The 81,419-nt window shown below is 41.3% G+C and carries 56 protein-coding genes, 1 tRNA gene and 6 pseudogenes (1 of these 63 only partly in view); 40 read left to right on the top strand and 23 right to left on the bottom strand.

Annotated features, from left to right (window positions below; all coding sequences use genetic code 11):
* Positions 1-74: 74 nt before the first annotated feature.
* From AAC852_RS17430 to trxB, 3 genes and pseudogenes are all read right to left on the bottom strand, one after another.
* Positions 75-545, bottom strand: a pseudogene (locus AAC852_RS17430) (IS982 family transposase); the annotation flags it as partial.
* A 19-nt stretch (positions 546-564) separates the two neighbouring features.
* A pseudogene (cydD, locus tag AAC852_RS17425) lies at positions 565-2,259 on the bottom strand (heme ABC transporter permease/ATP-binding protein CydD); the annotation flags it as partial.
* A 182-nt stretch (positions 2,260-2,441) separates the two neighbouring features.
* Positions 2,442-3,401, bottom strand: coding sequence for a thioredoxin-disulfide reductase (trxB, locus tag AAC852_RS17420; protein WP_340622080.1), 960 nt, complete (start codon positions 3,399-3,401; stop codon positions 2,442-2,444).
* 635 nt (positions 3,402-4,036) lie between these two features.
* Here trxB and lrp point away from each other — a divergent pair.
* From lrp to serS, 5 genes are all read left to right on the top strand, one after another.
* Positions 4,037-4,531, top strand: coding sequence for a leucine-responsive transcriptional regulator Lrp (gene lrp, locus AAC852_RS17415; RefSeq protein ID WP_004256338.1), 495 nt, complete (start codon positions 4,037-4,039; stop codon positions 4,529-4,531).
* A 139-nt stretch (positions 4,532-4,670) separates the two neighbouring features.
* On the top strand, positions 4,671-8,156 hold the full coding sequence (locus AAC852_RS17410; RefSeq protein WP_340622079.1) for a DNA translocase FtsK 4TM domain-containing protein: 3,486 nt from the start codon (positions 4,671-4,673) through the stop codon (positions 8,154-8,156).
* Between the two features lie 66 nt (positions 8,157-8,222).
* On the top strand, positions 8,223-8,834 hold the full coding sequence (lolA, locus tag AAC852_RS17405; RefSeq protein WP_340622078.1) for an outer membrane lipoprotein periplasmic chaperone LolA: 612 nt from the start codon (positions 8,223-8,225) through the stop codon (positions 8,832-8,834).
* 7 nt (positions 8,835-8,841) lie between these two features.
* On the top strand, positions 8,842-10,185 hold the full coding sequence (locus AAC852_RS17400; RefSeq protein ID WP_340622077.1) for a replication-associated recombination protein A: 1,344 nt from the start codon (positions 8,842-8,844) through the stop codon (positions 10,183-10,185).
* Between the two features lie 162 nt (positions 10,186-10,347).
* Positions 10,348-11,637, top strand: coding sequence for a serine--tRNA ligase (gene serS / locus AAC852_RS17395; protein WP_340622076.1), 1,290 nt, complete (start codon positions 10,348-10,350; stop codon positions 11,635-11,637).
* Positions 11,638-12,236: 599 nt separating this feature from the next.
* On the opposite strand, the gene pflA is transcribed toward serS, so the two are convergent.
* From pflA to ycaO, 4 genes are all read right to left on the bottom strand, one after another.
* On the bottom strand, positions 12,237-12,977 hold the full coding sequence (gene pflA, locus AAC852_RS17390) for a pyruvate formate lyase 1-activating protein (RefSeq protein WP_340622075.1): 741 nt from the start codon (positions 12,975-12,977) through the stop codon (positions 12,237-12,239).
* A 138-nt stretch (positions 12,978-13,115) separates the two neighbouring features.
* Entirely contained in the window at positions 13,116-15,398 is a 2,283-nt protein-coding gene (pflB, locus tag AAC852_RS17385) for a formate C-acetyltransferase (protein ID WP_340622074.1), read from the bottom strand.
* A gap of 57 nt (positions 15,399-15,455) precedes the next feature.
* Positions 15,456-16,307 carry a formate transporter FocA gene (gene focA / locus AAC852_RS17380; protein WP_340622073.1) on the bottom strand — a complete coding sequence of 284 codons (852 nt, stop codon included), beginning with the start codon at positions 16,305-16,307 and terminating at the stop codon, positions 15,456-15,458.
* Positions 16,308-16,634: 327 nt separating this feature from the next.
* Positions 16,635-18,404, bottom strand: a complete 1,770-nt coding sequence (ycaO, locus tag AAC852_RS17375; RefSeq protein WP_340622072.1) for a 30S ribosomal protein S12 methylthiotransferase accessory factor YcaO — start codon at positions 18,402-18,404, stop codon at positions 16,635-16,637.
* Positions 18,405-18,554: 150 nt separating this feature from the next.
* On the opposite strand from ycaO, the gene ansB reads away from it, so the two are divergent.
* Complete coding sequence (gene ansB / locus AAC852_RS17370; protein WP_340622071.1) at positions 18,555-19,598, top strand: L-asparaginase 2; 1,044 nt, start codon at positions 18,555-18,557, stop codon at positions 19,596-19,598.
* Between the two features lie 66 nt (positions 19,599-19,664).
* Here the strand turns inward: ansB and AAC852_RS17365 are convergent, their stop codons facing one another.
* A complete protein-coding gene (locus AAC852_RS17365) occupies positions 19,665-22,721 on the bottom strand; it encodes a non-ribosomal peptide synthetase (RefSeq protein WP_340622070.1) in 3,057 nt (1,018 codons plus the stop codon).
* 349 nt (positions 22,722-23,070) lie between these two features.
* On the opposite strand from AAC852_RS17365, the gene serC reads away from it, so the two are divergent.
* The 10 genes from serC (at position 23,071) to kdsB (ending at position 35,127) form a co-directional block, all read left to right on the top strand.
* Positions 23,071-24,159 (top strand): 3-phosphoserine/phosphohydroxythreonine transaminase, encoded by a 1,089-nt coding sequence (gene serC / locus AAC852_RS17360; RefSeq protein WP_340622069.1) that lies wholly within the window; start codon positions 23,071-23,073, stop codon positions 24,157-24,159.
* 99 nt (positions 24,160-24,258) lie between these two features.
* Positions 24,259-25,542, top strand: a complete 1,284-nt coding sequence (gene aroA, locus AAC852_RS17355; RefSeq protein WP_340622068.1) for a 3-phosphoshikimate 1-carboxyvinyltransferase — start codon at positions 24,259-24,261, stop codon at positions 25,540-25,542.
* Between the two features lie 224 nt (positions 25,543-25,766).
* A complete protein-coding gene (gene cmk / locus AAC852_RS17350; RefSeq protein ID WP_340622067.1) occupies positions 25,767-26,453 on the top strand; it encodes a (d)CMP kinase in 687 nt (228 codons plus the stop codon).
* Positions 26,454-26,645: 192 nt separating this feature from the next.
* The gene (gene rpsA, locus AAC852_RS17345) at positions 26,646-28,319 is read left to right on the top strand and encodes a 30S ribosomal protein S1 (RefSeq protein WP_340622066.1); all 1,674 of its coding nucleotides are present in this window, start codon (positions 26,646-26,648) and stop codon (positions 28,317-28,319) included.
* Between the two features lie 74 nt (positions 28,320-28,393).
* The gene (gene ihfB / locus AAC852_RS17340; protein ID WP_038269281.1) at positions 28,394-28,684 is read left to right on the top strand and encodes an integration host factor subunit beta; all 291 of its coding nucleotides are present in this window, start codon (positions 28,394-28,396) and stop codon (positions 28,682-28,684) included.
* Positions 28,685-28,951: 267 nt separating this feature from the next.
* Entirely contained in the window at positions 28,952-31,354 is a 2,403-nt protein-coding gene (locus AAC852_RS17335; protein WP_340622065.1) for a ComEC family protein, read from the top strand.
* 35 nt (positions 31,355-31,389) lie between these two features.
* The gene (gene msbA / locus AAC852_RS17330) at positions 31,390-33,138 is read left to right on the top strand and encodes a lipid A ABC transporter ATP-binding protein/permease MsbA (protein ID WP_340622085.1); all 1,749 of its coding nucleotides are present in this window, start codon (positions 31,390-31,392) and stop codon (positions 33,136-33,138) included.
* On the top strand, positions 33,135-34,115 hold the full coding sequence (gene lpxK / locus AAC852_RS17325) for a tetraacyldisaccharide 4'-kinase (protein ID WP_340622064.1): 981 nt from the start codon (positions 33,135-33,137) through the stop codon (positions 34,113-34,115). The genes msbA and lpxK overlap by 4 nt, the downstream gene beginning before the upstream one ends.
* 79 nt (positions 34,116-34,194) lie before the next feature.
* Positions 34,195-34,374: a Trm112 family protein gene (locus AAC852_RS17320; RefSeq protein WP_038269284.1), complete on the top strand. Its 180-nt coding sequence runs from the start codon at positions 34,195-34,197 to the stop codon at positions 34,372-34,374.
* A 3-nt stretch (positions 34,375-34,377) separates the two neighbouring features.
* Positions 34,378-35,127 (top strand): 3-deoxy-manno-octulosonate cytidylyltransferase, encoded by a 750-nt coding sequence (kdsB, locus tag AAC852_RS17315; RefSeq protein WP_187649844.1) that lies wholly within the window; start codon positions 34,378-34,380, stop codon positions 35,125-35,127.
* Positions 35,128-35,317: 190 nt separating this feature from the next.
* Here kdsB and elyC read toward each other — a convergent pair whose 3' ends face one another.
* Complete coding sequence (gene elyC, locus AAC852_RS17310; RefSeq protein WP_340622063.1) at positions 35,318-36,109, bottom strand: envelope biogenesis factor ElyC; 792 nt, start codon at positions 36,107-36,109, stop codon at positions 35,318-35,320.
* 170 nt (positions 36,110-36,279) lie between these two features.
* Here elyC and cmoM point away from each other — a divergent pair, with 170 nt between their 5' ends.
* The 8 genes and pseudogenes from cmoM to AAC852_RS17270 all read left to right on the top strand — a co-directional run bounded on the left by cmoM (position 36,280) and on the right by AAC852_RS17270 (position 47,610).
* Positions 36,280-37,065 carry a tRNA uridine 5-oxyacetic acid(34) methyltransferase CmoM gene (gene cmoM / locus AAC852_RS17305; protein WP_340622062.1) on the top strand — a complete coding sequence of 262 codons (786 nt, stop codon included), beginning with the start codon at positions 36,280-36,282 and terminating at the stop codon, positions 37,063-37,065.
* The gene (gene mukF / locus AAC852_RS17300) at positions 37,062-38,384 is read left to right on the top strand and encodes a chromosome partition protein MukF (RefSeq protein ID WP_340622061.1); all 1,323 of its coding nucleotides are present in this window, start codon (positions 37,062-37,064) and stop codon (positions 38,382-38,384) included. Before cmoM ends, mukF begins: the two co-directional genes overlap by 4 nt.
* On the top strand, positions 38,365-39,087 hold the full coding sequence (mukE, locus tag AAC852_RS17295) for a chromosome partition protein MukE (RefSeq protein WP_340622060.1): 723 nt from the start codon (positions 38,365-38,367) through the stop codon (positions 39,085-39,087). The genes mukF and mukE overlap by 20 nt, the downstream gene beginning before the upstream one ends.
* On the top strand, positions 39,084-43,541 hold the full coding sequence (gene mukB, locus AAC852_RS17290) for a chromosome partition protein MukB (RefSeq protein ID WP_340622059.1): 4,458 nt from the start codon (positions 39,084-39,086) through the stop codon (positions 43,539-43,541). Before mukE ends, mukB begins: the two co-directional genes overlap by 4 nt.
* 111 nt (positions 43,542-43,652) lie before the next feature.
* Positions 43,653-43,811 (top strand): annotated as a pseudogene (aphA, locus tag AAC852_RS17285) (acid phosphatase AphA); the annotation flags it as partial.
* 343 nt (positions 43,812-44,154) lie between these two features.
* The gene (gene ldtD, locus AAC852_RS17280; protein WP_340622058.1) at positions 44,155-45,882 is read left to right on the top strand and encodes a L,D-transpeptidase; all 1,728 of its coding nucleotides are present in this window, start codon (positions 44,155-44,157) and stop codon (positions 45,880-45,882) included.
* A gap of 441 nt (positions 45,883-46,323) precedes the next feature.
* Positions 46,324-46,872 carry a peptidoglycan L,D-endopeptidase MepK gene (gene mepK, locus AAC852_RS17275; RefSeq protein ID WP_340622057.1) on the top strand — a complete coding sequence of 183 codons (549 nt, stop codon included), beginning with the start codon at positions 46,324-46,326 and terminating at the stop codon, positions 46,870-46,872.
* 111 nt (positions 46,873-46,983) lie between these two features.
* Positions 46,984-47,610, top strand: coding sequence for an MBL fold metallo-hydrolase (locus AAC852_RS17270; protein ID WP_340622056.1), 627 nt, complete (start codon positions 46,984-46,986; stop codon positions 47,608-47,610).
* Between the two features lie 101 nt (positions 47,611-47,711).
* Here the strand turns inward: AAC852_RS17270 and AAC852_RS17265 are convergent, their stop codons facing one another.
* From AAC852_RS17265 to pncB, 4 genes are all read right to left on the bottom strand, one after another.
* A complete protein-coding gene (locus tag AAC852_RS17265; protein WP_340622055.1) occupies positions 47,712-48,902 on the bottom strand; it encodes an amino acid aminotransferase in 1,191 nt (396 codons plus the stop codon).
* Positions 48,903-49,144: 242 nt separating this feature from the next.
* Entirely contained in the window at positions 49,145-50,248 is a 1,104-nt protein-coding gene (locus AAC852_RS17260; protein WP_340622054.1) for a porin, read from the bottom strand.
* A 306-nt stretch (positions 50,249-50,554) separates the two neighbouring features.
* Positions 50,555-51,955 (bottom strand): asparagine--tRNA ligase, encoded by a 1,401-nt coding sequence (asnS, locus tag AAC852_RS17255; RefSeq protein ID WP_340622053.1) that lies wholly within the window; start codon positions 51,953-51,955, stop codon positions 50,555-50,557.
* Between the two features lie 224 nt (positions 51,956-52,179).
* A complete protein-coding gene (pncB, locus tag AAC852_RS17250; protein ID WP_340622052.1) occupies positions 52,180-53,394 on the bottom strand; it encodes a nicotinate phosphoribosyltransferase in 1,215 nt (404 codons plus the stop codon).
* Positions 53,395-53,720: 326 nt separating this feature from the next.
* On the opposite strand from pncB, the gene pepN reads away from it, so the two are divergent.
* The 3 genes from pepN to AAC852_RS17235 all read left to right on the top strand — a co-directional run bounded on the left by pepN (position 53,721) and on the right by AAC852_RS17235 (position 58,300).
* On the top strand, positions 53,721-56,339 hold the full coding sequence (gene pepN / locus AAC852_RS17245; protein WP_340622051.1) for an aminopeptidase N: 2,619 nt from the start codon (positions 53,721-53,723) through the stop codon (positions 56,337-56,339).
* A 228-nt stretch (positions 56,340-56,567) separates the two neighbouring features.
* Positions 56,568-57,578: a quinone-dependent dihydroorotate dehydrogenase gene (gene pyrD / locus AAC852_RS17240; RefSeq protein ID WP_340622050.1), complete on the top strand. Its 1,011-nt coding sequence runs from the start codon at positions 56,568-56,570 to the stop codon at positions 57,576-57,578.
* 170 nt (positions 57,579-57,748) lie between these two features.
* Positions 57,749-58,300 (top strand): cell division protein ZapC, encoded by a 552-nt coding sequence (locus AAC852_RS17235; protein ID WP_340622049.1) that lies wholly within the window; start codon positions 57,749-57,751, stop codon positions 58,298-58,300.
* A 41-nt stretch (positions 58,301-58,341) separates the two neighbouring features.
* On the opposite strand, the pseudogene AAC852_RS17230 reads toward AAC852_RS17235, so the two are convergent.
* A pseudogene (locus AAC852_RS17230) lies at positions 58,342-58,467 on the bottom strand (type II toxin-antitoxin system Phd/YefM family antitoxin); the annotation flags it as partial.
* A gap of 153 nt (positions 58,468-58,620) precedes the next feature.
* On the opposite strand from AAC852_RS17230, the gene rlmKL reads away from it, so the two are divergent.
* The 5 genes from rlmKL (at position 58,621) to pqiC (ending at position 66,320) form a co-directional block, all read left to right on the top strand.
* A complete protein-coding gene (rlmKL, locus tag AAC852_RS17225; protein ID WP_340622048.1) occupies positions 58,621-60,774 on the top strand; it encodes a bifunctional 23S rRNA (guanine(2069)-N(7))-methyltransferase RlmK/23S rRNA (guanine(2445)-N(2))-methyltransferase RlmL in 2,154 nt (717 codons plus the stop codon).
* Positions 60,775-60,778: 4 nt separating this feature from the next.
* A complete protein-coding gene (locus AAC852_RS17220; RefSeq protein ID WP_340622047.1) occupies positions 60,779-62,689 on the top strand; it encodes an ABC transporter ATP-binding protein in 1,911 nt (636 codons plus the stop codon).
* A 109-nt stretch (positions 62,690-62,798) separates the two neighbouring features.
* The gene (gene pqiA, locus AAC852_RS17215; RefSeq protein WP_340622046.1) at positions 62,799-64,067 is read left to right on the top strand and encodes a membrane integrity-associated transporter subunit PqiA; all 1,269 of its coding nucleotides are present in this window, start codon (positions 62,799-62,801) and stop codon (positions 64,065-64,067) included.
* A 1-nt stretch (position 64,068) separates the two neighbouring features.
* Positions 64,069-65,718 (top strand): intermembrane transport protein PqiB, encoded by a 1,650-nt coding sequence (gene pqiB, locus AAC852_RS17210; protein ID WP_340622045.1) that lies wholly within the window; start codon positions 64,069-64,071, stop codon positions 65,716-65,718.
* Positions 65,719-65,771: 53 nt separating this feature from the next.
* Positions 65,772-66,320, top strand: a complete 549-nt coding sequence (pqiC, locus tag AAC852_RS17205) for a membrane integrity-associated transporter subunit PqiC (protein ID WP_340622084.1) — start codon at positions 65,772-65,774, stop codon at positions 66,318-66,320.
* A 165-nt stretch (positions 66,321-66,485) separates the two neighbouring features.
* Here the strand turns inward: pqiC and fabA are convergent, their stop codons facing one another.
* Positions 66,486-67,004 carry a bifunctional 3-hydroxydecanoyl-ACP dehydratase/trans-2-decenoyl-ACP isomerase gene (fabA, locus tag AAC852_RS17200; RefSeq protein WP_340622044.1) on the bottom strand — a complete coding sequence of 173 codons (519 nt, stop codon included), beginning with the start codon at positions 67,002-67,004 and terminating at the stop codon, positions 66,486-66,488.
* A gap of 84 nt (positions 67,005-67,088) precedes the next feature.
* Positions 67,089-68,819 carry an AAA family ATPase gene (locus tag AAC852_RS17195; RefSeq protein ID WP_340622043.1) on the bottom strand — a complete coding sequence of 577 codons (1,731 nt, stop codon included), beginning with the start codon at positions 68,817-68,819 and terminating at the stop codon, positions 67,089-67,091.
* Positions 68,820-69,024: 205 nt separating this feature from the next.
* On the opposite strand from AAC852_RS17195, the gene matP reads away from it, so the two are divergent.
* Positions 69,025-69,474, top strand: coding sequence for a macrodomain Ter protein MatP (matP, locus tag AAC852_RS17190; protein ID WP_340622042.1), 450 nt, complete (start codon positions 69,025-69,027; stop codon positions 69,472-69,474).
* 61 nt (positions 69,475-69,535) lie between these two features.
* Here the strand turns inward: matP and ompA are convergent, their stop codons facing one another.
* Positions 69,536-70,843, bottom strand: coding sequence for a porin OmpA (ompA, locus tag AAC852_RS17185; RefSeq protein WP_340622041.1), 1,308 nt, complete (start codon positions 70,841-70,843; stop codon positions 69,536-69,538).
* A 352-nt stretch (positions 70,844-71,195) separates the two neighbouring features.
* Positions 71,196-71,504 (bottom strand): SulA-like leucine-rich domain-containing protein, encoded by a 309-nt coding sequence (locus AAC852_RS17180; protein WP_340622083.1) that lies wholly within the window; start codon positions 71,502-71,504, stop codon positions 71,196-71,198.
* Between the two features lie 503 nt (positions 71,505-72,007).
* Between AAC852_RS17180 and AAC852_RS17175 the strand changes: the two genes are divergently transcribed.
* Positions 72,008-72,607: a TfoX/Sxy family DNA transformation protein gene (locus tag AAC852_RS17175; RefSeq protein ID WP_340622040.1), complete on the top strand. Its 600-nt coding sequence runs from the start codon at positions 72,008-72,010 to the stop codon at positions 72,605-72,607.
* 382 nt (positions 72,608-72,989) lie between these two features.
* Here AAC852_RS17175 and AAC852_RS17170 read toward each other — a convergent pair whose 3' ends face one another.
* Complete coding sequence (locus tag AAC852_RS17170) at positions 72,990-73,523, bottom strand: hypothetical protein (protein ID WP_340622039.1); 534 nt, start codon at positions 73,521-73,523, stop codon at positions 72,990-72,992.
* Positions 73,524-73,641: 118 nt separating this feature from the next.
* Positions 73,642-75,834: pseudogene (gene yccS, locus AAC852_RS17165) on the bottom strand (YccS family putative transporter).
* A 66-nt stretch (positions 75,835-75,900) separates the two neighbouring features.
* On the opposite strand from yccS, the gene helD reads away from it, so the two are divergent.
* A complete protein-coding gene (helD, locus tag AAC852_RS17160) occupies positions 75,901-77,997 on the top strand; it encodes a DNA helicase IV (protein ID WP_340622038.1) in 2,097 nt (698 codons plus the stop codon).
* Between the two features lie 200 nt (positions 77,998-78,197).
* Here the strand turns inward: helD and hspQ are convergent, their stop codons facing one another.
* Entirely contained in the window at positions 78,198-78,518 is a 321-nt protein-coding gene (gene hspQ, locus AAC852_RS17155) for a heat shock protein HspQ (protein WP_176551317.1), read from the bottom strand.
* Between the two features lie 299 nt (positions 78,519-78,817).
* Here hspQ and yccX point away from each other — a divergent pair, with 299 nt between their 5' ends.
* Positions 78,818-79,096, top strand: coding sequence for an acylphosphatase (gene yccX, locus AAC852_RS17150; RefSeq protein WP_340622037.1), 279 nt, complete (start codon positions 78,818-78,820; stop codon positions 79,094-79,096).
* A 15-nt stretch (positions 79,097-79,111) separates the two neighbouring features.
* Here yccX and tusE read toward each other — a convergent pair whose 3' ends face one another.
* A complete protein-coding gene (tusE, locus tag AAC852_RS17145; RefSeq protein WP_340622036.1) occupies positions 79,112-79,441 on the bottom strand; it encodes a sulfurtransferase TusE in 330 nt (109 codons plus the stop codon).
* Between the two features lie 182 nt (positions 79,442-79,623).
* Here tusE and AAC852_RS17140 point away from each other — a divergent pair.
* Positions 79,624-79,711, top strand: a tRNA-Ser gene (locus tag AAC852_RS17140).
* Positions 79,712-79,942: 231 nt separating this feature from the next.
* Here AAC852_RS17140 and AAC852_RS17135 read toward each other — a convergent pair.
* Positions 79,943-80,098: a helix-turn-helix transcriptional regulator gene (locus AAC852_RS17135; protein WP_340622035.1), complete on the bottom strand. Its 156-nt coding sequence runs from the start codon at positions 80,096-80,098 to the stop codon at positions 79,943-79,945.
* On the opposite strand from AAC852_RS17135, the gene AAC852_RS17130 reads away from it, so the two are divergent.
* From AAC852_RS17130 to AAC852_RS17120, 3 genes and pseudogenes are all read left to right on the top strand, one after another.
* Positions 80,082-80,633, top strand: coding sequence for a hypothetical protein (locus tag AAC852_RS17130; RefSeq protein WP_340622034.1), 552 nt, complete (start codon positions 80,082-80,084; stop codon positions 80,631-80,633). The two genes, AAC852_RS17135 and AAC852_RS17130, sit on opposite strands and share 17 nt — an antisense overlap.
* A 6-nt stretch (positions 80,634-80,639) precedes the next feature.
* Positions 80,640-80,963, top strand: a complete 324-nt coding sequence (locus tag AAC852_RS17125) for an IS630 transposase-related protein (protein ID WP_340622033.1) — start codon at positions 80,640-80,642, stop codon at positions 80,961-80,963.
* A 28-nt stretch (positions 80,964-80,991) separates the two neighbouring features.
* Positions 80,992-81,419: pseudogene (locus tag AAC852_RS17120) on the top strand (IS630 family transposase); its annotated part runs 61 nt beyond the window's last position; the annotation flags it as partial.

Here is an 81,419-nt window from a genome sequence, read left to right as displayed (position 1 = left end):
ACTACGATGAGACAACAAACGGGAAAAGGCACCTTGAGATTGGCTCAAATTTTGATAGTTAACCCCAATTCCGCTTAAGCTATTACTGAAATATCTTCTTCTGAGTAGAAAATTTTCAGTGATGGCTTTTTCTCTTTAAGGCAGTAAGCAATCAATCCCGTTAAAATGGTTAACAAAAAACCGGTTATACTTCGGTGACGAGAATGTTCTAATTGAGAGCCGTTTTTTAATTGTCCATTAATCGTTTCAATGATAAAACGCTTTTTAAGCATAACCTTATCCCACTCAGCCAGTGCAAGCGCTTTCATGTTGCGGCGCTTTTTCGTGATAAAGGTGATATCCGTTTTAGCTAAATCATCCGCCAATTCCTGACTCAGATATCCTTTGTCGCCGTAAAGAGAACCCGTGAGATCTTTTGATAATTCGCGTACAGGCTCCCTATCATCCACATTACCCGGGGTCACTTTAAGCGCTAAAATTTCGCCCAGATGGTTAATAATCAGGTGTAATTTGAACCCATAGAACCATCCCATTGAGGTTTTTCCAGAATTCAGGTTAGTTATCTTTTTCGATAATTAACCCGCTCTCCATAACCCAGATTTGGTCGTATTTCAGCGTTTCTTCCAGTAAGTGTGTAACCAATAATGTCGTTTGCTGACCAGATGCCTGATTCAATGCCATCATCACGCGTTGTTCACTATTAGCATCAAGGCTGGCTGCGGGTTCATCCAGTAACAAAAGCTGGCACGGATTTAATAATGCCCGTGCTACAGCGATGCGCTGAGCTTGTCCAACAGATAGGCGAGCCGCATTATCACCAATAACTGTGTTTATGCCATCAGGGAGATCGCAGACAAACTCATCGACATAAGCGCGTTTCATTACATCGTGGATCTGTTCTGGTGTTGCATCAAATTGACCAAGGCGAATATTATCGAGTACCGTTTGTTCCGGCAGATGAGGGTTTTGTCCAACCCAACTTACTTGTTCACGCCATTTATCGAGATCAAGCTCACGCAATTCGTTTCCATTGATTTTCAATGAACCCCGGTAAGGCAGAAAACCGAGTAACACATTTATCAGTGAACTCTTTCCTGCGCCACTTTTTCCCACTAATGCAATGCGTTGATGCTTATCAATTGTAAAATTTAAAGGGCCAGCAAGACGGTGCCCATCATGTGACAGAACTTCCAATTCATTTGCTTCAATGGTCACTGATTCTTTATCTGATAAGGTTTTTCTGCCGCCATATGTGGTGTGTTTCCCATTGCTGCTTAACAAGGTGAAAAGTGATTCCGCAGCGCCCACCGCCTGGGCTTTAGCATGATAAAAAGTGCCCAAGTCACGCAGCGGTTGGAAGAATTCAGGAGCGAGGATAAGTGCGAGGAAACCGGCAAATAATGTCACGCCAAGGCCATAACTGCCAAAATGTAACTCTCCCAGATAAGAAAAACCAAAATAAACAGCGACAACCGCAATGGAAACAGCGGCAAAAAATTCCAATACCGCAGAAGATAAAAATGCCATACGTAGTACTTCCATTGTCCTGCGTCGGAAATCTTCTGTTGATTCGGTAATTTGTTTAATTTCTGCTTTTCCCCCATGGAACAAACGCAATGTTTCGAGACCACGTAAACGATCCAGAAAATGACCACTTAAGCGACCAAGTGCAACAAAATTGCGTCGGTTAGCATCAGCTGCCCCTAATCCGACCAAGGCCATGAAAATAGGGATTAATGGCGCAGTTACGAACAGAATAACACCCGCGGCCCAATTGATGGGAAAGATAGTGATCAGGATTAAGACAGGAATAGTAGCCGCAAGGGTCATTTGCGGTAAATAGCGGGAATAAAAATCCTGCATATCTTCAATTTGTTCCAGAATAATGGTCGCCCAGCTACCAGCCGGTTTGCCTTTTACCCAAACAGGTCCCAATTGGGTCAGCTTATCCAATACCATACCGCGGATTTGTTGACGCACGACTTTACCGCAGATAAACCCGATACGCTCCCGGACAGCACTGATAATGGCTCTCAGCGTGAAAGAAGCCGTCAACATGAGGAATTGGTTGATGAGATTTTCACGGGGGACATTATCCATAATAAGCGCCTGAAGAATAGAAGCGAGAAGCCAGGCCTGAGTGATAATCAATAAACCACCAATTAGCCCTAGCAGCATGGATAGACGAAGCCATCGACGGGCTGGAGCGCTTTGCTGTTTCAGCCATCGAACAAGTTCAGATTGTCTTGTTTTGTCCATAAGAATAATTTTAGATTAGCAGATGATGATACGGCATATCCAAAAAGCTGGTCATTGTATTGCCAGCTTCCGCGCACTATGGTTACCTGTAAAATAATGGTTACCTGTAAGATTATGTTACCTGTAAAAATATTACCTGTTAAAAAGCGCTATCGAAACAGCGCTTTTGGGGAAAGATCATCTTATTTAGTTGCCAGTCCGTCCAGAAAACGTTCGGCGTCCAGTGCAGCCATACAGCCCGTGCCGGCTGAAGTAATAGCTTGTCGGTAAACATGATCCATGACATCACCTGCGGCAAATATACCGGGAATGGAAGTCTGGGTAGCATTTCCATGCAGACCGGACTGAACTTTGATGTACCCGTTTTCCAGCTCAAGCTGCCCTGCAAAAATGTCGGTATTAGGACTATGACCGATGGCGATGAAAACACCTGCGACATCCAGCTCTTCAGTGTTGTCACTTTTCGTATCGCGAATACGGATACCTGTTACACCCATTTCATCACCCAAAACCTCATCTAGGGTGCGATCAGTATGCAAAATAATATTGCCGTTTTTAACCTTATCCATCAAACGGTCAATCAAGATCTTTTCTGAACGGAAAGTATCACGGCGATGGATTAGGTGAACTTCAGACGCAATATTCGCCAAATATAAAGCTTCTTCAACAGCAGTATTACCGCCACCTATGACAGCAACTTTTTGTTTACGATAGAAGAAACCATCACAAGTTGCACAGGCAGAAACACCACGTCCTTTAAATGCTTCTTCGGAAGGCAGTCCCAAATAACGAGCAGAGGCACCTGTTGCGATGATTAAGGCATCACAGGTATATTCCTGATCATCACCATATAGATGGAATGTTTTTTTTGAGAAATCAACTTTCTTAATGTGATCAGCTATAATTTCTGTCTGAAATTTTTCAGCGTGCTGGAACATACGCTCCATCAAAACAGGGCCTGTTAGCCCTTCAGGATCACCGGGCCAGTTTTCAACTTCGGTCGTGGTGGTCAATTGACCGCCTTTCTCAACCCCGGTAATGAGTACGGGATTTAGATTAGCACGGGCCGCATAAACAGCAGCAGTATAACCAGCAGGACCTGAGCCAAGAATGATGAGCTTACTGTGTTTGGCTGTACTCATGAATACCTCATTTCCATTATCGCATATTGCAGATTTAGGGATTGTAGGAGAAATAATAAGTTAAAAAAAGCGATTATCAGATAAAATATTCATGTTATTAACGATTTTACCGATAGATAGTAACTGTGATGTAATAGGAATGTAAGAAGTGAGTGCTTAACTTTTTGAATTGAACATCATTTATTCGTTTTAGGCATGAAACGAGCTATTGAAACGATTTACCGAAAATTTGTTTGGTAGGTTGTTCTGATTTTTGTTCATTTACTTTGACAATCGGCTATGCATTTGCGAAAACATCTATGTAAGAGATAATTATCTGCCTCGCTAATCAATTGTTTCTATAGAACAGACAATTTGGCGTAGATAATTTTCTCATAGAATATTAAAAATTGCCGATAAGCTGCTTTCTGAGAGACATGTGTTTTGGGAGATAACATTCTGGAAGACAGTGCTCTAGTAAGTCGTGTTTTGGTTAATCGAGTTCTGGGAAATTGTATTCTGGAAGATTACGTGCAGGCCCCAAACCTTGGTTACAGATTGAGCTTTAGCCTTTGAAGACATCTTTTCCAGCTCAACTGCTTAAAAGAGATAGGGAAAATGTTATGGGTGTAGGAATATAAAGAGAGAGCAATAAGATGATAGATAATAAGAAGCGTCCAGGAAAAGATCTTGATCGCATAGACCGTAATATCCTTAACGAATTGCAGAAAGACGGCCGTATTTCTAATGTGGAATTATCCAAACGGGTAGGATTATCACCTACGCCTTGTTTAGAACGCGTACGTCGTTTAGAGCGTCAAGGCTTTATTTCTGGTTATACTGCCTTGCTGAATCCCCATTATTTGGATGCATCATTGCTGGTGTTCGTTGAAATTACCCTAAACCGTGGAGCAGCAGATGTTTTTGAGCAGTTCAATACTGCCGTACAAAAACTGGAGGAAATTCAAGAGTGCCATTTGGTTTCAGGGGATTTTGACTACTTACTGAAAACACGTGTGCCAGACATGTCTGCGTACCGTAAATTACTAGGTGAGACCTTATTGCGTCTTCCGGGCGTTAACGATACTCGTACTTATGTAGTCATGGAAGAAGTGAAACAGAGTAACCGTTTGGTAATTAAGACTCGTTAAGCTTTTGTCTACAATGTACAGTGTATAGATGCAAAACAGGAAAAATTTAGGTACACTCCTGTTTATGCATACAGTTTCAACGCTGAGCTAACCTCAGCGTTGTTCCGTTTAATCAACAGGAAAACCTGGAGAGCCTTTCTTGAACCAGGAATATACAGAAGACAAACGTGTTAGATTAAAAAGAGTCAGCAATGGCCGTCGGCTTCTGGAAGCCGTTCTGTTGGTTATTGCTATATGTGCCGTATATTTAATGGTAGCACTTATCAGTTTTCACCCTTCCGATCCTAGCTGGTCACAAACTGCCTGGCATGAACCTGTTCATAATTTAGGTGGCAGCATTGGTGCCTGGTTGTCAGACATACTATTCTCAGCATTTGGTATTCTTGCCTATGCAGTCCCACCCTTAATGCTTTCGGGTTGTTGGAATGCTTTCCGTCAGAAAGATAGGCAAGAGTATGTGGATTTCTTCACACTGGCATTACGCGTTATTGGTGCCTTAACTCTTATTTTGACTTCATGTGGTTTGGCTGCACTCAATATTGATGATTTCGATGATTTTGCTTCAGGTGGTGTTATCGGTAGTCTGTTCAGTAACGCGATCTTGCCGTGGTTTAACATCCTTGGTGCAACTTTGGCCTTGCTTGGAACATGGGCTATCGGGTTCACATTATTTACGGGCTGGTCCTGGCTTACCATTGCAGAAAAAATCGGGGAATACACTCTGGATTCGCTCAGTTTTGTGGTTAATCGTGGTCGCACACAAACTGATTATAATGATGAGTTGGAAAAAGAAGTTTTTCCAGAGACTTCTAATGATACAAGCCATTCTAAACAAGGGGAGTCTAAAGTAGCTCCTGTTAGGGCAACTCATGTTATTCAAAACGCCATTGCTGATGATGAAGATGATGTGTTGCTGACAGTTCCGACAGTAACAGAGTTGGTGAATACCATTTCAGAACAGCCAGTTATGGAAAAGTCAGAGGAAACAATTTCACCTGGAATAGTTTCTCCTAAGTCTGAAAGTATTTCACCTGAACAGATGCAATCTACTCTGGAACAAAACAATACATCTCACCTGATTAAGCCACAAATATCCATAGTTCCAGAAGCAGTATCAGTACAAACGGAATTAGGGCAGGTTGGATCTGAACAGATTACTGGATTAGAACAAACTGAAAATAGTCAGGGGCAAGAGCCTACCCGGTATACATTTGAGCTGCCTGATGAGCACCAGCCGGGGAATGACATAGCAACACAGAGTGCTATGTCAATGTCACCGCCTTCAAAAGATAGTACTGATTTGCGGGATTCGGTAACTAGCTCTATTGCTGTTGTGAAAAATCCTCAGATGAAACAGGGAATAGGCCCTGAAATGCCAAGGCCGAATCCGGTACGAATACCGACTCGCCGTGAATTGTATGGTATTAAAGTCCCTTCTCAACGTTTGTCTGAGCATTTGCAGCGGAAAGAAAGACAGGTTGAACTCAATGCTGAAGCTGAAGAACAGAGAATGGATGAGCAGCAGCAAAATATGTTGCGTGAGCAATTTATTGCGCAACAACGTGAGCGTTATGGTTATGATTTGGAAAAAGAGGCAGAACAAGTAAAAACTGGAAATTTCACCTCTATTTATAACCAACCAACACATGATAACCAACCAATACATGGAAAAACAACAGCAGAACAATCTGTTGAGAACCGTGATGATAAAGCACCAATCAGTATTGATGAACAAGCAGAGCAGGAAGAAACGTTGCGGAAAGAATTTGAACAGCAGCAACGTCAACGTTATCAAAGCCAGCTTGCCCAGCAGTCTGAACAGCCTATTTTTGATTACTTTTCACCAAATAATAGCGTAGAAATTCCTGAGCCAGCAGAACCATTATTTACGCCTTCTGGATCTATACTACCGCAGGAGGCTATTCAGCCAGAACAAGAAAAAAATATTGTTCCGGTTTCAACAGATTCTTCTATTTTAAAAAATTCTCATCAGTTGGAAACTACGCATAATTTTGCGCAGCAACCGCAGCAACCGCAGCAACCGCAGCAACCGCAGCAACCGCAGCAACCGCAGCAACCGCAGCAACCGAGTCTGTTTCATCCATTTTTGGTACGTAATGATCAGCCATTGCCTAAGCCGACTACACCGATGCCTTCTTTAGATCTTCTGGCAGAACCTCCAGCAGAAGAAGAACCGATTGATATGTTTGCGCTGGAACAAACTTCGCGTTTAATTGAAGCTCGTCTGAATGATTATCGTGTCAAAGCGGATGTTGTTGGGTTCTCTCCAGGTCCTGTAATCACGCGTTTTGAATTGGATTTAGCGCCTGGGGTTAAAGCTTCCCGTATCTCTAATTTATCTCGTGATCTTGCTCGTTCACTTTCGGCTGTCGCAGTTCGTATTGTTGAAGTGATCCCAGGAAAACCTTATGTGGGTTTGGAATTACCGAATAGAAAACGCCAGACCGTTTATTTGCGGGAAGTGCTGGATTGTGAAAAATTCCGTAATAACCCGTCACCATTAACTATCGTTTTGGGAAAAGATATCGCTGGTCAGCCTGTTGTTGCTGATTTAGGGAAAATGCCTCATTTGTTAGTGGCAGGGACGACAGGTTCGGGAAAATCAGTCGGCGTTAATGCCATGATCCTCAGCATCTTGTATAAAGCGAAACCAGAAGATGTTCGTTTTATCATGATCGACCCGAAGATGCTTGAGTTATCTGTTTATGAAGGCATTCCGCATTTGTTGACAGAAGTGGTCACTGATATGAAAGACGCAGCCAATGCACTGCGTTGGTGTGTCAATGAAATGGAACGCCGTTATAAATTGATGTCAGCTTTAGGCGTTCGCAATATCGCGGGTTATAACGATAAGATCAAACAGGCTGAAAATATGGGCCGACCGATCCCGGATCCCTTCTGGAAGCCAGGTGACAGTATGGATGTGGAACATCCTGTACTGAAAAAAGAGCCTTATATTGTTGTTATGGTCGATGAGTTTGCCGATTTAATGATGACAGTCGGGAAAAAAGTGGAAGAGTTAATCGCGCGTTTGGCACAGAAAGCACGGGCTGCGGGGATCCACTTGGTACTGGCTACACAGCGTCCTTCTGTTGATATTATTACGGGATTGATTAAGGCCAATATTCCTACGCGAATTGCATTCACTGTTTCCAGTAAAATTGATTCCCGTACCATTCTTGATCAGGGAGGAGCGGAATCATTGCTTGGTATGGGGGATATGCTTTATTTGGCACCAAACTCTTCGATTCCTGTACGTGTCCACGGTGCTTTTGTGCGTGATCAGGAAGTCCATGAAGTTGTTAATGACTGGAAAGCGCGTGGTCGCCCTCAATACATTGATAATATTATTAAAGGGGGGGAAGATGGCGAAGGAGGATTGGGATTAGATAGTGATGAAGAGCTGGATCCTTTGTTTGATCAGGCAGTTGAATTTGTGATTGAAAAACGCCGAGTATCTATCTCAGGGGTACAACGTCAATTCCGCATTGGTTATAACCGGGCAGCTCGAATTGTAGAACAGATGGAAGCTCAGCAAATTGTCAGTGCGCCTGGTCATAATGGCAATCGTGAGGTTTTAGCACCTCCGCCACATGAACACTGAGCATCATTTTAGATTCGGCATCGGTTATTGTGATGCCGATAATATATGAATTGAAGGTATTCACACATGAAAAAACTGATGTTGATTGGTTGTCTGATGATGGGAATGAGCGTGAGTTCTGCATGGGCTGATGCTGCACAAAGTTTACAGGGACGATTGAGTCAGGTAAATAGTTTTCACGCTAACTTTACCCAGACTGTTACCAGCAGTGACGGTTCAACGATCCAAAAGGGTGAAGGGCAACTCTGGGTTAAACGTCCCAATTTGTTTAATTGGCATATGACATCACCTGATGAAAGTACTTTGATTTCTGATGGCAAAACATTGTGGTTCTACAATCCTTTTGTTGAGCAAGTAACAGCTAATTGGCTGAAAGATGCTACGGGCAATACACCATTTATGTTGATTGCTCGTAATGATCCTGCGGATTGGAAACAATACAGAGTGACACAAAATGGTAATAATTTTGAGTTGACGCCTAATAATGCCAATGGAAATCTGAAACATTTTTCAATCACAGTGACACCTGATGGTACTATTCAAAAATTCACGGCAGTTGAACAAGACGGTCAGAAAAGCGCATATCAGTTGAAAGGGCAGCAGAATACCAGCGTAGATGCGTCAAAATTCAAATTCACTTTACCAGAAGGTGTTACGCTGGATGATCAGCGCCAGTGAGGTTTAAGTGAACAATCTTTCACTCGATTTTTCACAGAATGAGTTTCAGCCACTGGCTGCAAGAATGCGGCCAGTTACGCTGGATCGTTATATTGGACAGCAACATCTATTGGCGAAGGGAAAACCTTTGCCAAGGGCGATCCGTGCAGGTCATCTTCACTCCATGATTTTGTGGGGGCCGCCGGGCACGGGGAAAACGACGCTGGCTGAAATTATCGGCTATTATGCGCAAGCGGATATTGAACGTATTTCTGCCGTGACATCCGGTATCAAAGAGATACGTGAATCTATAGAGAAAGCACGACAGAACCGCAATGCAGGGCGCAGAACAATTTTGTTTGTCGATGAAGTTCACCGATTTAACAAAAGCCAGCAAGATGCCTTTCTGCCGCACATTGAAGATGGCACCATCACATTCATTGGTGCCACGACTGAAAACCCCTCTTTTGAGCTAAATTCAGCACTGTTATCACGAGCGCGAGTCTATTTATTGAAATCTCTTTCGCCAGCAGAAATAGAACAAGTGCTTATTCAGGCCATAAATGATAAAGAACATGGCCTTGGTGGGCAAAATATCGTGTTGCCGGACAATACTCGTCAGATGGTCGCTGAGTTGGTCGCAGGGGATGCGCGTCGTTCACTGAACTTGCTGGAAATGATGTCGGATATGGCGGAAGTCAATGTACAAGGGCAACGTATCCTGACCCCAGAGTTACTGAAAGAGGTTAGCGGAGAGCGGAGTGCGCGATTCGATAATCAAGGGGATAGGTACTACGACTTAATCTCTGCTTTGCATAAATCAATCCGTGGTTCTTCACCGGATGCTGCACTTTACTGGTATGCCAGAATTATTACCGCGGGTGGAGATCCACTTTATGTTGCCCGCCGCTTACTGGCAATAGCGTCTGAAGATGTAGGCAATGCTGATCCGCGTGGAATGCAGATAGCAATTGCTGCATGGGATTGTTTTACCCGTGTTGGTGCAGCAGAGGGAGAACGTGCAATTGCACAGGCAATTGTTTATCTTGCCTGTGCTCCCAAAAGTAATGCTGTTTACACAGCATTTAAAGCAGCGATGGCAGATGCACAAGAAAAGTCGGATTATGACGTTCCTGCTCATCTGCGTAATGCTCCAACCAAGTTGATGAAAGAAATGGGTTTTGGTGAAGAATATCGTTATGCCCACGATGAGCCCAATGCGTATGCGGCGGGAGAAGTTTATTTTCCACCTGAGATGCAACATACTCGTTATTACCACCCGACCAACAGAGGGCTGGAAAGTAAAATTGGTGAGAAATTAAACTGGTTGATGGAGCAGGACCAAAGTAGCTCAACAAAACGCTATCGTTAATGTCATTGATACGGTAAGGTTCATATGGCAAAGAATTTATATCAGATTGGTTAATCAAAACTGATTTTGCTACTGTTTTAGTAACTTTTTTCTCAATACTATTTTCTTAACAACTGGTTTCTTAACAACAAGTTTCTTAACAACAACAAGCACAGGAATAGCATGCTCGATCCAAATATGCTGCGTAACGAGCTAGACGCAGTCGCCGAAAAACTGGCTCGCAGGGGTTATACCCTTGATGTGGAGACGGTGCGTAAACAAGAAGAGCGCCGTAAAGTTTTACAAGTTGAAACTGAAACCCTGCAAGCAGAACGTAATTCCCGATCGAAGGCTATTGGTGCAGCTAAAGCCCGTGGTGAAGATATTGAACCATTGCGCCAGGAAGTAAATCAATTGGGAGAAAAGCTAGATTCAGCAAAAGCTGAATTAGAAGTATTGCAGGCTGAGATCCGTGATCTCGCATTAGGCATGCCGAATATTCCTGATGATTCTTCTCCTGACGGAAAAGATGATGGTGATAATGTGGAAATCAGCCGTTGGGGTGAACCACGTCAGTATGATTTTGAAGTGAAAGATCATGTATCGTTGGGTGAGTTAACTGATGGCCTTGATTTTGCTGCCGCAGTGAAATTAACAGGTGCGCGTTTTGTCGTGATGAAAGGGCAAATTGCCCGCCTGCATCGTGCATTGGCGCAGTTTATGCTGGATCTGCATACTGAACAACATGGCTATCTGGAAACTTATGTGCCTTATCTGGTTAACCATGACACGCTATACGGTACAGGCCAGTTGCCTAAATTTGGTGAAGATTTGTTTCACACTAAGGCCCTGGCAGAAGATTCAGGCAGTAACTATGCACTTATTCCAACTGCGGAAGTCCCTGTGACTAACTTAGTGCGTGGTGAAATTCTGGATGAGAGTGATCTTCCTCTGAGAATGACAGCACACACCCCTTGCTTCCGCTCAGAAGCGGGTTCTTACGGTCGCGATACTCGTGGCCTGATCCGTATGCACCAGTTTGATAAAATTGAGCTGGTTCAAATTGCTCATCCTGAAAAATCCATGGAAGCGTTGGAAGAGCTGACAGCGCATGCAGAAAAAGTATTGCAGTTACTGGAATTACCTTACCGTAAAATGTTGCTGTGTACCGGAGATATGGGCGCGAGTGCAAGAAAAACCTACGATTTGGAAGTCTGGTTACCTGCACAGAATACTTATCGTGAAATTTCATCTTGTTCTAATATGTGGGATTTTCAGGCTCGTCGTATGCAGGCCCGTTTCCGCAGTAAAGATGATAAAAAACCCCAGTTAGTGCATACACTGAATGGCTCTGGCTTGGCTGTAGGGCGTACACTGGTTGCTGTAATGGAAAACTATCAGCAGGCAGATGGCCGTATTGAAGTTCCAGAAGTATTGCGTCCTTATATGAAAGGACTGGAATATATTGGCTAATACCTTGTATCTTTAATAAAAAGCGCCATATCAGGCGCTTTTTTATCAACAATAATTTATGTTTTATCCTGGCCTATAAGATGCGTTCCCTTGCCGCTGCGACGCAACTTGAAATCCATTGGGTATAGAACTGATTGTAAAAATGAAAATACTGAAAATAAGAATGATAAGATGTATAAAAGAAAAATTACCAATCAGAAGTACAGGCTCTGCTGCACTAACTAAAATTAATTTTCCTTTTATAGGCAATCAATAAAATCATCTTGTACTTTAAATGGTATATCATCAAGAAATGATTTTTTATCATATTGTTAAATGAGTTTGTTTTAATACTTTTTTAGTTAATGTATTTATGACGTGGATGTAATTTATTAATAATTCAATAGTTATTGAGTGAAATCAAATTGTGTAAAAAGTGCACCTGAATTTATAATATGGTAGTTTGTTATAGAACGTTGTCTGATAAAAACATCGGGTTTAAATTTGCACAATATTTAAATGATAAAATGATTTTTTAGCACAAAACTGGTTGCAATTTATCATTGAACCAGTTGCTATTTGTAATGATTTATTTTGTGACGGTTGGAAGAATATTGGACTCAATAAATTATATGATGTCCGTAACTAGTTAGGATTCGTTGCACTCGCTCCATCGTTTCATTAGAAGGTGGTGTTACCCCTTCTAGTTTGTATTCTTCACCCATGGCAATCCATTTATGCTTTCCAAGCTCATGATAAGGCAATAATTCAATTTTCTCGATGTTCTTCATATCCCTAGTGAATTCTCCCAGCATGTGGACAGATTTATCATCATCTGACCATCCGGGTACAACCACATAGCGGATCCATGTTTTTTGATTGCGTTTTGCCAGATAATGGGCAAATTCGAGCGTTCGATGATTGGAAACACCGACCAGTTCCCGGTGAATATCATCGTTAAGTTGTTTTAGATCCAGCATCACTAAATCGGTATCATCCAGCAGCTCATCAATTACTGGTTCATAGCGGCGAACAAAGCCATTGGTATCTAAACAAGTGTGAATACCTTCTGCATGGCAAGCTCTGAACCAATCACGGACAAATTCAGCTTGAAGGATGGCTTCTCCACCTGATGCTGTGACTCCACCACCTGAGACATTCATAAAATGGCGATAAGTTGTTACTTCCTTGATAAGTTCTTCGACAGTTACCGTTTTGCCGCAATGCGTATCCCATGTATCCCGATTATGGCAATAAAGACAACGCATTAGGCAGCCTTGGAAAAACGCGATAAAACGGATACCAGGACCATCAACGGTTCCGCAGGATTCAAAAGAGTGGATACGGCCAAGTACCGACATGAAAGGGTTTCTCCAAAAACTGATTGGATGCTGAGAGAGTAAAGGCCCCGATTTTACAGGGGCCTTGGAGTGTATGCCATTTTGCTCGATTAGAAAATTATGGCCTTTTTAAGGTAACACGATGCGACTAATAAATATTTACATTGTTTGCGTAAATGTACGCGTAATGACATCCTGTTGCTGTTCTTTAGTCAGAGAATTGAAGCGTACTGCATAGCCAGATACACGGATCGTCAACTGAGGATATTTTTCAGGATTTTCCATTGCATCTATTAGCATTTCACGATTCATTACGTTAACGTTTAGATGTTGACCACCTTCAATATCGGTTTCATGATGGAAATAGCCATCCAACAGAGCTGCCAGATTCGTTTTGCGTGCTTCGTCATTTTTACCCAGAGCGTTAGGTACGATAGAGAAGGTATAAGAGATACCATCCTTCGCGTAAGCAAATGGTAGCTTAGCAACTGAGGTCAGTGAAGCCAGCGCACCTTTTTGGTCACGACCGTGCATTGGGTTAGCGCCCGGCCCAAATGGGGCACCTGCACGACGGCCATCAGGTGTGTTACCCGTTTTTTTACCATAAACAACGTTAGAGGTAATGGTTAATACAGACTGAGTTGGTACTGCATTACGATAGGTCTGCAATTTCTGAATTTTCTTCATGAAACGTTCAACCAAATCGCAGGCAATATCATCAACACGAGTATCATTATTACCAAACTGGGGATATTCACCTTCGATTTTGAAATCAATCGCCAGGCCATTCTCATCACGGATTGGTGATACTTTTGCATATTTGATCGCGGACAGAGAGTCTGCCGCCACAGACAAACCTGCGATACCACATGCCATAGTACGGTGAACATCCCGATCATGCAGTGCCATTAAGGAGGCTTCATAGCTGTATTTATCATGCATGTAGTGGATGATATTCAGCGCTGTGACGTACTGTTTTGCCAGCCAGTCCATAAAGTGATCCATGCGTTCGATGACTTTATCATAATCCAAAACATCATCTTTCATGGGGGCTTCCTTCGGGCCAACCTGCATTTTCAGTTTTTCATCTACACCACCATTAATCGCATACAACATGGTTTTCGCCAGATTTGCACGGGCACCGAAGAACTGCATTTGTTTGCCAACAACCATTGGGCTGACGCAACATGCAATGGCGTAATCATCACTGTTGAAATCGGGACGCATCAGATCATCATTTTCATACTGCAAGGATGAAGTATCGATAGACACTTTTGCTGCGTATTTTTTAAAGTTGGCTGGTAGTTTTTCAGACCACAGAATGGTCATGTTGGGTTCCGGAGATGGCCCCATTGTGTACAGCGTATTCAAGAAACGGTAACTGTTTTTGGTAACAAGGGTACGACCATCCAGACCCATACCGGCTATTGATTCAGTAGCCCAAATCGGATCACCGGAGAACAACTCATCGTATTCCGGAGTACGCAGGAAACGAACCATGCGCAGCTTCATCACCAGATGGTCGATTAGCTCTTGTGCTTCTTGTTCAGTCAATTTGCCCGCTTGCAGGTCTCGCTCAATATAGATATCCAGAAAGCTGGATACACGGCCGAAAGACATTGCAGCACCATTTTGAGATTTTACAGCAGCCAGATAGGCAAAATAAGTCCACTGTACAGCTTCCCTGGCGGTGGTCGCAGGGCCGGAAATATCGTAGCCATATTTAGCAGCCATTTCTTTAATTTGACCAAGAGCATGATGTTGTTCTGAAATCTCTTCACGCAGGCGAATAGTTGCTTCCAGATCTTCGCCATTTTCCAATTTTTCTTGCAATGAGGTGAATTGTGCATACTTTTCATCACGCAGGAAATCAATACCGTACAGTGCAACACGACGATAATCACCGATAATACGACCGCGGCCATAAGCATCAGGTAAACCAGTTAGTACACCGGATTTGCGGCATTTCAGAATATCAGACGTATAAACATCGAATACCCCCTGATTGTGGGTCTTACGATATTCAGTAAAAATTTGTTTCAGTTTTGGATCCAGCTCTCGGTTGTATGCTTTGCAGGAGCCTTCAACCATTTTAATCCCACCAAATGGAATAATGGCACGTTTCAGTGGCGCTTCAGTTTGCAGACCAACGATTTGTTCTAGATCTTTTTCAATATAACCAGCATCATGAGAGGTAATTGTAGACGCAATGTCAGTATCAAAATCAACCGGAGCATGAGTGCGGTTTTCGATTTTGATACCTTCCATGACCATTTCCCACAAAATATCCGTCGCTTTTGTAGCGCCTGCAAGAAATGATTCATCACCTTCATATGGAGTGTAGTTTTTCTGAATGAAGTCACGAACATTGACTTCATTCTGCCAGCTACCTTCGTTAAAGTCTTGCCATGCTACAAAGAATTTTTCATTTAACTCAGACATGATACTTTTACCTTTTAACCGTAGAACTTGGAAATTTGGTGTGGAAGCAAATTAATGTCAGCGGCTACCACGTAAATAAATGAACCAATAAGTCAACCCAACCAATATCGAACCACCAATGATGTTACCAATCGTAACTGGTAGCAGGTTATCAGTAATAAAATTTGAGACTGTCAGTTGGGGAAATTGCTCCGGTGTTGTTCCTACTTTTTCCCAGAATTCAGCGGTAGCGAATTCTTTAATAACAATTCCAAAAGGGATCAGAAACATGTTAGCAATGCTGTGTTCAAAGCCGCTTGCGACAAACATGCTAATTGGCAGAATTAATGCAAATAATTTATCAACAAGGCTGCGGCCTGCATAACTCATCCAGACAGCAAGGCATACCATCAGATTAGCTAAAATGCCTAAGCATAATGCCTCAATAAAGGTATGGTGCATTTTATGATCGGCTACCTGTAATACGTTCAGGCCCCAAAAACCATTGGCGGCGGTATGTTGACCTGAATGCCACATTAAAGTGACAAAAAATAAAGCTCCAATCAGATTACCGATATAAACGTTAATCCAGTTTTTGAACATTTGTGACCAGGTAATACGGCCCGTTGCTTTTGAAACAATGGTCAGTACTGTGGAAGTGAAGAGATCGACACCAAATATTATTATTAACATTAAGCCCAGGGAGAAACAGATACCACCGGTCAATTTAGCTAAACCATAAGGAATGGAAAAAGTTCCTGTTGTAACCGTAATATAAAAGACGAAAGCAATGGAAATAAATACACCAGCCATGATTGCTGATAAATAAGTTACTGCGAAATGTTTATTGACTTTATATACACCGCTATCATCAGCAATTTGTGCCATTACAGCAGGTGGATATAAATTAAAAGGGTTGTCAGTTTTCATACTAACACTCTCTTTTTTCTCAGTTAATTATAGCACGTGATGATAGTAACAAATGGGCATTGACCTGAATTTGATATAGATCATATTAAATAGAAAGCCTAGTGAATTATTGCTGTTAAAATAGTCTTTTTTTGGATTAACTTTTTGATATCTATTTAAAAAATATTTTTTAAAAATTATAAAAGTATTTTATATGAAGAATTTTGAGAAAAATACAGGAAAAGTAAAATAACAGGTTAAATTGTCATTTATTTGTTATTTGAAAATAAATGTAATTTAACCTGAGTTTTAATTTTGCCAGAAAATAACTTTAATTTAACAGGTTATTTATCCCTGTTTATTTATCCAAAAATCCCGTTTGGCTTTTTGTAGTTTTTCATAAGCATTCAATAATGCTTGATGGGCTGGTAATGCTTTTAATTCTGAATCGATAGACCATAATCCGTAGAAACAGTTTTTACCATCAATGGCTGAAGATGCAGCCTCTACCGCTTTCTGACCGTACATTTTGACAAAAGCTTGATGATATTGGCCTGGATCACGATCTTCTTCTTGGGTAAGCAATAGTAGGGTATGCAGGCAGCGATAATAATTTGCCCTTTCTGCTGTGAAGACAGAAGAGTTGAAATCTTGTGTCCATTCAACCCATATCAGAGCCTGTTCCAGATCATGACCTGCCAGTGCCAACATGGATTTTAGTTCACCAATACGCAAGTTGCTCCAGCCGTTATCTTTACCTGCTGCAATTCCTAATAATTCACGCACGCGGGTAAAATCATCCAGCCCTTCTTCGTCTATTTGCTCAAGGAAGGCAAGGTATTCTTCTGGTTGCCATTGGCTATCCGGCAAGGACAGAATCGTATCACGCAAATGAGTTCCCATCGTATTATTGGCAATGTACAGATCTTCAACCGGATAAATATCTGACATACCCGGCACCAGAATGCGGCAGGCGTAAACACTAAGATGTTCATAATCAGCAATATAAACTTCTGCATCCAGCGATGTGAAAATGCTCATCAAAGTTGCGAATTCTTCTTCTGTTGTTCCGCTGAAATCCCAGTCGGCAAATTCATAATCAGCATCTTGTTTGAACAAATCCCAGCTAATTGCGCCGCTTGAATCAATAAAGTGAGTTTCCAGATTTGTGTGTTCAGAAACTTCTTCATCATCGAAACTTGGTGGTGTAAAGACATCAAGATCTTTCAGACTGCGGCCTTGTAAAAGTTCTGTTACGGTACGCTCTAACGCAACACCAAAATCAGGGTGAGCACCAAAAGAGGCAAAACATGTGCCGTTATTGGGGTTGAACAGTACAACGCAGATCACCGGGAATTGACCGCCCAGAGAAGCATCATAGCAATAGAGTGGGAAACCTTCTTCCTGCAATTTATTGACTGATGCAACAACACCGGGGTAGCGATCCATCACAACTTGTGGAATTTCAGGTAAACTAATGCATTCTGCGATAATGCGGTTTTTCACATAGCGTTCGAATACTTCGGATAGTCCCTGAACACGAGCTTCGTTTATGGTATTACCTGCTGACATACCGTTTGAAACATACAGATTCCCAACGATATTCATTGGAATATAAACGGTTTTATTATCGGACTGACGTGTGAATGGCAATGCGCAGATCCCACGTTCTTCATTACCGGATTGCAAATCAATCAACTGACTGCCACAAAGTTCATTGGCAGGATTGTAAAAATGGTGCAAATGTTCGTCCAGAATACCTTCTGGCAAGGAATCATCTTCCGGTAGAGGAAACCACTTTTCGTTTGGATAATGAACAAATTCGCTTTTAGCAATTGTATTTCCAAGATAAAAATCAGCGAAAAAATAATTTGTTGATAGACGCTCAAAGTATTCACCTAATGCAGAGGCTAATGCTGCTTTTTTACTGGCTCCCTTACCGTTAGTAAAACACAATGGACAATCGCGATCGCGGATATGTACTGACCAGACATTCGGAACAGGATTTAGCCATGAGGCTTCTTCAATATTAAAGCCAAGAGAGTTCAATTTATGCTGGAATTTATTAATTGAATCTTCCAGTGCGGCATCTTTGCCTGGGATATAGGTTTGCGTCATCGTTTATTCACTTCGATTTCTGTTAAGAATTGCATATCATACGAAGTTTTTTTTGTCTCCTCTATTTAATTCCAAAAAATTATTGTTAATTAGAGTTTATTTATTTCTCTTATACATACTAAAATAGCTTTTTTTACAAGAGGTTGAATAATGAAAAAGATCAAAAAAACAGCAATAGCTAGTTTTCTGGCTTTAGTCAGTGGTTCTGCGTTTGCTTTGCCAAACATTACTGTGTTGGCAACGGGTGGCACAATCGCTGGGGGTGGTGAATCTGCAACTCAGTCCAGTTATACTGCGGGTAAAGTAGGTATTGATTCATTGCTGAATGCTGTTCCTGCTATCAAAAATATTGCTGATCTGAAAGGGGAGCAGGTTGTTAGCATTGGTTCACAGGACATGAACGATCAAGTTTGGCTGACTCTGGCGAAAAAGATCAATGCTGATTGTGATAAAACTGATGGTTTTGTAATCACTCACGGTACTGATACTATGGAAGAAACCGCTTACTTCCTTGACCTGACTACTCAGTGCCGTAAACCAATTGTAATGGTTGGTGCAATGCGTCCATCCACTGCTCTGGGTGCTGACGGTCCATTGAATCTCTATAATGCAGTAGCTGTAGCAGCAGATAAAAATTCCGCAAACCGTGGTGTCTTGTTAGCTATGAATGACTCTGTTATTCATGGTCGTGACATCAGTAAGTTGAGCACCACCGAAGTTCAGGCATTCCAGGCAGTAAATGCGGGTTCACAGGGTTTTATTCATAACGGTAAAGTTAACTACTACTCTGTTGCACCAGTAAGAGCTGATAAAGCTGTTTTTGATGTCAGCAAACTGAACGAATTGCCAAAAGTAGGTATCGTTTATAACTACTCGAATGCTTCTGATCTGCCAGCAAAAGCATTTGTGGAAAATGGTTATAAAGGAATTATCAGCGCGGGTGTAGGTAACGGTAATATCTATAAATCCATTTTGGACACACTGGCTCAAGCAGCTAAAGATGGCGTTGTAGTTGTTCGCTCTAGCCGTATTCCTTTCGGTTACACTACTCAGAATGCTGAAGTTAATGACAGCAAATATGGTTTTGTAGCATCAGAACGTTTGAACCCGCAGAAAGCACGTGTTCTTCTGCAACTGGCTCTGACTGAAACTTCAGATCCAGCAAAAATTCAGGAAATGTTTTCTAAATATTAATTCCTGATCCAGGCAGAAAGACGTTTAAAAACGTCTTTCTGTATTGTATAAAATATAAACTCTACGCTATGACAAAAAACCTATTTTTTTCCAGTAAGTAAGATAACGTTTTAGAAGATCACTATCCATTGGTGTATATATAATGGATGTCTCTAGTGCTGATTCTGTATTTTTTGCATCATATGCGGGCATATTTTCATACGCCTCCCACCGTGTAAGCTCACCATAAACTTTTTCAGATAACATGGGCAGTAATGGTAAAAGAGGGTTATCTATCAGCTTTTGATCTGTTTCTAATTTTTTTAGCCACTCAGAATAATGCATGTCTTTGAGGTGATAACCACACTGATTAAGTAATTCAAAGAATGGATTTAAATCGACAGATTGCTTATTGTCAGGTGAAACCAAGTGATAAGCTTTTCCCAGGTTGCGATTATTGCGAGAAATATCAAGTAAGAGTTTGCTGACATAATTAACTGGAACGAACTCTTTTCGTTGATTAGCTAGTAATGGATAAGCTTTGATCATTATACAGCCTTTGACCAACCTGGAGACAAAATCGTTGGGATTACTCGCTCCAGTCAAACTATCTCCCATGATAAAACCAGGGCGATATACTGCAAGAGGTATTCCTCTGTCTCTGGCCTGCCATATTATTTGCTCAACAACCCACTGACTTTGTGTATATCCTGAATCATATTTTAAGCTGGGCAAGTAAGATGTTATGTCGTCATCTTCATATATTCTGGGTACAGTAGAGAAAAGCCCGACGGGACCAAAAACAGCAATAGTGGACACATAGTGTAGAGGTTTTATTTTCTGACTCACAGCAAAGCGTAATACATTTAGTGTTCCTAAGATATTGCTAGAGTAATGTATGGAATAAGGTTGAGAATAATTTACATGCGCGGCCAAATGAAAAATAACATCACATCCTGTAGATAGATTTTCATAAATTTGTTGGCTCAGAGCAAATTGCGGTTTTGCAATATCACTGGCAATAACTTGCAATCGTGAGAGAAATTCTTCTTTCCATAGACCATATTGATTCAGGTTTTCCTTAACTTTCAGTAGAGCAGCCTCATTATTATGAGCACGTACCAGACAAATGACCTTATTAATTTCATTTTGCAACAAAAGGTCGCGTAGGAAAAATGCGCCTAGAAATCCCGTTGCACCGGTTAATAATACTCGCCCTGAGTTTGAATCTAGCCATGGTTTAATTGGTTGAGATAACGGTTGGATATCGGAAGGAAGTTGGCTATCTTTAAGCATAACAGCACATAGATCAGTGGGATCGTTCTTATTTTGTTGTAGGCTTGTTGCCAGTTTTCTTGGCGTGGATGAGTCATATAAGAGCTGAATAGGTAAACGCCTCTGTATCTTATTCCCGATATCAATAATAAGTCTGGCAGCTTGTAATGAATTACCTCCTGACTGAAAAAAATCGCTATCTAATGTAATATCGTAATTATCTAAGATTTGACTCCAAATATTTAAAATTATCAATTCCTCTTCGCTCATTTCAGTATTTAATTGAGACAGAAATTGTTGTTTTTGATTCTTCGAATATTCCGCTAGCAAACGAGCTCTATCCATTTTACCATTTTGGGTAAGAGGAATATGTTCAACAACGACAATCCGGGGGTGCATATAATTAGGTAAATGATGACTCACCCATTGAGTGAGTGTTTGTTTGGAGAAAGCTTCTGATTCTTTAGGAATGATAAAAGCAATTAAGTAGGGTTCTGTATTCTCTTTTTTTACTACGCATACAGCTGTTGATTGTAGTAGTTGGCTTTTCAATAGCTGAGTTTCTACTTCTTCAATTTCGATACGATGTCCGCGTATTTTTATCTGATTATCTATCCGTCCTGCATACATATAAACACCATCAGAACGTTGCCAGCCTAAATCACCGGTTTTGTATATTCTTTTTAATTGGTTATTTTTCCCAACGTCAATCATCATGAAATGTTGAGCATTAATTTCTGGACGATTCCAATAACCACGGGCTAAACCCTCGCCTGCAAGATATATCTCACCTATTTGATTTGGCGCAACAGGTTGTTGTTGTTCATCCAAAATATAAATATCGGCATTAGCAATTGGCCTTCCTATTGGTACATTGTTTTCTATTAATTCGTCTAACTTGGTTTCATAGGTTAGGGCCATGATGGTACTTTCAGTGGGGCCATAGCAGTTTATGAAATGTTGGGGAGGGTTGAATTGTAAAACTTGGCGTAAAATATGTGAATTTAGTGTTTCACCACCTATGAGAAGGTAATGTAAGTGACGAAATGCTTGAGGACATGTTTGAACAGTTAAGTGGAATAAAGTAGCCGTCATAATCAGACAACTCACAGAGAACTTTTCCAATGTGGCTTTAAATAAATAAGGATCAATAATTATTTTTTTTGGAATAATAACTATTGAAGCTCCAGTTAATAAAGTTATCCAGACTTCGAACAGATAAACATCAAATGTAGGATTACAAATAGAGGCCATTATATCAGTAGCAGTTAAATTGATATGAGTTGGATTAACTACGAAGCGGAGAATACCGCGAGCTTCAATTTCAACTGCTTTAGGGGTTCCAGTGGTTCCGGAAGTGAATAAGATGTGGGAGCGATGGTTTTTTCCTCTATGAATATTAGGAAAATCTTCAGTCTTTGAGATTTCCAGTATATTTTGTTTAATAATAACGAAATTTGTTGGTAAGGGGCGCTCTTGATATTGTTGAGTTGTTAATGTCAGATTTATTTTTAAGTCTTGTAACATAAAGCATAATCTGTTATCAGGCATGGCAGGATCGAAAGGGACACAACTTCCACCTACCATTAGAATGGCAACTTGACTAATAACTTGTTCGATCCCGGGTTCCAGTAAAATAGCGACGGGAGTTTCATATTTCACGCTCAGATTGTATAAGTGAAATGCCAATGATCGTGCTTGATAGATTAATTCTCGGTAACTGATTGTACGTTCTTCCGTAATTATTGCATGGTGGTCAGGATTTTCTGAAGTTTTTTGTATAAGAATATTAATCAAATCACAGTTAGTCGGAGTTATTGATTTACTTTCTAAATTATGAGATGTGGTATTTATCATTGTGTGAATCATTATTATTCCTTTCGCAATTAATTAATAATTGTATTTATTTATATAGCAGGGGGGTATTTCTTACGGTATCAATAGTAGATAAGTAATTTAAGATGAATGGTTTTGAAGCGTATTACATATAATTTGATATTCATGTTTTTATTAAATGATATGAATTCAAATAATGAAAACAGAATTATTAATCGGAGATAATTAGTTTTTTATTGGTCAGATTAATATCTTGACTACAAGCAGCATGACCTAACTGCAAGTTAACAAGAATCTGGTAATAACCATTGCAGAGGCAGAGCGGGAGTGATAAAACCAATACGTCCGATTTTTATTGTATCCATAATGATAGGGTGAGTTAATGAGTCAGGTATATAATTTCAGTGCTGGCCCAGCCATGTTGCCAGCAGAAGTATTACGTCGTGCGGAACAAGAGCTTTGCAACTGGCATGGACTAGGAACGTCGGTTATGGAGATCAGTCATCGCAGCAAAGAATTTGTCTCTGTTGCGGCTGAAGCAGAAAAAGATCTCCGGGATTTATTATCGATACCTGATAATTATAAAGTGCTATTTTGTCACGGTGGTGCTCGAGGCCAGTTTTCAGCATTGCCATTGAATTTACTTGGCAATAAAACATCAGCAGATTATATCGTTGGCGGTTATTGGGCTGAAAGTGCGGCTAAAGACGCAGAAAAATATTGTACACCTAATGTCATTAATATTCTAACCGAAACAGATGGCATTAAAAGTGTGAAGCCAATGAGTGAATGGGCTTTAAGTCGGGATGCTGCTTATGTTCATTATTGCCCTAATGAAACTATTGATGGCATTGCTATTTTTGAAGAGCCGGATTTTGGCGATGATAAGATTGTAGTTGCCGATTATTCTTCAACCATTCTTTCTGCACCGATTGATGTAAGCCGTTATGGTGTCATTTATGCAGGTGCTCAGAAAAATATCGGGCCGGCAGGGATTACGGCCGTGATTATCCGTGAAGATTTGTTGGGTAAAGCGCATCAGCACACCCCTTCCATTCTGGATTATACCGTACAGGCTAATTATGACTCTATGTATAACACGCCACCAACATTTGCATGGTATCTCTCTGGTATGGTGTTCAAGTGGTTGAAAGAACAAGGTGGTTTACAGGAAATTAAAAAACGTAATTATGCAAAAGCTGAAAACCTGTATCAGGCTATTGATAACAGTAACCTGTATATCAACCGTGTTGCACCGCAAAACCGTTCTATCATGAATGTGCCATTCCAGTTGGCAAATCCGGCTCTGGATGGCAAATTCTTGGAAGAAGCCTATTCGCAAGGATTACATGCTTTGAAAGGACATAAAGTCGCCGGAGGAGCCAGAGCTTCAATCTATAACGCGATGCCGTATGAAGGTGTTCAGGCATTGGTCGAATTTATGGCAGATTTTGAGCGCCGTAACGCATAATAATTTTATTATTGGATCGGGAGGCATAAAACCTCCCGATATGAATCTATCTCATCAATTAAAAATACATTATGTTACCAATCGGAGAACCCGCTGTTTATGCAATCCCTGACGCTACAACCTATATCCTGCATTAATGGAACTATTAATTTACCCGGTTCCAAAAGTGTTTCCAACCGTGCATTATTACTTGCTGCCTTTGCTAAAGGGACAACTTATCTGACCAATTTATTAGATAGTGATGATATTTACCATATGCTTAATGCGTTGACAGAATTGGGTATTTCCTATCGTTTGTCAGATGATAGAACTGCCTGTGAAGTGGATGGCATTGGCGGAATTATAACTGGTAAAAATGGACTGGAACTATTCTTGGGGAACGCAGGAACAGCAATGCGGCCACTGGCTGCTGCATTATGTCTGGGACATAACGATGTTATTCTGACTGGTGAACCACGAATGAAAGAACGTCCTATCGGTCATTTAGTGGATGCCTTACGTCAAGGCGGGGCTCAAATAGATTATCTTGAACAAGAAAATTACCCTCCGTTGCGTATCAAAGGCGGTTTTCTTGGTGGAAAAGTTGTTGTAGATGGTAGTGTTTCTAGTCAATTTCTGACCGCTTTATTGATGGCAGCACCTTTGGCGTTGCATGACAGCGAAATTCATATTCAAGGAGAGCTGGTTTCTAAACCTTATATCGATATTACACTAGCATTGATGAACAGTTTTGGTGTAGCAGTGGAAAACGAACAATATCAAGTTTTTCGTGTTAAGGGACAACAGCAATACCAATCACCGGGGCATTATCTGGTCGAAGGTGATGCTTCATCTGCATCCTATTTTCTTGCTGCTGCTGCGATTAAAGGTGGCACAGTTCGCGTTACAGGTATTGGCAAAAACAGCTTGCAGGGTGATACGAAATTCGCAAATGTGTTGGAGAAAATGGGCGCGACCATACGTTGGGGGAATGATTTTGTAGAATGCGAACGCGGCGCATTGATTGGCATCGATATGGATATGAATGCGATTCCTGATGCTGCTATGACTATCGCGACAACTGCACTATTTGCCAAAGGTGAAACCACTATTCGTAATATTTATAACTGGCGGGTAAAAGAAACTGATCGTCTTAATGCTATGGCGATTGAGCTGCGTAAAGTTGGTGCTGAAGTAGAAGAAGGGTATGATTATATACGCATTGTTCCACCAGAAAAACTGAAGTTTGCTGAAATTGAAACCTATAACGATCATCGCGTTGCGATGTGTTTTTCATTGGTTGCTTTTTCGGATACCCCAGTAACTATCCTTGATCCTGGCTGTACAGCGAAAACATTCCCCGATTATTTCAAACAACTTGAATCCATCAGCTATACCCAATAGATTTCGAGCCGTATCGTGGCAGCTGAAATAAAGAGTATATATTCATGGCGAAATTTGTTGATTAATTATGATGTATTTATTCCACTCATCTTCTGAGTAGGTATAATAAGGCATATTTTATTGATTGCTAATTGAGCAATTTTTTGCATTCGTAGTTAATCCGTCAGTGATGTCGGAAAGCAATGCTGAAAGCGCTATGCAAAGCCAAAAAAGGAGGGAAATGAATGACAGCAATAGCCCCAGTAATCACCGTTGACGGGCCAAGTGGTGCAGGCAAGGGAACATTATGTCAGGCACTGGCTGAAGCATTGGATTGGCAATTGCTTGATTCAGGGGCCATTTATCGTGTGCTGGCACTAGCTGCCATCCACCATCAAGTGAATATCCAGTCTGAAGACTCACTGGTTCCTCTGGCTGCAAATCTGGATGTTCGTTTTGTTCCTGCAAATGGCAAGCTCAGAGTGATTCTTGAAGGTGAAGATGTCAGTAATGAAATCCGTATAGAAACTGTGGGTAATACTGCCTCTCAGGCGGCAACTTTCCCGCGTGTCCGTGAAGCATTGCTACGTCGGCAACGGGCTTTTCGTGTTGCTCCGGGCTTGATTGCTGATGGCCGTGATATGGGAACTGTCGTTTTCCCTGATGCACCAGTAAAGATTTTTCTTGATGCCAGTGCGGAAGAACGTGCTCGCAGGCGTATGTTGCAGTTGCAGGAAAAAGGTTTTAGTGTTAACTTTGAAAGCCTTTTGTCCGAGATACAAGAGCGGGATTTCCGCGACCGCAATCGGGCAGTTGCACCACTAGTGCCGGCACAGGATGCATTGATCTTAAATTCGACTAATATGTCTATTCAAGAAGTGATCGCTAAGGCACTGAGTTATGTGAGAAATACGTTAACATTACATGTTTAGATTACCTCTTTTCGCATATTATACTATTGCAACTGCACATCAAGACGATGTATAGAGAATTCTGGTATGTGGGTAGTGAAATATACTGGCATACCAACACCTTGTAACAAGGAATGTTGCGAGGTATGTAAAACAACCCCATTCGGCTGGATGCTAGATGGACGTTAATTTAAAACCTTGAAGATCATTAAAATGACAGAATCTTTTGCTCAACTCTTTGAAGAATCCCTACAGGCTATCGAAACTCGTCCAGGTGCAATCGTACGTGGCGTTGTCGTTGCTATCGATAAAGACGTTGTATTGGTTGACGCAGGTCTGAAATCAGAATCTGCTATTCCTGTAGAGCAATTCAAAAATGCTCAGGGCGAGCTGGAAATCCAAATTGGCGATGAAATTGACGTAGCTCTGGATGCGGTAGAAGATGGTTTCGGTGAAACTATCCTGTCCCGTGAAAAAGCGAAACGTCACGAAGCATGGCTGATGCTGGAAAAAGCATATGAAGAAGCTGAAACTGTTACCGGTATTATCAACGGTAAAGTAAAAGGCGGCTTCACTGTAGAACTGAACGGTATCCGTGCGTTCCTGCCAGGTTCACTGGTTGACGTTCGTCCAGTTCGTGATACTGCTCACCTTGAAGGCAAAGAGCTTGAGTTCAAAGTCATCAAGCTGGATCAAAAACGCAATAACGTAGTTGTTTCCCGTCGTGCGGTTATCGAATCTGAAAACAGCGCAGAGCGTGATCAGTTGCTGGAAAACCTGCAAGAAGGCATGGAAGTTAAAGGTATCGTTAAGAACCTGACTGACTACGGTGCATTCGTTGATCTGGGCGGTGTTGATGGCCTGCTGCACATTACTGATATGGCTTGGAAACGTGTTAAACACCCAAGCGAAATCGTCAATGTGGGTGATGAAATCACAGTTAAGGTACTGAAGTTCGATCGTGAGCGTACTCGCGTATCTCTGGGTCTGAAACAATTGGGTGAAGATCCATGGGTAGCAATCGCTAAACGTTATCCAGAAAGTACTAAACTGACTGGTCGCGTAACTAATCTGACTGACTACGGCTGCTTCGTTGAAATCGAAGAAGGCGTTGAAGGTCTGGTACACGTTTCAGAAATGGATTGGACTAATAAAAACATCCACCCATCTAAAGTTGTTAATGTTGGTGATGTTGTGGAAGTTATGGTTCTGGATATCGATGAAGAACGTCGTCGTATCTCGCTGGGTCTGAAACAGTGTAAAGCTAACCCTTGGCAGCAATTTGCTGAAACTCACAACAAAAACGACCGTGTTGAAGGTAAAATCAAGTCAATCACTGATTTTGGTATCTTCATCGGTTTGGACGGCGGTATCGACGGCCTGGTTCACCTGTCTGACATCTCCTGGAACGTGGCAGGTGAAGAAGCAGTTCGTGAATACAAAAAAGGCGACGAAATTGCTGCTGTAGTTCTGCAAGTAGATGCAGAGCGTGAGCGTATCTCTCTGGGCATCAAGCAACTGGCAGAAGATCCATTCAATAACTACCTGTCTGTAAACAAGAAAGGTACTATTGTTAATGGTAAAGTAACTGCAGTTGACGCAAAAGGTGCTACAGTTGAATTAGCTAACGGCGTTGAAGGTTACCTGCGTGCATCAGAAGCTTCTCGTGACCGCGTTGAAGATGCAACTCAAGCTCTGAACGTTGGCGATGAAATCGAAGCCAAATATGTTGGTGTTGACCGCAAAAACCGCGTAATCAACCTGTCTGTTCGTGCGAAAGACGAAGCTGATGAAAAAGATGCTATCGCTTCTGTGAACAAGCAAGAAGATGTGAACTTTGCTAACAACGCAATGGCTGAAGCTTTCAAAGCAGCTAAAGGCGAATAATCTAAGTCAATAACGGCGGGTAATATTTTCGGATATGATAATATTACCCGAATACGGTAGTTTAGGGAGGTACCATGACCAAGTCTGAGTTAATTGAAAGACTTGCTGAGCAACAATCTCATATGCCGGCTAAAGCCGTTGAAGATGCAGTGAAAGAAATGCTTGATCATATGGCAGAAACACTGGCCTCCGGTGAACGTATTGAAGTTCGCGGGTTCGGCAGCTTTTCTCTTCACTACCGAGCTCCGCGTGTGGGTCGTAATCCCAAAACGGGTGATAAAGTCGAACTGGACGGTAAATACGTTCCTCACTTTAAACCCGGTAAAGAATTACGTGACCGCGTGAATATCTATAGCAACAGCTAAGATAGAAGTTATTACTTAATTGCTACGGCACCTTCGGGTGCCGTTCTTTTTTACCATTTTCTGATTAAATTTAACCTGAATTCTGGAATTGGGGTTAAATTTATTTATTATTGTGATTAATTTCACATTTTTATGCTAACTATCTCTTCTTCTGAAATTAATTTGCGAAACACTTTCAGAATAAATTTCAACTGACTGGCGGTAGTACACATCATCAAATAGTCTTTTCTGTGTGTGAATGGAATTTCAATACAGAGGCATAAATGGATGCAGCAGACTATTTTGTTTCTCTCTACTGCTTTTTTATCTTTTTTACCAAAACTATTCTTGAAAATATGTCGAAAGCTACTTTGTCGGGAATCTTTTTGGCAAAAATCTTTACCGATTATCAATTTAAACCAAGCTGCTGCGGTTATTATCCTGGGAACAGTTCCCCTTTTATTATTTAGTGAATTACCTCAATGGACAGAACTCCTCGCTTTAGCAGGTGTGGCAATGGTTTTATGGTTTATTCCCTATAAAATAAGTCGTCTTATTTCACTGATATTATGGGTATCGATTTGGGGAAGCTGGCATGGTCACAACATCTTGGCTCAAATAATATATTTTAGTGAAACAACTCGCACAGCAACCGTTATAGTTGATAGTGCATTGTTGAATGAAGCAGATAGAGAAGAGAAAACACGTTATAGAGTCAGATTGATTGAAAGTGATGGGAAATATATTTTTCCCGGACTTTATGCGTCAGTATTATGGAATTCTTCAATACCATTATGTGCAGGCCAGAAATGGCAGGTTACCGTGAAACTCAGGCCTGTTCATGCCCAATTGAATCAAGGGAGTTATGATAGCCAACGCTATGCTTTGTCAATCCGTCAGCCTCTTAATGGCAAAATCATCAAGGCGAATTTATTGAATGGTAATTGTAATTTCAGACAAAAACTAATTAATGAACTGGCACCTGAAATACACTCTCTGAAACAGGCAGGTATTGCTTTGGCGTTATTGTTTGGTGAAAGAGCATGGTTAGATAAACAAACCCGGTTATTGTTACAACAAACAGGAATTGCGCATTTAATGGCGATTTCAGGGCTACATATTACAATAGCCAGTTTATTTGGTTGGGGTTTTGCCAGAGGGTTCCAGCTTTGTTTTCCTGCAAAATGGATTGGATTTCGTTTCCCGCTCCTTATGGGATGGTTGACTGCAATGTTGTATGGTTGGCTTTCTGGATGGGGGATCCCGGCAATTCGGGCAATGCTGGGATTGACACTTTGGATATATTTACGATGCAGAAATTATTTTTGTTTTTCATGGCAGTGGGCTTTATGGAGTGCTGCACTGATTTTACTTTTTGATCCACTAGCGATTCTTTCTGATAGCTTTTGGCTTTCGTTTTTTGCCGTAATGGCGTTGCTGTTTTGGTTTCACTGGATGCCGTTGCCTGAAAAAATTCGTTATGGTTGGCGGTGGAGTTGGCTACGTGGATTGCATATGCAATCGGGAATGATGCTAATGTTATTACCGTTGCAGCTTTTGCTATTTCAAGGAATTAACATTGCTTCATTGATTGCGAATTTATGGGCGGTTCCGATAATCTCTTTTCTGACAATTCCATTGATCATGTTGGCATTGCTTGGGGCCATATTACCTTTGCACCAACTTATTCAACCATTTTTATGGCAATTAGTTGATTACACTATCTCATTCGCGTTAATACCTCTGCCTATTCTTACCTACTCATGGACTGAGACAGGGCATATTCCTTTCTTCATTACTTTTGCCAGTTGGTTTTTCGTTATTGCCTGGCGTCTTGGTTGGTGGAAATCCTATGCAGGGTTATTATGTGCTTCTGTTGGAGTTGCTCTCTGTTATTTTAAACGTGGTGATGAATTCCAATGGCGTTTTTCAATGCTGGATGTTGGGCATGGCCTGTCTGTTATCATTGATAAAGGGGGAAAGGCAGTTCTATTCGATACAGGAAACCGTTGGGAAACAGGAAGTATGGCAGAAAAAGTGATCCAGCCTTATTTGCGTTGGCATCGATTAACTCCTGAACAGATTATTCTGAGCCATGATCATCTGGATCACACTGGAGGCGTGGAATATCTGCGTGAAAAATATCCAAATATTCAAATTAGAAGTTCTTCTATTGATCATACTCATTTACCCTGTATTCGTGGTGAAAAATGGGTATGGCAGGAATTAACTTTTCAGGTTATCTGGCCCTTAGAGAAAGCAGAAAGTGTGGGTAATAATCAGTCTTGTGTTATCCGTATCGATGATGGTAAATATAGTTTATTGTTAACGGGGGACTTGGAAAAACAAGGAGAATATCGTTTACTGGGCCTTGAAAGGGAAAACCTTAATGCAACATTCTTGCAAGTTCCTCATCATGGGAGTAATACCTCATCTACCACTGCGTTTATACACAGAGTCAAGCCAGAATATGCTTTAGTTTCGGTTGCACGTTATAGTCCCTGGAAGCTCCCCTCAATGAAAGTCAGGCAGCGTTATAAAAATGCTAAAATTCAATGGCATAGTGCCGATCTTTCAGGCCAGATTACCGGTTATATTTATTACGATCACATTAAACTTGAGGGATATAGACAACAGTTAAAATCACGGTGGTATCATCAGTGGTTTGGTATTCGCGGTGATCATGAGTAGAATAAGCCGCTATTTCTTTTGGTTTTGGTAACTCAATAATGAATGATAAAGACCTTTCTACCTGGCAGACCTTTCGCCGCCTGTGGCCGATCATCACACCATTTAAGGTTGGGCTGTTAGTTGCGGCTGTTGCGCTAGTTATAAATGCTGCCGGCGATACATTGATGCTTTCCTTGTTAAAGCCTTTGCTGGATGAAGGGTTTGGCAAGGCAGACATGAGTGTATTGAAGTGGATGCCATTGGTGGTCATTGGATTGATGCTTTTGCGTGGCATATCTGGGTTTATATCAAGTTATTGTATATCTTGGGTATCCGGTAAAGTCGTCATGCAGATGCGCCGTCGTTTGTTCAATCATATGATGGGTATGCCCGTCTCCTTTTTTGACCAACAATCTACGGGAACATTACTTTCACGTATTACCTATGATTCAGAACAGGTTGCTTCTTCTTCTTCCGGTGCTTTAGTTACAGTGGTCAGGGAAGGAGCATCAATCATCGGGTTGTTTGTCCTGATGTTCTATTACAGTTGGGAACTATCCTTAATTCTGATTGTTATTGCTCCAATTGTTGCGGGTGTTATCCGCCTTGTGTCTGTACGTTTTCGCCGTATTAGTAAAAACATGCAAAATAGTATGGGAATGGTGACAACGAGTGCGGAGCAAATGCTGAAAGGGCACAAAGAAGTTTTGATCTTCGGTGGACAGAAAGTTGAAACAGAACGTTTTAATAAAGTCAGTAACCATATGCGTCAGCAAGGAATGAAAATGGTTTCCGCTGATTCCATTTCAGACCCGATTATTCAGCTTATCGCTTCGTTTGCACTGGCATTTATCTTGTATGCTGCCAGCTTCCCTGAAATTATGGGCGCACTGACAGCGGGTAAGATTACAGTGGTATTCTCGTCTATGATCGCTCTAATGCGTCCACTGAAATCTCTGACCAATGTTAATGCACAATTCCAGCGTGGTATGGCTGCTTGTCAGACTTTGTTTGCGATTCTGGATATGGAGCAGGAAAAAGATGAAGGTAAGTTGGAAATTAAAAAAGCCAAAGGCGATATCGAATTCCGTGATGTTACTTTCTGTTATCCAACCAAAGATCATCCCGCTCTGAAAAATATTTCTATGGTAATCCCGGCAGGCAAGACCATTGCTTTGGTTGGGCGTTCTGGCTCAGGAAAATCAACGATTGCTAATCTTCTTACCCGTTTTTATGACGTTAGCGAAGGTGGTATTTTGCTTGATGGTCATGATTTGCGTGAGTACACACTGTCTTCTTTACGCAACCAGATAGCGTTGGTGTCGCAAAATGTTCATTTATTCAATGATACTGTGGCTAACAACATTGCTTATGCCAGTGAAGGTCAGTTTAATCGTGCAGAAATTGAACGTGCAGCAGAGATGGCATACGCAATGGATTTTATCAAAAAATTAGATAATGGCCTTGATACCATGATTGGTGAAAATGGCGTCTTGCTTTCTGGTGGACAACGTCAACGTATTGCCATTGCCCGTGCTTTGCTGCGTGATTCTCCGATTTTGATTCTGGACGAAGCCACTTCGGCACTGGATACGGAATCTGAGCGTGCCATTCAGGCAGCATTGGATGAATTGCAGAAAAACAGAACGTCACTGGTAATTGCTCACCGTCTTTCTACTATTGAAAATGCTGATGAAATTATTGTCATTGAAGATGGTAACATTATCGAAAGAGGCAGCCATACAACTCTGTTGGAGGAAGAAAGTGCATATGCGCAATTACATCGGATGCAATTTGGTCAATGATTGAGCGCATTTGGTCTGGCCGTTCAAGGCTCTACATCCTATTATTGCCACTATCAGCCCTTTATGGGCTGATAAGCGGTTTGCGCAAGTTAGGCTACAAATCGGGATTCCTTCGTTCCTGGAAATCCCCTGTTCCTGTTGTTGTGGTAGGTAACTTAACCGCTGGAGGCAATGGTAAAACACCTGTGGTTATTTGGTTAGTTGAGCAATTACAACAGAAAGGTTATCGGGTTGGTGTTGTCTCTCGTGGTTATGGCGGAAAATCTGGACATTACCCGTTGCTGATAACGGATGAAGTGACTACCGCACAAGCGGGAGATGAGCCGATTTTAATTCAGCGTCGTACTGGTGCGCCAGTGGTAGTTGCTCCAAAACGCGTTGATGCTGTCAAAGAATTATTGGCACATTTCCCCGTTGATATTGTTATCACTGACGATGGCCTTCAACATTATGCTTTACAGCATGATTATGAAATCGTTGTTATTGATGGGATTCGCCGTTTTGGTAACGGTTGCTGGCTGCCGGCAGGGCCGATGCGGGAGCTTTCAGGCCGCTTAAATACCGTCAATACTATTATTGTTAATGGAGGTATGCCAGAAGCAGGTGAACTGCCCATGACATTAAAAGGTGAAGTTGCAGTCAATCTGCGGACAGGAGAACTCCGAAAAGTCAGTGATATTCCCAATAGTGTGGCGATGGCAGGAATTGGTCATCCACCGCGTTTTTTTGCTACATTGCAGCAACTGGGGGTAAATCTGCAAGCAACTCATGCGTTTGCTGACCATCAGTTCTATGAAAAAGCACAATTATTGGCTTTAGCTAATAATGAACAGAATTTGTTGATGACAGAAAAAGATGCCGTTAAATGTTCTCAGTTTGCACAGCCTAATTGGTGGTATTTACCGGTTTCTGCCTATTTACCGCAGGAACAAGGGCAAAAAATGCTGGGGGATATTTGTGCCTTGATCCCTGAATAAAACAACAGAGTTAACGGTGAGGCATCGCTTGTGGTATTCTGAGCCGCATTAAACTTCAAGCCCGTCATTTGGGGGATGTATGGATCACCGTTTACTCGAAATCATTGCTTGCCCAGTATGTCACGGTAAGCTCAGTTACGATAAAGAAAATTTTGAACTGATTTGCAAAATTGACCGCCTCGCTTTTCCTTTCCGTGATGGTATTCCCGTGCTGTTAGAACATGAAGCACGTGTTCTGCCAACAGAGGAAAAAAGATAATTCATGTTTACTGTCATTATTCCAGCACGTTTTGCTTCATCTCGTTTACCCGGAAAACCATTGGCAGATATACATGGAAAGCCGATGATTGTGCGGGTTATGGAGCGGGTTATCCGTTCTGGTGCCCATCGCGTAATTGTAGCCACAGATAATCAGGCCGTTTTTGATGCAGTTGCCGCTGAAGGTGGTGAAGTCTGCATGACAAGTGAAAATCATCATTCAGGTACAGAACGTTTGGCGGAAGTTATCGACAAATACCAATTTGCCGATAATGAAATTATCGTGAATGTTCAGGGTGATGAACCACTTATTCCCGAACAAATCATCAAACAGGTTGCTGATAATCTGGCAAGAAATGATGCTGGCATGGCAACACTTGCTGTACAAATCCAGGATGCAGAAGAAGCATTCAATCCCAATGTGGTAAAAGTCGTCATGGATGCGCAAGGTTATGCGCTCTATTTTTCACGTGCCACGATCCCGTGGGAACGTGATCGTTTTATGCACTCCAAAGAGACTATCGGAGATAATTTCCTGCGCCATATCGGGATCTATGCTTACAGAGCCGGATTTATTCGTCGCTATGTACAATGGATGCCAAGTCCATTGGAAAATATCGAAATGCTCGAACAGCTACGGGTACTTTGGTACGGAGAAAAAATTCACGTGGCGAAAGCACTGCAAGCACCGGGTGCTGGTGTGGATACACCGGAAGATCTGGATGCAGCCAGAAAAGCTTTTGCAGCACTTTGAGTATAAGAAATTTTGAATGCGCTGGTTTTTGAATAGTAGATCTTTTGAAAACCAGCGGAATTCAGAGCATAAGAAACGTAATTAGGCGATTTGAACCGCCTAATTGGATTGGGTGTTATTAAACAGAATGAGCAGGTTTGTATTTGTATATAGTGATACTGCTAGCGGTTTTCTACCGCGAGTTTGCTAATTATTCGTTCTCTTTATCTGTACTGGAAGGCTTGATTGTTTGCCACATTTTCCCCAGTGTTTCATACCAGGCACGCTCTGTATGGGAAAAATAATAGGACGATGGAATGTATTTTTTCCAGCCATATAATGGAGTTGTGACTGCCAGTTGATTTGCCGGGCCGGGAATAGGGTGCATACCACGTTGTTCGAAAAATTTTAGAGAACGTTTCATATGATTTGCGGAAGTGACAAGAATAAAAGGCTGTTGCGCAACGACCTTTTCAACTTCTGCCGCTTCTTCCTCTGTATCCAGCGGTTTTTTTAATGCTATCGTGTCTTCTACAGGAACTCCCAAAGATTGTGCTACCATAGCAGCGATTTCTGCACTGCTAATTGAATTAACGCCCTTACCCCCGGTAAAAATCATTTTTGCACCAGAATTAAGACGATATAACCGAATACCTTCGGTCACTCTGGGCAAGCTATTACTAATAAGATTGGCACTGGGTGCCCATTCCGGGTTATAAGTGAAACCACCACCAAGAACGACAATGTATTTTACCGGTGGTGTATGTTTGGTATCAGGTTCGTAGCGTTGGATATATTTCCCTTCAACAGGAAGTAACAACTTGTCAGCAACGGGTTGTAAGCCCAATAAAAGTAGCGTAAGCCAGCTCAGTGACAGAATAACTTTCCCCGTTTTTTGCCAGCGGGTAAACCATAACAAGAGTAAAGCAGCCAGAGAGATAAGAATGATTAAAGGTAGCGGCATTAATAGCGCACCAACGTATTTTTTAAGCAGGAATAACATCAATTGGCCTATGGTTTGATTGAATTATCACCGCACAGGGGTAGATTCAGGGCTAAAAGTAGTGAATTTACTGATTACTGTGCCAAAATAACAATAGTAAAAAATAGCAATAGACAGCATAAATATTCAATAGATACATCAAACTTAGTTGATAAGTGAGGCAGTTTTTCATGCGAGATCGCAATTTCGATGATATTGCAGACAAATTTTCGCGTAATATTTACGGCACAACCAAAGGTAAAATCAGACAGGCCGTTGTCTGGCAGGATATCAAAGAATTGCTGAACCATTTACCTCAACAACCACTGCGTATTTTGGATGCAGGAGGTGGTGAAGGAAATATGGCTTGCCAATTAGCTGAATTAGGCCATCAGGTAATATTATGTGACCTCTCTGAAGAAATGATCCAACGGGCAAAAAGTAATGCAGAAGAACGTGGCGTTCTCCATCAGATGCAATTTATCCAAAGTCCGGTACAGGAAATTCACCGATATATTGAACAGCCTGTTGATTTAATTCTGTTCCATGCGGTATTGGAATGGATCACCGATCAAAAAGATGCGATAGAAATATTGGGAGATATAATAACGCCCGGTGGAGCACTCTCATTAATGTTTTATAATGCTAATGGGCTAGTGATGCGCAATGCCATTTTGGGTAATTTTCATTTGGCGACGCCGAATATTCAGCGTCGCCGTAAGCGTTCTCTATCGCCACAAAATCCACTAGTGCCCGAACAGGTATATCAATGGCTCGTTGAACTCAATATGGAAATAACCGGAAAAACAGGAGTCAGGGTTTTTCATGACTATCTGCAAAGTCGCCAATTGCAAAATACAGATTTTCCAGCGTTGCTAGAACTTGAACAACGTTATTGCAGACAAGAGCCCTATATCAGCCTTGGACGCTACATTCATGTGATGGCACGCAAGCCTACCTTAAAGAGCGAATTATGAGTGAATATTCCCAGACTGTTCCTGAACTTGTGTCCTGGGCCAGAAAGAATGATTTTTCCATTTCGTTGCCACCAGAGCGGTTGGCTTTTTTGATGGCAATTGCTGTATTGAATAGTGAACGTCCTGATGGCGAAATGAGTGAAGGAGAGCTGGTTGATGCTTTCCGGGAGGTTTGTAAAGGTTTTGAACAAACTGCGGAAGCTGTTGCGGTTAGGGCGAACAACGCCATTAATGATATGGTACGCCAAAAGCTGCTTAGCCGTTTTACCAGTGAATTAGCAGAGGGGAGTGCTATCTATCGCCTGACTCCATTAGGGATTGGCATTAGTGATTATTATATTCGTCAGCGTGAATTCTCTACGTTGCGTCTTTCCATGCAGCTTTCCATCGTTGCCAATGAACTGCATCGTGCAGCTGAGGCTGCTGAGGAAAGTGGTGATGAATTTCATTGGCATCGCAATGTGTTTGCGCCACTTAAATATTCAGTAGCTGAAATATTTGACAGTATTGATATGTCACAACGCATTATGGATGAGCAACAAAACAGCGTAAAAGCAGATATTGCGGCGTTGCTTAATCAGGATTGGCAGGCAGCTATCGCTAACTGTGAGCAGCTACTGTCTGAAACCTCTGGAACCCTGAGAGAGCTTCAGGACACACTGGAGGCAGCCGGCGATAAACTACAGGCTAATCTACTGCGGATCCAGGATGCCAATATGGTGAATGATGGATCTGAGCTGGTTGATAAACTGGTTTTTGATCTGCAAAACAAACTCGATCGTATTATTAATTGGGGGCAGCAGGCTATTGACCTCTGGATAGGTTACGACCGCCATGTTCACAAATTTATTCGAACTGCCATTGATATGGATAAGAACCGTATTTTTGCTCAGCGTCTTCGCCAATCTATCCAACACTATTTTGATAACCCGTGGGTGCTGACTGTCGCGAATGCAGAGCGTTTGCTGGATATGCGTGATGAAGAGCTAACATTGCGCAATGAAGAAGTCATGGGTGAATTGCCACCAGAAATGGAATACGAAGAGTTTAGTGAAATCAACGAGCAACTGGCGGAGATGGTGGAACAGGCGCTGGCAATTTACCAACAGGCCAAACTTCCGTTGGATTTAGGTGCGGTATTGCGTGACTACCTTGCTCAGCATCCCCGCAAGCGTCATTTTGATGTGGCACGTATTCTGGTGGATCAGGCAGTACGGTTGGGCGTTGCAGAAGCGGATTTCTCTGGATTGCCAGCGGAATGGTTAGCGATTAATGATTACGGAGCCAAGGTGCAGGCACATGTCATCGACACATATTGAACAATTTATGCCAGTTAAACTGGCTCAGGCATTATCCAACACACTTTTTCCAGAATTAGACAGCCAGCTTCGTTCGGGGCGTCATATTGGAATAGATGATCTTGATAATCATGCTTTTTTAATGGATTTTCAGGAGGAGTTGGAAACATTTTACTCACGCTATAACGTCGAGTTAATTCGCGCACCAGAAGGTTTTTTCTACTTACGCCCGCGTTCAAATACGCTGATTTCCCGCTCTGTTTTGTCTGAGTTGGATATGATGGTGGGTAAGATCCTGTGCTATCTCTACCTCAGCCCGGAGCGTTTATCCAATCAGGGCATATTTACTTATCAGGAACTTTATGAAGAGCTGTTGTCATTGGCAGATGAAAACAAATTGATGAAATTGGTTAACCAACGTTCAACCGGCTCTGATTTGGATAAACAAAAACTACAGGAAAAAGTACGTACTTCCTTAAACCGTTTGCGTCGTTTGGGAATGGTCTATTTCCTGCAAAATGACAGTAATAAATTTACGATCGCTGAAGCTGTATTTCGTTTCGGTGCAGATGTACGTAGCGGTGATGATCCACGTGAAGCCCAGTTACGGATGATCCGTGATGGAGAGGCGATGTTGGTGGAAAATAGCTTATCGCGAGAAGGTAATGAACACAAAGAAGCATCAGTGCATTTAGCAGAAGATGCGGAGGATGAGCAGTCATGATTGAACGCGGTAAATTTCGCTCACTGACACTTGTTAATTGGAATGGCTTTTTTGCCAGAACATTTGATCTTGATGAACTGGTAACCACGTTATCGGGTGGTAATGGTGCGGGTAAATCCACGACGATGGCAGCATTTGTCACGGCTTTGATCCCTGACCTGACGCTACTGCATTTCCGGAATACCACGGAGGCAGGAGCAACAAGTGGTTCCCGTGATAAAGGTCTGCACGGAAAACTGCGGGCAGGAGTCTGTTATTCTACACTGGATGTTGTTAATTCCCGTCATCAGAGGATCATTGCTGGTGTACGTTTGCAGCAGGTTGCCGGACGAGACCGGAAAGTTGATATCAAACCCTTTATGATTCAGGGCGTTCCTGCATCAATACAGCCGACACAGTTATTAACCGAAAACATCAGCGAACGTCAGGCGCGGGTTCTGCCATTAAATGAACTGAAAGAGCGTCTTGATGAGATGGATGGCGTCCAGTTCAAACAATTCAACTCCATCGCTGACTACCATGCCTTGATGTTTGATTTAGGTGTGATCCCAAAACGTCTACGTTCTGCCAGTGATCGCAGCAAGTTTTACCGTCTGATTGAAGCATCGCTGTATGGTGGAATTTCCAGTGCCATTACCCGTTCATTGCGTGATTATTTATTGCCAGAAAATAGTGGCGTCAGAAAAGCATTTCAGGATATGGAAGCCGCTCTGCGTGAAAACCGTATCACGCTGGAAGCTATTCGTGTCACACAATCTGACCGCGATTTGTTTAAACATCTTATTACTGAAGCGACGGCATATGTTTCGGCTGATTACATGCGTCATGCTAACGAGCGTCGCATCCATTTAGATGAAGCACTGGCTTTACGTAGTGAATTGTTTGCGGGCCGTCGTCAGCTAGTGACGGAACAGTATCGCCATGTTGAGATGGCACGGGAACTTGCTGAACAGAATGACGCATCTTCTGATTTGGAGATGGATTATCAGGCAGCCAGTGATCATCTGAATCTGGTTCAAACAGCTATGCGTCAGCAAGAGAAAATTGACCGTTACCAGGCGGATGTTGAAGAGTTGACTTATCGACTGGAAGAACAAACTGAAGTTGTTGAAGAAGCGAAAGAATTGCAGGCGGAATATGAGGCGGTTTCTGAGGCGGCTGAACAGGAAGTTGACGAATTGAAAAGCCAGCTTGCTGATTATCAGCAGGCATTAGATGTACAACAAACCCGCGCAATTCAATACCAGCAGGCATTGCAAGCGTTGGAACGTGCTCGTGAGTTTTGCCAGCTTCCTGAATTGTCGATAGAAAATGCAGAAGAATGGCAAGAAACCTATCAGGCTAAAGAGCAGCAGGCAACAGAGACCCTGTTGTCATTGGAACAAAAGCTGAGTGTGGCCGATGCCGCTCATAGCCAGTTCGAGCAAGCTTACCAGCTAGTAAAAAGTATTGTTGGTGAAGTTAGCCGCAGCGAAGCATGGCAAAGTGCTCGCGAAGTACTGCGTGAATGGCCATCTCAGCGTCATTTGGCTGATCGCATTCAACCATTGCGTATTCAACTGGCTGAACTGGAACAACGGTTGAACAGCCAGCAAAACGCAGAGCGTTTGCTGGAAGACTTCTGTAAACGCCATCACCAGCAATATCAGGCGGAAGATCTGGAAGCATTGCAGGGTGAATTAGAAGCCCAGCTAGAAGAATTAAGCCAGAGTGCGCATAAAAGTGGTGAGCGCCGTATGCAGATGCGCCAAGAACTTGAGCAACTCAAGCAGAAAATTCAAGGATTGACATCACGTGCCCCTGTTTGGCTGGCTGCGCAGGAAATGCTGAACCAACTTAGTGAGCAGAGTGGTGAAACGTTCGAAAGTGGTAATGATGTTACGGAATATATGCAGCAGTTGCTGGAACAAGAACGTGAAATCACTGTTGAACGTGACGATGTGGCGGCACAGAAACGTGAATTCGAAAAACAGATTGAGCGTTTGAGCCAGCCGAGTGGTGCAGAAGATAGCCGATTGTTGGCACTGGCGGAGCGTTTTGGTGGAGTTCTTCTCTCAGAAATTTACGATGACATTACCATTGACGATGCACCTTATTTCTCTGCGCTATATGGCCCTGCACGTCATGCGATTGTTGTACCTGATCTTTCTCTGGTACGTCCACATTTGGAAGCATTGGAAGATTGTCCGGAAGATCTCTATCTGATTGAAGGTGATCCACAATCATTCGATGACAGCGTATTCCATTTTGAAGAGCAGGAAAATGCAGTTCTGGTGAAATCCTCCGATCGCCAGTGGCGCTATTCCCGTTATCCTGAAGTACCACTTTTTGGACGGGCGGCAAGGGAAAACCGTCTGGAAGCTCTTAGCGTGGAGCGTGATACACTGGCAGAACGTTACGCAACGCTCTCATTTGATGTACAGAAAATCCAACGCGCGCATCAGGCTTTCAGTCGTTTTGTTGGTAAACACTTATCTGTAGCGTTTGATAACGATCCAGAAGTTGAAATTCGTAGCCTAAACCAGCGTCGTACAGAGCTGGAACGAGAATTGTCACAATTTGAGACTCAGACTCAACAACATCAACAAAAACAGTCTCAGGTAAAAGAGAGTTTGTCTGCACTGAGTCGGTTGATTCCGCAAGTCACGATTTTGTTGGATGAAACACTGATTGATCGTGTAGAAACCGTGCGTGAAGAAATGATTGAAGCACAAGAAGCAGCTCGTTTCTTACAACAGTATGGTGGTGCGTTGAGTAAACTTGAACCATTGGTTTCTGTTTTACAAAGTGATCCTCAACAACATGAACAGTTACAGCGGGATTATGAAACAGCTAAGCATAGTCAAATTAAAGCTAAACAACAGGCTTTTGCTCTGACTGAAGTAGTACAACGTCGTGCGCATTTTAGTTACAGCGACTCGGCGGGAATGCTCAGTGAAAATAGTGACCTGAATGACAAACTGCGTCAGCGTCTTGAACATGCGGAATCTGATCGCCGCCGTGCCCGTGAACAATTGCGCCAGCAGCAGTCGCAATGTGCTCAGTTTAGTCAGGTATTGGCCTCATTGAAGAGTTCTTATGACACCAAACGGGATATGTTGCAGGAACTTGAGCAAGAGATGAAAGAGATCGGTGTTCAGGCTGATGCTGATGCAGAATGTCGTGCCCGTGAACGTCGTGATCAGCTCCATGCTGCCGTGCAATCTAATCGTTCCCGAATTAATCAGCTTGAGAAACAAATTGCATTCTGTGAGGCCGAAATAGAAAACCTCCACAAAAAGCTGCGTAAATCTGAGCGTGATTATTACCTGAAGCGGGAGCAGGTGGTTTCTTCTAAAGCTGGCTGGTGTGCTGTGATGCGGATGGTGAAAGACAATGGTGTTGAACGTCGTCTCCATCGTCGTGAACTGGCTTATATGGATGGCGATGCGTTACGTTCAATGTCAGATAAGGCGTTGGGAGCGTTGCGTCTTGCGGTCGCGGATAATGAGCATTTGCGTGATGCATTGCGATTGTCTGAAGATCCGAAGCGTCCCGAACGTAAGATTCAGTTCTTTGTCGCTGTGTATCAACATCTGCGTGAGAGAATTCGTCAGGATATTATTGGTACTGATGATCCAGTTGATGCTATTGAACAAATGGAAATTGAACTGGCCCGCTTAACGGAGGAATTGACAGCACGCGAGCAAAAATTAGCGATTAGCTCCAAAAGTGTAGCCAATATCATTCGTAAGACCATTCAACGTGAGCAGAACCGTATCCGTATGCTGAACCAGGGGTTACAAACTGTTTCATTCGGTCAGGTAGGTGGTGTGCGCCTGAATGTGAATGTACGTGAAAGCCATTCTGTTTTGCTGGATGTACTTTCTGAGCAGCAGGAGCAGCACCAGGATCTGTTTAACAGCCAGCGTCTGACTTTCTCGGAAGCAATGGCCAAACTTTATCAGCGTTTGAATCCGCAAATCGATATGGGGCAGCGTTTACCTCAAACGATTGGTGAAGAACTACTGGATTATCGTAATTACCTTGAATTAGAAGTCGAGGTAAACCGTGGTTCGGATGGTTGGCTGAAAGCGGAAAGTGGAGCACTTTCCACAGGTGAAGCAATTGGTACGGGGATGTCAATTCTGGTTATGGTCGTACAGAGTTGGGAAGAAGAATCCCGTCGTCTGCGTGGCAAAGATATCTCTCCATGTCGTTTGCTGTTCCTTGATGAAGCAGCCCGTTTGGATGCAAAGTCAATTGCGACACTGTTTGAATTATGTGAACGTTTACATATGCAGTTAATTATCGCAGCGCCAGAGAATATCAGCCCAGAGAAAGGGACAACCTATAAACTGGTGCGTAAGATCTTCAATAATCAGGAACATGTGCATGTTGTTGGGTTGCGAGGTTTTGGACAGGAAGTACCTGCTATCGAACAGCGGCAAGAGCAAGCTCAAGCGATATTCTGAAGATAATTTCTTTTAAACTAATAGATTAAAGCCGTCATTCAATCAAATGATGGCTTTTAATTTATAAAGATAATAATAATGTTTTGGAATATGTACATGGAATCTCATCGTCAGGCGGTGCATTGGGTCTCAGTAGAAAAAATTGAAAAAAGTCTGCGAAATCAGCCGCCAATGGCCGTCAGGTTTGATATTGATGATACGGTATTGTTTTCCAGTCCCGGTTTTTATTGGGGTAAATTGGAATATTCACCAAATAATAATAGCTACCTGTTTTACCTAAAGCATGAAAATTTGGAGAAGAAGTGTTGATTAACTCAGAATATTAATATGAAAGTTTATTGTGTTTATTTCTTATTAATGGCACTTTAAGTGCCTTTTCTTTTTTAGGATTAACATAATCTAATTTATTATAGTAAAAATTTTCTTTTGACTCATGTAATTGGATATAATTGAAAAGCTTTCTGTCTTAATAAGCAATTATGTATATAATTACTATTATTTTCTTCTGATAAAATAGCTCTGCCGATAATTAGAATAAGTCATTGGATAGCCAGATATACCCAGTAAATCTCATGTACAGAAAGGGTATGCATAAAAAGCGAGGTGAACCCTTATGGCAAATAACACGGTAAGATTACTGAAATTTTCTTTTATTTGTAGCATATTAATGGTATCAGAGGGGATTTTTGCAAATCAACAAAATGGATTGATAGCAAATGATGTCCAGCAATTTTCAGGGGAACAAAAAAAAGCAGATAGCAACATCAACTCTACTCAGATAGCTCCTGTATTTTTAACAAATTCTCTTGAAGAAAGTAAGGAACAATTACAGAATTTATTACCGAAAAAAATAACCCCTGTTTTCTCTGAGAAATTAGCCAGATTATATTCGGTAAATAACATGAAACCATTATGGCAGGATAAAAATGCTATACAGCATTTTGAACAGCAATTATTTGATTTATCGTTAGCTGGGTTTCAGCCCCAATTTGGGAAATGGTTTGTGCAACTTAATTCTCCTGAATTAAATGATATGGGACGAGATATTATTCTATCTGATGCTATGCTAGGTTATCTTCATTTCATTAATAACATTCATAAGAAAGGGGATTCGTGGTTATATAGTAAAACACCTTATAAAATCGATTTACCTTCTTCTGATTCCATTGATAAATGGCAAAAGCATATTTTTAATAATAGCCTTAGTGATTATATTTTAGGATTATCTCCTAATCATTCCATGTATGAAAATATGCGCATTGAGATGCTAAAACAATTATCGGATAAGCAGCCGTGGTCTGAATTTTCGATGAAAGAAACGTTAAGACCGGGACAAAGTAGTAAAAGTGTCACCGCATTAAGAAATATATTGATCCGAGCTGATACTTTGGATTCATCAGTAGTCAGGCCAGAAAATAAATTTTATAACAAAGAGTTAGTCGCTGCTGTAAAACGCTTTCAATCTTTGCATGGATTACCTGATGATGGTGTTATTGGGCACTCTACAAGAGTGTGGTTAAATACTACGCCACAAACCCGTGCCAGAATTATGGCTTTGAATATGCAGCGATTACGCATCATTCCTGACAATCTTCCCACCGCGATTTTGGTGAATATTCCGAATTACTCGTTATTTTATTATCTGGATGGCGAAGAAGTCTTAACTTCTAAAGTTATTGTTGGACGCCCAAGCCGAAAGACACCGATTATGAGCAGTGAGATGAATAATGTGGTAATCAACCCTCCCTGGACTGTTCCAGTCAGTATGACCCGCAAAGATATAGCACCAAGAGCCATGCGTGATCCCAATTATTTTCGTAGCCGCGGTTATACGGTTTTTTCCAGTTGGCATAGTGATGCTACCGTTATCAACCCCTCATCAATTAATTGGCGAGTGATAACACCCGGCAATTTCCCTTATCGGATACGACAAGCTCCAGGCCCAACTAACTCATTAGGAAGATTTAAGTTTAATATGCCAAACTCAGAGGCGATATATTTGCATGATACGCCAAATCAGGCATCATTTAATCGAGAAATGAGAGCGATTAGTTCAGGTTGTGTACGTGTTAACAAAGCACCTGAATTGGCCAATATGCTATTGGGAGATGCGGGTTGGGATAAAAGTCGTGTGAGTAATTCTTTGAAAACGTGGACAACAAGGTATGTGAATATACCGAAAAAAATCCCAGTATTCCTTTATTATCAGACAGCTTGGGTCGATAAAACAGGAAAGCCTCAATATCGGGAAGATATTTATGAATATGATAGCAATGCCAGAAAGAAATCTGAACTGGTGTCCCAAGTTTTGGCAATCAAACGAGATACATTGTCACCATAATTTTTATTAAATTATGAATAAAAAATTAATAATCGCATTTATGCAGTGAGGATAAGGAATTTATATCCTCACTGCTATTTTTTCTGCCACTCATTTTTTATCCCTTCCGATAGTTTTTCTTTTAATTACAACGTAATTATCTTGATCAGATCAAATAATATTTTGCATTAATTCAACATATATATTTAAATTGTGTTTAATATAAATCGTGATATGTAAAGCAGATCACAAATATTAACTGGTAAATTTACAGTAATATACAAAAATAGGAAGAATTACTTTTTGTCTGTTGCTGTATTGTTAATTGATTAAATATAATTGTTAATATAGCTTTGAAATTATCCATATACCTCTATGAATTTCAAGATACAGTCAATAAAGAATAAGGCTATATATTGAAAGACAATGGGGGATAAATCATAGAATAGCAGGGCATAATACATGAATAATATTGATCATAACCGCCGTAAGTGGCTCGGCGTAGGTATGGTTGCATTGGGGTTAGGTTTATTGCCTCAACATGCATTAGCCACATTGACAACTCTACGCCCCAGAAGCCTACGTATAGATAATCTCCATACCGGAGAAACCATTAAAACCGAATTTTTTGACGGTCACCAATATAACAAATCCGAACTTGATCGTCTGAATTATTTATTCCGTGATTATCGCCAAAATGAAATCAAAACAATTGATCCGAAGTTATTTGACCAGATTTACTTATTACAAATGATAATGGGAATAAATAAATCTATTCAGTTGATATCGGGCTATCGTTCATTAAAAACTAATAATATGTTACGCCATAAAAGCTCTGGTGTGGCAAAACATAGTTATCATACCCGTGGTCAGGCAATGGATTTTCATATCGATGGGGTGGAGCTGTCACATATTTGTAAGGCGGCACTGAAGATGAGAGCAGGTGGAGTCGGGTTCTATCCAAAAAGTAATTTTATTCATATTGATACAGGCCCGGTCAGGACGTGGTAATCTTAATATATTCTTTCATTTTTCAAGTTGCTTCTCTGTTCGCTGTGCTATAACTTGAAAATTTATTGGGTATATTAAGAAATTATCCTGATTGTGGAGTTAAATAATATAATGAAATACCACATTATGCCTGTCACCGCTGCGATGCAGAATTGTACGTTGGTTTGGTGCGAGGAAACTCTGGAGGCTGCAATTGTTGACCCCGGTGGTGAAGCTAAAAAACTGATATCTGAAATAGAACGTCGGGGGTTAAAGTTAACTCAAATTTTACTGACACATGGTCACTTTGATCATGTTGGTGCAACTGTTGATATTGCTACTTATTTTAATGTGCCGGTTCATGGGCCGCATAAAGCCGATGCGTATTGGATAGAAGCATTAGAAGTTCAATGTCAGATGTTTGGTGTCGAAGAATGCCCATCCTTTACTCCTGAACGTTGGTTGGATGAAGGGGATACATTACAAATTGGCAATATTCGACTTTCTGTTTTGCATTGTCCGGGGCATACTCCAGGGCATATCATCTTTGCTAATCATACTGAGAAATTAATCTCAATGGGGGATGTACTGTTCAAAGGCAGTATCGGGCGCACGGATTTTCCGGGCGGAAATTATGATGAGTTGATCCAATCTATTAAAGAAAAAGTGTTACCTTTGGGAGATGATTATCAATTCATTCCCGGACATGGGCCAATGTCAACATTGGGCCATGAGCGAAAAACTAACCCCTTTTTGTAAAACCGATCAATCAATTTTCAGACACAGGGATTTTGAGTTAAAAACAATAAAGCCGCTAAACAAGCGGCTTTATTGTCAGGATGCTTATGTATCTATGAAAGTTAAAGAACAGCAACGATAGCTTCACACAGAGGAACCATATTCTCCAGTGTTAAGCCTGCTACGTTAATACGACCAGAGCTGACTGCATAAACGGCGTATTCTTCACGCAGGCGCTCAACTTGTTCTTTAGTCAGGCCACTGAATGAGAACATACCATTTTGAGCGATGATGAAGCTGAAATCTTGTTTTGTCCCTTTTTCCTGCAAAGTGTTTACAAACAACTGGCGCATACGCTGAATGCGTTCACGCATTGTTGCCAATTCCTGAACCCATTCTGCTTTCAGTTCTTCGTTGGACAGAATGGTTGTTACTACAGATGCACCATGCGATGGTGGATTAGAGTAGTTGGTACGAACAATAGATTTCGCCTGACTGAATGCTTTTTCTGCGGTGTCACTATCTGCTGCAACGATGGTGCAAGCGCCTACACGTTCGTTGTACAGGCCGAAGTTTTTGGAGTAAGAGCTGGCAATGAGCAGTTCATTGTGATTTTTAGTAAAAATGCGCAGACCTTCGGCGTCTTCATCCAGACCTTTGGCGAAGCCTTGATAAGCGAAATCGAATACAGGCAACCAGCCATTTGCCGCAGATAAATCTGCCAGTTTCTGCCACTGTTCAGCGGTTGGATCAATACCGGTTGGGTTATGGCAGCAGCCATGCAGCAGAACGACATCACCTGCCTGTGCTTCAGACAGACTGGCAAGCATACCTTCGAAATCCAGTGCGTGTTTTTCTGCATTGTAATAGTTGTATTCGCGGATCTCTAAACCGGCACTGGCGAAAACACCTTTATGGTTTGGCCAGGTTGGGCTGCTGATCCAAACACGTTTGGCATTGGTTTGTTTCGCAATAAAATCAGCGGCAATACGCAGCGCACCTGTTCCGCCTGGGCTTTGTACAGTACGGGCACGTTTGTCAGTAACGATAGCACTGGTGTTGCCGAAGAGCAGTTCTTGAGTTACGCGACCAAATTCCGGTAATCCGCTAATTGCCAGATAATTTTTAGTGGTTTCATTTTCCAGCAGGAATTTTTCTGCTTTTTTAACGGTCGTCAGGACAGGGGTTTTACCGGTTTCATCTTTGTAGACACCAATACCCAGGTTGATTTTATTTTCGCGGGGATCAGCTTTAAAACTATCCGCTAAACCAAGTATGGGGTCGGCAGGCGCTGCTGTGATTTTCTCAAACATTTTTTCAATTCCAAAATTTGGAGAGTTAAGCCCAAAATGAGTTATACGCCGCTCAGGGTAACCTTAAGGAACTCATTTGCCAACCACTAGTAGTAAAAAGAATAAAATCTTGTGAAGTAGTTTACGGAGTGAAGAAAATAGTCAGAAAAAACAGTGAAGTAAAATACAAAAAGCAGCGCCGGAGCGCTGCTTTTCTAAGATAAATATGTTTAACTTTTCGCTAAACAGTTTATCAGCAATGATTAGAACTGATAAGTCAGGCCAACACCGAATACGTTACGAGCACCTGTGTCTTGACCTTCGTTTTTGTCCAGCAGGTTGATTTTGTAATCAACATAGGTAGACAGGTTTTTGTTAAAGTAGTAGTAAGAACCTACAGAAACATATTTAACCAGATCAGCACCAGTAGTGCTTCTTGGTTCACCTAAATTTTTACCTTTGGACTGTACATAAGCCAGTGATGGTTTCAGACCATAGTCAGAGAACAGGTATTGTGCAACTAATTCAACGTTTTGAGTTTTATTAGCAATACCTTTGTGTTCGTCACCAGCAATTTTTACTGAACCAGGGGTCATATTGCGGGTTTCGCCGTACATTGCTGCCAGATATACGTTGTTAGCATCGTATTTAGCACCGATGTTCCATGCTTCTGCACGTTTGCCGTGGGCATAACCAGTATTCCATTGGTCATTTGCACGAGCAGAGTTAGCGTAAGAACCACCAACAGTAAGACCATCAACTATGCTATAAGTAACAGCTAAACCGTAACCATCACCGTTTGCTTTATCACCACTGCGGCTGTTTTTAGTACGATCGCTGTTTTGACCCTGATATTGCAGAGCAAAGTTCAGACCATCAACCAGACCAAAGAAGTCAGTGTTACGGTAGGTCAACAGGCCAGTAGCACGGCCAGTCATATAGTTATCAGTTTTAGCCATGGAGTCACCACCAAAGATTGGCAGTACGTCAGTCCATGCGTTAATGTCGTAGTTTACGCCGTAGTTACGACCGTAATCCAGTGAACCGTAGTTAGCGAATTTCAAACCCGCAAAAGCCAGACGAGTAGCAGTATCTTGCTTACCTTCTTCAGTATGAGCTTTCAGGTTGTATTCCCAACGACCGAAACCAATCAGTTGATCAGAGATCTGAGTTTCGCCTTTGATGCCGATACGAGCGTAAGAAGCATCACCATCTTCTTTGCTTCTCTTATCGGAGAACTGATGACGCACGTCTACTTTACCGTACAGATCCAGTTTGTTACCATCTTTGTTGAAAATTTCGGCTGCGTTTGCTGTACCAGCAACCAGCAGAGCTGGAATTACCACTGCAAGAATATTGCGCTTCATTATTATTACCCTCATTGGTGTTATTCAGACATCTGTTACTGCCAGAAACAGAACACTAAAGTTTTTGGAACTATTTATGGGTATCAGGTGTCTTATTAATCTGCGCTCAGTGTTCCATTGGTCATAGGTTTTATCCACCTTCAAAATGCTACAAAAGCACAAAATTAGTAACAAAGTGAAAATAGATATTTCAAATTGTAAATGTCAAGGAACTTTTTTTGCACTGTTTTCGCCATAGAATGAAAAAAGCCAGCAAATGCTGGCTTTTCTTAGGATTAAATATTGCTCATTTATTGAGCTGATTCATTAGAAACTTGCGTTTCTTGGTGTTCGTGGGAATGGGATAACATCGCGTACGTTTGATACACCAGTAACATAAGCCACCAGACGTTCAAAGCCCAGACCGAAACCAGAATGAGGAACGGTGCCATAACGGCGGAGATCACGATACCACCAATAATCTTCTTTGTTTAGTCCCATCTCTTCCATACGCTTATCCAGCATGTCCAAACGTTCTTCACGTTGGGAACCACCAATAATCTCACCAATGCCTGGCGCTAGAACATCCATTGCAGCAACAGTTTTGCCATCTTCATTCATGCGCATGTAAAAGGCTTTGATGTCTTTTGGATAGTTTTTCATAATAACTGGCGCACCAAAGTGCTTCTCTGCCAGATAGCGTTCATGTTCAGAGGCTAAATCAACACCCCAGTAAACAGGGTTTTCAAATTTATGACCACAGTTTTCCAGAATTTCAATGGCATCAGTGTAATCCAACTGAACAAAGTCTGAATCAACAAATTTTTCCAGTCGAGTAATGACTTCGCTATCAACACGTTCTGCAAAGAAAGCGAGATCATCAGCACGTTCTGCCAAAGCTGCCTTGAAGACATACTTCAGCATTTCTTCAGCGAGTTTGGCGATATCGTTCAGATCGGCAAAAGCGACTTCTGGCTCAAGCATCCAGAACTCAGCCAAATGGCGGCTGGTATTGGAGTTTTCAGCACGGAAAGTCGGCCCGAAGGTATAGACTTTGCTCAATGCACAGGCATAGGCTTCACCGTTCAACTGACCAGATACTGTCAGGAAGGCTTCACGCCCGAAGAAATCCTTACTGAAATCAACTTCGCCTTTATCCGTCAGTGGCAGGTTTTGCAGATCCAAAGTGGAAACGCGGAACATTTCACCTGCTCCCTCGGTATCTGAAGCAGTGATCAAGGGCGAAGATACCCAAAAGAAACCTTTCTCATGATAAAAACGATGCAAAGCTTGTGCCAGAGTGTGACGAACACGGGCAACTGCACCAATCAGGTTAGTACGTGGGCGGAGGTGGGCTACTTCACGCAAGTATTCGATGCTGTGGCGTTTCGCCGCCATTGGGTAAGTATCAGGATCTTCCACCATACCAATAACAACCACTTTGGTTGCTTGCAGCTCGAAACTCTGGCCTTTACCTTGTGATTCTACTACTGTGCCAGTCACTTCCACAGAGCAGCCAGTAGTCAGATTCAGAACTTTATCCTGGTAATTAGGTAAATTATTATTAACGACGGCCTGTAATGGATTAAAGCAGGAACCGTCATAGACGGCGAGGAATGAGATACCAGCTTTAGAATCTCTCCTTGTACGTACCCAGCCGCGGACGGTGACTTCGCTGCCAACCGGAACACGGCCTTGCAGTACATCGACTACAGGCGCTACGCTCATAAATTTCTCTCTTCTTTTATATGATAGTGAAATAATTAATTAGATTTATTGTAAATAGTGTCAAACAAGCACTATGGCCCCTTATCTTACTTGTCATCTCACAGGAAACAAGCAGAAATTAAGGGGATTAATAGGGAAATAAAGAGAAAAGATATTTTTCTTCCCAGCATAACCGGAATGTGACAGGTTATGCCGGAAACAATCGGTAGAAACTATAGCGGAAACTACACGGCTTTTTTCATTTCCGGTATATCAAATGCTCTGCGTAATCTGTTGACAAACTCAACATCTTCACAAATGGTTTTTCCAGGGCTGTCAGATAGCTTAGCTACTGGTTTACCATTGCATTCAACCAGTTTAATCACGATATTCAGCGGTTTTATGCCCGGAATATTACAGGTCAACCGAGTGCCAATACCAAACATGACATTGATTCGCTTGTAAAAATGTTGATAGAGAGCCAGGGATTTTTGCAGATCCAGACTGTCCGAAAATACTAACGTTTTGGTCAGTGGATCGATACCCAGTGATTGGTAATGTGTAATCGCTTTTTCACCCCATTCGATTGGATCGCCGGAGTCATGGCGCAGACCGTTATAAGCAGTAGCGAGGGATTTATCAAAATCCCGCAGGAATGCATCCATCGTAATACAATCTGTCAGGGCAATACCTAACTGCTCTGGATATTCACTTAACCAAGTCTGTAATGCTGCCCGCTGGCTGTTAGCGAGTTCAGGGCTGATTTGCTGATGTGCCTGAAACCACTCGTGAGCTTGTGTGCCGAGAGGTGCCAGATCCAGTTGTTGTGCCAGTTGGTAGTTACTGGTGCCAATCAGATAAGGGAAGCACTCTTTCAGCTCCTTAACGATGGCATATTGCACTTCATGTGAAAAACGACGTCGAGTGCCGAAATCCATCAACTTGAAACCAGACAAATCGATATTTTCTGCTGCGGCGTCTTGATGGAACAGCTCAATTAACTTTCTGAGCTGACTAACAGCCACTTCCGGTTTTATTTCAGGAGAACGATGACGGTGAACCAGTTCACTAATTAAGGCAAGCAGTGGGACTTCCCATAGGATAACGTCACGCCATAAACCTGAAATTCTGATGGCTAACTGTCCCTTATCAGTAACAGAAACTTCGACTTGTTCTGGGTTAAAACGAAAAGTTTTGAACCAGTCCAGATAATCTTGTTTAAAGAACGGTAAACTGGAAAGATACTCAGCTTCGCGTTCTGTCAGGGCTAAATCGGCCATCATATTAATTTGATGACGTAATTCCTCGGCATATTCACCGAGTAGCTCATCACCACGACAACGAAATTCTGCAACAACAGGAATATCGTTGTAATGGTGGTACACCGCTTGCTGCATATGAAATTTATAAGCATCGGTGTCAAGCAGTGATTTGATAATCGGGGTAGCGTCTAAAGTCATGGCGCGTCAAGCATCCTCGCGGAGCATTTGTGTCTGCTAAATCGATAAAGTCGGAAGAGTATACCGCGATTATTATGTTATTAAAGCCACATAATCACATATATTTTTCCGGACAATAGAGATTAAGGTTGATCAATTTATAGATGATATCATGTTAAATACAATATGAGATGACAATTAGCACAAAAGCACCAATATTCTGGTTACATCATTTGCACCTTTATTTAATAAATGATTAACATTCGAAAAAAGAGATTTCAAGATTGAAAGGACGGGATCTCTGTGGCAGCGTTAGCTTCTCAGTCTAGTAATGAAAAAGGTTTCTTATGACACAACAACGGCTTGTTAAACATCGTCTGGATTATAAAGCGCCAGATTACACTATTACAGATATTGAGCTCGATTTTGTTCTGGATGCCGATAAAACAATTGTAACGGCAACCAGCCAGGTAAAACGTCTGATTAATGACATTACACCACTCATCTTGGATGGGGAAAATCTCACACTGAAGAGTATTCATATCAATGACATAGCGTGGGAACATTATCAGGAGCAGGGTGGTAAATTAATCATAGAACAATTACCCGCACAGTTTACTCTGAAAATTGTTAATGAAAACCATCCATCTGCTAACACTGCACTTGAAGGGTTATATGTGTCAGGTGATGCTCTGTGTACGCAGTGTGAATCGGAAGGTTTTCGTAACATTACTTATTATCTGGACAGACCGGATGTACTGGCCCGTTTTACGACCCGTATTACCGCAGATAAGTCTAAATATCCTTTCTTATTGTCTAATGGTAACCGCGTTGAGCAGGGAGAGCTTGATGATGGCCGCCATTGGGTGAAGTGGCAGGATCCATTCCCGAAACCTTCTTATTTGTTCGCGTTGGTGGCGGGGGATTTTGATGTCTTGCATGATACTTTTATTACCCGTAGTGGTCGTGAAGTTGCTCTGGAGCTGTTTGTAGACCGGGGTAATTTGGATCGGGCCGATTGGGCCATGACATCACTGAAAAACTCCATGAAGTGGGATGAAACTCGTTTTGGTTTGGAGTATGACCTTGATATTTACATGATCGTCGCTGTTGATTTCTTCAATATGGGGGCGATGGAGAATAAAGGGCTGAATATCTTTAACTCCAAATATGTATTAGCTAAAACTGAAACGGCAACAGACAAGGATTATCTCGGCATTGAGGCCGTGATTGGCCATGAATATTTCCATAACTGGACGGGAAATAGGATCACTTGCCGTGACTGGTTCCAGTTAAGCCTGAAAGAAGGGCTGACGGTATTTCGTGATCAAGAATTCAGTTCTGATTTAGGTTCACGCTCTGTTAACCGCATTAATAATGTGCGTGTTATGCGCGCAGCACAGTTTGCTGAAGATGCCAGCCCAATGGCGCATCCTATCCGCCCTGATCAAGTGATGGAGATGAATAATTTCTATACGCTGACAGTCTATGAAAAAGGCTCGGAAGTGATCCGAATGATCCATACCTTGCTGGGTGAGGAACAATTTCAAGCGGGGATGCAGCTTTATATTCATCGTCACGATGGTAGCGCAGCAACCTGTGACGATTTTATTCAGGCGATGGAAGATGCTTCAAACGTTGATTTGACATTATTCCGTCGTTGGTACAGCCAATCCGGTACGCCGATAGTGGCTGTCCGCGATGAATATGATGCAGAAAAACGGCAATATACTTTGCATGTCAGTCAGATGACACCACCAACTGCCGATCAGAAAGAGAAACTGCCACTACATATTCCGCTGGATATTGAGTTGTATGATGAAGATGGTCGGGTGATCCCACTGTGTCGTGATGGTCAGAGGGTTCACCATATCCTGAATGTTATCAATGCAGAACAATCATTTATATTTGATGATGTTCCGGCACAGCCGATTCCTTCTTTATTACGTGAATTCTCGGCACCAGTGAAATTGGATTATCCATATAGTGATACCCAATTGGTGTTCTTAATGAAGCATGCACGTAATGAATTTTCCCGTTGGGATGCCGCACAAGCGCTGTTGGCTAATTATGTAAAACTGAATGTTGCCCGTTATCAGCAATCTCAGCCAATAGAATTACCAATGCATGTGATTGATGCATTCCGTGCGGTGTTGTTGGATAAGGATATCGATCCTGCCTTGGCCGCTCTGATCCTGACATTGCCATCTGAAAATGAAATGGCAGAGTTGTTTACGGTAATTGATCCACGGGCTATTCATGAGGTGCTTTATGCCATCACACGTAGTCTGACTAATGAAATGGTAGATGAGTTCGCTGCTATTTATCACAGTATTCATACAGGTGTATATCGTGTGGATCACCAGGATATTGCGAAACGAGCATTACGCAATATTTGTCTGCATTATTTAGCATTTATTGAAGATAAGGGGCAGGCAGATAAATTAATCGCTGCCCAATATTATCAGGCTGATAATATGACGGATACTATTGCTGCATTATCTGCGGCGATGGCGGCAGAATTGCCTTGCAGTTATCAACTGATGGATGAATTTGATCAACGTTGGCATCAAGATGGTTTGGTTATGGATAAATGGTTTATTCTTCAAGCCACTAGCCCGGCGTTTGATGTACTTGATAAAGTTCGTAGCCTGATGAAGCATCGTTCTTTCAGTCTGAGTAATCCAAACCGGGTTTATTCGTTGCTAAGAACTTTCTTTGCCAATAACGCAGTAGCATTCCATGCTGAAGATGGGCGTGGTTATCAGTTCCTGAAAGAAGTATTGACTGACCTGAACAGCAGGAATCCACAAGTGGCGTCACGTTTGATTGAACCGTTGATTCGTTTAAAACGTTACGATGAAAAACGTCAGGTGCTAATGCGGGCTACCTTAGAAGAATTGAAAGAGTTGGAAAACTTATCTGGTGACTTGTTCGAAAAAATCACCAAGGCACTTGAAAGCTGAGTTATGATATTTTCCTCCGGCAACAGCCGGAGGATATTTTGCTGTTCAGATCTTCTTCTATCGATAACTTGTTAACATAGCGAGGTGTTAATACAGCTATTTGTTAATACAGAAGTACACTGAAAAATATCTTCTTTGCTACGTTTACATTTTGCCAGGATCTCTTTAAGATGCTCCGCGCTTATTTCACTGTCACCATGACCTGTCATTATGCTTGCAGGAGATTGCATGTATTATTCTCTTCTAAAAAAGGCATTGTTCCAGCTTGATCCGGAACAAGCACATGAACTTACTTTCCGCCAGCTTAAACTTGTTACCGATACTCCTTTCGAATTCCTCATCCGTCAATCAGTTGCTACTAAGCCCGTCACTTGTATGGGATTGTCATTTAAAAATCCTCTTGGTTTAGCCGCTGGTCTTGATAAGAATGGTGATTGCATTGATGCGTTTGGTGCGATGGGCTTTGGTTTTGTTGAAATTGGTACAGTAACGCCACGACCGCAAGCCGGGAATGATAAGCCGAGGTTATTCCGCGTTGTTGAAGCGGAAGGCATTATTAATCGGATGGGCTTTAATAATCTTGGCGTCGATAATCTGGTCGAGAATGTCAAAAGAGCAAAATACAACGGAATTATCGGAATTAATATTGGTAAAAATAAAGATACACCAGTAGAAAATGGTAAAGATGATTATTTGATTTGCATGGATAAAGTTTATCCTCATGCAGGTTATATTACGATTAATATCTCTTCACCTAATACACCGGGCCTGAGAACATTACAGTATGGTGAAGCACTGGATGATCTCTTGTCTGCGATTAAAAATAAACAAAGTGAACTACAACAAAAATATCAAAAGTACGTTCCCGTTGCTGTAAAAATTTCGCCAGACCTGACAGAAGAAGAATTAGTAAAAATCGCAGATAGTTTAATGCGTCATCACATTGATGGTGTTATTGCGACTAATACCACATTAGATAGAAAGATTATTGCAGGATTGAGTCACTGTCATGAGGCTGGTGGTTTGAGTGGTCGCCCTGTACAACTGCACAGCACAGAGATTATTCGACGTCTTTCTCAGGAATTAAAAGGTGAAATACCAATTATTGGCGTTGGTGGAATTGACTCTCTAGTTTCTGCCAGAGAAAAAATGGAAGCAGGAGCTTCATTGATTCAGATATTCTCTGGATTTATTTATAAAGGGCCAAAGTTAATCAAAGATATTGTCAATTATATCTGAGTATTCGCTGCAATCTTGTATTGAAGGTTTTGTATTGGGGGTTTATTTCTGACCCCAATTCGTCTATATTTTGTCTGGCAGATTAATCTTTTATCAATTCTTTTGAATCTCCATGATGGTGGTGCTTATTTTTAAACAAGTAAACTATTTTGAGTATAAAAGGGTAAGCAATGAGAATTAGACCTGATGATAAGTGGTGCTGGTATTTTGATGCCGAGCATAATCGTGTCATGCTCGATCTTGCTAATGGTATGGTTTTTCGTTCCCGTTTTCCTGCCAAAATGTTGACTATTTATGCAACCACGATGAAAGAAAGCTGTTTTTCTGTCGATGATGCAGCACTTTATTATACTTTCGAAGAATATTCCCGCCGCATTAATATTGCACCAGAGCTCAGGGTTGAATTAGCGCTAAATGGATTAGTTGCGTTTCGCTTTATGAAACCACAAATGCCAAGAAGCTGGTATTTTTCTGTTTTTTCTTTAATGACTAAACCAGAGCAAGGAGAAATTGTTCAGGTGCGTTTACAAAACGATGGAACAGATATTCTGTTTATGGTTGCTGAAGCTGGAGATAGTGCCAGCGTATGCTTATTAGTGCAGCAAAAATTAGATCTCGGTGATCGCGTGATGAATTTTTGTGATCCGATCAAAATAATGAATGATCGTTTAATGCCTTATATTGAACCCGCCCAGGCGCCAATATATGACGAGGTAATCTAACGTTATTATATTATGGGAAGACAACAAATTAACTTTATAGCTTATAAATATTGATCTATATCTACATCAATCAAGGGCTGATTTTCCCTCTCTTTCACTATCTTAATTAATATCTGATCATCGAGAGCCTCCGACATTTTTTCGTACAGTTCCGCAGTAACACAATATGCAATAACACAATACGCAGTAACACATAAAAAACAGGTTGATTTTTGTTCAGGGTGAGCAATCTTATGACATGTTGCTGGTATTAGCTATAATGGCAGCAATTTTTTTGGTGGTACATTTCTTGGTAAATAATAGTCTTGGTGAATAATAGCATGAACTCTCTCTTTGCCAGCACGGCACGTGGACTGGAAGAACTGTTAAAAAACGAACTGGAAATACTGGGTGCGCAATCCTGCAAGATTGCCCAAGGTGGGGTTCATTTTAAAGGTGATGAACGAGTGATGTATAAAAGCCTGCTCTGGAGCAGACTGGCATCCCGAATCCTGCTTCCGCTTAATGAATTCAAGGTATACAGTGACCTGGACCTATATCTGGGAGTTCAATCTATTGACTGGACTGAGATTTTTTCAGTAGATAGTACATTTTCAGTCCATTTCAGTGGTACAAATGAAGAAATCAGAAATACACAATATGGCGCTCTGAAAGTAAAAGACGCCATTGTTGACTGTTTTATGCGCAAGATAAAGCAGCGTCCTGATGTTGCTAAACAGCAACCGGATGTGCGTATTAATGTCTTCCTGAATAAAGAAAAAGCAACTGTCTCCCTGGACTTAAGTGGCGACGGGTTGCATATCCGTGGTTATCGTGATTTGGCCGGACAGGCCCCTTTAAAGGAAAATTTGGCCGCAGCGATTGTTTTGCGTTCTGGTTGGAATGCGGGAACGCCGATGGTTGATCCGATGTGTGGTTCAGGAACGTTATTGATTGAAGCGGCAATGATAGCGGCAGATTGTGCTCCTGGTTTACGCCGTCAACATTGGGGATTCACTTCATGGTTGAAATTCAATGAAACAATCTGGCGTGAAGTTGTCACGGAAGCGCAGGTGCGTTTCCGAAAGGGACTGCAAGAAACGACTTCCCGCTTTTTTGGTATAGATATTGACCGTCGGGTTATGGATATGGCGCGCTCAAATGCCAGAAGAGCGGGTGTTTCCCAATTGATCCAGTTCCAGCAGGGAGATGCAGGTAAGCTGGAAAACCCATTGCCGGAAGGGGTAACAGGTACAGTATTAAGTAACCCGCCTTATGGAGAACGTCTTGAGAGTGAGCCTGCACTGATTGCTTTACACAATGTATTTGGCCGGATCATGAAAAGCCGTTTTTCGGGCTGGCGCTTATCTCTATTCAGTGCTTCACCAGAATTGTTGAGTTGCCTGCAATTGCGGGCTGAACGTGAGTTTAAAGCGAAAAATGGTCCTTTGGATTGTGTTCAGAAAAACTATTTTATCCAGATAAACTCTTCCATTCAGAAAAACGATCAGTTATCAGACAAACCGCAATCACTGGATAGCGGTATTGCTGAAGATTATGCGAACCGTCTGCGTAAGAATGAGAAGAAGCTGAGTAAATGGGCTAAACAGCAGGGTATTGATTGCTATCGGTTATATGATGCAGACTTGCCGGAATATAATGTAGCAGTTGATCGCTATGCTGATAAAGTTATTGTTCAGGAATATTCACCACCTAAATCTGTTGATGCCAATAAAGCGCGTCAACGTTTATTTGATGTAATCAGCGCAACAATGGATGTGCTCGGATTGCAATCTAATCAGCTAATCCTGAAAACCCGTCAGCGTCAGAAAGGCAAAAATCAATATGAAAAACTCGCTGAAAAGAAAGAATTCTTTTTAGTGAATGAGTATGGGGCGAAATTCTGGGTTAACTTGACAGATTATCTGGATACAGGACTATTTCTCGATCACCGCATTGCCCGGCAGAAATTGGGAGAAATGAGTCAAGGGAAAGATTTTCTTAACTTATTTGCCTACACTGGTTCAGCGACCGTTCATGCCGGATTGGGAGGAGCGCGCTCGACGACCACAGTGGATATGTCCCGCACTTACCTTGAGTGGGCTGAGAAAAACTTGCAGGTAAATGGCCTGACGGGGCGTCAGCATCGTTTGATTCAGGCTGATTGTTTGGGTTGGCTTGCGCAGACACGTGAACAATTTGATCTGATTTTTATTGATCCTCCGACATTCTCCAATTCCAAACGTATGGAAGAGACATTCGATGTCCAACGTGATCATATTACCTTAATGAAAGAGCTGAAACGCTTGCTTCGTCGGGGCGGAACTTTAATGTTCTCCAACAATAAGCGTGGTTTTAAAATGGATTTTGTGGAACTTGAGAAGTTAGGTCTGGTTGCAGAAGAAATCACAGAAAAAACTTTATCTCAAGATTTTGCCCGTAACCGCCAGATCCATAATTGCTGGTTGCTGCGTCACGTTGGCGAGGAAAAATAATATTATGTCATTGATTAGTTTATCTGGTGCCTGGTTATCATTCAGTGATGCGCCGTTATTGGATAATGCTGAGTTACATATCGAAGAAAATGAGAGAGTGTGTCTGGTTGGCCGCAATGGGGCAGGGAAATCTACCTTATTGCGTGTACTGTCGAAAGAACAGATGCTGGATGACGGGCAAGTTATCTATGAACAGGATCTGGTTGTTGCCCGTTTGCAACAAGATCCTCCTCGTGATGTAGCAGGAACCGTATTTGATTTTGTTGCCGAAGGAGTGAAAGAGCAGGCGGAATATATCAAAGCATTTCATCACACTTCGCGTTTGGTAGAAACAGATCCCAGCGACAAAAACCTGAACCGATTGGCGGAATTGCAGGAAGTGTTAGATATTCGCGGTCTTTGGTTACTCGACAGCCGCATTAATGATGTATTAAAACAGCTTTCTTTGCCTGCTGAAGCGAAATTATCTTCTCTGTCAGGAGGTTGGTTACGTAAAGCCGCTTTAGGAAGGGCTTTGGTCAGTTCACCAAAAGTGCTTTTCCTTGATGAACCAACTAACCATCTTGATATTGATACGATTGAGTGGTTGGAAAATTTCCTGAAAGATTTTAATGGCAGCTTAGTTTTTATTTCCCATGACCGTTCGTTTATCCGCAGTATGGCGACTCGAATTGTCGATTTGGATCGTGGAAAACTGATTTCATGGCCGGGAAATTATGATAAATACCTTGAAGGCAAAGAAGAAGCTTTACGGGTTGAAGAACTACAGAATGCTGAATTTGATAAAAAACTGGCTCAGGAAGAAGTTTGGATACGTCAAGGGATTAAAGCACGCCGTACCCGTAATGAAGGGCGGGTAAGGGCATTGAAAGCATTGCGTGCAGAGCGTTCTGAGCGCCGTAATGTTATTGGCACGGCAAAAATGCAGGTCGAAGAGGCGACACGCTCCGGTAAGATTGTGTTCGAACTGGAAAATGTTAATTACCAGATTGGTGATAAGTCATTAGTTAAGAATTTCTCGGCTCAAATTCAACGTGGTGACAAAATTGCTTTAGTCGGGCCGAATGGTTGTGGCAAAACGACATTATTGAAATTGATGTTGGGAGATTTGTCGGCAGATAGTGGTCAGATCCATTGCGGAACAAAACTTGAAGTCGCTTATTTTGATCAGCATCGTGCAGCCCTTGATCCAGACAAAACAGTGATGGATAACCTTGCCGAAGGTAAACAGGAAGTGGTAGTAAACGGGCGACCACGTCATGTTTTGGGTTATCTGCAAGATTTCCTTTTCCATCCTAAACGGGCAATGACACCCGTCCGGGCACTTTCGGGTGGTGAACGTAACCGCCTGCTGTTAGCGCGTTTGTTCCTGAAACCCAGCAATTTGCTTATTCTTGATGAACCTACCAATGATCTCGACGTTGAAACGTTGGAGTTACTGGAAGAACTTGTGGATGGTTATAGCGGTACAGTGATTTTGGTAAGCCATGATCGTCAGTTTGTTGACAATTCAGTAACAGAATGTTGGATTTTTGAAGGTAATGGAGAAATCAACAACTATGTGGGTGGATACTTTGATGCTCAGCAGCAACGGGCACAAACAGTCTCTTTACGCCAGTCTTCTATGAAAAAGGAGAAAGTGGAAACCAAACCGGTTAAAGCTAAGGAAACGACGAAACGTTCAAATAATAAGATAAGTTACCATTTACTCAGAGAGTTAGAACAACTACCATCATTATTGGAAACGTTGGAACAAGAAATAGAACAGCTACAAATTCAGGTTAGTGATCCAGAATTTTTTAATCAATCACACGAAATCACACAAAACGTGTTGCAGAAACTGGCAGATAAAGAGCAAGAATTAGAAAAAGCTTTTGATCGCTGGCAGGAGCTGGAAATGATGAAAAATGGATGATATTTGCTGCATATATATCCGATAGTGTACAAATTGCCGCTAATACAGCGGCAATTTATAGGGCTAAAATAAGAAAAAAGCGGCATTGATTTGTTACAGGAGAGGTACTTTGTGTTCTGACAATCATCAGCATGACAAACTGGTTTTATGCTCCCAATGCGATATGCTGGTGGCCTTACCTGACCTGGAGGAAGGAAATAAGGCTGTTTGTCCACGATGTGATACTTTACTGACTGCAAAATGGAAAGAACCACGTAATCAACCGACAGGTTATGCAGTAAGTTCATTATTAATGTTATTTCTTGCTTGCCTGTTTCCTTTCGTTAGCATGAATGTTGCCGGTATTGTTAATGAAATTACTCTGACAGAGATCCCAGAGGTCATGTTCAGTGAAGATTATTCGAGCATAGCTGTATTCTTCTTGATCTTTGTGCAGCTTGTGCCTGCATTCTGCATGGTTTCCATTATCCTTTTATGCCAGAACATTAAAATAGCGCGTCGGCTAAAAATTGAGTTGGCACGTATTTTGTTTCAGATGAAAACCTGGTGTATGGCAGAAATCTTTTTAGCCGGGGTGCTGGTTAGTTTCGTTAAGCTTATGGCTTATGGCGATATTGCGGTTGGTCTGAGTTTTCTGCCCTACTGTTTTTTTTGCCTGTTTCAGGTCAGAGCGTTCCAATGTCTTGACAGATATTGGATTTGGAATGATATAGAATCTGCACCCAAAGTGTGTATGCCTCTGCAAGCGGGTAAACCCGGTTTAGTTCAGGGCATCAGATTGTGTCAATGTTGTACTGCTATTTTGCCTGCTGAACAACATCAATGTCCTCGTTGTCACTCAAAAGGGCATGCTCGACGTCACTATAGTCTTCAATGGACTATGGCACTATTAGTCACATCAGCCATACTTTATATTCCAGCGAATGCATTGCCGATCATGGTGACTCAGACGTTAGGAAGTCACATTAACTCAACCATTTTGGAAGGCATTATTTTGCTCTGGAGTACTGGCTCTTATCCGGTTGCTCTGGTTATTTTTATTGCCAGTATTATGGTGCCTGTGCTGAAAATGTTCTCTATCTGTTGGTTATGCTGGAACGCTAAACGTCATGGCAGATATAACTCGGAAACTATGCATTTGATTTACGAAGTGGTGGAATTTGTTGGGCGCTGGTCAATGATTGATGTTTTTGTTATTGCTGTCTTATCGACATTAGTACGCATGGGGCAGTTCATGAGTATCTATCCTGCAACAGGAGCAATATTATTTGCTTTGGTGGTGATTTTGACAATGTTTGCGTCAATGACATTTGATCCACGCTTAACCTGGGATAAAGCTAATAAGAAATTTGAGTTACAGAAGAATGAGGAATCATAAGGTGACGGATAAAGAAGAGAAGCTGACTCAGGCCAGGATCAGTAAACTTAAGAGTTGGTCACCTATATGGATCGTACCGATTGTTACTGTGCTTATTGGAGCCTGGATATTATTTTATCACTTTAGCCATCAAGGGCCCGAAGTCACTCTGATAACGTCTAATGCTGAAGGTATTGAAGCCGGAAAAACGAAAATAAAAAGCCGCAGTGTTAATGTTGGTGTGGTTGAAAGAGTGTCATTAAGCGATAACTTAGGCGAAGTGATTATCAAAGCGCGCTTAAATGATGGTATGGAGAGGTTATTACATAAAGATACTGCATTCTGGGTCGTAAAACCTCAAATTGGTCGTGAAGGAGTTTCTGGCCTGAGTACCTTATTATCTGGAGTATTTATTGAATTACAACCCGGCAATGAAGGTAGTGAAGAAAGAAAATTTTCATTACTAGATGCACCACCTTTGGCATCGCCTGATGCCAAAGGTATTCGGTTAGTTTTAACCAGTGAGAAAGCCGGAAGATTATCTCCCGGTGATCCGGTTTTATTTCGTGGATATCGTGTTGGTTCAGTGGAAACGAGTACTTTTGATCCTAAATCTCGCTTAGCCAAGTATCAGATTTTTGTTAATGCTCCTTATGATGGACTACTGACAACTAATGTCCGGTTTTGGAAAGACAGCGGTATTGCTTTTGATGTTTCTTCGCAGGGGCTGAGAGTTGAGGTAGCTGCATTATCGACTTTATTTGCCGGAGGTGTGAGTTTTGACGTGCCGAAAGGATGGGATTTAGGTAGTCCAGTTAAAGAAAAAGAAATTTTTAGACTTTACGATAATGAAAAAAATATCGAAAACTCACTTTATACAGAACACAGAGATTTCTTACTCTTCTTCTCTGATTCGGTCAGAGGATTGCAACCGGGAGCACCTGTCGAATTTCGTGGTATACGAGTAGGAACAGTAGCAAAAGTTCCTTTTTATACTGATGGGATCAGACAGCGTCTTGATAGCGATTTTCGTATTCCTGTCTTAATTCATATGGAACCTGAACGGTTCGAGAAAGAAATTGGTGATGGTTTTTATACAGATAAAGAGTTGGAAGAAATTATTTCCCGTGGTTTAAGAGCTTCTTTGAAAACAGGAAACTTACTGACAGGGGCACTGTACATTGATCTGGATTTTTATTCCGATGAGAAATCATGGAAAGGCCCGCGAAAACTTGCCAGTTATGAAATTTTACCAACCATAAGTGGTGGATTAGCTCAAATTCAGCAAAAAGTTATCATGGCTCTGAACAAAATTAATCAAATGCCAATTGAGCCAGTCTTTATTCAGGCAACGCGAACGTTAGAAGAGAGCCAGAAAACAATCAAGGCAGCACATAAGACCATGAATGAGTTAAATAGCATTCTTGCAAGCAAAGAAGCTCAAAATCTCCCCAAAGATATACATAATACGTTGAATGAATTAAATCACAGTATGCAGGGTATTCAGCCAGGATCGCCAGTTTACAACAAACTGGTGGATAATATGCAGCGCCTGGATCAGGTCTTGCGCGAATTGCAGCCAATATTGAAGACGCTGAACAATAAGAGCAACGCATTGGTATTTGAAGCAGAAGCAACTCCAGATCCAGAACCCAAAAAGGCGCGTAATTAATGAAAAAGTTGATGTTAAGATTGGCTCTTTTAATTCCTGTCAGTTTTTTGATTATGGGAAACCTATTAATTTCGGGATGCAGTAGTAGCCAACCGAAAAAAATTTATTACCAATTACCTGCTTCAACAATAATTTCAGAGGTAAGCAGGATAGATACCAATCAAGAGCGTCAGTTATGGGTAAAAAGGGTACATCTCGTTGATTATCTCGCATCATCTGGCATAGTTTATCAAACGGGAGATGTCACTTATAGTGATGCCTCAAATCACTTATGGGCGAGTCCACTGGAACAACAATTACAACAAATTTTAGTTAATCAGCTCAGTTTTGCATTTCCACAAAGGTTGGTTTCTGATCAACCAATAGAGGAGAATGCTGATGCACTGGATGTCACAATAACAGCTTTTCATGGGCGATATGATGGGCGGGTGACTATTCAGGGATATTGGGTCTTATCTAAACAGAAAGACGCGATTAAGCGAGCATTTAACTTAGAACTGAAACAAACGAAAGATGGTTATGCGGAATTAGTGCGCACTTTGGCCGCGGGTTATAATCAGTTGACTCAGTCTATTGTCAGTCAGATAGCTTCACAAGGTTAATCAATTATTCAGAGTAATAAGGTTATTTGATTATCAATTAATTGAGTTTGCTTTGCTGTTTTTTATTCTGTATTTAGCTAACAACTCAGCTTAAGAAAATCACCTCTGCACAATTAGCGGAGGTGATTGCCATAGATGGAGGAATTGGTAAGTAATACAAGAATATCAAAAATTACTGGTATCTTTGAATATGCCGACTTTCAGATCGGTTGCTGTGTAAATAAGTTTACCATCCACTAATACTTCACCATCAGCCAGACCCATAATAAGTTTACGGTTAATAACACGTTTAAAATTAATGCGATAAGTGATTTTTTTAGCTGTTGGTAACACTTGTCCTGTAAATTTTACTTCTCCAACACCAAGTGCACGACCTTTGCCTTCACCACCAAGCCAGCCCATGAAGAAACCAACAAGTTGCCACATTGCATCAAGGCCAAGGCAACCAGGCATAACGGGGTCATTGATAAAATGGCAACCAAAAAACCACAGGTCAGGATGAATATCGAACTCAGCTTCGATATACCCTTTATTATAAGTGCCACCGTCTTCTGTCATCTTAATGATGCGATCTATCATTAACATATTGCCAGAAGGGAGTGGTGGCCCATTCTCACCAAATAACTGACCTTTTCCAGAGGCTAGAAGTTCTTCTTTCGTGTAGGACTCTTGTCTTTTAAACATATTTTGAAATAGCCTTATCATTGGGTAAGGCTAAAGAATAGCGTACAGTTGTACGCTGAACAACTCCGATCAGATATAGGTTCACTAACCCAACCAGCGTAAAAACCAAGGTAACTTAGGACGTTCTTGATTATTCACTTGTGTAATACGCTCGTATATCATAGCTAACAAGTGTTCTTTTTGTGCATCATAGTAAGGAATGCCGGTCAATAATGAAGCGGCTTCGGATACGTGTTCAACAGCCCAAATATGGAATTTGCCACTTTTCACAGCGCTAACAATATCCTGATGCAGGCATAGGTGTTGTACATTGGCCATTGGAATAATTACACCTTGTGAACCGGTCAATTCACGGCAGTTGCACACATGGAAGAAACCTTCAATCTTTTCATTAACGCCACCAATTGGTTGCACAAAACCAAATTGGTCTACGGCGCCTGTGACAGCGATTTGCTGGTCAATAGGTTGTTGTGACAGGGCACTGATTAATGCACATAATTCTGCCAATGAAGCGCTGTCCCCATCAACTTCACCGTAGGATTGCTCAAATACAATCGAAGCAGAGAATGGCTGTGGTTGATCCAGTTTCAATTCAGAGATCAGATAAGCCTGCATGATCATCATGCCTTTTGCATGAATATTGCCACCCAGTTCAACCTTACGCTCTACATCAATAAATTCTCCATCGCCTAAATGGGCAACACAACTGATACGAGAGGGTTCACCGATGGGATCTGGATAGCCCGGATATTCAAGTACGGATAATCCGTTAATTTGACCAATAACAGCACCTTGAGTGCGGATCCGTATTTGGCCTTTCAGGATTTCATCTATACTACGCTCAGCCAAATATGCATGGCGCCAACGTCGATTCTCTTCTGCCTGTTGCAGAGAATGGAGTGTAATCTGATTTTCCTGCTGATAATTGGCTGCCGTTGTCAGTTTTTGGCTCAACCACTGGATATCTAAAGGCAGGCTGAATTGATCTTCAGTATAGCGGATAGCTTGTCTGAGTAATTCTGGCCATGCATCGGCACTCAAAGATGGGAGTTTTTGTTGTTGAATGAGTCCGTTGACATAGCGACACCATATTGCCAGATCTGCTTCTTCATGGAATGGCATATCCAGTTCAAATTCACTGTATAAAGCGTTACTTGCCAGTTCTGGTTCGATTGCGTGTAACTCTTCAAGGCTCAACCGATCTCCTACAAGAATCAGATGTAAATCTAACGGAATTGAGGGAATTGGCAGAGGCAAGGAACGATGCTCATCATGTGATAACCAATCAAAACGGCGCTGAATGATCATCTGCTTGAGGCGAACCCACATTAGTGGTTGGGATAACAGAGTGCGCAGAGGTAGAATTAGGACTCCACCATTAACGTGATGAATAAGCCCTGGTTGTAACTGAAGCACACCTTGATGTGTATAAATATTGCCAAACAATTGTTCCGGTTCAATCCATTCACGATAAGCAACACGCTGATTTGGTGAGAAAGGGCCTTCACCAGACGGGTGCCACGTGATGGTTTGGTGTTCAATCTGATAGTAGCCTCCAACATTGGGACGATTTTCTGGTAATAATGCCGAAACTGTGTCGGACAAAAGAGCCAGATAGGCATCACTCTCTTCTGCTTTTAGCAACATAAAAGATTGACGTAAGTTGGCCTGACAAAAAAGTGTTAGTCCATTATGCAATCTGGGTTGAATTGCTTCTATAGTAATAGTAGACAATTCAGCAACAGAATTGAAAAGTGCTTGATAAGGTGCACTGTCTGGCTGTAATGACTGCCAGTCTAATTTTAGATTCGTCAAAGTGATAGCTACATGTAATGAAAAAAGAAACATTTATTATACAAGATTAAGCAGTGAACCAACATGTTATAATCTTTGAAAAAGATAATATTCGTGCTAACTCATTAACTGCCCATAAAATATTTCAGTATCTTGTGTTGTTATGAGCAATTTAGATAAATAATTGCTATGCTTAATTTAAGTTACGCTGTCACTGAGAGATGAAATGAAATATCAACAATTGGAAAATCTGGAATGTGGCTGGAAATGGGCTTACTTGGTAAAAAAGCATCGTGAAGGTGAGCCAATTACTAAATATATTGAAAAAAGTGCTGCTCAGGATGCGGTTAGTGAATTACTGAAACTGGAACGAGAACCTGTCAAGGTAATGCAATGGATATCACAGCACATGAATCAAGATTTATCCAATCGCATGAAACAAACCATTCGGGCGCGACGTAAACGTCATTTTAATGCTGAACATCAGCATTCGCGTAAAAAGTCTATTGATTTGGATTTTTATGTCTGGCAGCGCCTTTCAAATCTCTCCCAGCGCCGAGGTAAGACGTTATCAGAAACAATAGTGCAACTATTGGAAGATGCCGAATATAAAGAAAAATACACTCACCAGATGTTGAGCTTGAAACAGGATTTGGTTGCTATTTTAGGGAAATAAATCCAATAAAACCCCATGCGTGAACATGGGGTTTGCACTTTTATCATTACTAATGAGCCTATTACAGAGATACTTTGGATTGAGTCTGATTAATTTCCTGAGTACCTTGAATATTGATGATTACCCGGCGGTCTGGGGCCAGGCAATCAATCAATTTAGTGCGAGCTTTGATGTTATTACATGCTGACCCAGTAACAGGATCTTCTTTACCGCGACCTTCAGCTTGAATACTGTTTGCAGGGATACCTTTAGCTACCAGATAGTCTACAACGGATTGGGCACGTTTTTGAGACAGGGGCAAATTATAGCGTTGACTACCAATACGGTCAGTATAACCGACTACCAAAACATGTCCCTGAGTTGGATCAATTTTCGTGAGTTGGTTATAGAGATTATCCAGCTCATGCTTGCCTTCAAGTTTCAATGTTGATTTATTGAAGTTGAACAGAACATCTGAGCGTAGGGTAAAGCTCTTTTTCTCGATAGCAGGAGTTGGAGCCGGAGTAACAGGTGCAGCAATCAGGGGGGCTTCATCCTGACCAAAACGGTAAGAAATACCAACAGTTAGCAGGCCAATATCTGGACGAGCACCGATAGCGGCCTCCCGACCATCCAGACGTGAGTTACCATCTCCTCCTCGGCCTACTTTTGGGGTCCACTGGTAATCCAAACGAGTTGCCAGATTTTTGGTTAGTGCATATTCAGCACCAATTGCTATTAATGGAGAAATACCTGTGCTACTGGTTTTCACATTTACTTTATCTGTAGTTGGTGACCAACCGGATTGCGGAAAAATTTTGCCCGTATCACCAGGAGAAGGGAGATCTTCTTTATTATAAAATATTCCACCTGTATAAGATATGTCTTTAGAATTATAATGGGCTGAGGCCCTTGAATGCCATACTATCCCCCCCAGGCGGGTATAAACATCTAAATCATTCGTAACTGGAACGCTTAATTTTGCTGTCAACTGGACACCCTGAGCACGAAAATCCCCATTATTGGCAGAGCTTTTATATTTTATGCTTCCTAACCAGTCATAACCCAGTTCGAAGCCTAAATATGGAGTTGCCTGATAACCTATATAAGCTCCAGCACCCAGTTGATTTCTATTTGTCGCATCACCTGTTGCGGCAAACGGCTGGGTGGGGCGGTAATTTGGTTTGCGCTGACCATGTCCCCATCTGTCTATCCACCCTGTTGTTATTGGGTACGATGTTGCTGCATTAGAACCAAAGTCAGTAAATTTTGTCTTATTAAACTGGGACCATCCTAACTTAGCACCAGCATACCAAGTATTCTCTTTGGGAGCTGCTTGAGCAACAGTTGCAAAAGTTGCTACTGCCACTGCGATAGCTGTCTTCTTCATTGTACGCCTCGTTATCATCCAAAAAAGCAGTTAGCCTTAAAAGTCTTATTATTGGCCATTAGTTGAGATATTTAGTTGGGTATACGCACTTCTATCAATAGATAACTCCTGAAATATAAGATTAACAAGTACAACCCCGACTTTGTAAAGTCTACAACGAACTTTAAAACTTACAAGTACACTATGATTCGTGACGCAGATTTTTTAAATATACAATTACAATTGCTAAATATTACTGACGGTAATCTACAATATTTACTGTTATAATACGTTGAATTTTCTTATAAATAAGAGCAGATAATAGTGGCGGGTTGTTTACTATAAAAAATATTGAGATAAATCCTAATTTCATTCAATGATAGTAAGTAGAATGAACTTTTATTGTGCTTGGTAATATCTTGAGTTGGCCGGATAAATTCTGTGGACGCATAATCAAACCTAATGCCGTACCTTTATGAGCTGCCAACTGTAATTTTTGCACTTCATATTCAGATAATTCTGGTAACCATCCTAAAACTACACTGTAATTACCACTTGCTAGTGCTTTCTCCATTGCCTCAAGAGAGGCAATGGGAAGTATTTGGTTTAACTGAACAATTTTACTTAAAGGTAAGCCTGAATTTATTAGCCATTGACGACTTAGTTTCCTATTAGGTGTAATCCATAGTAACCATCTATTTTCATTCCCGGATTGATGTAATAAAGGAAGAAGGGTTTGATAGCTTGGTTATCGTATATTGGTTATCACTATAAATCAATTGCACTCACTATACCTTCTTTACCCTCTTTCACTGACCCCCTCTCAATTGGAATGTAATTTTTGTGTAGGCGAATTTGTCAGATTATCTATTTTTTTATTCTATTACGGTCAATTTTATTCTCAATAAGATATTCCAAAATTAATTGAATATTCATAATTCATTCCACCATGATGTGTGTATATTTATACAGTACTCTGTTGTTTGTCTAAAATCAAGGGTATTTTTTTCAAAGTACTTCGCAAAAATTCATATAAAACAGTTTTTTTCTAACTTAATGATTGGCAGGTTAGAACAGATTGAGTATGGTTTTAATTACTTGTTCTTGTTATCTATTTCATTAATAGCAAACATGGATATAGCACATAAAATATTTAAGCAGGATATAATTCATGGAGTGATAAAAATGTTTTTATCTGAGGCTCGTTTTGATCAATTGGAACATAGTGTATCTTCACTGGGAAAACTTAAAAAGAAGTCTCAATTTGGTGGAGTTGGATTATCAATTGATGGAGTCTTGTTCGCCCTGGGTTCTGAGGGCGAGCTTTATTTACGAGGAAATAGTCATGCAGAGGTATTATTTAAAGTCAGAGGAATGGAGAAGTTTATCTATTTAAAAAGGGGTATTCCAGTGGTTTTGCGGTATTACCGGGTCGGTGAATCACTTTGGCAGGATCAAAAACAATTATTTAAATATATTAACTTGGCTTATCAATGTACATTAGCAGATGTCATCAGCAGGCAGAAAATACCTCTTAGGTTAAAGGATCTTCCCAATTTGGGGATAGCTCTGGAGCGTCAATTATGGAAAGTAGGCATATCTAAAGTAGAAGAATTGCGCGTGTTGGGAGCAAAAGCGGCTTATCTTAAATTGCAACGAAATAGGAAAAAGATGAGTGTTAATGTATTGCTTGCGTTGGCTGGTGCAATAGAAGGTTGTCATGTCGCTGTTTTACCAGAAAAATTACGCCATGATTTGTTGCTCTGGCATAAAGAATTAGAATGAAGTAATTAAAATTATCCTGCATGATAAAAATGAAAAATAGGGGCTATGCTCCTATCTTTCTTTGGCATTAGTGCTTTTCGGTATTAATACTCCGCAATAAGATATAAAAAATTATTGAAGCTATTGATAGTCTGTTGAAAAAAATAGATAGTGAATTTAATGTTTGAAATATTGATAATTTAATTTTATTGGAGTATCTATATGTATTGCTATTTTTTGTATGCCTGATTATGATTTTTTAAATTCTATTTTCAATATAATTGGCGATAATATTATTTCCATTGCTTCTATAATTTTTCTTTCTTTAAGAAAATATTAATCATATTTATGGCTCGTTGTCGTTCCTTTGAGTTATTGATGAATAAGTTATGACACTCTTGTATTAAGCGTATTCCTTCTTTTCAGGTAGATCAACCGGAATATCAGGATAACCATATTCACGGTTCCATAAAAAACCATATTCATTTGAGTAATAATTTTTAAGATAAATCTTTAATTGCAACTGTTGGCTATAGTTCTGTGGAAGCAGAAAAAAGACATTTTTATTCAGTATCATGCATTCGTAAAAAGTCGTTAACCCAGGGTTTGCCAAAACTTTACGGGAACGATGTAGTTTTTGCAGAAAATCCTGCCTTTCAAGGCAACCAATTTTAATATGCGGATGTGTTTGGGCAAATAAGTTTGCCAATTTGTTGATAGTATTTCCACCACCGGCAATAATAATCTTGGGTTCCTGATTTAGACTGGAAGTAGTCAGTAAATCTTGATTAAGTGTGGTGGATATAGGGCCAAAACAAAATGGATCAGCATCAAAAATGATATATGGATTATTTTGTAACATATCATTACCTCGTAAAGAAATATTCATAAATAAAAATAATTCATTATCACATTGTGAAATATGTTGTTTAAGCATGGTATGATTTTTTACGGCAGTTTGAGATTTTGCGAGAACCACCTCACCTTGGTTGAGGCAGGTTTCATTTTATATTTATTAAACAAAAGTGTAATAATTGAATAGGTGATTTTATCATTTAATATTTTTTCTTTTTATTTATTTGTTTTTTTAATGAAATAATCTCTGGCAATAATTCAATCAGTAACACTACCTGCTGTAATACAAGCTGAACTTTATTGTTATCAGAAGTCAGTTGATGACTTCTTTTACTCAAATATTCTGAAATATGCTGAAGAGGCTTATCATCGACTCTGTCTTGCTGTAGTGCAAACTCAACATGATAGATTGCATCATTAAGTATTTCCAGGATGACAGGGTCATTAAGTTTATCGCGATGTGCTCCTAAAGCAGAAATATACCTCAGCATAGTATGGTTAAGACAAAGCAGACGAAATGCCGCCTCCTGAGAGATGCGATGATTTTTGGGTTCTGTTGACATGTTTGAGATCACTGATGCCAGTTCAGCATCGCAATTATGGGCATTACGGCGAGCGACCCGATAATCCAGGCAATTACTTTTTCCCTGATGATATTGCAGCACAATTGCACTGAGATAACGACAATTTGCACTCATAGTGCGGATAATAACATGCGGTAATTGGCGGAATTTCCAGTCAGGCCAGATAAAACTCACTGCCAGTAAAGCAATAACACAACCGATCAGTGTGTCTGTGATTCTGGGTAAAGCGATTTTAAAACCTTCTCCCAGTAAATTAAAACTTAACAGAACCAGCAACGTAATAAACAGGGTTGCATGTGCATATTGAATATTACGAAAAGCAAAAAATAATACACCTGAAATCACGATCAACAATAACTGTCCTTCAATAGAAGGCACAAGGTAGAGAATGGGTAACCCAATCAAAATACCTGCCAGGGTGCCAATAATACGGAAGGCTAAACGACGGCGGATTGCACTATAGTTAGGTTGGCAAACAAATAGGCTGGTCAGCAAGATCCAATAGCCCCGTTGTAAATCAAACAGTTGAATAATCGCATAACCAGTACATAGCAGAGCAGACATACGAACAGCATGGCGGAACAGGGCTGATTTTGGCGTCAGATTGCTGTGGAGCCGAAACCAAATATCGCGCCAACCCGTTAAAGCTTCATCGGATAATTGCGTATCTTCTTGTCTATCATAGCTTTGATTTTCATTACTTAATTTATCAATGTGAGAGCCGCCGTGTGAAATGAAATATTGGTCAGAACTGAGTCCCGCTAATTGAGCATCAATTGCCCGTAAGTTTTTTAGTAAGTTATTGAATGCGTTTATCTTAGTGTTAATTATTTGCTGGTTTTTTAATCTTTCCAGAGAGCACTCAAGATAGTTGAAAGCATTCTCGAAACGTGAACTATGCTGATATTGTTTACGCAGGATAATAGATTGTGAAACTTGCTCACAAGCGTGTGCCTGCATGGACAATAATCATTGAAAACGAAACAGAATATCGCTGTGACGTAACGTTTCTCGCAGTTTTTGATATTGAATGTGGGATGAACTGGCCCGTTCGTGAATATCCTGAACAATAAAATAATAGTGGAGAGTCTTACGGGTTCCCTGTTGTCCTCGATCCCCTTTCAGACGGCTTAATAAAGTTATTTTGGTCATGTTGAGTGTCGTAACTAATGCGCTGTTAGCCATAACAACATCAAATACAGCTTGTTTATATTCTTCTGTTTCAGAATCGGGGTCAAACAGATTCGTTTTGGCGTAAAGGTATGCAGAAAGCTGATGGTAACAACGGGCCAGATTTTCTTGTAATGGACGAATAGGAAACAGTAAATGCCCGGCTAATGTCAACAAGTTATACCAGATTGCACCAGTGAGTAATAATAAAGGTTGCTGATACCAGACAGGAAATATGGATGCACCGAGCATAGTATAAATAGCAATTAATAAAGCACCGAAGGCAATAGTAGCATAACGTTGCCCCAAAGCGCCTAGCAGGATAAAACTACAAGTAGAGATTGCCAGGCCAAAAAAGAAAAGCCAGGGATAAGGAAAAAGCAGAGTGATGGATATGGAGGCAACAAAGAAGGAGATTAAAGTAATAATAAGGTTATGTAAACGGCCGACTAAGCGATCATCCAAATCTGTTAATGCTGCGGCAACGACGCCTAAAGTCAGAGGGATCGTGATTTTGGGCTCTTCCTGCAATAACCAGGGAACGAAAGTCGTTCCTGTTAGCGCAATGAATATACGAATATAATAGAGAACGTGATTGTTATACAGAAAATGGCGGGAGCTGGAAAAAACCGTTAGCACAAAATACTCCTAACAACATTTACATGAGCGGGGAGCTCAACAATTTTCAGGTACGGTGCTACTACAATGGAAATAAAATCAACACAAATTGGTCAACGGCTTGCCCGGCATCCATATAATCGGGTGCGTTTGCTTAATGCTGGCGTTGAAGTCAGTGGTGACAAGCACCAGTATCTAATTCCGTTTAATCAATTAATTGATGTTCAGTGTAAGCGAGGGATTGTCTGGGGGGAACTGGAATTTGAATTACCTGAAGGAAAAGTTGTCCGTTTACATGGAACTGAATGGCAGCAAACACAGCATTTTTACCATTATTTACTGAAAAAATGGCAGATATGGAGCCTCGAAATGAGCGAGATCAGTGCTGAGGTACTGGCTGCCCAGGTAAATAAAATTGACAAAATCAGGCAACAGAACCGTTGGATTAAAGCAGCAGACTTATCTTTAGTACAGCAACAAATCCAGGAAACATTTCAATCCCTCCCTTTACCCTTACAAAGAATCAAACAATTTAAGAATTGCTGTGATAACTATCAGATTTGCCTGGACTGGTTGAATGGAGGAGAAAAAAAATTAAAGCACATAAACCAACAGTGGGTTGATCGTATGTTGGAACAATATGGTGAGTTTTTCCAGTCTGTAGAAAATTCGCCATTCGATTGTTCTCAGTGTCGGGCCGTAGTTAACGGTGAAAAATCCATATTAGTTTTGGGAAGTGCGGGGAGTGGGAAAACCGCTGTTCTAGTTGCGCGTGCTGGATGGTTATTATTACGTCAACAGGCACTTCCTGAACAGATTTTATTACTCTCTTGTGGGCATCAATCGGCTGATGAGATAAATAAACGTATTCAGTTACGTTTGGAAACAAAAGAGATAAAAGCGCAAACATTCCATGAGCTGGCACTTAATATTATTCAGCAAGCGGGTAATCATGCTGCCAAAATCAGCGAATTAGAAACTAATACTCAGAAACGCCGTGATTTTCTCATTCGGGAATGGCAAAAACAGTGTAATGAAAAGAAAGCACAGGCAAAAGGTTGGCGGGAATGGTTGGAGGAAGAGTTGGGCTGGCAATTGCCGTATGGTGAGTACTGGCATGATAAACAAGTGCAGACTCGTTTATCCAGTCGTTTGGAACATTGGCTGGGGCTAATAAGAATGCACGGTGGCAACCAGAAAGAGATGATTGAGCAAGCCTCATCTGAATATGCTAGCCTGTTTCAAAAACGTATACGCCTTATGGCCCCTTTATTGAAAGCCTGGAAATTAGCATTAAAAACAGAAGGAACGATGGATTTCTCTGGTTTGATCCGTCAGGCAGTGAATATTCTGGAAAAAGGGCGTTTCATTAGCCCGTGGAAACATATTTTGCTGGATGACTTTCAGAATATTTCTCCATTAAGCTCCAGTCTATTGGCAGCACTGAGAATACAGAATAAACAAAGCTATCTATTTGCTGTTGCAGATGATTGGCAGAGAATTTATCAAATTAACGGTACAAAACTGACTTTTAATTTTGCCGAAAAGGTTTTCAGTAAAAGCATTCCTGATGGAGATATTTTTGACGAAATTACTGAATGTATTTTGGATACCACTTATCGTTTTAATGATCGTATTGGTGAAATTGCCAATGGATTTATCCAGCGGCATCTCTGTCAGGTGAGCCATTCACTCAGTAACTTAACTCCTCGTAGTTTAATGAAAGGAAATAAAAGATCAGTTGTAATTTTGCCGGAAGAACAGTTGGAAGCATTACTGAACAAAACGAGTGGTTATGTCACCAATGAAGAGACTATTTTGTTATTGGCTCGTTATCATTACCTTAAGCCTGAGTTATTGAAAAAAGCGTCTACCCGTTGGCCGAATTTGCATATTAAATTCATGACCATCCATGAATCCCAGGGACAACAGGCAGATTACGTAATTATCTTAGGATTACAGCAAGGTCAAGATGGATTTCCTGCATCAGAAAAAGGTTCCGTATTGGAACAGGTATTATTGCCACAACTTGAAAAATTTTCTGATGCAGAAGAGAGTTACCTTTTGTATGTTGCACTGACAAGGGCAAAAAAACAGGTATGGTTGATGCAGGATCTGAAAAAACCATCGTCCTTTATTCATCAACTCTCTCAATTGGGTGTTTCGAGCCAGCGTAAACCTTAAGCTGTCGGGAGAGGGAGCTGTCTCTTTCCTTATTACTGGCAGAAAGCAAGGGATTAGACGTTGTCATGGATCGCTGCTCAAAAATTGAAACTCCTCGTTTAGGATTGAAAAAATAAAGAAGGCGATGTTCGCTTTTGTTTCACCGCCTGTCCTTACCAGAATTGTTAAAAATCGTGTTCAGTAAATAGAAAAGACTTGTATTAATTTCTTAACCTTGGGGCTAATAGCTGGCTGCGGATAGACTCAGCTAACTCATCCAGAGAAGGATGCTCTGGGTGATCATCTGATATCTCGTAAGTCAATTGTGCCTCTGCCAAATAGGTGTGAACGGGTTGTCCATCATCACCTTCCATCACAACGTGATACCACGGAGCTGAACGTAAAGTTGCATTAGATGCAATATCATTTTCCTGCGGTTGTTCTAAAGAATATTCAGCATCAATATCTACAACAACACCCAAATAGCCTAGCAACTTATGCCTTACTTGCTGGCCGATACCGAATTTGCTGGCGATCATCATAGTCACCTCCAGAGAAACCTTGCAATCACTCTTATATAAGGGCAGAAAGGTAAATTTCAAGCGCACACCCGGTAACCGGAATCTTGCATGCAGGATAGTATGTGATCACCATCCCATAATTCAGGTTAGCTGTTGTGTATATAAAATACAATACTAAAAGTGGTCTTAGTATGCCAAAGTTATTATACCCAATAGATCCCAAACTGTTACTCAAGAAAAAATAAACGCACTTTCGGCAAAATACTCTATTAAGGGGTTGGGGATATTTCTTCGATTTTGCTTGCGGGGGGAGAAAAAAGATGACTATTCAAAGTATCACCATTTATGTATATGGACGAGTACAGGGAGTTGGCTTTCGCTATCAAACATATCACTGGGCAAAGAAAAATAAGTTATTGGGGTATGTTCGCAATATGAATGACGGTAGCGTCAAAATAGTTGCTTGTGGTAATGAGGAGCAAATCAAAAAATTAATCCATTGGTTAGAGCAGGGAGGGCCTCCGGGTTCAAAGATTGAACATTTTCAATCACATTTTTGTGAAGTGGAAGTGATGGACGATTTCAGCATCCGTCATTGAAGACGGATGACTGATTCAGATACATTTTACTGGTTTTGGAAGACCGGCAATTTTAGTTGCTTGTTTTGCTGGCCCTTTAGGAAATAGACGATAAAGATAGCGACTATTTCCTTTTTCTTCGCCATACTTTTGTGAAATTGCTTTGACTAGCATTCGAATAGCAGGAGAAGTGTTGAACTCCTCATAAAATTTGCGCACAAAACGAATCACTTCCCAATGTTGTTCGGTCAAAGTGATATCTTCCTGCTCAGCAAGCAGTGGTGCCATAGCTTCTTTCCATTCACTGCTGTTTTTCAGATAACCTTGTGCATCGGTTTCGATCTCACGACCTTCAAATACCAACATAACTTTTTAACCAATCTATAATGATGGCAGCAATTTAGCAAAAATCACCTTTATCCCCAAGAAAGATCACTATAAATGCTGAATAAATGATCCAACAAGCAGTGAAATGAACAAATTGACGTCAATTGAACATATAAATACTTTACATTGGGAACAGTGATGTTTATAGTGCTCGGCATTGCGGAGGGGTGGCCGAGCGGCTGAAGGCAGCGGTCTTGAAAACCGCCGATGGGAAACCATCCGAGAGTTCGAATCTCTCCTCCTCCGCCACTTCTACTTCTCGTAACGTCTCCTAAAGTCCACTTTTTCAAATAAAATCAATAAATAACAATAAATCCAAGTCTCCTAATATCTCCTAACATCTCCTGAAAGCGACATGAAATTGTGTATAGTTTTGTGCATAGTTATTCCTATACACATCTTCCTATACACATGGGTGAAATGATGAAGCTAACAGACGTGGCAATTAAGAGAGCTAAGCCAGAAGCAAAGTCTTATACGCTATCCGTTAATCTCACTCTCTATAAAAGCAATTGTTCGAGGACCAATTTTAACTGGTTTAGGGAATTCCCCTTTATCAATTAGTTTATAAGTCCATGACTTGCTATAACCCGTTCTGCTTAAAACTTCATCTAGCCTAATGAATTTATTTGACATTGGGATTATCTCCTTTCTGATAACCATTCCCCAAAATCACCTTGGCCACTTTCGCCGGCGTTGCTTTTCTTTCCCATGTCGCATCAAAAATAATGCCGTTCAGTTCCGTAGTGAGAATATCATTCAAATTCTTTGGTCTTTCGCTGTAGGGAACCTGATCAGGCACTCCATTCATCACGTCGATAACCAGCGCGGTGATTGCGGCCCGTCAGCGTCTCGATCTGGGGGAGAGTTAAATAACCAAGCCCACAGCCTGATTTACAGTGACGGTGATTTTGCCTTCGGCGGTCAGCTGGATGACCAGTATCAGGACAGCGGAAAAGGGAAAGTTATCAATAACCACAGCGCCTATATGGAAGCGATGGGGGAGATGCGGCTGGCGGCTGACACCATCAATAACGTCAATGACCATTTTGAGACCGAAATTGAGCGCATTTCGCAGACACCCATGGAGGAATACCAGGTCTGGAGGCAACGTTATAGCAGAATCATACTAATATGTCATAATATCCAAATCCAAAATGACAAGGCATAAAGTGAAATGGGTGACAGTTTAGATTTTCGAAAAAGAGTACTGGCATACAAAGATAAGCATTCGTTGACTTTCGAACAAATGAGTGCCCATTTTGAGATCTCTATTCGTACCCTGTTCCGGTGGAGCCATAAAATAGAACCTTGCATGACGCGTGATAAGCCTCCCATAAAAATTCCTGATGAGGTACTCATTGCGGATGTCCAAAATTTTCCTGATGACTATCAATGGGAAAGAGCAAAGCGCCTGGGGGTCTCACAATCGGCGATTCATTACGCTTTGAAACGGCTTCGGCTCACGCTTAAAAAAAACCTTAAAACATCCTCGCGCTAATCCTCAGCTTCGTCAGGCGTTTGTCGAGCGCATCAGCGACTATGAACAGGAAGGCAAACCGATTGTGTATTTGGATGAAAGTGGTTTCGCGCAGTCAATGTCACGGATATACGGGTATTCAGAAAAGGGGCAGCGTTGTTTTGGTACACAGGATTGGCACGCGAAAGGCCGTATTAACGTCATTGGTGCCATTCTCGAAAATACGTTCATCACCTTAAGCTTATTGACTGGCAACATTAATGCCGATGTCTTTCATGCGTGGGTGACGCAGGATTTATTGCCAAAACTCCCACACGGTGCCGTGATAGTCATGGATAATGCGCGCTTTCATAAACGACTTGATACGATACAAGCGATAGCAGAGAGTCAACATCAATTAGAGTGGCTTCCCGCTTATAGTCCGAACTTGAATCCCATAGAACACAAATGGAGTGGGGCAAAAGCGATAAGAAGACA

This window comes from Xenorhabdus siamensis, from assembly GCF_037996745.1.
Classification (GTDB): domain Bacteria; phylum Pseudomonadota; class Gammaproteobacteria; order Enterobacterales; family Enterobacteriaceae; genus Xenorhabdus; species Xenorhabdus indica.
This window is presented reverse-complemented; position numbering and strand designations above follow the sequence as displayed.

Bases quoted from the DNA above. Each gene is read 5' to 3' on its own strand.
- trxB (WP_340622080.1), bottom strand. From the start codon at position 3,401: ATGAGTACAGCCAAACACAGTAAGCTCATCATTCTTGGCTCAGGTCCT.
- lrp (WP_004256338.1), top strand. From the start codon at position 4,037: ATGATAGATAATAAGAAGCGTCCAGGAAAAGATCTTGATCGCATAGAC.
- lolA (WP_340622078.1), top strand. From the start codon at position 8,223: ATGAAAAAACTGATGTTGATTGGTTGTCTGATGATGGGAATGAGCGTG.
- serS (WP_340622076.1), top strand. From the start codon at position 10,348: ATGCTCGATCCAAATATGCTGCGTAACGAGCTAGACGCAGTCGCCGAA.
- pflA (WP_340622075.1), bottom strand. From the start codon at position 12,977: ATGTCGGTACTTGGCCGTATCCACTCTTTTGAATCCTGCGGAACCGTT.
- pflB (WP_340622074.1), bottom strand. From the start codon at position 15,398: ATGTCTGAGTTAAATGAAAAATTCTTTGTAGCATGGCAAGACTTTAAC.
- focA (WP_340622073.1), bottom strand. From the start codon at position 16,307: ATGAAAACTGACAACCCTTTTAATTTATATCCACCTGCTGTAATGGCA.
- ycaO (WP_340622072.1), bottom strand. From the start codon at position 18,404: ATGACGCAAACCTATATCCCAGGCAAAGATGCCGCACTGGAAGATTCA.
- ansB (WP_340622071.1), top strand. From the start codon at position 18,555: ATGAAAAAGATCAAAAAAACAGCAATAGCTAGTTTTCTGGCTTTAGTC.
- AAC852_RS17365 (WP_340622070.1), bottom strand. From the start codon at position 22,721: ATGATTCACACAATGATAAATACCACATCTCATAATTTAGAAAGTAAA.
- serC (WP_340622069.1), top strand. From the start codon at position 23,071: ATGAGTCAGGTATATAATTTCAGTGCTGGCCCAGCCATGTTGCCAGCA.
- aroA (WP_340622068.1), top strand. From the start codon at position 24,259: ATGCAATCCCTGACGCTACAACCTATATCCTGCATTAATGGAACTATT.
- cmk (WP_340622067.1), top strand. From the start codon at position 25,767: ATGACAGCAATAGCCCCAGTAATCACCGTTGACGGGCCAAGTGGTGCA.
- rpsA (WP_340622066.1), top strand. From the start codon at position 26,646: ATGACAGAATCTTTTGCTCAACTCTTTGAAGAATCCCTACAGGCTATC.
- ihfB (WP_038269281.1), top strand. From the start codon at position 28,394: ATGACCAAGTCTGAGTTAATTGAAAGACTTGCTGAGCAACAATCTCAT.
- AAC852_RS17335 (WP_340622065.1), top strand. From the start codon at position 28,952: ATGCAGCAGACTATTTTGTTTCTCTCTACTGCTTTTTTATCTTTTTTA.
- lpxK (WP_340622064.1), top strand. From the start codon at position 33,135: ATGATTGAGCGCATTTGGTCTGGCCGTTCAAGGCTCTACATCCTATTA.
- AAC852_RS17320 (WP_038269284.1), top strand. From the start codon at position 34,195: ATGGATCACCGTTTACTCGAAATCATTGCTTGCCCAGTATGTCACGGT.
- kdsB (WP_187649844.1), top strand. From the start codon at position 34,378: ATGTTTACTGTCATTATTCCAGCACGTTTTGCTTCATCTCGTTTACCC.
- elyC (WP_340622063.1), bottom strand. From the start codon at position 36,109: ATGTTATTCCTGCTTAAAAAATACGTTGGTGCGCTATTAATGCCGCTA.
- cmoM (WP_340622062.1), top strand. From the start codon at position 36,280: ATGCGAGATCGCAATTTCGATGATATTGCAGACAAATTTTCGCGTAAT.
- mukF (WP_340622061.1), top strand. From the start codon at position 37,062: ATGAGTGAATATTCCCAGACTGTTCCTGAACTTGTGTCCTGGGCCAGA.
- mukE (WP_340622060.1), top strand. From the start codon at position 38,365: ATGTCATCGACACATATTGAACAATTTATGCCAGTTAAACTGGCTCAG.
- mukB (WP_340622059.1), top strand. From the start codon at position 39,084: ATGATTGAACGCGGTAAATTTCGCTCACTGACACTTGTTAATTGGAAT.
- ldtD (WP_340622058.1), top strand. From the start codon at position 44,155: ATGGCAAATAACACGGTAAGATTACTGAAATTTTCTTTTATTTGTAGC.
- mepK (WP_340622057.1), top strand. From the start codon at position 46,324: ATGAATAATATTGATCATAACCGCCGTAAGTGGCTCGGCGTAGGTATG.
- AAC852_RS17270 (WP_340622056.1), top strand. From the start codon at position 46,984: ATGAAATACCACATTATGCCTGTCACCGCTGCGATGCAGAATTGTACG.
- AAC852_RS17265 (WP_340622055.1), bottom strand. From the start codon at position 48,902: ATGTTTGAGAAAATCACAGCAGCGCCTGCCGACCCCATACTTGGTTTA.
- AAC852_RS17260 (WP_340622054.1), bottom strand. From the start codon at position 50,248: ATGAAGCGCAATATTCTTGCAGTGGTAATTCCAGCTCTGCTGGTTGCT.
- asnS (WP_340622053.1), bottom strand. From the start codon at position 51,955: ATGAGCGTAGCGCCTGTAGTCGATGTACTGCAAGGCCGTGTTCCGGTT.
- pncB (WP_340622052.1), bottom strand. From the start codon at position 53,394: ATGACTTTAGACGCTACCCCGATTATCAAATCACTGCTTGACACCGAT.
- pepN (WP_340622051.1), top strand. From the start codon at position 53,721: ATGACACAACAACGGCTTGTTAAACATCGTCTGGATTATAAAGCGCCA.
- pyrD (WP_340622050.1), top strand. From the start codon at position 56,568: ATGTATTATTCTCTTCTAAAAAAGGCATTGTTCCAGCTTGATCCGGAA.
- AAC852_RS17235 (WP_340622049.1), top strand. From the start codon at position 57,749: ATGAGAATTAGACCTGATGATAAGTGGTGCTGGTATTTTGATGCCGAG.
- rlmKL (WP_340622048.1), top strand. From the start codon at position 58,621: ATGAACTCTCTCTTTGCCAGCACGGCACGTGGACTGGAAGAACTGTTA.
- AAC852_RS17220 (WP_340622047.1), top strand. From the start codon at position 60,779: ATGTCATTGATTAGTTTATCTGGTGCCTGGTTATCATTCAGTGATGCG.
- pqiC (WP_340622084.1), top strand. From the start codon at position 65,772: ATGGGAAACCTATTAATTTCGGGATGCAGTAGTAGCCAACCGAAAAAA.
- fabA (WP_340622044.1), bottom strand. From the start codon at position 67,004: ATGTTTAAAAGACAAGAGTCCTACACGAAAGAAGAACTTCTAGCCTCT.
- matP (WP_340622042.1), top strand. From the start codon at position 69,025: ATGAAATATCAACAATTGGAAAATCTGGAATGTGGCTGGAAATGGGCT.
- ompA (WP_340622041.1), bottom strand. From the start codon at position 70,843: ATGAAGAAGACAGCTATCGCAGTGGCAGTAGCAACTTTTGCAACTGTT.
- AAC852_RS17175 (WP_340622040.1), top strand. From the start codon at position 72,008: ATGTTTTTATCTGAGGCTCGTTTTGATCAATTGGAACATAGTGTATCT.
- AAC852_RS17170 (WP_340622039.1), bottom strand. From the start codon at position 73,523: ATGCTTAAACAACATATTTCACAATGTGATAATGAATTATTTTTATTT.
- helD (WP_340622038.1), top strand. From the start codon at position 75,901: ATGGAAATAAAATCAACACAAATTGGTCAACGGCTTGCCCGGCATCCA.
- hspQ (WP_176551317.1), bottom strand. From the start codon at position 78,518: ATGATGATCGCCAGCAAATTCGGTATCGGCCAGCAAGTAAGGCATAAG.
- yccX (WP_340622037.1), top strand. From the start codon at position 78,818: ATGACTATTCAAAGTATCACCATTTATGTATATGGACGAGTACAGGGA.
- tusE (WP_340622036.1), bottom strand. From the start codon at position 79,441: ATGTTGGTATTTGAAGGTCGTGAGATCGAAACCGATGCACAAGGTTAT.
- AAC852_RS17130 (WP_340622034.1), top strand. From the start codon at position 80,082: ATGAATTTATTTGACATTGGGATTATCTCCTTTCTGATAACCATTCCC.
- AAC852_RS17135 (WP_340622035.1), bottom strand. From the start codon at position 80,098: ATGTCAAATAAATTCATTAGGCTAGATGAAGTTTTAAGCAGAACGGGT.
- AAC852_RS17125 (WP_340622033.1), top strand. From the start codon at position 80,640: ATGGGTGACAGTTTAGATTTTCGAAAAAGAGTACTGGCATACAAAGAT.